The organism is Sutcliffiella horikoshii (genome assembly GCF_021991925.1).
GTDB classification, from domain to species: domain Bacteria; phylum Bacillota; class Bacilli; order Bacillales; family Bacillaceae_I; genus Sutcliffiella_A; species Sutcliffiella_A horikoshii_F.
Map to the genome: position 1 here is coordinate 634,386 of NZ_RXZI01000002.1, position 115,343 is coordinate 749,728.

The 115,343-nt window shown below is 42.4% G+C and carries 115 protein-coding genes and 2 riboswitches (2 of these 117 cut by a window edge); of the genes, 83 read left to right on the top strand and 32 right to left on the bottom strand.

Annotated features, from left to right (window positions below):
* The 8 genes from bglX to EKQ44_RS08465 form a co-directional block, all read left to right on the top strand.
* Nucleotides 1–1,627: the 3' portion of a beta-glucosidase BglX gene (gene bglX / locus EKQ44_RS08430; RefSeq protein ID WP_237663103.1), read on the top strand. 533 nt of this gene lie to the left of the window's left edge; 1,627 of the gene's 2,160 nt are visible here — the last part of the coding sequence; the start codon falls outside the window, past its left edge; its stop codon occupies nucleotides 1,625–1,627.
* Between the two features lie 297 nt (nucleotides 1,628–1,924).
* Nucleotides 1,925–5,269, top strand: a complete 3,345-nt coding sequence (locus EKQ44_RS08435; RefSeq protein WP_237663104.1) for a GH36-type glycosyl hydrolase domain-containing protein — start codon at nucleotides 1,925–1,927, stop codon at nucleotides 5,267–5,269.
* Between the two features lie 59 nt (nucleotides 5,270–5,328).
* Nucleotides 5,329–6,420: a Gfo/Idh/MocA family protein gene (locus tag EKQ44_RS08440; RefSeq protein ID WP_237663105.1), complete on the top strand. Its 1,092-nt coding sequence runs from the start codon at nucleotides 5,329–5,331 to the stop codon at nucleotides 6,418–6,420.
* A gap of 135 nt (nucleotides 6,421–6,555) precedes the next feature.
* Complete coding sequence (locus EKQ44_RS08445) at nucleotides 6,556–7,542, top strand: LacI family DNA-binding transcriptional regulator (RefSeq protein ID WP_237663106.1); 987 nt, start codon at nucleotides 6,556–6,558, stop codon at nucleotides 7,540–7,542.
* A gap of 415 nt (nucleotides 7,543–7,957) precedes the next feature.
* The gene (locus EKQ44_RS08450; RefSeq protein WP_237663107.1) at nucleotides 7,958–8,680 is read left to right on the top strand and encodes a ThuA domain-containing protein; all 723 of its coding nucleotides are present in this window, start codon (nucleotides 7,958–7,960) and stop codon (nucleotides 8,678–8,680) included.
* Nucleotides 8,681–8,693: 13 nt separating this feature from the next.
* On the top strand, nucleotides 8,694–9,728 hold the full coding sequence (locus EKQ44_RS08455; protein ID WP_237663108.1) for a Gfo/Idh/MocA family protein: 1,035 nt from the start codon (nucleotides 8,694–8,696) through the stop codon (nucleotides 9,726–9,728).
* 15 nt (nucleotides 9,729–9,743) lie between these two features.
* A complete protein-coding gene (locus tag EKQ44_RS08460) occupies nucleotides 9,744–10,712 on the top strand; it encodes a sugar phosphate isomerase/epimerase family protein (protein WP_237663109.1) in 969 nt (322 codons plus the stop codon).
* A gap of 234 nt (nucleotides 10,713–10,946) precedes the next feature.
* On the top strand, nucleotides 10,947–11,705 hold the full coding sequence (locus EKQ44_RS08465; RefSeq protein WP_237663110.1) for a sugar phosphate isomerase/epimerase family protein: 759 nt from the start codon (nucleotides 10,947–10,949) through the stop codon (nucleotides 11,703–11,705).
* A gap of 230 nt (nucleotides 11,706–11,935) precedes the next feature.
* Here the strand turns inward: EKQ44_RS08465 and EKQ44_RS08470 are convergent, their stop codons facing one another.
* The gene (locus EKQ44_RS08470; RefSeq protein WP_237663111.1) at nucleotides 11,936–14,356 is read right to left on the bottom strand and encodes a beta-galactosidase; all 2,421 of its coding nucleotides are present in this window, start codon (nucleotides 14,354–14,356) and stop codon (nucleotides 11,936–11,938) included.
* Between the two features lie 488 nt (nucleotides 14,357–14,844).
* Between EKQ44_RS08470 and EKQ44_RS08475 the strand changes: the two genes are divergently transcribed.
* The 11 genes from EKQ44_RS08475 to EKQ44_RS08525 all read left to right on the top strand — a co-directional run bounded on the left by EKQ44_RS08475 (nucleotide 14,845) and on the right by EKQ44_RS08525 (nucleotide 25,968).
* Nucleotides 14,845–15,105 (top strand): metal-sensitive transcriptional regulator, encoded by a 261-nt coding sequence (locus tag EKQ44_RS08475; RefSeq protein ID WP_010196754.1) that lies wholly within the window; start codon nucleotides 14,845–14,847, stop codon nucleotides 15,103–15,105.
* Between the two features lie 240 nt (nucleotides 15,106–15,345).
* A complete protein-coding gene (locus EKQ44_RS08480) occupies nucleotides 15,346–15,573 on the top strand; it encodes a sulfurtransferase TusA family protein (protein ID WP_226682211.1) in 228 nt (75 codons plus the stop codon).
* Between the two features lie 39 nt (nucleotides 15,574–15,612).
* The gene (locus EKQ44_RS08485) at nucleotides 15,613–16,089 is read left to right on the top strand and encodes a DsrE/DsrF/DrsH-like family protein (protein WP_010196750.1); all 477 of its coding nucleotides are present in this window, start codon (nucleotides 15,613–15,615) and stop codon (nucleotides 16,087–16,089) included.
* A 15-nt stretch (nucleotides 16,090–16,104) separates the two neighbouring features.
* Nucleotides 16,105–16,461, top strand: coding sequence for a rhodanese-like domain-containing protein (locus EKQ44_RS08490; RefSeq protein WP_237663112.1), 357 nt, complete (start codon nucleotides 16,105–16,107; stop codon nucleotides 16,459–16,461).
* A 27-nt stretch (nucleotides 16,462–16,488) separates the two neighbouring features.
* Nucleotides 16,489–16,785: a rhodanese-like domain-containing protein gene (locus EKQ44_RS08495; protein WP_237663113.1), complete on the top strand. Its 297-nt coding sequence runs from the start codon at nucleotides 16,489–16,491 to the stop codon at nucleotides 16,783–16,785.
* A gap of 31 nt (nucleotides 16,786–16,816) precedes the next feature.
* A complete protein-coding gene (locus tag EKQ44_RS08500; RefSeq protein ID WP_414491270.1) occupies nucleotides 16,817–17,368 on the top strand; it encodes a sulfurtransferase TusA family protein in 552 nt (183 codons plus the stop codon).
* A gap of 51 nt (nucleotides 17,369–17,419) precedes the next feature.
* Nucleotides 17,420–18,547 carry an MBL fold metallo-hydrolase gene (locus EKQ44_RS08505; RefSeq protein WP_237663114.1) on the top strand — a complete coding sequence of 376 codons (1,128 nt, stop codon included), beginning with the start codon at nucleotides 17,420–17,422 and terminating at the stop codon, nucleotides 18,545–18,547.
* Between the two features lie 276 nt (nucleotides 18,548–18,823).
* Nucleotides 18,824–19,606 (top strand): sulfite exporter TauE/SafE family protein, encoded by a 783-nt coding sequence (locus tag EKQ44_RS08510; RefSeq protein ID WP_237663115.1) that lies wholly within the window; start codon nucleotides 18,824–18,826, stop codon nucleotides 19,604–19,606.
* 523 nt (nucleotides 19,607–20,129) lie between these two features.
* On the top strand, nucleotides 20,130–20,582 hold the full coding sequence (locus tag EKQ44_RS08515) for a site-2 protease family protein (RefSeq protein ID WP_237663116.1): 453 nt from the start codon (nucleotides 20,130–20,132) through the stop codon (nucleotides 20,580–20,582).
* 15 nt (nucleotides 20,583–20,597) lie between these two features.
* Nucleotides 20,598–21,356: a (S)-benzoin forming benzil reductase gene (locus EKQ44_RS08520; protein ID WP_237663117.1), complete on the top strand. Its 759-nt coding sequence runs from the start codon at nucleotides 20,598–20,600 to the stop codon at nucleotides 21,354–21,356.
* A gap of 421 nt (nucleotides 21,357–21,777) precedes the next feature.
* A complete protein-coding gene (locus tag EKQ44_RS08525) occupies nucleotides 21,778–25,968 on the top strand; it encodes a DUF6359 domain-containing protein (RefSeq protein WP_237663118.1) in 4,191 nt (1,396 codons plus the stop codon).
* A gap of 87 nt (nucleotides 25,969–26,055) precedes the next feature.
* On the opposite strand, the gene EKQ44_RS08530 is transcribed toward EKQ44_RS08525, so the two are convergent.
* Nucleotides 26,056–27,048 carry an ABC transporter substrate-binding protein gene (locus EKQ44_RS08530; protein ID WP_237663119.1) on the bottom strand — a complete coding sequence of 331 codons (993 nt, stop codon included), beginning with the start codon at nucleotides 27,046–27,048 and terminating at the stop codon, nucleotides 26,056–26,058.
* A 178-nt stretch (nucleotides 27,049–27,226) separates the two neighbouring features.
* Between EKQ44_RS08530 and EKQ44_RS08535 the strand changes: the two genes are divergently transcribed.
* The 5 genes from EKQ44_RS08535 to EKQ44_RS08555 are packed head-to-tail and all read left to right on the top strand — an operon-like array spanning nucleotide 27,227 to nucleotide 31,165.
* On the top strand, nucleotides 27,227–28,231 hold the full coding sequence (locus EKQ44_RS08535) for a FecCD family ABC transporter permease (protein ID WP_237663120.1): 1,005 nt from the start codon (nucleotides 27,227–27,229) through the stop codon (nucleotides 28,229–28,231).
* Nucleotides 28,228–29,283 (top strand): FecCD family ABC transporter permease, encoded by a 1,056-nt coding sequence (locus EKQ44_RS08540; protein ID WP_237663121.1) that lies wholly within the window; start codon nucleotides 28,228–28,230, stop codon nucleotides 29,281–29,283. Before EKQ44_RS08535 ends, EKQ44_RS08540 begins: the two co-directional genes overlap by 4 nt.
* A 17-nt stretch (nucleotides 29,284–29,300) precedes the next feature.
* Complete coding sequence (locus EKQ44_RS08545; RefSeq protein ID WP_237663122.1) at nucleotides 29,301–30,119, top strand: ABC transporter ATP-binding protein; 819 nt, start codon at nucleotides 29,301–29,303, stop codon at nucleotides 30,117–30,119.
* Nucleotides 30,116–30,868, top strand: a complete 753-nt coding sequence (locus EKQ44_RS08550) for an IucA/IucC family C-terminal-domain containing protein (RefSeq protein WP_237663123.1) — start codon at nucleotides 30,116–30,118, stop codon at nucleotides 30,866–30,868. Before EKQ44_RS08545 ends, EKQ44_RS08550 begins: the two co-directional genes overlap by 4 nt.
* 45 nt (nucleotides 30,869–30,913) lie before the next feature.
* The gene (locus tag EKQ44_RS08555) at nucleotides 30,914–31,165 is read left to right on the top strand and encodes a YusU family protein (RefSeq protein ID WP_237663124.1); all 252 of its coding nucleotides are present in this window, start codon (nucleotides 30,914–30,916) and stop codon (nucleotides 31,163–31,165) included.
* A gap of 393 nt (nucleotides 31,166–31,558) precedes the next feature.
* On the opposite strand, the gene EKQ44_RS08560 is transcribed toward EKQ44_RS08555, so the two are convergent.
* The 3 genes from EKQ44_RS08560 to EKQ44_RS08570 all read right to left on the bottom strand — a co-directional run bounded on the left by EKQ44_RS08560 (nucleotide 31,559) and on the right by EKQ44_RS08570 (nucleotide 33,037).
* Nucleotides 31,559–32,203 carry a hypothetical protein gene (locus tag EKQ44_RS08560; RefSeq protein ID WP_237663125.1) on the bottom strand — a complete coding sequence of 215 codons (645 nt, stop codon included), beginning with the start codon at nucleotides 32,201–32,203 and terminating at the stop codon, nucleotides 31,559–31,561.
* A 197-nt stretch (nucleotides 32,204–32,400) separates the two neighbouring features.
* A complete protein-coding gene (locus EKQ44_RS08565) occupies nucleotides 32,401–32,739 on the bottom strand; it encodes a spore coat protein (RefSeq protein WP_237663126.1) in 339 nt (112 codons plus the stop codon).
* Between the two features lie 16 nt (nucleotides 32,740–32,755).
* The gene (locus EKQ44_RS08570; RefSeq protein WP_237663127.1) at nucleotides 32,756–33,037 is read right to left on the bottom strand and encodes a hypothetical protein; all 282 of its coding nucleotides are present in this window, start codon (nucleotides 33,035–33,037) and stop codon (nucleotides 32,756–32,758) included.
* 389 nt (nucleotides 33,038–33,426) lie between these two features.
* Here EKQ44_RS08570 and EKQ44_RS08575 point away from each other — a divergent pair, with 389 nt between their 5' ends.
* Complete coding sequence (locus EKQ44_RS08575; RefSeq protein ID WP_237663128.1) at nucleotides 33,427–34,344, top strand: proline dehydrogenase family protein; 918 nt, start codon at nucleotides 33,427–33,429, stop codon at nucleotides 34,342–34,344.
* Nucleotides 34,345–34,625: 281 nt separating this feature from the next.
* Here the strand turns inward: EKQ44_RS08575 and EKQ44_RS08580 are convergent, their stop codons facing one another.
* Nucleotides 34,626–34,772, bottom strand: coding sequence for a YuzL family protein (locus EKQ44_RS08580; RefSeq protein WP_237663129.1), 147 nt, complete (start codon nucleotides 34,770–34,772; stop codon nucleotides 34,626–34,628).
* Nucleotides 34,773–35,006: 234 nt separating this feature from the next.
* On the opposite strand from EKQ44_RS08580, the gene EKQ44_RS08585 reads away from it, so the two are divergent.
* The 3 genes from EKQ44_RS08585 to EKQ44_RS08595 all read left to right on the top strand — a co-directional run bounded on the left by EKQ44_RS08585 (nucleotide 35,007) and on the right by EKQ44_RS08595 (nucleotide 40,793).
* Nucleotides 35,007–37,391 carry a 3-hydroxyacyl-CoA dehydrogenase/enoyl-CoA hydratase family protein gene (locus tag EKQ44_RS08585; protein WP_237663130.1) on the top strand — a complete coding sequence of 795 codons (2,385 nt, stop codon included), beginning with the start codon at nucleotides 35,007–35,009 and terminating at the stop codon, nucleotides 37,389–37,391.
* A gap of 207 nt (nucleotides 37,392–37,598) precedes the next feature.
* On the top strand, nucleotides 37,599–38,777 hold the full coding sequence (locus EKQ44_RS08590; RefSeq protein ID WP_237663131.1) for an acetyl-CoA C-acetyltransferase: 1,179 nt from the start codon (nucleotides 37,599–37,601) through the stop codon (nucleotides 38,775–38,777).
* 231 nt (nucleotides 38,778–39,008) lie between these two features.
* The gene (locus EKQ44_RS08595) at nucleotides 39,009–40,793 is read left to right on the top strand and encodes an acyl-CoA dehydrogenase family protein (protein WP_237663132.1); all 1,785 of its coding nucleotides are present in this window, start codon (nucleotides 39,009–39,011) and stop codon (nucleotides 40,791–40,793) included.
* 81 nt (nucleotides 40,794–40,874) lie between these two features.
* Here EKQ44_RS08595 and EKQ44_RS08600 read toward each other — a convergent pair whose 3' ends face one another.
* A complete protein-coding gene (locus tag EKQ44_RS08600) occupies nucleotides 40,875–41,567 on the bottom strand; it encodes a Crp/Fnr family transcriptional regulator (protein WP_237663133.1) in 693 nt (230 codons plus the stop codon).
* Between the two features lie 212 nt (nucleotides 41,568–41,779).
* On the opposite strand from EKQ44_RS08600, the gene EKQ44_RS08605 reads away from it, so the two are divergent.
* The 18 genes from EKQ44_RS08605 (at nucleotide 41,780) to sufB (ending at nucleotide 57,485) form a co-directional block, all read left to right on the top strand.
* Nucleotides 41,780–42,136 (top strand): arsenate reductase family protein, encoded by a 357-nt coding sequence (locus tag EKQ44_RS08605; RefSeq protein ID WP_237663134.1) that lies wholly within the window; start codon nucleotides 41,780–41,782, stop codon nucleotides 42,134–42,136.
* 77 nt (nucleotides 42,137–42,213) lie between these two features.
* A complete protein-coding gene (gcvH, locus tag EKQ44_RS08610) occupies nucleotides 42,214–42,597 on the top strand; it encodes a glycine cleavage system protein GcvH (protein WP_237663135.1) in 384 nt (127 codons plus the stop codon).
* A gap of 253 nt (nucleotides 42,598–42,850) precedes the next feature.
* On the top strand, nucleotides 42,851–43,096 hold the full coding sequence (locus EKQ44_RS08615; RefSeq protein WP_237663329.1) for a YusG family protein: 246 nt from the start codon (nucleotides 42,851–42,853) through the stop codon (nucleotides 43,094–43,096).
* 150 nt (nucleotides 43,097–43,246) lie between these two features.
* The gene (locus tag EKQ44_RS08620) at nucleotides 43,247–43,594 is read left to right on the top strand and encodes a toprim domain-containing protein (RefSeq protein WP_237663136.1); all 348 of its coding nucleotides are present in this window, start codon (nucleotides 43,247–43,249) and stop codon (nucleotides 43,592–43,594) included.
* 24 nt (nucleotides 43,595–43,618) lie between these two features.
* The gene (locus EKQ44_RS08625; RefSeq protein ID WP_237663137.1) at nucleotides 43,619–43,933 is read left to right on the top strand and encodes a thioredoxin family protein; all 315 of its coding nucleotides are present in this window, start codon (nucleotides 43,619–43,621) and stop codon (nucleotides 43,931–43,933) included.
* A gap of 522 nt (nucleotides 43,934–44,455) precedes the next feature.
* Nucleotides 44,456–45,727, top strand: coding sequence for an MFS transporter (locus EKQ44_RS08630; RefSeq protein WP_237663330.1), 1,272 nt, complete (start codon nucleotides 44,456–44,458; stop codon nucleotides 45,725–45,727).
* 121 nt (nucleotides 45,728–45,848) lie between these two features.
* Nucleotides 45,849–46,184: a hypothetical protein gene (locus EKQ44_RS08635; RefSeq protein ID WP_237663138.1), complete on the top strand. Its 336-nt coding sequence runs from the start codon at nucleotides 45,849–45,851 to the stop codon at nucleotides 46,182–46,184.
* A gap of 69 nt (nucleotides 46,185–46,253) precedes the next feature.
* A complete protein-coding gene (locus EKQ44_RS08640) occupies nucleotides 46,254–47,135 on the top strand; it encodes a diacylglycerol/lipid kinase family protein (protein ID WP_237663139.1) in 882 nt (293 codons plus the stop codon).
* A gap of 94 nt (nucleotides 47,136–47,229) precedes the next feature.
* A riboswitch (SAM riboswitch) is annotated at nucleotides 47,230–47,346 on the top strand.
* 137 nt (nucleotides 47,347–47,483) lie between these two features.
* Entirely contained in the window at nucleotides 47,484–48,509 is a 1,026-nt protein-coding gene (locus tag EKQ44_RS08645; RefSeq protein ID WP_237663140.1) for a methionine ABC transporter ATP-binding protein, read from the top strand.
* Nucleotides 48,502–49,158, top strand: a complete 657-nt coding sequence (locus EKQ44_RS08650; RefSeq protein ID WP_237663141.1) for a methionine ABC transporter permease — start codon at nucleotides 48,502–48,504, stop codon at nucleotides 49,156–49,158. Before EKQ44_RS08645 ends, EKQ44_RS08650 begins: the two co-directional genes overlap by 8 nt.
* A 19-nt stretch (nucleotides 49,159–49,177) precedes the next feature.
* Complete coding sequence (locus EKQ44_RS08655; RefSeq protein ID WP_237663142.1) at nucleotides 49,178–50,035, top strand: MetQ/NlpA family ABC transporter substrate-binding protein; 858 nt, start codon at nucleotides 49,178–49,180, stop codon at nucleotides 50,033–50,035.
* A gap of 355 nt (nucleotides 50,036–50,390) precedes the next feature.
* On the top strand, nucleotides 50,391–50,762 hold the full coding sequence (locus EKQ44_RS08660) for a carboxymuconolactone decarboxylase family protein (RefSeq protein WP_237663143.1): 372 nt from the start codon (nucleotides 50,391–50,393) through the stop codon (nucleotides 50,760–50,762).
* 739 nt (nucleotides 50,763–51,501) lie between these two features.
* Nucleotides 51,502–51,642 carry a hypothetical protein gene (locus tag EKQ44_RS08665; protein WP_237663144.1) on the top strand — a complete coding sequence of 47 codons (141 nt, stop codon included), beginning with the start codon at nucleotides 51,502–51,504 and terminating at the stop codon, nucleotides 51,640–51,642.
* Nucleotides 51,643–52,274: 632 nt separating this feature from the next.
* Nucleotides 52,275–53,057, top strand: coding sequence for a Fe-S cluster assembly ATPase SufC (gene sufC, locus EKQ44_RS08670; RefSeq protein WP_060665465.1), 783 nt, complete (start codon nucleotides 52,275–52,277; stop codon nucleotides 53,055–53,057).
* 15 nt (nucleotides 53,058–53,072) lie between these two features.
* Nucleotides 53,073–54,365, top strand: coding sequence for a Fe-S cluster assembly protein SufD (gene sufD, locus EKQ44_RS08675; protein WP_237663145.1), 1,293 nt, complete (start codon nucleotides 53,073–53,075; stop codon nucleotides 54,363–54,365).
* Nucleotides 54,365–55,585: a cysteine desulfurase gene (locus EKQ44_RS08680; protein ID WP_237663146.1), complete on the top strand. Its 1,221-nt coding sequence runs from the start codon at nucleotides 54,365–54,367 to the stop codon at nucleotides 55,583–55,585. The genes sufD and EKQ44_RS08680 overlap by 1 nt, the downstream gene beginning before the upstream one ends.
* Nucleotides 55,575–56,012, top strand: a complete 438-nt coding sequence (gene sufU, locus EKQ44_RS08685) for a Fe-S cluster assembly sulfur transfer protein SufU (protein ID WP_237663147.1) — start codon at nucleotides 55,575–55,577, stop codon at nucleotides 56,010–56,012. Before EKQ44_RS08680 ends, sufU begins: the two co-directional genes overlap by 11 nt.
* Nucleotides 56,013–56,087: 75 nt before the next feature.
* Entirely contained in the window at nucleotides 56,088–57,485 is a 1,398-nt protein-coding gene (gene sufB, locus EKQ44_RS08690; protein WP_169292740.1) for a Fe-S cluster assembly protein SufB, read from the top strand.
* A 46-nt stretch (nucleotides 57,486–57,531) separates the two neighbouring features.
* Here the strand turns inward: sufB and EKQ44_RS08695 are convergent, their stop codons facing one another.
* The 3 genes from EKQ44_RS08695 to EKQ44_RS08705 are packed head-to-tail and all read right to left on the bottom strand — an operon-like array spanning nucleotide 57,532 to nucleotide 59,092.
* On the bottom strand, nucleotides 57,532–58,332 hold the full coding sequence (locus tag EKQ44_RS08695; protein ID WP_414491285.1) for a DUF817 domain-containing protein: 801 nt from the start codon (nucleotides 58,330–58,332) through the stop codon (nucleotides 57,532–57,534).
* A 43-nt stretch (nucleotides 58,333–58,375) separates the two neighbouring features.
* Nucleotides 58,376–58,603 carry a helix-turn-helix domain-containing protein gene (locus EKQ44_RS08700; RefSeq protein WP_237663149.1) on the bottom strand — a complete coding sequence of 76 codons (228 nt, stop codon included), beginning with the start codon at nucleotides 58,601–58,603 and terminating at the stop codon, nucleotides 58,376–58,378.
* Nucleotides 58,604–58,612: 9 nt separating this feature from the next.
* The gene (locus EKQ44_RS08705; RefSeq protein ID WP_237663150.1) at nucleotides 58,613–59,092 is read right to left on the bottom strand and encodes a DUF2975 domain-containing protein; all 480 of its coding nucleotides are present in this window, start codon (nucleotides 59,090–59,092) and stop codon (nucleotides 58,613–58,615) included.
* Between the two features lie 255 nt (nucleotides 59,093–59,347).
* Between EKQ44_RS08705 and EKQ44_RS08710 the strand changes: the two genes are divergently transcribed.
* Genes EKQ44_RS08710 through EKQ44_RS08725 form a run of 4 tightly spaced genes read left to right on the top strand, consistent with a single transcriptional unit; the run spans nucleotide 59,348 to nucleotide 62,820 of the window.
* The gene (locus EKQ44_RS08710) at nucleotides 59,348–60,682 is read left to right on the top strand and encodes a spore germination protein (protein ID WP_237663151.1); all 1,335 of its coding nucleotides are present in this window, start codon (nucleotides 59,348–59,350) and stop codon (nucleotides 60,680–60,682) included.
* On the top strand, nucleotides 60,675–61,751 hold the full coding sequence (locus tag EKQ44_RS08715) for a GerAB/ArcD/ProY family transporter (RefSeq protein ID WP_237663152.1): 1,077 nt from the start codon (nucleotides 60,675–60,677) through the stop codon (nucleotides 61,749–61,751). Before EKQ44_RS08710 ends, EKQ44_RS08715 begins: the two co-directional genes overlap by 8 nt.
* Nucleotides 61,744–62,250 carry a Ger(x)C family spore germination protein gene (locus EKQ44_RS08720; protein WP_237663153.1) on the top strand — a complete coding sequence of 169 codons (507 nt, stop codon included), beginning with the start codon at nucleotides 61,744–61,746 and terminating at the stop codon, nucleotides 62,248–62,250. The genes EKQ44_RS08715 and EKQ44_RS08720 overlap by 8 nt, the downstream gene beginning before the upstream one ends.
* 45 nt (nucleotides 62,251–62,295) lie before the next feature.
* Nucleotides 62,296–62,820, top strand: coding sequence for a Ger(x)C family spore germination C-terminal domain-containing protein (locus tag EKQ44_RS08725; protein WP_237663154.1), 525 nt, complete (start codon nucleotides 62,296–62,298; stop codon nucleotides 62,818–62,820).
* A 585-nt stretch (nucleotides 62,821–63,405) separates the two neighbouring features.
* Here EKQ44_RS08725 and EKQ44_RS08730 read toward each other — a convergent pair.
* Complete coding sequence (locus EKQ44_RS08730; RefSeq protein WP_237663155.1) at nucleotides 63,406–64,068, bottom strand: VC0807 family protein; 663 nt, start codon at nucleotides 64,066–64,068, stop codon at nucleotides 63,406–63,408.
* A gap of 116 nt (nucleotides 64,069–64,184) precedes the next feature.
* On the opposite strand from EKQ44_RS08730, the gene EKQ44_RS08735 reads away from it, so the two are divergent.
* From EKQ44_RS08735 to EKQ44_RS08765, 7 genes are all read left to right on the top strand, one after another.
* Entirely contained in the window at nucleotides 64,185–65,033 is an 849-nt protein-coding gene (locus EKQ44_RS08735) for a DUF72 domain-containing protein (RefSeq protein WP_237663156.1), read from the top strand.
* A 14-nt stretch (nucleotides 65,034–65,047) separates the two neighbouring features.
* Nucleotides 65,048–66,415: a bifunctional metallophosphatase/5'-nucleotidase gene (locus tag EKQ44_RS21570; protein WP_237663157.1), complete on the top strand. Its 1,368-nt coding sequence runs from the start codon at nucleotides 65,048–65,050 to the stop codon at nucleotides 66,413–66,415.
* 67 nt (nucleotides 66,416–66,482) lie between these two features.
* Nucleotides 66,483–66,785 (top strand): YunC family protein, encoded by a 303-nt coding sequence (locus tag EKQ44_RS08745; RefSeq protein WP_237663158.1) that lies wholly within the window; start codon nucleotides 66,483–66,485, stop codon nucleotides 66,783–66,785.
* Between the two features lie 374 nt (nucleotides 66,786–67,159).
* A complete protein-coding gene (locus EKQ44_RS08750; RefSeq protein WP_237663159.1) occupies nucleotides 67,160–68,266 on the top strand; it encodes an HD-GYP domain-containing protein in 1,107 nt (368 codons plus the stop codon).
* A gap of 86 nt (nucleotides 68,267–68,352) precedes the next feature.
* A riboswitch (Lysine riboswitch) is annotated at nucleotides 68,353–68,542 on the top strand.
* A gap of 139 nt (nucleotides 68,543–68,681) precedes the next feature.
* Complete coding sequence (locus tag EKQ44_RS08755) at nucleotides 68,682–70,244, top strand: Na+/H+ antiporter NhaC family protein (RefSeq protein WP_237663160.1); 1,563 nt, start codon at nucleotides 68,682–68,684, stop codon at nucleotides 70,242–70,244.
* A 353-nt stretch (nucleotides 70,245–70,597) separates the two neighbouring features.
* The gene (locus EKQ44_RS08760; protein ID WP_237663161.1) at nucleotides 70,598–72,133 is read left to right on the top strand and encodes a sodium-dependent transporter; all 1,536 of its coding nucleotides are present in this window, start codon (nucleotides 70,598–70,600) and stop codon (nucleotides 72,131–72,133) included.
* On the top strand, nucleotides 72,133–72,228 hold the full coding sequence (locus tag EKQ44_RS08765) for a methionine/alanine import family NSS transporter small subunit (RefSeq protein WP_237663162.1): 96 nt from the start codon (nucleotides 72,133–72,135) through the stop codon (nucleotides 72,226–72,228). The genes EKQ44_RS08760 and EKQ44_RS08765 overlap by 1 nt, the downstream gene beginning before the upstream one ends.
* Nucleotides 72,229–72,442: 214 nt before the next feature.
* Here the strand turns inward: EKQ44_RS08765 and EKQ44_RS08770 are convergent, their stop codons facing one another.
* A complete protein-coding gene (locus tag EKQ44_RS08770; protein WP_414491286.1) occupies nucleotides 72,443–73,426 on the bottom strand; it encodes a M23 family metallopeptidase in 984 nt (327 codons plus the stop codon).
* Nucleotides 73,427–73,674: 248 nt separating this feature from the next.
* Here EKQ44_RS08770 and lipA point away from each other — a divergent pair, with 248 nt between their 5' ends.
* Entirely contained in the window at nucleotides 73,675–74,571 is an 897-nt protein-coding gene (lipA, locus tag EKQ44_RS08775) for a lipoyl synthase (RefSeq protein ID WP_168865345.1), read from the top strand.
* Nucleotides 74,572–74,623: 52 nt separating this feature from the next.
* On the opposite strand, the gene EKQ44_RS08780 is transcribed toward lipA, so the two are convergent.
* Complete coding sequence (locus EKQ44_RS08780) at nucleotides 74,624–75,313, bottom strand: YhcN/YlaJ family sporulation lipoprotein (protein ID WP_237663164.1); 690 nt, start codon at nucleotides 75,311–75,313, stop codon at nucleotides 74,624–74,626.
* 110 nt (nucleotides 75,314–75,423) lie between these two features.
* Here EKQ44_RS08780 and EKQ44_RS08785 point away from each other — a divergent pair, with 110 nt between their 5' ends.
* Nucleotides 75,424–75,717, top strand: a complete 294-nt coding sequence (locus EKQ44_RS08785) for a YutD family protein (protein ID WP_237663165.1) — start codon at nucleotides 75,424–75,426, stop codon at nucleotides 75,715–75,717.
* A 94-nt stretch (nucleotides 75,718–75,811) separates the two neighbouring features.
* Here EKQ44_RS08785 and EKQ44_RS08790 read toward each other — a convergent pair whose 3' ends face one another.
* On the bottom strand, nucleotides 75,812–76,108 hold the full coding sequence (locus EKQ44_RS08790; protein WP_237663166.1) for a cytosolic protein: 297 nt from the start codon (nucleotides 76,106–76,108) through the stop codon (nucleotides 75,812–75,814).
* 85 nt (nucleotides 76,109–76,193) lie between these two features.
* The gene (locus tag EKQ44_RS08795) at nucleotides 76,194–76,460 is read right to left on the bottom strand and encodes a DUF3055 domain-containing protein (RefSeq protein ID WP_237663167.1); all 267 of its coding nucleotides are present in this window, start codon (nucleotides 76,458–76,460) and stop codon (nucleotides 76,194–76,196) included.
* Between the two features lie 168 nt (nucleotides 76,461–76,628).
* On the opposite strand from EKQ44_RS08795, the gene EKQ44_RS08800 reads away from it, so the two are divergent.
* Both EKQ44_RS08800 and EKQ44_RS08805 read left to right on the top strand, forming a co-directional pair.
* Nucleotides 76,629–77,066, top strand: coding sequence for a DUF86 domain-containing protein (locus tag EKQ44_RS08800; RefSeq protein ID WP_237663168.1), 438 nt, complete (start codon nucleotides 76,629–76,631; stop codon nucleotides 77,064–77,066).
* A 187-nt stretch (nucleotides 77,067–77,253) separates the two neighbouring features.
* Nucleotides 77,254–78,024 carry a TIGR01457 family HAD-type hydrolase gene (locus tag EKQ44_RS08805; protein ID WP_237663169.1) on the top strand — a complete coding sequence of 257 codons (771 nt, stop codon included), beginning with the start codon at nucleotides 77,254–77,256 and terminating at the stop codon, nucleotides 78,022–78,024.
* A gap of 101 nt (nucleotides 78,025–78,125) precedes the next feature.
* Here the strand turns inward: EKQ44_RS08805 and EKQ44_RS08810 are convergent, their stop codons facing one another.
* Complete coding sequence (locus tag EKQ44_RS08810; protein ID WP_414491287.1) at nucleotides 78,126–78,608, bottom strand: phosphatidylglycerophosphatase A family protein; 483 nt, start codon at nucleotides 78,606–78,608, stop codon at nucleotides 78,126–78,128.
* A 256-nt stretch (nucleotides 78,609–78,864) separates the two neighbouring features.
* Between EKQ44_RS08810 and yutH the strand changes: the two genes are divergently transcribed.
* Complete coding sequence (gene yutH, locus EKQ44_RS08815) at nucleotides 78,865–79,872, top strand: spore coat putative kinase YutH (RefSeq protein WP_237663171.1); 1,008 nt, start codon at nucleotides 78,865–78,867, stop codon at nucleotides 79,870–79,872.
* A 104-nt stretch (nucleotides 79,873–79,976) separates the two neighbouring features.
* Nucleotides 79,977–80,942 (top strand): 2-hydroxyacid dehydrogenase, encoded by a 966-nt coding sequence (locus EKQ44_RS08820; RefSeq protein WP_237663331.1) that lies wholly within the window; start codon nucleotides 79,977–79,979, stop codon nucleotides 80,940–80,942.
* A 252-nt stretch (nucleotides 80,943–81,194) separates the two neighbouring features.
* On the opposite strand, the gene EKQ44_RS08825 is transcribed toward EKQ44_RS08820, so the two are convergent.
* Nucleotides 81,195–81,617, bottom strand: a complete 423-nt coding sequence (locus EKQ44_RS08825) for a DUF5391 family protein (protein WP_237663172.1) — start codon at nucleotides 81,615–81,617, stop codon at nucleotides 81,195–81,197.
* Between the two features lie 336 nt (nucleotides 81,618–81,953).
* Here EKQ44_RS08825 and EKQ44_RS08830 point away from each other — a divergent pair, with 336 nt between their 5' ends.
* From EKQ44_RS08830 to thrB, 3 genes are read left to right on the top strand one after another with little or no spacing between them, the layout of a single operon-like run.
* Nucleotides 81,954–83,252: a homoserine dehydrogenase gene (locus EKQ44_RS08830; RefSeq protein ID WP_237663173.1), complete on the top strand. Its 1,299-nt coding sequence runs from the start codon at nucleotides 81,954–81,956 to the stop codon at nucleotides 83,250–83,252.
* Nucleotides 83,252–84,307: a threonine synthase gene (thrC, locus tag EKQ44_RS08835; RefSeq protein ID WP_237663332.1), complete on the top strand. Its 1,056-nt coding sequence runs from the start codon at nucleotides 83,252–83,254 to the stop codon at nucleotides 84,305–84,307. Before EKQ44_RS08830 ends, thrC begins: the two co-directional genes overlap by 1 nt.
* Nucleotides 84,304–85,224 (top strand): homoserine kinase, encoded by a 921-nt coding sequence (gene thrB, locus EKQ44_RS08840; protein WP_237663174.1) that lies wholly within the window; start codon nucleotides 84,304–84,306, stop codon nucleotides 85,222–85,224. Before thrC ends, thrB begins: the two co-directional genes overlap by 4 nt.
* Nucleotides 85,225–85,270: 46 nt before the next feature.
* On the opposite strand, the gene EKQ44_RS08845 is transcribed toward thrB, so the two are convergent.
* A complete protein-coding gene (locus EKQ44_RS08845) occupies nucleotides 85,271–85,507 on the bottom strand; it encodes a NifU family protein (protein ID WP_010196573.1) in 237 nt (78 codons plus the stop codon).
* 166 nt (nucleotides 85,508–85,673) lie between these two features.
* Here EKQ44_RS08845 and EKQ44_RS08850 point away from each other — a divergent pair, with 166 nt between their 5' ends.
* Nucleotides 85,674–86,000, top strand: a complete 327-nt coding sequence (locus tag EKQ44_RS08850) for a YuzD family protein (RefSeq protein ID WP_237663175.1) — start codon at nucleotides 85,674–85,676, stop codon at nucleotides 85,998–86,000.
* Between the two features lie 231 nt (nucleotides 86,001–86,231).
* On the opposite strand, the gene EKQ44_RS08855 is transcribed toward EKQ44_RS08850, so the two are convergent.
* The gene (locus EKQ44_RS08855) at nucleotides 86,232–87,299 is read right to left on the bottom strand and encodes an NAD(P)/FAD-dependent oxidoreductase (RefSeq protein WP_237663176.1); all 1,068 of its coding nucleotides are present in this window, start codon (nucleotides 87,297–87,299) and stop codon (nucleotides 86,232–86,234) included.
* 355 nt (nucleotides 87,300–87,654) lie between these two features.
* On the opposite strand from EKQ44_RS08855, the gene EKQ44_RS08860 reads away from it, so the two are divergent.
* On the top strand, nucleotides 87,655–87,894 hold the full coding sequence (locus tag EKQ44_RS08860; RefSeq protein WP_237663333.1) for a YuzB family protein: 240 nt from the start codon (nucleotides 87,655–87,657) through the stop codon (nucleotides 87,892–87,894).
* Nucleotides 87,895–87,958: 64 nt separating this feature from the next.
* Here the strand turns inward: EKQ44_RS08860 and EKQ44_RS08865 are convergent, their stop codons facing one another.
* A complete protein-coding gene (locus EKQ44_RS08865; RefSeq protein WP_237663177.1) occupies nucleotides 87,959–88,651 on the bottom strand; it encodes a DUF2225 domain-containing protein in 693 nt (230 codons plus the stop codon).
* 301 nt (nucleotides 88,652–88,952) lie between these two features.
* Between EKQ44_RS08865 and EKQ44_RS08870 the strand changes: the two genes are divergently transcribed.
* The 4 genes from EKQ44_RS08870 (at nucleotide 88,953) to EKQ44_RS08885 (ending at nucleotide 92,641) form a co-directional block, all read left to right on the top strand.
* Nucleotides 88,953–90,188 (top strand): NupC/NupG family nucleoside CNT transporter, encoded by a 1,236-nt coding sequence (locus EKQ44_RS08870; protein WP_237663178.1) that lies wholly within the window; start codon nucleotides 88,953–88,955, stop codon nucleotides 90,186–90,188.
* A gap of 322 nt (nucleotides 90,189–90,510) precedes the next feature.
* Complete coding sequence (gene dapF / locus EKQ44_RS08875; RefSeq protein WP_237663179.1) at nucleotides 90,511–91,365, top strand: diaminopimelate epimerase; 855 nt, start codon at nucleotides 90,511–90,513, stop codon at nucleotides 91,363–91,365.
* 114 nt (nucleotides 91,366–91,479) lie between these two features.
* Nucleotides 91,480–91,842: a HesB/IscA family protein gene (locus EKQ44_RS08880; protein WP_168865302.1), complete on the top strand. Its 363-nt coding sequence runs from the start codon at nucleotides 91,480–91,482 to the stop codon at nucleotides 91,840–91,842.
* A 133-nt stretch (nucleotides 91,843–91,975) separates the two neighbouring features.
* A complete protein-coding gene (locus tag EKQ44_RS08885; protein ID WP_237663180.1) occupies nucleotides 91,976–92,641 on the top strand; it encodes a hypothetical protein in 666 nt (221 codons plus the stop codon).
* Between the two features lie 56 nt (nucleotides 92,642–92,697).
* Here the strand turns inward: EKQ44_RS08885 and EKQ44_RS08890 are convergent, their stop codons facing one another.
* Both EKQ44_RS08890 and EKQ44_RS08895 read right to left on the bottom strand, forming a co-directional pair.
* Complete coding sequence (locus EKQ44_RS08890) at nucleotides 92,698–93,231, bottom strand: hypothetical protein (RefSeq protein ID WP_237663181.1); 534 nt, start codon at nucleotides 93,229–93,231, stop codon at nucleotides 92,698–92,700.
* 143 nt (nucleotides 93,232–93,374) lie between these two features.
* Nucleotides 93,375–94,367, bottom strand: a complete 993-nt coding sequence (locus EKQ44_RS08895) for an NAD(P)/FAD-dependent oxidoreductase (protein ID WP_237663182.1) — start codon at nucleotides 94,365–94,367, stop codon at nucleotides 93,375–93,377.
* Nucleotides 94,368–94,785: 418 nt separating this feature from the next.
* Between EKQ44_RS08895 and EKQ44_RS08900 the strand changes: the two genes are divergently transcribed.
* From EKQ44_RS08900 to EKQ44_RS08920, 5 genes are all read left to right on the top strand, one after another.
* Complete coding sequence (locus tag EKQ44_RS08900) at nucleotides 94,786–96,003, top strand: NAD(P)/FAD-dependent oxidoreductase (RefSeq protein WP_205831689.1); 1,218 nt, start codon at nucleotides 94,786–94,788, stop codon at nucleotides 96,001–96,003.
* Between the two features lie 99 nt (nucleotides 96,004–96,102).
* Nucleotides 96,103–96,582 (top strand): NUDIX domain-containing protein, encoded by a 480-nt coding sequence (locus EKQ44_RS08905; protein ID WP_237663183.1) that lies wholly within the window; start codon nucleotides 96,103–96,105, stop codon nucleotides 96,580–96,582.
* A 174-nt stretch (nucleotides 96,583–96,756) separates the two neighbouring features.
* Nucleotides 96,757–96,879, top strand: a complete 123-nt coding sequence (locus EKQ44_RS08910) for a YuiA family protein (protein WP_157860702.1) — start codon at nucleotides 96,757–96,759, stop codon at nucleotides 96,877–96,879.
* A gap of 156 nt (nucleotides 96,880–97,035) precedes the next feature.
* Entirely contained in the window at nucleotides 97,036–97,365 is a 330-nt protein-coding gene (locus EKQ44_RS08915) for a YuiB family protein (protein ID WP_237663184.1), read from the top strand.
* Nucleotides 97,366–97,583: 218 nt separating this feature from the next.
* Nucleotides 97,584–98,294: a 3D domain-containing protein gene (locus EKQ44_RS08920; protein ID WP_237663185.1), complete on the top strand. Its 711-nt coding sequence runs from the start codon at nucleotides 97,584–97,586 to the stop codon at nucleotides 98,292–98,294.
* A gap of 87 nt (nucleotides 98,295–98,381) precedes the next feature.
* Here the strand turns inward: EKQ44_RS08920 and EKQ44_RS08925 are convergent, their stop codons facing one another.
* Nucleotides 98,382–99,191: a cobalamin-binding protein gene (locus EKQ44_RS08925; protein WP_237663186.1), complete on the bottom strand. Its 810-nt coding sequence runs from the start codon at nucleotides 99,189–99,191 to the stop codon at nucleotides 98,382–98,384.
* A 15-nt stretch (nucleotides 99,192–99,206) separates the two neighbouring features.
* The gene (locus tag EKQ44_RS08930; RefSeq protein ID WP_237663187.1) at nucleotides 99,207–99,689 is read right to left on the bottom strand and encodes a divergent PAP2 family protein; all 483 of its coding nucleotides are present in this window, start codon (nucleotides 99,687–99,689) and stop codon (nucleotides 99,207–99,209) included.
* A gap of 171 nt (nucleotides 99,690–99,860) precedes the next feature.
* On the opposite strand from EKQ44_RS08930, the gene EKQ44_RS08935 reads away from it, so the two are divergent.
* The 3 genes from EKQ44_RS08935 to EKQ44_RS08945 all read left to right on the top strand — a co-directional run bounded on the left by EKQ44_RS08935 (nucleotide 99,861) and on the right by EKQ44_RS08945 (nucleotide 103,593).
* Nucleotides 99,861–100,241, top strand: coding sequence for a DUF309 domain-containing protein (locus tag EKQ44_RS08935; RefSeq protein WP_237663188.1), 381 nt, complete (start codon nucleotides 99,861–99,863; stop codon nucleotides 100,239–100,241).
* A gap of 63 nt (nucleotides 100,242–100,304) precedes the next feature.
* Nucleotides 100,305–101,810, top strand: a complete 1,506-nt coding sequence (locus EKQ44_RS08940; protein WP_237663189.1) for a leucyl aminopeptidase — start codon at nucleotides 100,305–100,307, stop codon at nucleotides 101,808–101,810.
* Nucleotides 101,811–102,261: 451 nt separating this feature from the next.
* Nucleotides 102,262–103,593 (top strand): Na+/H+ antiporter family protein, encoded by a 1,332-nt coding sequence (locus EKQ44_RS08945; RefSeq protein WP_237663190.1) that lies wholly within the window; start codon nucleotides 102,262–102,264, stop codon nucleotides 103,591–103,593.
* Between the two features lie 52 nt (nucleotides 103,594–103,645).
* Here the strand turns inward: EKQ44_RS08945 and EKQ44_RS08950 are convergent, their stop codons facing one another.
* The gene (locus EKQ44_RS08950; RefSeq protein WP_237663191.1) at nucleotides 103,646–104,242 is read right to left on the bottom strand and encodes a biotin transporter BioY; all 597 of its coding nucleotides are present in this window, start codon (nucleotides 104,240–104,242) and stop codon (nucleotides 103,646–103,648) included.
* 174 nt (nucleotides 104,243–104,416) lie between these two features.
* On the opposite strand from EKQ44_RS08950, the gene EKQ44_RS08955 reads away from it, so the two are divergent.
* The gene (locus EKQ44_RS08955) at nucleotides 104,417–104,656 is read left to right on the top strand and encodes a YueH family protein (RefSeq protein WP_237663192.1); all 240 of its coding nucleotides are present in this window, start codon (nucleotides 104,417–104,419) and stop codon (nucleotides 104,654–104,656) included.
* A gap of 358 nt (nucleotides 104,657–105,014) precedes the next feature.
* On the opposite strand, the gene rodA is transcribed toward EKQ44_RS08955, so the two are convergent.
* The 7 genes from rodA to EKQ44_RS08990 all read right to left on the bottom strand — a co-directional run bounded on the left by rodA (nucleotide 105,015) and on the right by EKQ44_RS08990 (nucleotide 113,298).
* Nucleotides 105,015–106,181, bottom strand: a complete 1,167-nt coding sequence (gene rodA / locus EKQ44_RS08960; protein ID WP_237663193.1) for a rod shape-determining protein RodA — start codon at nucleotides 106,179–106,181, stop codon at nucleotides 105,015–105,017.
* On the bottom strand, nucleotides 106,157–107,305 hold the full coding sequence (gene ftsW, locus EKQ44_RS08965) for a putative lipid II flippase FtsW (RefSeq protein ID WP_237663194.1): 1,149 nt from the start codon (nucleotides 107,303–107,305) through the stop codon (nucleotides 106,157–106,159). Before ftsW ends, rodA begins: the two co-directional genes overlap by 25 nt.
* 586 nt (nucleotides 107,306–107,891) lie before the next feature.
* Nucleotides 107,892–108,764: an ABC transporter ATP-binding protein gene (locus EKQ44_RS08970; RefSeq protein ID WP_237663195.1), complete on the bottom strand. Its 873-nt coding sequence runs from the start codon at nucleotides 108,762–108,764 to the stop codon at nucleotides 107,892–107,894.
* Between the two features lie 14 nt (nucleotides 108,765–108,778).
* On the bottom strand, nucleotides 108,779–109,591 hold the full coding sequence (locus tag EKQ44_RS08975; RefSeq protein ID WP_237663196.1) for a hypothetical protein: 813 nt from the start codon (nucleotides 109,589–109,591) through the stop codon (nucleotides 108,779–108,781).
* Nucleotides 109,545–110,150 (bottom strand): RNA polymerase sigma factor, encoded by a 606-nt coding sequence (locus EKQ44_RS08980; RefSeq protein ID WP_237663197.1) that lies wholly within the window; start codon nucleotides 110,148–110,150, stop codon nucleotides 109,545–109,547. The genes EKQ44_RS08975 and EKQ44_RS08980 overlap by 47 nt, the downstream gene beginning before the upstream one ends.
* Complete coding sequence (locus EKQ44_RS08985) at nucleotides 110,147–112,435, bottom strand: hypothetical protein (RefSeq protein WP_237663198.1); 2,289 nt, start codon at nucleotides 112,433–112,435, stop codon at nucleotides 110,147–110,149. The genes EKQ44_RS08980 and EKQ44_RS08985 overlap by 4 nt, the downstream gene beginning before the upstream one ends.
* The gene (locus tag EKQ44_RS08990) at nucleotides 112,432–113,298 is read right to left on the bottom strand and encodes an ATP-binding cassette domain-containing protein (RefSeq protein ID WP_237663199.1); all 867 of its coding nucleotides are present in this window, start codon (nucleotides 113,296–113,298) and stop codon (nucleotides 112,432–112,434) included. Before EKQ44_RS08990 ends, EKQ44_RS08985 begins: the two co-directional genes overlap by 4 nt.
* A gap of 293 nt (nucleotides 113,299–113,591) precedes the next feature.
* On the opposite strand from EKQ44_RS08990, the gene EKQ44_RS08995 reads away from it, so the two are divergent.
* Together EKQ44_RS08995 and EKQ44_RS09000 are read left to right on the top strand one after the other, a co-directional pair.
* Nucleotides 113,592–114,611, top strand: coding sequence for a LacI family DNA-binding transcriptional regulator (locus EKQ44_RS08995; protein WP_237663200.1), 1,020 nt, complete (start codon nucleotides 113,592–113,594; stop codon nucleotides 114,609–114,611).
* A gap of 114 nt (nucleotides 114,612–114,725) precedes the next feature.
* Nucleotides 114,726–115,343: the start of an ABC transporter substrate-binding protein gene (locus EKQ44_RS09000; RefSeq protein ID WP_237663201.1), read on the top strand. 693 nt of this gene lie beyond the right edge of the window; the window shows 618 of its 1,311 coding nt (coding positions 1–618); its start codon is at nucleotides 114,726–114,728; its stop codon lies off the right edge, out of view.

Here is a 115,343-nt window from a genome sequence, read left to right on the forward strand (position 1 = left end):
CACTCACCGCGTTGCAGCATGTGTGAAGCACTTTGCAGCATACGGCGCACCAGAAGGAGGCCGTGACTATAATACGGTCAACATGTCGGAAAGACAGCTACGCGAGTCCTATCTTCCAGCATACAAAGCCGCACTTGATGAAGGCTGTGAGATGGTCATGACCGCTTTTAACACGGTCGACGGCATCCCTGCATCTGGAAACAAAAAGCTGATGAGAGATCTGCTCCGCGAGGAATGGGGCTTTGATGGTGTCATGATTTCCGACTGGGGTGCAGTGAAAGAACTCATTCCACACGGAGTAGCAGAAGATGAACGAGAAGCGGCGCTAAAAGGTTTGGAAGCCGGCGTGGACATTGAAATGATGACCGCCTGTTACGCGAAGAATCTTCAAAATCTTGTGGAGAGCGGCGACCTTTCGGAAACACTGATCGATGAATCAGTCTTACGTATTCTTAACCTGAAAAACAAACTTGGACTCTTTGAAAATCCATACCGTGGCACAAGCGAGGAACTAGAAAAAGAAGTCATCATGTCAGAGGAACACCGCCAAGTGGCAAAAGAACTTGCCATCAAATCTAGTGTCCTTTTAAAAAATGATCAGGTTCTACCGTTAAAAAAAGAGCAGAAAATCGCATTGATCGGGCCATTTGCGAAAAATGGGGATGTGCTAGGACCATGGTCCTGGCAAGGTTCAAAGGAAGCAGCAGTACAGGTATATGACGGACTGCTTGCAAAAACTTCTGAAGCGAATCTTTTGGTAGCGCAAGGACCTGACATTGAAACGATTACAGAAGAGCAGCTCACACAAGCTGTGGAGATAGGGAAAGAAGCAGATGTCATTGTCCTTGCACTTGGGGAAGCATCGGAAATGAGCGGAGAAGGCGGTTGCCTGGCAGACATCCGCCTGCCAGAAGCACAATTAGAACTTGTGGCGAAAATTAAAGAGCTTGGAAAACCCGTCGTGACGGTTCTTTTCAATGGACGTCCGTTAGATTTACATGGAGTGATTGATGAATCTGATGCCTTGCTTGAAGCATGGTATCCGGGAACCGAAGCTGGTTCAGCCATTGCAGACTTGTTGTTCGGTGATGCGAATCCTTCTGGAAAACTTTCGATGAGCTTCCCATATTCTGTCGGACAGGTTCCTGTCTACTACAACTGCTTCAACACGGGACGCCCACAAGGTGAAAACAAGCAGGAGCGCTATGTCACGCATTATCTTGATATCCCAAATGAGCCGTTACTGCCATTTGGATACGGGTTAAGCTACACAACCTTTGATTACAACGATATGAGCTTATCAGCAGACAGTTTAACAGAAGAATCCAGCATCGATGTGACAGTCAACGTGACGAACACAGGCGAGCGTGCCGGTGAAGAAACGGTTCAGTTCTACATCCGTGACATCTCAGGCGAAATTGTCCGCCCGCTTAAAGAACTAAAAGGCTTTGAAAAAGTAAGGCTAGAGCCTGGTGAAACAAAACAAGTAACCTTCACCATCACAGAAGATCAGCTCCGTTATTACCATTCGGACCTGACCTTCAAAAGTGACAAAGGCAAATTCCACGCCATGATCGGCCCGAACAGCAATGAATTGACGATAAAAGAGTTCGTCTTAAATAAGTAATCTTTAAGTGAAGTGCAGTATCAGCAGATGATTGGAGCAATAGGCGAAGACCCAAGCTGACGCAAAAACAAAATATAAATGATTCCTAGCTGTTGATTGGAGCAAAAGGCGTAGACTCCTAAGGGAGATAGCGCTAGGTGGAGACCCCGCAGGCTTGCCGAGGAGGCTCCAGCAGCGCCCCTAGGAAAGCGAAGCCATTTGCGGAAATCAACAGCGGTATTAAACGGATATTTAGAATAATGCACTTTTTCAACAGCCTCGTATGCTCAACAACAAAATTAAAGGAGGACTTTAATCATGCAAACAACCACAGCTAATCAAAAGATTAACATACAAGCAGGAGACGTCTGCTTCACCTTCCTAAACAGCGGAGATCTCTTCGAAGCAACACACAAAGAAATCATGATCAACCAATGGATGTCCAACCCGATCGACGGTGCATTGAACAACCTATACCTTCGCGTTCACGGCGAAAACGGCATCCAAGCCTACCCACTACTAGGCGTAAAATCAACCAGCAACACAAGCCATTCCCAAAACGGAATCAAATGGGAAGGAACAGCGGATGACATTGGCTATTCCGTTACTTTCCGTCTATCTGAAAAAGGCATCTGGTTCTGGGATGTAAAAGTGAATGGAGAAGGCCAAGCAGTCGATATCGTTTACGGTCAAGACGTTGGAATCGGAAGCAAAGGACTTGTTCGTACAAACGAATCTTATCTTTCTCAATACATTGACCACACCGTATTTGAAGACGAGCAGAATGGCTATGTAGTCTGCTCCCGTCAGAACCAGCCGCAGCCGGGAGGTTTTCCATACCTGCAACAAGGTTCCCTGACAAAAGCAACGGGCTACTTAACGGATGGCTTCCAATTCTTTGGGCTTTCTTACAAAGAGACAAACGAACCAGAAGTGCTAACAAAAGAGACACTTGCCAATGAAGTCTATCAGTACGAATTTGCTTATACAGGATTACAATCCGAAAAGGTTGTGCTGGATGGACAAGAAAGCTTCGTATTTTATGGCAATTTTAAAGAAAATCACCAGGAAGCTGTAACGGAGCTGGAGTTTACAGAGGAGGTTGCACAAGCTTGGGAAGAAGTGAAGGGGCTTGCTTCTGACTCTTCTGAAGTGCTGGAGAAAGTTAAGACTAACGCCAACTTAAACGGTGTGCTTTCCGGATCTTCTTTTACAAAAGAAGAGCTGGATAAATACTTCCCAGTTCGCCAGCAGGAAGAATGGGACGGAGATACCCTGCTTTCTTTCTTCACTGATACGTATGAGCATATCGTGCTAAAAGAAAAAGAGCTCATTGTAGAGCGTCCGCACGGTCATATCATCATGTCAGGCAATAATGACAAAATGACGGAAAACATCATCACCTCTACTTCCTATATGTACGGGATCTTCAACTCCCAGCTTGTGGTAGGCAACACTTCCTTCCATAAAATGATGACAAATGCCCGTAATGCATTGAATGTCATGAAAACTTCCGGACAACGTATCTATGTGGAAGTAGAAGGACAATACAAACTTTTAACGATGCCTACATTATTTGAAATCGGCTTTAACTATGCTCGCTGGTACTACAAAACGGCGGATGATGTGATTGTGGTGACGAACTATACGGTAGTGGATTCGCCTGACATTCAATTAGAGGTAACGTCTGAAAAGGGTACAAACCATCGCTACCTTGTTACCAACCAGATCTCTATGAATAACAACGAGTTGGTTGTTTCCTATGAGATGAACCAGGATGGCAAGGTGCTGACGTTCACAGCGGTAGAAGGCTCTGACAGCAAACATGTTTACCCAGATCTTGCTTATAAGCTGACTGTGGAAGGTACAGAATTTACCGTTAGTGACGAAACAAAGCTTGCAGAGGGAGTGGCTCCTGGATCTGCTTCCCTTGTGGTATTGGAAACTGAAGCAACTGCAAGCTGGACGATGACGGTTCAAGGGTTGTTACACGGGGAAGAGAGGGAATTTGTGACTCCGGACTTTGCCACAGAAGTAGAGCTTTACCGTGCATTTTTTGAAAAAGTGATGAATGGATTCAAGCTGACATTGGGCGGCGAAAGCAAGGAAGAGCTAGAAAAGATGAATGCCACTGCATGGTGGTACACTCACAACATGCTTGTTCACTATTCTGTGCCACATGGTTTGGAGCAGTACGGTGGAGCGGCATGGGGAACACGTGATGTATGCCAAGGGCCGACGGAATACTTCATGGCAACGCAAAACTACGAAAGCGTCAAGGAAATCATCAAAAAGGTATACACCCATCAATATGAGGATACAGGGAACTGGCCGCAATGGTTCATGTTCGATAGCTACAACCGCATCCAAAGTGAAGAGAGCCATGGAGACATCATCGTTTGGCCACTTAAAGTGTTAAGTGATTACCTGACGATCACAAAAGATTACTCCATCTTAGAAGAAAAGGTTCCTTACACGGTTCGTGGTGCTTTCACTTTCACAGAAGAAAAAGCTACTGTGTTGGAACATGCGAAAAAAGAAATTCAATATATCAAGGATCACTTCCTACATGATACATTCTTATCTTCCTATGGGGATGGAGACTGGGATGACACGCTACAGCCAGCAAATGCCCAACTGAAGCAATACATGGTATCGAGTTGGACCGTTTCCTTGACATACCAAGTATTGAACACTCTTTCCAAAGCACTTGAGGAAGTATTGACAGATGAAGCAGAAGATCTAAAGGCTTTGGCGAAAGGAATTGAAATCGACTTTAACAAATACATGCTTGCATCTGATGTAATCCCTGGTTTTGTCTACATGGAAGAACAGGACAAACCGGAATTGATGGTACACCCTGAAGATACGAAAACTGGCATTCATTATCGTTTGCTGCCGATGACTCGCAGTATGATCAGCGAACTATTGACACCAGAACAGGCGAAAGCACACTTTGAGCTTATTAAGAAAGAGTTGTACTGCCCAGATGGCGTCCGTCTTATGAACCGCCCTGCAAACTATGCAGGTGGTGTCAGCACTCACTTCAAACGTGCAGAACAAGCAGCAAACTTCGGTCGAGAAATCGGCTTGCAATATGTTCACGCACATATCCGTTACGTGGAAGCGATGGCCAAGCTCGGGAAGACCGATGAAGTGTGGAATGGCTTGAATACAATCAACCCAATCAACATCCAGAAGGCAGTGCCAAACGCAGAGCGACGTCAAAGCAACGCTTACTTCAGCTCTTCTGATGGCCAGTTCAACGACCGTTATGAAGCACAAGAGCAATTCGGCAAACTGCGCGACGGTTCTGTAAAAGTAAAAGGCGGCTGGAGAATCTATTCCAGCGGACCTGGAATCTACATGAACCAATTGATCTCCAACTGCCTTGGCATCCGTTTCCAATCTGGAGACCTTGTAGTGGACCCTGTGCTTCCGGAGGATCTTGACGGTTTGACATTTACGTATAAAGTAAACGGACAAGATGTGACATTCATCTATCACCTTGGACAGAATCATAAAAAAGTACTTGTTAATGGAACAGAGGTTGCAGGAAAAGCGACTGCGAACCGCTATCGTGAAGGTGGTTTCGTAATTGGTAAAGAACTACTGGACCAACAGCTTTCCCATGGCGAGAATAAAATTGAGGTATACTTATAGGAAAAGGCAAATACGGCGTAGCAAGACTGCGCCGTATTTCTTCATGAGGAGCAGATAAGATGGAAAAAATGAAAGCAGGCATCATTGGAACCGGCACCATTAGCGGAATTTACTTAGAAGCACCATCCAAGTTTACTATATTAGACATCGTCGCAGTGGCGGATCTTGACATAGAACGGGCAAAAATCAGGGCAAAGGAGTTTCAAATCGAAAAGGTTTATACGGTGGCTGAAATGCTTGAGGATCCTGAAATTGACATGATCATCAACCTTACTATCCCAAAAGCCCATTATGAGGTGACACTTGCGGCACTTGAAGCTGGCAAGCATGTTTTCGTGGAAAAGCCACTTACACTAGATGTGGAGGAAGGCAGGAAAGTACTGGAGCTTGCCAAGCAAAAAGGGCTCCGTGTAGGATCTGCACCAGATACGTTCCTTGGTGCGGCATTACAAACATGCCGGAAGCTGATTGATGATGGAGCGATCGGGCGTCCGCTTGGTGCTACCGGCTTTATGCTAAATGGCGGCCCAGAAGGCTGGCATCCCTCCCCAGATTTTTATTATCAAAAAGGGGGTGGGCCGATGTTTGATATGGGTCCATATTATCTCACCGCTTTTATTCACTTACTGGGACCGATCAAGCGAGTAACAGGCTCAGCGCAGTCGGGCTTTACAGAAAGAACGGTGACCAGAAGCGAAGACTATGGGCGCAAGCTACCAGTTGAGACTCCTACGCATGTGGCAGGCATTTTGGATTTTGAAAGCGGGGCAGTCGGAACCCTTGTGACAAGTTTCGATGTATTCGGCGGAACAGAGCATCCTTGCATCGAAATTCATGGTACAAAAGGAACATTGAGTGTGCCAGATCCAAACAATTTTGGTGGTACTGTCAGACTTCGGGAAGCAGGATCCCATTCGTTCAAGGAAACGCCACTTTCCCATCACTATGCAGAGAACAGTCGGGGAATCGGTGCAGCGGAAATGGCACACGCCATTAAGGAAGGCCGTCCACATCGCGCAAATGGAGAATTGGCACTCCAAGTACTTGAAGTGATGCATGCTATACATGCGTCCTCCACAAAGGGCGTCCATGTCGATATAAAAAACAGATGCGAGCGACCAGCAGCACTCCCGATGGGGATGGTCCTGTAAAAGCAGGAAGTGTCCATTATAATAGGGAAACTATTGATTTATGAAAATGTTTACATTATGCTAGAAGAAGGAGATTGAAACGTTTCGAAGGGGAGTTGGATCAGGATAGATCCGCTTTCATGAGGGGGTAAAAAAGTGGCAACAATCAAAGATGTGGCAAAGCTTGCTGGAGTGGCTGTTTCAACAGCTTCCTATGCGCTGAACAATGTAAATAAAGTCAGCCCGGCGACCATGAAAAAAGTGCAGGAAGCCGCAAGGGAACTGAACTATTTTAAAAATGGCTTTGCCTCTGACCTAAAAAGAACAAAAACAAACACAATAGCACTCATATTACGGGATCTTTCCGGTCCTTTCTATTCTGAGCTCATCAAAGGGGTACAGGAAGTATCCATGACAAATGGCTACGACTTGATAGCATGCAGCTCTGTTGGAGGAGCGCAATCCACTGCAGCAAAATTTTTAAAAGAAAAACGGGTGGATGGTGCGATCATCCTCGCCCATAATATAACCAATGATATTGTGCTAGAATCGGCACGTGAAGGATTTCCAATTGTAGTGCTTGATCGGAAGCTTAATCATGAGTTTGTGTATCAGGTGGAAGTGGACAACATCCATGGCGGATATGCGGCCACGGAATACTTAATCAACAAAGGCCACCGTGAAATAGGATATGTTAGCGGGCCTTTAAATTCCCATGATAACCAAATGCGCTATGATGGTTATATGGGTGCATTAAAGGACTACGGCATCAAGTTCCAAAACAAATGGAAGGTGTTCGGGGACTTTACGCGTGAAGGTGGTTACCGGGCAACGAAAATGCTGATCGCGCAACGCCAGCTTCCTGAAGCCATTTTTTATGCCAATGACGAGATGGCAATCGGCGGTTTGCAAGCATTCAAAGAAAACAAAATCAGCGTGCCCGACGATGTTTCCATCATCGGATATGACGATATCCAGTTGGCTGAATATGTGAACCCTCCGCTTACGACGGTAAGACAGCCCAAGTATGAGGTCGGGGCGTTAGCGGTCCATGTGGTGTTCCAAGCATTGGCAAAAGAGGATACAGTGGAAAATTATTATAATCTATCCACCGAGATTGTGGAACGCAAGTCGGTAAAGTAAAATAGAGGAATGGCCTTTTCTGTCATTAAGTGACGGGAAAGGCTTTTTTTATGGTCACTAAAGAATCAAGTCGGAATTTTACAATCTAGTTCGGACTTTAACATTGAAAACGCTTTATTATCCATTTATAATGTAGGAGAGTTGTCTTGAAACGTTACATGTACTGCAATATGGAAACGTTCCCACACAACTGACCACAACCAATTAATAGAGTTAGAGATTTTGCAAAAATAGAAGTAACCTAGCTGATGATTGGAGCGAAAGGCGAAGACTCCGGCGGGAGGTAGCGGTAGGTGGAGACCCCGCAACGAAGTGAGGAGGCTCCAGCAGCGCCCCGCGGAAAGCGAAGCCTGGCGCGGAAATCAGCAGCGGTGTAACCCAAATAGACTGGTAGCAAAGAAAGGGGCAACAAACAATGATCAGAGTGACAGTATGGAATGAAAACCGACATGAACAAACAAACGAAAAAGTGAGAGAAGTATATCCAGAAGGCATTCACGGTGCCATCGCTTCCTTCCTAAAAGAAGAAAACCATGAAGTAAGAACCGCCACATTGGACGAGCCAGAGCACGGACTTACCGAAGAAGTATTGAACAACACAGATGTTCTTTTATGGTGGGGCCATGTCGCGCATGACGATGTGAGCGATGAGATCGTTACTCGCGTAAAAAATAGAGTACTAGACGGAATGGGATTGATCGTTCTTCACTCTGGTCATTTCTCTAAAATTTTCAAAACATTGATGGGTACGACATGTGACCTGAAATGGAGAGAAGCAGACGAAAAAGAGCGCATCTGGGTAGTATCACCAGGCCATCCAATCGCAGAAGGAATCGGGGAGCACATCGATATCGAGCGCGAAGAAATGTATGGAGAGCATTTCGATATTCCAGATCCGGACGAGCTAGTATTTGTGAGCTGGTTTGAAGGCGGAGAGGTATTCCGCAGCGGTTGCACATACAAGCGCGGGAGAGGGAAAGTATTCTACTTCCGTCCAGGCCATGAAACATACCCGACTTACTATCATGAAAAAGTACAAAAAGTTATCAGCAATGCCGTTAACTGGGCAAAACCGACTACGATCGGTGATGTATATTACGGAAATGCAAAACCATTAGAAGAAATCAAAAGCAAATAAGGGGGACAACAAAATGAAATTACGAGTTGGAGTAGTAGGATGCGGAAGTATCGCTAAGCACCGTCATATACCGGAGTACCACGCAAACCAGAACGTGGAGATTGTGGCATTTTGTGATGTCGTGAAAGAGCGCGCGGAGCAAGCTGTTGAAACATATGGCGGGAAAGCTTATGAAAGCTATCAAGAAATGATTGACCGTGAAGAATTGGATGTTGTGAGTGTATGCACACCAAACTATCTGCATGCCCCTGTATCCATCTATGCTTCCAAAGCTGGTGCACACGTTTTATGTGAAAAGCCGATGGCCACATCAAAAGAAGAAGCGGATGAGATGATTGCTGCAGCGAAAGCGTCTGGCAAAAAGCTGATGATCGCGCACAACCAACGTTTTGTTCCATCCCACCAAAAAGCAAAACAACTGATTGAAAGCGGCGAAGTAGGTAAAATTTACAGCTTCCGTACAGCATTTGGACACCCTGGACCAGAAGGCTGGAGTGTGGACGGAAAAGACAGCTGGTTCTTCCGTAAAGAAGAAGCATTCATCGGTGCGATGGGAGACCTTGGTGTGCATAAGTCCGACTTGATGCGCTACCTTTTAGGGGAAGAAATCGTGGAAGTGGGAGCGTTCATCGAAACGTCTTCCAAAGAAAACACAGATGTGGACGATACGGCAGTTTGTGCGCTAAGAACGGAAAGCGGAATTGTTGGAACACTTGCGGCTAGCTGGTCTTACAAGCGTGAAGATAACTCCACAATCATCTATGCGGAAAAAGCCGTTCTTCGTCTTGAAGACGATCCGACCCATTCTTTAGTCGTACAATACGCAACAGGTGAGACAGTTCGCTATGAATTAGGCAAAATCCAAAGCAATGATGCAGGCGGACAAACTGGTTCCCATGTGATCGACCATTTTGTAGCAAGCATCCTTGAAGATAAAGAAGTACTTGTAGACGGAAATGAAGGAAAGAACTCCTTGATGGTTATTTTAGGGGCGCTTGAGTCCAATGAAACGAAGAAGATCGTCAACATCCAAAACGAATTGAACTAAGGAGCGTGAACACAAATGAAACTAGGCGTATTTACCGTCCTTTTTGCAAATAAACCTTTCACGGAAATGCTTGATTATGTGAAAGCATCAGGTCTGGATGCAGTGGAAATCGGTACAGGCTGCTACCCTGGAAACAACCATTGTCCTTTGGATACCCTTTTAGAGGACGAAGGGGCACGCAATGCGTATATGGAGGAAATCCATTCCCGCGGCTTGCAAATCAGTGCATTCAGTTGCCACGGTAACCCCATTTCACCTGATGAGGCTTTTGCAAAAGAATCACATGAAACCTTACTAAAAACAATTGACCTTGCTGCTTTGACAGGAGTGGAAGTGGTGAACTGCTTCTCCGGCGTTCCTGGTGACAGCGAGACGGCAAAAGCGCCAAACTGGCCTGTTGCACCTTGGCCAAATGAGTATGGCGACGTCCTGACTTGGCAGTGGGAAACAAAGCTTATCCCTTACTGGAAGGAAGTAGGGAAGTACGCAGAAGAGCGTAACATCAAAATCGGTCTTGAACTACACGGCGGATTCTTGGTGCATACGCCACACACTATGTTGAAACTTCGTGAATTAACGTCTCCTGCAATCGGCGCAAACCTCGATCCAAGTCATCTTTGGTGGCAAGGGATCGACCCTGTTGCAGCAATCAAAATCTTAGGAAAAGCTGGCGCCATCCATCATTTCCATGCAAAAGACACATACATCGATCAGGACAACGTGAACATGTACGGCTTAACGGACATGCAGCCATACGGCGAAGTCCAAACCCGTGCATGGAGCTTCCGTTCTGTCGGATGCGGCCATAGTGTTCAAGAATGGTCCGACATGATGAGTGCATTGCGTACGTACGGTTATGATTATGTCGTAAGCATCGAGCACGAAGACCCAATCATGTCGATTGAAGAAGGCTTTGCCCGTGCGGTATCAAACCTTCAATCTGTATTGATCAAAGAACAACCTGCTGATATGTGGTGGGTGTAAGTTTTAGCTATTGTGAACAAGCAACCAACGATCTTGGTTGCTTGTTTTCATAAGGCTCTTTGTTGCTATTCACTAGTAAAAAGTCGTCAGTTGGCCTTTCTACAGCTTAGATACTTTAATAAATGCAGCAGTAAATTCAGTATTGCAGGGAAAAGAATAAGGTATATAAAGGTTGGTTCATAGGGAAGTAAAAAAAGTAAACGGAATGAACCAAAAATAAGGAGGCGGATGAGGATGAAACACAAGATTGCTGCACAACTATATACAGTACGTGATTTTTTGGAGAAAGATTTTATCGGCGTATTAAAAGAATTAAAAGACATGGGCTTTGCGGGTGTCGAAATGGCAGGACTATACGGCCATGATCCAAAGGAAATCGCAGCTGCTTTGAACGAATTGGAGTTGTCCGTTGCTGGCATGCACGTAGGGGTGGATCGATTACGCAACGAGCTTCCTGCCGTGTTGGATGAAGCAGAGCTATTCGGAACGAAGCACCTTGTCATGCCATATGTGGTGGAAGAGGACCGAACGGAGGAATATTATGTTTCTCTGAAGGCTGAATTGAACGAGCTTGCTCCTGTACTGAAAAAAGACGGCTACACGATCAGCTATCATAACCACGATTTTGAGTTTGAGAAAGAAATAGATGGAAAGGTAGTCTTGGAATATCTCCTTGAGCCAAGTGCTGATAACTTGCTGCATGCCGAATTGGATGTTTATTGGGTAACAAAAGCAGGTCGTGATGTTTTGGACTTCTTGTCCCCTTTAGCAGGTCGCGTTCCAACGTTACATATGAAGGATATGGCACCTGGTGAGGAAGGAAGCTTTGCAGAAGTAGGTACAGGTGTCATCGACTTTGAACCGGTATTGCGCTGGGGAGAAGAGAATGGGGTCCAATGGTACATCATTGAGCAGGATGTGTGTCCAGGGAATCCATTGGACAGCTTGCGTGTGAGTATTGGGAATCTTAAAGGGATGATGGAGAAAATTTAATTTTAAGTGTAACAGGTGGCCGCCGGGGGAAGGGGGCTGCCTGTTTTTTGCGGTTTTGGGAAATCGGCACGAACTTGGTGGATTTTGGCACGAACTCGGGGCGTTTTCGCACCAACTTACCTCATTTCGGCACCAACTCACCCTGTTTCCGCACGAACTCGACTAAATCACAACAAAAATGCCCAGATACCTTGCTCCTATAAGGGGGAAAGGGTACCTGGACACCTGTTTTATGTGAAATAGACCACTAAATGATCATCAATTTTCCCATGTTTCTTCGAAGTAATTAACATTCTTGAAGAATCAACCTCTTTCACATGATAATCTTCATTCTCCAGCACAGCCCTGGTGGTTTCCAAGAGAATGCTGTCACTGCTTTGAGTTAATCGGAAGGCAATGGAGTCAGCGTTAACCTCCATAATTTCAGCAGTCGAATAAACTATTTTCACTCCCGTTTCCTCCAACGTAACATTCATCGGAAGCATCACACCATCTTTACTTTGCAAGGTGAACGTACGGGCATCCAAGAGCTTGTCATCCTCTAACTGAAGCTGAATGTCCTTCTCAAATCCATCCAAATTCAACAGATGAATAAAGCGCTCATCGCCATTAGAAACAGAAGTTGAGAATATCCCATGGTACTCTGAGTCATGGGTTAGACCCGCAACCGCACCAAGTCGCTCAAGTGCCGTTTTGAAAAGGTCGATATCACAGCGATATGCCGTGGCAAGCACGATAGCACGCCCCTCCCCAACCTTCGCGTCAAAACCACAAACATCATCCGATTCCGTGACACGCATGATGGCTTCTGCGTCAGCACCAAGCTTAAATGTTTGGGTAAAATAAGTGCGGATCTCAGGTCGATCGGCTGCCCATCTGTCTGCTGTTAAGGACATAAAACGCCCGTGTTCATTGAATGTTACGCATAAAGGCTTCACCCCAAGCGCATCAGCTAACACAGTGAAAGACTTGCCTTCCATATCAAAAGTCGGTACCTCCCCATACAATAGAATTGCTCCACCGCGCTTCAAATACTCCGCCAATTTCACTTGGACCGCCCTATCCATGTAGCGGGCAGAAGGGAGTACAAGTACCTTGGTCACTTCAGGGTCCAATTCTTTATTTTGCACATCCACGGAACTGAAACGGTAACTTGCAAGCAACATGGCTCTCGCAACGATCTCCCATGCGCCTGCCCCGCGATGCATCGTAATATTGTCGACGATCTCCCTCATTTTCGTACTATCGGGGTAGCGATATTCGGTCATATAATAGTCCGGAATAAACGCAAAGGCAACAGAATCTCGATCCTCATCCATTGCAGCGAGCTTATCCCCAACCGCCATCATCGTTTTGATGGAGCGTGCCATGCGTGGGAAGGTGTAGTTCAGCTTACCCTCTGGATTGACTGGTGCTGCAAAACCGTGACGCTCTCCAGTGGAAGCGATGCGGCCGTTCCCATCGCCAACTGCTTCCTCCATTTTATAGTTATATCCGCCGGTAAACAGGTAATAGTTGATCAGACGATTTCCCTGTGCCACACACATTCTTGTTTTGAAATCGGCAGCAGAAACATCGTAGCGACCACCATAGGTTTCTCCAAAATTGCCATCCCCACAGTTAAACTCGACGCTAGTCAGTGGCTGATCAGGATTGTGTACAGCATCCATAAAACCATTGATTAAGTAAAGATCTTGGAATGATTCCATATCTAAATCCCCAAAGTAGATGTCAGACCCAGACAAGTATCCATCGCCTTGTGTATAGGATTCATAAAGCTGAGAGATACCTATTGGATACGTCAACCCGCGGCCCCCACCTGTTCCATGGATATTGACAATGAAAGGCACATCCTTCACACCGAACTCTTCAGCAAACTCGCGCAAAATAGCAACATAACGGGCAAAGCGATCTCTCATGTAATGGCCAAGGTCGCGCATTAGTTCCGCTGCATACTCTTCCTTAGGAGAACGGATGCCAATGATCCTTTCAGATGCAACTTTCAAATTAAATGGATATCGCTGCTTTAACTCCGACTCTTCATAAACTTCTTTTAACCAGCGAGTAAAGTCCTCCAACAACTGTTCCGTCAAATCAGGGCAGTTGCTGACCCAAGAAAGCATCCCGATTTCATTATCAAGCTGCACTCCGATGATATTCCCACCGTTTGTGTGCAAACGTGGAGCGAGTATTGCCATCACAGCCTCATACCACTTTTTCGTTTCTTTTAGGAAGTTAGGAGCCAAGTAATCAAGTGTTGGTGTGGTTGCTGTATTCCCATCCCACCCAACTGGAACGATTTCGGGGTGCTTCTCGGCTACCCAATGGGGTATTCCTTCATTTTTCATTTCTGCCATGATGAATGGACCTGGTCTTGCAAAGAAATATAGATCATTTTCGGCACAGAGGTCGATAAATGCACCTAAGTCCAGTTCCGGTCGAGTATGGCCGTCCAGATCCACCTTTCCTTCAACAGGTTCATGGCACAGCCAAGGGATATACGTTGCCACGGCATTACAGCCTGCATCCTTCAATTTATGGATTCGATCCTGCCAATCTTTTCGTTCCAACCGGTAATAATGTATTTCTCCGCACATAATGAGTACGGGTTTATCATCTATGAGTATCTGTTTGTTTTTTATTACAATCATGTCTCTTCATCCCCTCTAAAATAAATAGAAAAGCGCTTACAAAAACACTTAAATCGAAACGTTTCGCTAGTTAATATACAAGATTAATCCTACCACATATGAGTGTCTGTTGAAACGATTTTATTTAAGAGGGATACTATTCTAAGGTATAGAAGGGACTAACTAACCGCATTTTATATAATGACTTTGTTTAAACATACTGTTGATTTTAGCAGCAACCTAGCTGTAGATTGGAGCAATAGGCAAAGAATCCAGCGGGAGGGTAGCGACAATTTTGAGATCCCGCAGGGCGTAGCCCGAGGAGGCTCAAGGTCGCCCCGCGGAAAGCGAAGCCTAGTGAGGAAATCAACTGCGATGTTTTACAGAACTATTTAATAAGGAAGAAAAAGATTTCTTTCTAAAAGGGTTGACAATATACCCTTAGGGGTATAATATATGAGCATAGACATTGTTACTACATCATTTTCAACAGGAGGTGCATGTCTGTAATGGAATATACAAACCAAATGAAGAATCGTTTGAAGCGTGCCGAAGGGCAAATCAGGGGAGTTCTTCATATGATGGAGCAAGGTGAAGATTGCCGAGATGTGGTATCACAATTAAATGCAGCAACTACTGCAATTGAACGTGCCATTGGCGTCATCGTAAGTACAAACTTGGAGCAATGCGTCCGAGAAAATGTACTAAAAGGTGAAGAGACCAGCGAAATGGTGCAACAAGCAGTTGATCTCCTCATTAAAAGCAGGTAGTAAAAAAAGTACTTGATAATATACCTTAAGTGGTATATTATAGAGTTATTGATACCCACTAGGGTATTTGGATGAAAGGTTGCATCATATTTTTTTATATGTTATTATACCCCTAAGGGTATTCAAGTAAACTCATTATTTTTTTTGAAGTAAAATATACCCTACCAGGTATAAAGATATAAACAATATTTTTTTAGTAAAATAAATACCCCCAGGGGTAAAAATCAGGAGGAATTACACATGAATGTAAACAAAGTATTAGACGCAAAAGGATTAGCTTGCCCAATGCCATTGGTGAAAACGAAGAAAGCTTTAAATGAAGTCAACAGCGGTGAGATTTTAGAGGTTATCACGACAGATAAAGGTGCGAAGACTGACCTTACTGCATGGTGCAAAGCAACTGGAAACGAGCTATTAGACATGAAAGAAGAAAACGACGTATTTACTTTCTATATTAAAAAAGCGTAACGCCAGATATAACAATAAACAAAGGGAGAGGATCTTAACATGGAAAAGAAAAAAACAACGATTGTACTTTTCAGCGGTGACTATGACAAAGCGATGGCAGCCTATATTATTGCGAACGGTGCTGCAGCTTATGATCACGAAGTAACAATATTCCACACATTCTGGGGCTTAAATGCACTTCGTAAAGAGGAGCTTGTTCCTGTAAAGAAAAACTTTATTGAAAAAATGTTCGGCAAAATGATGCCACGAGGGGCTAACAAGTTGCCATTATCCACAATGAACATGGCTGGCATGGGTCCGAAAATGATTAAAGGCATCATGAAAAAGCATAACGTTCAATCTTTACCAAGCTTGATTGAAATGGCAAAAGAACAGGATGTTAAACTTGTAGGCTGCCAAATGACAGTGGACTTACTTGGCTTGAAGCACGAAGAAATGATCGACGGTATCGAGTACGCAGGGGTTGGCGCTTATTTAGGCGATGCTTCTGAAGGTAATGTCAACTTATTTATCTAAAAGGAGTGTGGCTTGATGGAGTTTCTTCCTTATATCTTAATGGGGCTGGCAGCGGCCTTTCTTATTAGCAGAATGAAGCCGACTGCTGGCGTCCGTCAGATAACTACAACTGAATTAAAACAGGAATTAAACGATAAGAACAAACAATTCATTGATGTTCGCACACCGATGGAATACAAAGGGAATCACATACGACAGTTTCAGAATATCCCGTTGAACACCATTGGAAACAGCATGAATAAACTTTCTAAAGACAAAGAGACAATTGTGATCTGCCAAAGCGGCATGCGCAGTAATGCGGCCGTGAAGCAATTGAAAAAAGCAGGGTTCACCAAACTTGCCAATGTAAAAGGTGGCATGAATGCCTGGTAATTTTAAATAAAAAAGGAGTTGTCAAACATGAAAGAGATTACACCACAGGAATTAGAAGCAAAGCTTGCTGCAGGGGAGCAGTTATCCATTATAGATGTACGTGAAGCAGAGGAAGTGGCTGCAGGTAAGATTCCACAAGCGGTGAACATCCCGTTAAGTTTATTAGAATTCCGAACGCAAGATATCGATAAGTCTAAAACACATTTCATGGTTTGCCGTTCAGGTGGAAGAAGTGGAAAGGCCTCCATGTTCTTAGCAGCCCAAGGTTTTGAAGTCATTAACATGGTTGGCGGAATGCTAGAGTGGGAAGGTAACGTAGAATAATATTATTTTCGAAAAAGGAGATGACCTACTGATGAATGTAAACTTGACTGTAGACGCAAAAGGATTGGCATGTCCAATGCCGATTGTGCGTACAAAAAAGGCGATTGACCAAATTGAATCCGGAGAAGTTTTAGAAGTACTTGCTACCGATAAAGGTTCCAAAGCAGATATCAAAGCATGGGCAGATAAAATCGGCCATCAATATTTAGGAACGCTTGAAGAAGGCGATGTACTGAAGCATTATATTCGTAAAGCAAGATCAGAAGAGGAAAAAGAGGAGCAAAACTATCCTCATGTTGCAACGAATGAAGAATTAGCTGGGAAATTAGAAACAGGCATTACAGTACTTGACGTCCGTGAACCAGCCGAGTATGCATTCGGACACATTCCTGGTGCAGTATCCGTTCCATTAGGTGACCTGGAAGGTGGCATTGCTGATTTAGACAAGGAAAAAGAAACGTATGTTGTTTGCCGTACAGGAAGCCGCAGTGATATGGCTGCACAAAAATTAACAGAACTAGGTTTTACAAATGTAAAGAATGTTGTTCCAGGAATGAGCAAGTGGGAAGGTCCTACAGCTTAACGACTATCTAAATTTTTTTAAAATAAATTATACCATAGGGGGTATTTATTCATGTTAAACGCAATGACTGCAAAAGATGTAACGAAAAAGATTTTGGCTAATGAATCATTATTTATTTTAGATGTGCGAAACGAAGATGCATTTGCTGATTGGAAAATTGAAGGCGCATCTGTTGAGCATAAGAATGTACCTTACTTTGAATTGATGGATGGCGTAGAAGAAATCTTAGACCAAATTCCATCAGAAAATGTGTTAGTTGTTTGTGCCAAAGAAGGTTCTTCTATCTTTGTTGGTGAGATGTTAGTGGAAGCTGGCGTGAAAAATGTTTCTTACTTGCAAGGCGGAATGAAGGCTTGGAGTGAGTACTTGGAGCCAGTTAAGGTAGCAGATCTTAAGGGCGGCGGTACATTGTGGCAGTTCGTTCGTATCGGAAAAGGCTGCTTATCCTACCTAGTTGAATCTGATGGTTCTGCAATGATCATTGATTCCACGCGTATGGTGGATCAATACATTTCATTCGCTGAGGCTAAGGGATTAAAAGTGGTACATGTGGCTGACACGCACTTGCATGCCGACCATATTTCAGGTGGACGCATGCTTCGTGAAGCAACAAATGCAACGTACTGGTTACCTCCAAAGGATGCAGAAGAAGTAACGTTCGATTATGCAGCACTTGAAGATGGAGTGGAAATCACAGTGGGTACGACAAAGGTTGCTGTACAGGCGATTTACTCTCCTGGTCACACAATCGGAAGTACATCATTCGTAGTGGATAACCGTTTCTTGTTAAGCGGTGACATCCTATTCGTAGAATCCATCGGCCGTCCGGACCTTGCCGGTAAAGCAGAGGACTGGGTAGCGGATCTACGCGAAACACTTTACTCTCGTTACAAAGGGTTGTCAGATGATTTAGTTGTGTTACCTGCTCACTTCGGTACAATGTCCGAAGTTGGTGAAGGTGGCCTTGTGGCAGCACGTCTAGGTGACCTGTTTGAAAATAATGCAGGCCTGAACATCGAAGACGAAGCGGAATTCCGCAAACTCGTTTCCGAAAACCTGCCACCACAACCAAACGCATACCAAGAAATCCGTCAACTAAACATGGGCAAAATCAACCCAACCGAAGACGAACAACGCGACATGGAAATCGGTCCAAACCGATGCGCGGTGCACGGATAAAAAAATTGTGAAGAGGGGTCAGACCCTCAAAGGTATTCCGCCCTTCGTGTCGAAGGGCGGAAAAATTCATTAAAGGGGAGTTATCCATAAATAATGGTCCCCCAGTTAATTGTAGTGCAGGATGTGAGACTCCGGCGGGAGGTAGCGGTAGGTTGAGACCCCCGAGCGTTGTGAGGAGGCTCAAGCACCGCCCCGCGGAAAGCGAACATCCGGAACGGAAATTAACTGAGTAATATGCAACACCGTACTAGGTAGACCTAGAAGGAGGGATGCTTTATGGAAATTGATATTATGTGGCTTTTAGCTTTGTTTGCGATAGGTTTCATCGGGTCGTTTGTGTCGGGGATGGTGGGTATTGGTGGTTCGATCATCAAGTATCCAATGCTTTTATATATTCCACCGATGCTAGGGCTTACTGCGCTTACGGCGCATGAAGTTTCCGGTGTAAGTGCGGTTCAGGTGTTTTTCGCCACCATTTCAGGTGTATGGGCCTACCGCAAAGGCGGCTATCTAAATAAAGGTCTTATCATTTATATGGGAGTAAGTATCCTGATTGGTAGTTTTATCGGAGGATATGGTTCCCGCCTCATGAGCGCTGATGGTATTAATATGGTTTACGGTATTCTTGCACTTATAGCTGTTATTATGATGTTCGTTCCTAAAAAAGGCATTGATGAAATACCGTTAGATCAAGTTACCTTCAATAAAGCGCTGGCTGCGATCCTTGCATTTATCGTCGGTATCGGATCGGGTATTGTGGGAGCTGCTGGGGCATTCCTGCTCGTACCGATCATGCTTGTGGTACTGAAAATCCCTACACGCATGACGATTGCGACGTCACTTGCAATCACCTTTATCTCTTCCATCGGTAGTACCGTCGGGAAGGTCACTACAGGCCAGGTCCTATTGGTACCAGCAATCGTCATGGTCATCGCGAGTATCATTGCGGCACCAATCGGCGCAAAGCTTGGACAGAAGATGAATACGAAAGTGTTGCAGTGGATTTTGGCGTTACTGATTTTAGCGACAACTATCAAAATCTGGTTGGATATTATATAAAAGAAAGAACTAACTCTTTGAAAAATGGAGTTAGTTCTTTTAGTGTGTAGACAAAAAGAATATGCAATACCCATGGCAAGGCCACTGAAAAACCTAATAACATACCTTTTAGATGATTTCTAGCTGTTGTTTGAAGCAATAGGCGAAGACTCCAGCGGGAGGGTAGCGACAATGTTGAGACCCCGCAGGGCGTAGCCCGAGGAGGCTCAAGGTCGCCCCGCGGAAAGCGAAGCCGTTTGCGGAAATCAACAGCGGTATGAAACATATCTTTAAAAATAATGTAGTTTTTCAGTGGCCTCGGCGCAAGCCGAGGAGGCTCCCGGAGCGCCCGTAACCAACATCAATAAATAAATGCAAATCTGAAGATAATTATAAAGAACTAACTCTTTAAAAATGGAGTTAGTTCTTTTTCATTTAAAAACATTTCTATGGTTGCGGATTAAATGTACCAGCCAAAATTTCCCCATTCAAATCTTGCTCATGTATAATGAAACCAACGACTTAAAAAGAAGGTTGCCTTGGTATGCTTGATACATTGATGTTTTTTTATTTGGTCGTCCCACTTGTCCATTTGATTCATGAGGCAGGTCACGTGAGTATGGCAAAACTGTATAAGGTGAAAAACACGGAGATTGGGATTGGAGTAGGCCCGAAGATCTTGGATTTCTATTTTAAGGGAACACGCATCCAGCTTAACATCATCCCTTTCTTGGGAGGGTACTCTACTAATGCACATACAGGAAAGTTGTCAAAGAAAGAGATAGCTTTGATTTCCTTTGGTGGGCCTCTTTTTAACTTACTTTCCATTGTTTTGATGCTACCATTTTGGACTCCATTCCAGTTTTCTTTTTCAGCTTTGTTTGTCTATTTCAGCCTCTGGATTGGCATTGTCAATCTTATTCCATTTAAATTAGGAGAAAAACGATCGGACGGCTGGCAGATTGCTTCTTCCCTGATAAAGTTTAAAAAAAGATAGATTGGGAGTGATAGAATGAACTATTTTATCGTCACAGGCTCTTCCAAAGGACTTGGAGAAGCTACAGTAAAACTACTATTAAAAGAAAACCATCATGTGATATGCATTGCTAGAAATGAAAATAAGGATCTAGAAAAGATAGCAAAAGAGAATGGCGCAGAAATTACTTTCTTACAAGAAGATTTGAGCAAGCATGAACGGGTGACCGGTATTGTTCAATATCTTTTAGCCAAAATGGAAGAAGATAATCAGGTGGAGGGAATATACTTGGTTAACAATGCGGGAATGGTCGACCCGATAAAGCCTGCTGGGAAAGCGGAGGAGACCGCGATGACCAAAGCAGTTCAACTCAACCTCCTTACACCGATGCTGATGACAAATGAATTCATCCGGCTGACGGAGGAATGGACCTGCAAAAAGGTAATTGTCAATATCAGTTCCGGTGCAGCAAATCGTCCAATCCATGGTTGGAATACCTACTGCACAACAAAGGCCGGGCTAGATATGTTCACGAAAACGGTGGGACTCGAGCAAAGTCAAGCTGAACATCCGGCAACCATCCTCTCTTTTTCGCCAGGGGTCATGGATACAGGGATGCAAGGTGTCATCCGTAGCTCTGACAAAAAAGATTTCAGTAATGTGGAAACGTTCAAATCCTACCATGAAGAGGGGCAATTAAGAAGTCCCGAGTTTGTAGCCGAGAAAATGATTGAACTACTATCATCAGATAATGTAGAAAATGGAAAAGTTTATGATATAAAAGAATTCCTCTAAGAAGCGCACTTATCGGTGTGCTTTTCTTGCATCTAAAAGGAGATACCCTTTCTCTCGAGATTGATGGGGAAGTGCTGGAATTCAAAAATCACTAGATATAGGTGACCGTTTCTCTCATGCTTGCTGAGGGGGACGGTTCTTTTATTTCAGATATTACGACTTCATTTTGTTAATATATTCCTTAATGTGACAAAAAACCTATTATTCTGATTATTTTTGAAACTATTGCACTATTCAGTGTAGCAAATTAGGTTAATATGTCGTATGTCCACTTTTATGAACGTCCTGCATAATAAAGTTGGAGTTGTTAGACTTTAAAGAATTTTTACAATTACTTTACTGCAAAACAACAATGCGTTTACACAGCTCACGTATATTGGGAAAGTGTACGACGTCCAACCATAATAAAGGAGGAAAACAAATGCGACATCATTCTAAAAGAGTTGTCATGATTCTATTAGCTTTCATATTAGTATTTTCTAATCTTTTGCCTGCTATGAACATTACAGCTTTTGCGGCAGAAAACCAGTCAACGGCTATTACAGTGGAGCAAGCGATTGCCAATAATAGCGGTACGGCAAATGTAGAGGGGTATATTGTGGGGACGGTTGTGTCCACGACCAATTTTGATTTGGAGGCCCCTTGGTCTCAAGCTACTAATCTAGCTATTGCGGACTCACCGTCAGAGACAGACATTAGAAAAATGCTACCAGTCCAACTACCTAATAATTCTATTAGGACAGCACTAAACCTTGTTGATAATCCGGGTAACTACCACGCAAAAATTCAAATTACTGGTTCACTTGAATCATATTTTTCAGTACCTGGTTTAAAAAGCCCAACCGCTTTCACCATCATCGACGGCGGCCAGGATCCTGAACCTCCAGCAGAACCAGAACTAATCACACTTGCTGAAGCACGCACGAAAAGTGTAGGACAAGAAGTCATCGTTCAAGGTGTTGTCACAGCCGACAATGCAGCAATCGGCGGTGGAAAACTGTCTACTTACATACAAGATGAAACAGCGGGAATCAATTTGTTTTCCAATAGTCTATCAGGTTTCCCTAATCTTGTAGAAGGTCAAAAAGTTGAAGTGAGAGGGAAGATCGCCCTTTATAACGGTCTGCTTGAAATCATGCCGAATGCCAATGGCATTGAAATTTTAGCTGAAAATGAAACACTTCCAGCACCAACACCTATTACTATTGAAGACCTTCAGTCTGCCACTGTGGCGGAGCCTTTAGAAGGCCAGCTTGTAACAGTGACAGGTTATGTTTCCAATAAGCCATCTTCTCCGGCAGGTGGCGGATATAATGTAACATTGACGGATAATGATTTTAATTCCACCACATTACGTGTGATGGAAGGTACGAATGCAATTGATGCATTGGAAGCAGGTAAGTGGTATGAGATTACGGCAATCTTAAGCCAATATAATACGTATCAAATTTTACCAAGAAAAGCGTCCGATATTGTTTTAGCAGCAGAACAACCTGAACCGCCAAGTGCGGCTGGAGAATATCCAGCGGTTGTAGAGCGTGTAACGGATGGCGATACGATACGTATCATTTCTCCATTATTCGGTTCCCAAAGCGTTCGTTATGTAAATATCGACACGCCTGAAACCTATCATTCTATCAAAAACAATCTTGATCAAAATCAGATGGATCATGGAAAACGTGCAACGGCACATATGCAGTCCTTGTTAAAAGCAGGGGACGAGGTCATTTTGAAAATTGGTGATGAGCCGACTGATAATTATGGCCGTATCTTGGCACAGGTTTTACGTAAGTCAGATCGATTAAATACAAACCTTGAAATGGCAAGAGAAGGGTTTGCTGTGACGTATTTCATCTGGCCAGTTGGCCCTGAAGATGAATACAACGAATTCCAGACAGCCGTGAAGGAAGCGAAGGACGCTGGAAAAGGTATTTGGAGTGAAGAAGATCCATTACTCGAACTACCCACTTTCTTCCGTGCTCGTTATGAAAATAACCAATTGAACAAGCCGGTTGGAAACTCTGATACAAAAGAGTATGTACAACCTACAGAGTGGGAACAAGTACCTGTTGAGAAACGCATCTTCTTCTGGAACGAAGCAGAGGCATTGGCAGCTGGCTTCACACCTGCTGAAGATGGAGGAGAAGAGCCAAATCCGAATCCGGGCGAGCTTGTATCCGTCCAGCTTTTAGGAATGAATGACCTACACGGTAAGATTGATCAAACTTATGACTTATCAAGGGACTTTGGCATTGCAGCGGCAGGCCGCATGGATTATGTATCGGCATATTTAAAAGACCGTAGAGAACAGAATCCGAACACGTTGATCGTTCATGCAGGTGACATGATCGGAGGAAGCTCCCCAGTTGCAGCATTGCTTCAGGATGAGCCGGTTGTTGAGATCATGAACGAAATCGGATTTGATATTGGTACTGTTGGTAACCATGAGTTTGACGAGGGTACAGAAGAATTTTTACGTATGGTAAATGGCGGAGACCATCCAGATGGTAAAGGAACAGAAGGATATGAAGGAATGAACTTCCCGAATGTTTGTGCCAACTGCGTCTGGAAAGACTCCGGTGAAACCTTCCTGCCTCCTTATGAAATTTTAGAGGTTGGCGGAGAACAAATCGGTTTTATCGGTGTAAATACAACGGCAACATTGAATATGGTAATCCCGGATGGCATCCAGGATATCACGTTTACGAATGAAATACAGGCAGTAAATGAAGCGACAGAGGAATTGAAAGAGCAAGGAATCAAAGCAATTGTGGTCCTTTCCCATATGCCAGCTTCCCAATCAGGAGAAACGGCTACTGGGGACGCGGCAAACCTTGCCAAAAATGTGGACGATGAAGTGGACGTTATTTTTGCAGCACATAACCACGAAATCGTAAATGCGATGGTGGACAACAAGTTGATTGTCCAAGCATTGGATTATGGAAAAGCATTTTCTGCAGTGGACCTTGAAATTGACCCTGCAACAGGCGATATCGTGAACAAGGAAGCGGAAATTGTATTTGTTGACCAAAGCAAAATGGATCCAGATCCAGTGGTAACGGAAATCCTTACAAACTATGAAAACCGCATTGCCCCTATTTTAAATGAAGTGATCGGGTATGCGGAAGTGGCAATGGAAGGCGGATACGGTGTTCGTGGTGAGATTGGCGACAATGCCCTTGGAAACCTTATCGCAGATGGCATGAAAGCAGAAATGGATGCAGATTTTGCCTTGATGAATGGCGGTGGAATCCGTGACAACCTAAATCAAGGAGACATCACTTGGGGCGAGCTATTCAACATCCAGCCGTTCAACAATGTGTTGATGAAGCTTGAAATAAAAGGTGCAGATTTGTATACGATCATGAATGCACAACTTCAGGCTCCATATGGACCAGACTATAGTATTGCTGGTTTCCACTACACATGGGATGGTTCCACTTACAAAGTGGTAAATATCACGTTCCCAGATGGCACACCGATTGATAAGGAAGCAACATACACAGTTGTAACTAACAACTTTATGGCAACGTCCACAGGAAGCAAGTATCGTCCAATTGGCGAACTTGGCAAAAACCCTGTGACAGGACCGGAAGACTTAGAGGCAACAGTGAACTTTGTACGTAGCTTTGACGGACCGATCAACTATGCAGCAGAAGGCCGCATCTCTGAAGTGGGCGAGCCTGGCGGCGAGATCGGTACAGTCACAATCGCAGAAGCTAGAGAAGCTGCGAACGGCAGTGTGGTAACGATTGAAGGTGTTGTTACGACAACTTCCGGAGCATGGGGCCAAAAAGGATTCTATGTACAGGACGAAACAGCTGGAACGTACGTATTCCAAAATGCTGAGGATGTTGTGCCGGGTGATGTGGTAAAAGTGACAGGTGCAATTGGTTCTTATAATGGAGAGTTCCAGATCAGTTCTTTGACTGCATTTGAAAAGACAGGTACTGCTGATGTGCCTTCAGCTCAAGTAATGACGCCAGCAGAACTTGGAAGCTCTAATGAAGGGGAGCTAGTAGCTGTTGAAGGTGTGGAAATCTCAGAGCTCAAGAGTGTGAACAATTTTGGTACTTTTGAGTTTGTGGCAACAAAGGATGGAGAGTCTGTAGTTGTCCGCGTGGATAACCGTACTGGATTAGTATTCAATGACTTCGCTTTTGAAAATGGAGACCTGGTTACTGTGACAGGTATTTCTGGTAAGTTTAATGAAATAATTCAACTCAAGCCTCGTGGCGCAGCTGATATTGTGGAATTCGAGGAAGACTCCTATGAAGAGCCGGAAGTGAAGTATACGGTGGAGAACAAATTCCTTGATGCAAAAGGAAAAGAATGGAAGAAGCTTGAAAGAAAGTCTGATGTAACAGTAAGCACTACAATTGCTAACCATGTACGCGATACTCGTGCGTTCACGGTTTCCATGGAGCTAGTGGACAAGCATGGCAGAGTGAAACATTCTTCTGAAGAAGCCTACGAAGTGACAGGCGAGAGTGAAGAAGTGTTTAATGTGAACGTTGCAATTCCTGCCAACCATACAGGACAACGCTATACGCTGACGGTAGTGGTGAAGGATGCGGAAGGTACCGTAGTGGAGAGAAGTGAGATTCAATAGTTAGTGTTTTGAAGGGGAGGGCTTTCGGGTCCTCTCTTTTTTTGATGAAAAAAAGCCGGCACACGTTTAGTGCCAGCTCCCACATTATTATTCTTTCTCTAAAAATACTTTCTCAATATCATCCAACATGATGTTCGCTGCAAGTACGCCACCAGCAGTGTTCCATACAGCATCACTTACTTCGTGCACATTACCTGCTTTTGCAACTTCCAGGTTGTTAAATAGAGGATCCTCCAACCATTCGTCTTTGATCTTTGTCGCTTCCCCGTCCCCAGTTTCAAAAGAGAAGTGGAACAGAATGTCGCCATCCATGGCAGGGATTCTTTCTTTTGTTGCATTCATTTCAGCAAAGTCGTCAACATCTTGAGATTCTGGACGTGCAAATCCAAGCTGATCTAGGATGATTCCAGAGAAGGAATCTTTATGATAGATACGGACATCTCCAGCAGTGAAACGAACAATTGATACTTCCTGCTCTTTCTTTTCACCAAGCTGCTCGCTCATTTCAGCAACACGTGAATCGAAGTCGTCCATCACTTTTTTACCTTCTTCTTCTTTGTTCAATGCTTTAGCGTAAAGCTGGAAGTTTTCTTTCCAATCACCCTTTAACGTTTCAGCAAAAACAGTCGGTGCAATCGCATTCAGTTGCTCATATACGTCTTCTTGACGAAGTTTGTTACCGATAATCAAATCAGGCTGTAGTGCAGCGATCGCTTCAAGATTAACCGCACTCTCCGTACCGACAACCTCAACGCCATCCATTTCTGCTTTTATATGGTCATACCAAGTGTCACCTAACCAAGATTGAACAGCTCCGACAGGTTTTACCCCCATGGAAAGCAATGCTTCTGTACCTTCATTTGTCAAAATAACGACACGCTCAGGAGTTCCTTCGATCTCAGCTGTCCCCATTGCGTGCTCCACTTTATAAGAAGTTTCCTCAGACGATGCCTCTCCATCTCCGGAAGCATCTTTCTCTTGACCACCATTGTTTGCAGTGTTGCCAGAGCACGCTGCCAGCACAAGGGAAGTAACCAAACTAAGCAAAAATAACGTGAAAAGCTTTTTGTTCTTTAACATATATGTAACCCCCGTATAGTATTGATAATGATTTTCAATCACAAGATAAATAGTACTCTTGATGAGAAACGTTGTCAATAACTTTTGAGAATGATTTTCAAAGTCATTGACACTTCCTTCTAATTCTCCTAAACTTATAAGTGGATAAAAGTTATATATAGATAGAAGGTACACAATTATGTTACTCCGAAAAAATAGCCATAAAATACTGGGATTGATCATGGGAGTAATCCTATTATTCTTCAGTTTTGTGGCAAGCATCATATATGGATATACAAATACAAGCCTGACACTTGCGATTGATGCATTCCGCAATTTCGATGGATCCAATGAACATATCATCATTCAATCTGTTCGCCTTCCAAGGGCGATCATTGCCGCCATAGTAGGTGGAAGCCTGGCAATTGCTGGCTTATGGATGCAGGCATTAACCAAGAATCCATTGGCCTCACCTGGGATTTTCGGTATTAACGCGGGGGCAAGCTTTTTTGTAGTCGTGGCGGTCTCTTTTTTCTCTGTCACCTCGTTGCAAACGTACACTTGGCTTGCTTTTGCCGGGGCGGCACTTGCTGCATTCGCCGTCTACTTCATCGGCTCCATTGGCCGGGAGGGTCTGACCCCTATGAAGCTGACACTTGCCGGAGCTGCTTTCGCTGCCATGTTCTCCTCCCTTACACAGGGGTTGCTTGTTGTAAATGAGACGGCGTTGGATCAAGTGCTTTTCTGGCTTGCTGGTTCTGTCCAGGGGAGAAGCCTTCAAATGGTTTACGCGGTTCTTCCTTATATAGCGGTTGCTTGGATTGCCTCCTTTTTTATAGGAAAAAAGATCAACCTGTTGGCAATGGGGGATGATGTGGCAACAAGCCTTGGAGTGAAAACAGGCTTTGTAAAATTAACGGCAGCAGTCATTATCATCCTCCTCGCGGGAGGTTCGGTTGCCATTGCAGGACCCATTGTCTTCATCGGCATCGTCATTCCGCATGTTGCACGCTACTTTGTAGGGAACGATCATCGCTGGCTTGCTCCATACTGCGGAATTCTAGGAGGCATTCTCCTGTTGACGGCTGATATTGGTGCGCGTTATGTGATCATGCCTCAAGAGGTCCCAGTCGGTGTGATGACGGCCATCATTGGAACTCCATTCTTCATCTACATTGCACGAAGGGGGTTCCATGGAAAATGAAGAATTACAAAACGTTTCGACTAGGAAAAGGTAATTTATCCTTTTTTATCGATAAAAAAGCGATTCTCACCATCGTCAGTTTAGCACTTGCCGTCATTGCCCTTTTCATCTTAAGTACAGGGATGGGGGACATGAAGATCTCGCCTTGGAATGTCATAAAAGTATTCTTTGGTCAAGGAGACTCCATGGAAACGTTAGTGGTCCAATCATTCAGGCTACCACGGATCATCATTGCGCTGCTTGTCGGTATATCACTTGCAGTTGCCGGTGCCATTTTGCAGGGCATAATTCGGAACCCGCTCGCATCTCCTGATATTATAGGATTGACTGGCGGTGCTTCGACAGCGGTTGTCTTGTTTCTAGCTCTTTTCAGTGACAGCAACAACTCTTTGACTGTTAGCATCCAATGGCTTCCATTAAGTGCATTTGTCGGCGCGACTGCCATCGCGATCATTGTATATTCCCTTGCATGGAAAAACGGATTATCGCCGATTAGGTTGGTGCTGATTGGAATCGGGATTTCCACGTTAATGCAGGCCTTGACGACGTTATTCATGTTACTTGGTCCCATTTATCGAGCAAGCCAAGCGAACATTTGGATCACTGGAACAGTATATGGCTCCAACTGGAGTCATGTAAAAATATTATTACCTTGGACTGTCCTGCTTGTTATCGTCAGCATTATGGCGGTAAGGCAATTGAACATACAGGAACTTGGAGATGAGGTGGCAACAGGAGTTGGCGGTGCAGTCAACAAGCACAGAATGGGCCTTCTATTTCTGAGTACGGCATTGACAGGTGGAGCGGTTGCTTTTGCAGGTGGTATTGGATTTGTTGGATTGATGGCTCCACACATTGCCCGCAGGCTAGTAGGCTCGTCTTTCGGAGTGTTGATTCCAACATCGGCATTTATCGGAGCGTTCCTGGTCATGCTCGCCGATTTGATCGGCCGGACTCTGTTCTCGCCACTTGAAATCCCTGCCGGTGTATTTACCGCATCAATCGGAGCGCCATACTTTATTTACTTGCTTTACAAAACGAGAAATTCTTAACGAGAGGTGGAAGTAACATGCATGCATTAGAAACCCAGTCACTTACATTATCCTATGGTGAATCCATCATTATTGAGGAATTAGATCTGCAAATCCCTAAAGGGGAGATCACGGTCTTTATCGGTGGAAATGGCTGTGGGAAATCCACCTTGCTTCGTTCGTTAGCTCGTTTGTTAAAGCCAAGTCAAGGAAACGTGCTCCTTGAAGGAAAGGCAATTTCTGGCCAATCCACAAAGGATATTGCCAAACAACTCGCCATCCTTCCGCAAGGTCCGACTGCACCGGAAGGGTTATCCGTGCTTCAACTTGTAAAACAAGGGAGGTACCCTTACCAGTCTTGGTTAAAGCAATGGTCAGAGCATGATGAGAAGGTGGTCTGGGACTCCCTTCGTGCAACCGGCATGGAGGAGCTGGCTGAGAGAACGGTAGATTCCTTATCAGGTGGACAGCGTCAGCGCGCATGGATTGCCATGACACTTGCCCAAGAGACAGATGTGATCTTGTTGGATGAGCCGACAACTTATCTGGATCTTACTCATCAAATCGAAATACTAGATTTGCTTTTCGAACTGAATGAAAGAGAAAACCGTACCATCATCATGGTGCTTCATGATCTTAACCTTGCTTGCCGCTATGCACACCACTTAGTTGCCATCCGTGATAAGCAAATTTATGCTCAAGGCAAGCCAGAGGAAGTAATTAACTGTGACCTTGTGAAAAATGTTTTTGATATGAATTGCCAGGTGACTACTGATCCTCTATTCGGTACACCACTATGCATCCCACACGGTCGTGGAAGATGCCTTGTGCCTAATCTGGAAGGACTGAGAGCATGATGGGGACATTGACCAAACAAGAATTTCGTTTTCTGGAAGAGAGCTGCCGGTTTGTAGCCGGGGAGGCAGAAGTGGAAGATACCATCTCCCTTCATTCCCTTATCCATGATGGAACGGAAGCGTATTTGTTGAAGGTGCAGGAGGCTTTGGGTACAGATGAAATGGACGTTGCCGCATCACTTCTCATGAAAAGGCTCGGCTTTCTTGCCGTTAATTGCCTGCTCTCGATGTCAGCATTCAATAAAACCTTGAAGGTGGACCCTTCTACTATCTGGATTGATTCATATGTGGAAAATGATGTTTGGCTACCGAAGCTTCGTTATACAAAGGTACAAGCGGTTGAGGTGACGGCATATAATACTCGTGAAGAATGGAGAGTACAACATTTCAAAGAGCTTTTCCATGATTTATTTGCCCCCCTCATTCAACGATTGTCCAAAGTGGCGAAGGTATCCCGACAAACGTTATGGGAAAATATCGTGCTCTATATCTACTGGATGTACGAGTCCATCCTGCCAAACATAGAGTTGGATACACCATACCAAGAGGAAGATTTTAAAAGTTTATTGGAGGCGGACCCGGCTTTATTCGGAATGAAAAGAAACCCAGCAGCCACGTTCTATAAGCCTAAAACGTTTGTGGAACAGCACCAAGCTGAAATGAGGATGCGAACAACCTGTTGCTACTATTATAAAACCAATAGCGAGGGTGCACGTTGCTCAACCTGTCCATTGAATTGTAATGTGTGATTGACTTCACTATAATGGAACAAAAGCTTGAGGGGAGGTTCGCAAATGAACGAAAAACTCGAACAGCAGTTGGATGGGTTATTAGAGAAATACACAGAGCTTCTTTTAGGAGAAGCGAATGAGGAGCACAAAGAAAATGTGAAAGCATGGGTGCTCTATACATATATCGCAAAATCAATGCCACCACTTGTGAAGCATTGGAATGAGCAATATCCGGACGCCAAGCAGGACATGATGACATTAATCAAAGAGATCAAAGAACTGAATGATGCCCACCGTGCGAAAAGCGGTAAATAAAGAAGAGCCTTGAATTGCTATCTTGCAAATCAGGGCTCCTTTACTTTAAAGTTTGCGAAGTTTCTCGCTTTGTAAATTCAATATATCCGTCCTAAAAGACCATTTATCAAATCTTAGCATTCAAAATCTGGGGAGAAAATAGCCAACTCCGGTTGGATATCATGAAAATTTGAAATATATCACGAAAAATTGAAGGATATCATGAAATTTTGAATTATATCATGAAAATTCGAAAGATATCAGGAATTCCCACGATATATCATGAAATTCTTCATTTTATCAGGAAATCAACAAGAACCGCTTCGTATCTCCCGCCAACCATCTCCCACTCCTTTCATCAATATCTCCGCCCAACATCCACCGCATTCCGTAAATTCAGGCTTTTTTATTTGGCTATAAACAAAGTTCTTTATCCTCACTTACACCCCTTGAACACCTCTCACGTACTTCCGCCTTCTCCACATACCAGAAGTCCTTTTCTTTCAACATCGTCAGCTTTATATCACTTCCTGAAACAGAATCATCACGCATGCCATAACTCATGATATACCCGTCCGCCTTACCCTCAGCCGAGTAATCAATCCTGGTGTTAATTTCCCATACATCCATACCAAGTCCATAACTGATTTCTACATCCAACATCCATGCATTCATTAACACCCCTGGATTTTCCCAAATTTGATTGGCACTCCCCAGAGTCTCCTCAAATTCTCCATCCCACTCTCGCCAATTTGTAACGCCTTTTCTCCAGCCGTTCTCTTCTGCCATAGAATGATCGATTAAGTAATCCCAAAGTTGTGCATCAACATCTCGCCATAAACGAGGAACTTGATCTTTAGGAATTATGAAGAACTCCCCAGTCTCCTCTTCTTCAGGCTTTTGGGAAACTGTCTCTAATTCCATTTCTTTATCCTCTAGTTGTGCATAGACTTCCGCTACTTCCTTTTCTAAATCTGCAACTTTTTCTTGATGACCGTCTGAATTAGAGCATCCACTTAACAAAACTCCTACCACAATCAAAGAAATTAAATGTTTCACCAAATTCACCCCTAAAATAAAAACAATTTGTTTAATTTTACCACATCAAACGCAAAGGGATTATGTTAATTAGAAAGGTTCGTGTTTCGGAAAATATTGAGAAGGGTAGAGGGGAAGATAAGATTTTGCATGGACTTAAAAATACCAAAAAACAACGGATGATACTGAATGTGTCAGCTCACCCGTCGCTTTATTATTTATTGCATCATCCCATTGTTTCCATAAGGAAACTGGTTCGAGTAGCCTTGGAACTGTTGATATTCCTGTTGAAGTTTCGTCTGATCGGCAGGCTCAAGTCCATACCAGCCTTTTTGGAACATCAAATTGTATAGCTCACGCTGACAGTTCTGCGTTTCGTTAAAGATTGCAAGCAAATCTGAATAAATCTGTTGGTTGCTTGCTTCATTAAGTGCGGTGCTATAGGAAGCGGTCATGTATTTCTCTGTTGCCAACATGTCATTGATAAAGTCACGGTCATTCATTTGAGGTGTTTTGGCAACTTGTGTCTCAGGATTCTGTATTTTTTGCTGATTCATGAAGTACCCTTCTTTCTTATTGGAGTGGCTGCTGTTGCTGCGTTTGATTTTGACCCTGAATGTGAGTCAAAATCTTTTGATAATGCCTTTGATGCATTTGGCCTGCTTTTTCAATGGCACTCACAACTTCTTGATCCTGACATTGACTTGCAAAGAAATGAGCTTTTTTCATCGCGAGTAAATTCCATGAAAGCATATCTGCAAAATATAAGGAATCTTTTGTCGTTACTACGTTTGGCGGCTGCTGATAAGTACCTGGTTGTTGAGTTGTATTTTGCTGTGGTTGCTGCTGTTGCATACAACGACCTCCTATCATAATCTATCAAATGTAGCGTAACCTTTTAGCAGAAAATTATGTATGAATCGGGAAAATCATCGACACTCATAATGTTTAAATTAACGACAGCAAACAACACTATTTCCCGACAAATAATTTGTATTCAAATATTTGAAAAGATGATAAAATGAGGGTGTAATTTTATTTTCACACTCAATGAAAGCGTTTACTATAAAGCTCTTTTCATCAAGATTTGTTGCTGTTAGTGAGCAAAAAGTCGGTATTAGGACTTTTAACTGCATACACACTCTAGATATGGCTTGAAATGTATATGAAAAGAGCGATAATTTCAGAAAAATAGCACAAAGCAATCGGAGAGGGACACCAAGAAAAGCGGGAGGAATAACAACATGGAACAAGTAATGCGCAATACATTTTTATATTTATCCAAGAATAAGGCATTAACGAAAATGGCAAGAAAATACGGATTACGTTGTGGGGCAGGCAGGTTTGTCGCGGGTGAACGGATCGATCAAGCAGTAAAATGCATCCAGGAGCTCAACCAAAAAGACCTTTGTGTCACGATCGACTATTTGGGTGAATTCATTGATACCGAAGCAGAAGCAAATGAAATGGCAGACAACTCCATCGAAGCCATTCGTGCGATCGGCACCGAAAACCTCGATTCCCAATTGTCATTAAAAATGACTTCCATGGGACTGGATATCTCAGAAGAAGTGGTTATGCGAAACATGCGCAGAATTCTTGATGCAGCAAAGGAATATGGAGTATTCGTCACCATTGATATGGAAGACTACTCACGCTGCGGAAAAACAATTGAGATCTTTAAAAAGCTAAGAGAGGATTATGACAATGTTGGAACAGTCATCCAGTCCTATTTATACCGTACGATTAAGGACATGGAAGATCTTAACCAATACAGTCCGAACCTCCGTCTTGTAAAAGGTGCTTACAAAGAGTCACCTGAAGTTGCTTTTCCTGAGAAAAAAGATGTGGATGATAATTTCAAAAAAATTATCGAGATGCATCTATTGAACGGAAACTACACAGCAGTTGCCACCCATGATGATACCATGATTGAATATACAAAAGATCTAGTCAAGAAACACGGTATCTCAAAGGATCAATTCGAGTTCCAAATGCTATACGGAATCCGCCCAGAGCGCCAGTTAGAGCTAGTTAAAGAAGGCTACAAAATGCGCGTTTACGTTCCATACGGCACAGACTGGTACGGATACTTCATGCGCCGCCTGGCAGAACGCCCTGCAAACGTCGCATTCGTACTAAAAGGAATCATCAAGAAATAAGAGAGAGCGTGCGAAATGCACGCTCTTAGCTGTTGACAAACCCTAATCAACTTCAGATTTGCTTTTTCTTATTGATCTTCGTTCCAGGCACTTCGCTTTCCTGCAGGCGGTCCGTAAGCCTCCTCACTCCGTTGCGGGGTCTTACCTGTCCCTTCCTCCCGCAGGAGTCTGCGCGCCTTCCACTACGATCAACATGAGAATCTCAACATTTTGAAGAATAACTAGCTTTGTCTACATAATGTGAGAGCGTGCGAAATGCACGCTCTTTTTCGTATATAACATCAGTCTTGCATGTTTTGTTTCCCGTACTGCTGATTGTTGCTCGTCTTTTTGCCGCTATAGTCCATTTCCACGGTAGGACCAGCGTTTCCTTTTACACTTGCCGCACTTTTTGCAGCATGAGAAGGTTGTTTTTTCATTTTTGCCATGATGTCTCACCTCCACCTTTTCATTTTTCCCACACCATATAGCAACATACAGCTCACCTTTGAAAATAATATGGTAAATTCCGATTTATTTATTGCGAAAATTTTCAAAATACTTTATAGTTAAAACCAAGGGAACTCTTGTAAAGGAGATATTTTTTTGCGGTAAAAATGAATGAGCATTCATTCAAAAAACTATCACTAACTATTAAAACCAACTATCAAGGGGGAGGAAGAATGAAACAAAGTATTAAAAAGGTTGCTGTAATTGGATCTGGAGTTATGGGATCCGGCATCGCCGCACACTTAGCAAACGTTGGCATTCCTACAATCTTGTTAGATATCGTTCCTAACAAATTAACGAGTGAAGAAGAACAAAAAGGCTTAACACTCTCTGATAAAGCAATCCGAAACAAATTTACAAATACAGCTTTACAAAAATTATTAAAGCAAAAACCAGCTCCACTTACATCTAAATCTAATCTTGCTCTAATCGAAGCAGGAAACTTAGAAGACGATATGGAAAAGATTGCGGATTGCGATTGGGTCATTGAAGTGATCGTCGAGAACCTGGAAATCAAAAAGCAACTTTTCGAAAAGGTGGATGCACACCGCAAACCTGGAAGCATCATCAGCTCCAACACATCCGGTATCTCCATTGAAGCGATGGCAGAAGGACGCTCCGACGATTTTAAAAAGAATTTCCTTGGAACACACTTCTTTAACCCACCGCGTTATTTGAAATTACTAGAAGTGATACCGACAAAAGCTACCAACCCGGAAGTTGTAAGCTTCATCAAATCTTTTGGCGAAGATGTATTAGGGAAAGGCATCGTACTTGCAAAGGATACGCCAAACTTCATTGCCAACCGCATCGGAACATATGGATTACTTGTAACGGTGAACGAAATGCTCGAGGGCGGCTATAGCGTTGGGGAAGTGGACTCTGTTACTGGTCCTGCAATCGGCAGACCGAAGAGTGCAACCTTCCGTACACTTGATGTTGTTGGGTTGGACACATTCATCCATGTAGCCAACAATGTGTATGAAAAAGTGGAAGGCAAGGAACAAGAAGTATTCCGAATTCCTGACTTCATGAACAAGATGAAGGAAAAAGGTTGGTTGGGCTCCAAGTCCGGTCAAGGCTTCTTCCTAAAACAAGGAAAAGAGATTTTGGAACTTAACCCAGAAACATTGGAATATAACGCACGTAAAAAGTTGAAAACTCCTGCGCTTGAAATGAGCAAACAAGCAAAAGGCTATAGCAACAAAATGAAAGCGCTTGTATATGCCGACGATCGAGCAGGAAATCTTATCTGGAGTATTCTTGCACCGGTATTAAGCTATTCTGCCGAGTTACTTGGTGAAATCGCCGAAGATATCGTGGCAATCGACCAAGCAATGAAATGGGGCTTCGGTTGGGACCATGGACCATTTGAAACATGGGATGCCATAGGTCTGGAAGAGTCAGTCATGAAAATGAAAGAAGACGGTATTCCGGTTCCAAAATGGGTCGACGAAATGCTAGCCAACGGCCACCGTTCCTTCTACCAAAAGGATGGCGGAACAACTCTATTCTATGACAATGGAACGTATAAAGCGCTAGAAGTAAATCCAAAAGTAGTTCACTTGAAAACCTTGAAAGAAACAAAGGGTGTAATCAAGAAAAACTCTGGAGCAAGCTTAATCGACCTTGGAGACGATGTCGCATTACTTGAATTCCAATCACCGAACAATGCGATTGGGCTCGATATTATCCAAATGGTGAATTATGCACTTGAGGAAGTGGATAAGAACTACAAAGGGCTTGTAATCGGAAATCAAGGCAAGAACTTCTGTGTAGGTGCAAACCTTGCCATGATCCTGATGGAAGCGCAAGACGACAATTATTTTGAAATAGACATGGTTGTTAAGCACTTCCAACAAGCCATGATGAAAATAAAATACAGCTCCAAACCGGTTGTGGCAGCACCATTCGGCATGACACTTGGTGGTGGAACAGAAATCTGCTTGCCAACAAGCCAACTGCAGGCATCCAGTGAGACGTATATGGGTCTTGTAGAAGTCGGAGTCGGATTGATCCCTGGTGGGGGCGGAAATAAGGAGCTTTATATAAAACATTTAAACAGCATGCCACAAGGACTGGAATATGACCTGCAAAAGGTTGCGAACAAAGTGTTCGAACAAATTGCGACGGCAAAAGTCTCCACTTCCGCAGCTGAAGCAAGAGATCTTCACCTATTGAACAATAAAGATCAAATCAGCTTCAACGGCGACCACTTAATCCATGACGCGAAGCAGGCGGTAACAAGTCTCTATGATGCAGGTTACACAGCGCCTGTTCGCAGAAAAGTCCCTGTGGTTGGGGAAACAGGCTATGCAACTTTATTGCTTGGAGCACACAATATGCACTATTTCGGATTCATTTCCGAACACGACTTAAAGATTGCCAAAAAGCTTGCACATGTCATCGCAGGTGGAAATGTACCGTTCGGAACGGAAGTGGATGAACAGTACCTACTCGATCTTGAGCGCGAAGCATTCCTGAGCCTAGTTGGAGAAGCAAAATCCCAACAACGCATGCAACACATGCTAGTAAAAGGAAAACCATTGCGTAACTAAACGATTTCATTTAAAAAAATTCCTAGCTGTTGTTTGGAGCAAAAGGCGTAGACTCCTGAGGGAGATAGCGCTAGGTGGAGACCCCGCAGGCTTGCCGAGGAGGCTCCACCAGCGCCCCTAGGAAAGCGAAGCCTTTTGCGGAAATCAACAGCGTTGTTAAAAGCAAAATCAACTCTACTAAACTACTAGAAAAGCGAGGGGAGCATTTTGAAAGAAGCGGTTATTGTTGCTGGTGCAAGAACACCAGTCGGAAGATCAAGAAAAGGATCACTAGCTACAGTTCGACCAGATGATCTAGGGGCATTAGTAGTAAAAGAAACATTAAAACGAGCAGGCAATTATGATGGTCCAATCGATGACCTGATTTTCGGGTGTGCAATGCCAGAAGCGGAACAAGGGCTGAACATGGCTAGAAATATCGGAGGGTTAGCTGGGCTTCCATCAAGTGTACCTGCAATTACCATCAATAGATATTGTTCCTCAGGCTTGCAGACTATTGCGTATGCGGCAGAACGAATCATGCTTGGACACTCTGAATCCATCATCGCGGGTGGAGCAGAATCCATGAGCATGGTCCCGATGGTGGGTCACACAGTACGACCGAATGCAAGACTAGTGGATTCCGCACCAGAATACTACATGGGAATGGGCCATACGGCAGAACAGGTGGCATCAAAGTACGGTGTAAGCCGTGAAGACCAGGATGCATTCGCAGTTCGCAGTCATGAACGTGCTGCAAGGGCGATTCAAGAAGGTAAATTTGTGGATGAGATTGTACCTGTTGATGTAACGCTTCGTAAGGTTGGGGCTAACAACAAATTGCAAGAGTCCACCTTCACATTCAGCCAAGACGAGGGAGTCAGAGCTGGTACCTCCATGGAAGTATTGAGCAAACTTCGTCCGGCATTCAATGTTAAAGGCTCGGTCACAGCTGGAAACTCCTCACAAACAAGTGACGGAGCAGCATCTGTCCTTGTGATGGAAAGAGAAAGAGCGGAAGCCTTGGGGTTAAAACCTATCGCTAAGTTCCGATCCTTTGCTGTAGGTGGTGTACCACCGGAAGTAATGGGTATCGGCCCGGTAGTTGCTATTCCTAAAGCACTTAAGCTTGCAGGCTTGGAACTTTCGGATATCGGCTTGCTCGAATTGAACGAAGCATTTGCTTCCCAAGCAATCCAGGTCATGCGCGAATTGGGACTTGATGAAGACAAAGTAAACGTGAACGGTGGAGCAATCGCCCTAGGACACCCACTTGGATGCACAGGATCCAAACTGACCCTGACCCTCCTACACGAAATGCAACGCCGCAACGAACAGTTCGGTATCGTCAGCATGTGTATCGGCGGCGGAATGGGTGCCGCAGGCGTATTCGAACTACTGGCTTAAAAAATATGTTTTTAAAGTTGAATTGATATGTTATTAAGATGTGATTTCCCCTGTTGACTGAAGTGCAGGGAGTTCGACTCCTGCGGGAGGTAGCGGTAGCTTGAGACCCCTGAAGCGTTGTGAGGAGGCTCAAGCACACGCTTCGCGGAAAGCGAACACCCGGAACGGAAGTCATCCGGGAGTTATCCAGAAAACAAGTGTTTTTTAATAACCATTCGGGAGGAAAACAAAATGTCAAACACATTAGAAAACATTATCAAAGGCGGAAGCTTCCTACTTGACGATATCGCCGCAGAAAAAGTCTTCACACCAGAAGACTTCTCAGACGAACACAAACTAATCGCCAAAACAACAGAAGAATTCGTCGTAAACGAAGTAGTTCCAAACCTAGAACAAATCGAACACCACAACTTCGATATCTCCGTAAAACTTTTAAAAGAAGCAGGCGAACTAGGCCTATTAGGAGCAGACGTTCAAGAAGAGTACGGTGGATTCGGACTTGATAAAATCAGTTCATCCTTGATCACAGAAAAATTCTCAAGAGCTGGCGGATTCTCCTTATCCTACGGAGCACACGTAGGAATCGGATCTCTTCCTATCGTTCTTTTCGGTAATGAAGACCAAAAGCAAAAATACCTACCAAAACTGTCTTCCGGTGAAATGCTTGCAGCGTACGCATTAACAGAACCAGGTTCCGGATCGGATGCACTTGGTGCGAAAACAACTGCTAAGCTAAATGACGAAGGCACACACTATGTATTGAATGGTGAAAAACAATGGATTACCAATGCTGGCTTTGCTGACGTCTTCGTTGTCTATGCAAAAGTCGATGGCGAGCACTTCTCTGCATTCATCGTAGAGCGCGACTTTGGTGGTGTTTCCACTGGACCGGAAGAAAAGAAAATGGGGATCAAGGGCTCTTCCACTCGTACATTGATCTTAGAAGATGCATTAGTGCCAAAAGAAAACCTTCTTGGTGAAATCGGACGCGGACACGTTATCGCATTTAACATTCTTAACATCGGACGTTACAAATTGGCTGTTGGTACAGTTGGTGGATCCAAGCGTGGAATTGAGCTTGCAGCAACGTATGCAAACCAACGTCAGCAATTCAAAACACCTATCGCAAAATTCTCCCTTATCCAAGAGAAGCTTGCAAACATGGCTGTTAAAACATATGCAACGGAAAGCTCCGTTTACCGCACAGTCGGTCTTTTTGAAGACAGCATGGGCCGCCTGACTAAAGACGAAGAGAAAGATCCAAATGCAGTGGCAAAAGCAGTTGCTGAATATGCAATCGAGTGTTCTTTGAATAAAGTATTCGGTTCTGAAACGCTTGACTATGTAGTGGATGAAGCAGTTCAGATTCATGGTGGATACGGCTTTATGGCTGAGTACGAGGTAGAAAGAATGTACCGCGACTCCCGTATCAACCGTATCTTCGAAGGAACAAACGAAATCAACCGCCTATTGGTTCCAGGAACTTATCTGCGTAAAGCATTGAAAGGCGAGCTTCCACTTATCCAAAAAGCGCAAAGCCTACAAGAAGAGTTAATGATGCTTATGCCGGAAGAAGTAGGCGATGGAGTATTGGAACAAGAGAAATATCTTGTGAAGAACGCGAAGAAAATTGCCATCCTTATGACTGGCCTGGTCGCGCAAAAGTACGGAAAAGCCTTGGAAAGAGAGCAAGAATTGCTTGTTAACATCGCGGATATCATCAGTAATGTTTATTCCATGGAATCAGCTGTTTTACGTACAGAAAAAGCAATCGCAAAATCCGGTGAAGACAAGAACAAATTGAAAGTCCTTTACACGCAAGTGTTCTGTCAAGAGGCATTCAACCAGATCGAAGCAGATGCAAGAGAAACATTAGTAGCTGCTGAAAGTGGAGATACGCTTCGCATGATGATCTCTGCATTACGTAAATTCACTCGTCACACACCAATCAATGTAGTTGCGAAGAAGCGCGAAATTGCAGCTGTCGTATTAGATGCTCAAAAATACACAGTATGATAAGGAAAACCAGGCCTCCGTTTTGGGGAAGCCTGGTTTTTTGATGTTATATCTAATATGGGTGATTGCATTACAATACTTTTAGTCAATCCGGCATAACTCATCAGGACAATTCTCACAATGGATCTCCTGCTTCAAAAAATTCAAGTCATGGATGGTGATTTTACCCCTATCAACTGATATCGACCCTTTCTTTTTCAACTCCGAAAGCATCCTGTTCACCACTTCCCGAGAGGTCCCACAATAGTTCGCGAGCTCCTGATTGGTTAAGGGAAGATCGATAAGAATACCTTCTTCTTTTAGCACACCATAGCTATTGGACATCCGAATCAAAGTGGAATAAAGGGCCCCTTTACGTCCATTAAGAACAAGATCACGGAATTTCGTCTGTGTTTTCCTGAAGTGTAGGCTCATCCATTTCATAAACTCTAAAGCAAGTTGGCCGTTTTCCGCGAGCTTCCGTTCCAATTCCAACTTTGGGATAACAATCACTTCGCCTTTATCATCCATCGATCTTGCACTAAGCATATAGATTGCTCCTGGACAAAATAATGTCAGTTCCCCGACTAGGTCCTCCCTGCTGCAAAGCCGTAAAGTAAGTTCCTGGCCATCGGGTGTCACCTTACTTATTTTAAAGCTTCCATTCAATACGAGATAAATGTCGGAAGCAACCATGCCCTCCTGAAATAAATAAGCTCCCTTTTTGACAGCCAATTTTTTTTCAAAAGAAGTGAACAAAAACTCTTTTAATTCTTTTGATAACTTTTCCGTCATAGGGCTCATCCTTTCACCGTTCCGTATTCTCCTCTAAGTTTTATTTTAACGGTTAAACCAACTAAAATCTATTGCATGAAGAAATTGTTTGAAGTTATAAAGGAAATCTAAGAAATACGTCGAATTATTAGAGTTGATAATTAGGCGCAAGCTTTCTGTTATGCTACAATATATGAGTAAAATCATGTATTGTAAGGTGGTGCAAAAAGGTTATGGCATTAACATTTTATTGGTATCCTAAATGTGGCACATGCCGCAATGCGAAAAAGTGGTTGGAAGCGAATGGTGTAGCATTAGAAGAAGTACATATTGTCGAAAATCCACCATCACGTGAAAAGCTGGAGGAGCTTTATAAAAAAAGCGGACTCGAACTCAAAAAATTCTTTAATACAAGTGGTATGAAATATCGCGAGCTTGGATTAAAGGATAAAGTGAAAACAGCGTCTGAAGATGAGTTGCTTGATATTCTAGCCACAGACGGCATGTTGATCAAGCGCCCCATTACAACGGACGGCAGCAAGGTAACAGTTGGATTTAATGAAAAACAGTTTGAAGAAACATGGAAATAGGACAGGCTCTCTTTTTAAATGGGTACGCCCGTTTTAGAAGAGCTTAAAATAAACTAGTTTGATGGAGGGAATTATTGATGAGCACACCTAAAGATTTACGTTATTCCGAAGAGCATGAATGGGTAAAAGTTGAAGGGGAATCAGTTCGAATTGGAATTACACACTTTGCACAATCCGAACTTGGAGATATCGTGTTTGTGGAGCTTCCTGAAGTTGGAGACGAAATTTCTGCAGATGAGCCTTTTGGAAGTGTAGAATCCGTTAAAACGGTATCTGAACTATATGCTCCAATCAGCGGTAAAGTAGTGGAAGTCAACGAAGACTTAAATGATAGCCCTGAGTACGTTAACGAATCTCCATATGAAAAAGCTTGGATGATTGTGGTGGAACCTACAGATGCTGGCGAAGTAGACAAATTAATGACTGCTGAGCAATATGAGGAAATGACAAAAGAAGACTAATAATCATCGTGAGGGGCAACCTAACCTTAGTTAACATTTATTTAGGCTTTGTTAAAACGAATTGTTGATTTATGTAACAATCTAGCTGTAGATTGGAGCAATAGGCGAAGACTCCTGAGGGAGATAGCGTTTAGGGGAGACCCCGCAGGCTATAAGCCGAGGAGGCTCCCCTAACGCCCTAGGAAAGAGAAGCCTAGTGCGGAAATTAACACCGGTGTTTAACAGAGTCTTTAACTAAAGAGGGTGACCTTTGATGACTTTGGATAACAAAAGATTGGATATCACCGATCGAGTTAATGGTAAATTAACAGATCAAGGTTTTGAGCTTTTTGTGGAGCACGAATCCATCGGTCAAGTAATGTTTACCGAACATGGAAACCAATTCAGTTTAAAGAACGGCTATGAGCAAGAAGGAAGCAAGATCTTCCAACAAGTTCAAGTGCCTTCCGAAAAAGATGCGAAATATGTAGATTGCGACTACGAAAATGGATGGTGTTAACCATCGGTGGGGTTGGGACTTTTATTAGTTCCGCCCCTTTTTCATATCAACGCCCTTATTTTTTATTTTAAGTGTACATTACCGCCACTCAGAATAGTTATAGTATAAAGCAACTTATCTTTATACATCTTTTTAGAACAGGTGATGGATATGGATTTTATTTTTGAGGAAAAGATCATCATTGTCGAGGGGAAATCAGATAAAAAACGCATACAGGAAGTCATCAATGAACCGGTTCATATAATATGCACCAATGGTACCATCAGCGTCACCAAATTAGATGAATTGATAGAGGATATAATGGATAAAGAAGTATATATCCTGGTGGATGCTGACAGTTCGGGTGAAAAACTCCGAAAGCTGTTCAAAAGGGAGTTTCCAGAAGCGGAACACCTTTATATTGATAAAATGTATCGAGAAGTGGCCTCTGCGCCACATCACCATATAGCTACGGTATTGTTAAGTGCCAACATAGATATTCATGCTCAGTACTTGTAGTAGGCTATATTAGAGGATGAGAGAATGAACGATTGGACGAAGAATGAACTAGTAAATCAAATTAACAAAGATCAACTGACTGTGGTCTATTTTTACACCCCAATGTGTGGGACGTGTCAGGTTGCCAAGCGCATGTTGGATGTGACAAAAGAACTTTTCCCGCATTTTACTTTTGGGATGTTGGATGTGAATTATATACAGGATCTAGCCATGCAATGGGAAATAGAAAGTGTCCCTTGTTTGATGATTTTCAAAGATGGCGAAATCAAAGAAAAAATATATGCTTTCCGTTCTGTGGAGTATTTGTATAGCCTTTTTAAGGAGTATGACGGGAAGTGATTAGGAAACACCTATTTTGGGTGTTTTTTATTTAGGGGATTTTTGTAGCGGTTGGTTTCCGTTCCAGGCGCTTCGCTTTCCTGCGTGCGGGAGCCTCCTCACTTCGTGGAAGCCCACTGAAAAACCTAAAAAATTTAACTTTTTTAAAATTTATAGCTGTTGATTGGAGCAATAGGCGGAGACTCCTGCGGGGGGATAGCGACATTCTTGAGACCCCGCAGGGCGTAGCCCGAGGAGGCTCAAGGTCGCCCCGCGGAAAGCGAAGCCGTTTGCGGAAATCAACAGCGGTGTTAACCAAATCAATAAAGTTATTTACTTTTTCAGTAGCCTCCTTCGTTGCGGGGTCTCTCATGTCCCTTCCTCCCACTGGAGTCTGCGCGCCTTCCACTGCAATCAACAAAAGAATTTAATTAACCTAAAATTTGTTTATTTCGACACAATCGCCTATTGCCATTTTTCTGAAAAAGGAGTAAATTTGTTTAGGGATGCGAAATATTCATCTAAACAGACGAGGGGTTACATATTTTGAAAAATGTAAATTGGCTTCAATCTTTCAGGCGGTATAATCACAACATCCAGCAATTGTTTATCGTTAACATCCTGACTCAAATTGGGCTTGGGATCTTTATGATTGTATATAATTTTTATATCAGGGAATTAGGCTTTGCAGAAACGGTGAACGGAAATGTTATTGCAATGTCATCACTGGCCGCAGCCATTATTCTAATACCGGCGGGAATTTTGAGTGATAAAATTGGACGCAGGAAAATGATGATCTACGGTGTGTTTTTCAGTGGAATCTTTATGTTCTTGAGAAGTATTTTTGAGTTGGAATCGCTACTTCTAATCAGTGCATTTATAGCAGGTATTGCAATGGCTTTCATCCAGGTAACGGCAGTACCTTGGCTTGCGGAAAGCTCAACAAAAGAGCAGCGGGTAAAACTTTTCAGTTATCATTTTGCGGTCATGATGGGTGCGAATGTAGTTGGGAACCTCCTTGGAGGGACTTTGACAGATTTATTTTTACATCTAGTAGGTCTTAGCCCTGTCTGGAGTATAAGACTGACACTGCTTATCGGAAGCATCATCTTCATGGTCGGGATCTTTCCTTTGCTTAAAACGACAGAAGTTCCACGAAAGCAAGAAAACAAGGCGTTTTCGATTAAAAGCTTCCGATCCTCCATCCCTAAAGGGCAGTGGAAATTGATTTTCGCTTTTTCTTTTGCCTCCATTTTGGTCGGTTTTGGGTCTGGTCTGGTTATTCCATATCTGAACATGTACTTTGCGGACCGCTTTGGGACCTCTAACTCGACTATCGGTATCGTGCTCTCACTTGGTCAGGCGGTGACTGCCGTTGCCATGATCATAGGCCCGGCAGTAGTCCGGAGGGTGGGGGAAATGAGGGCGGTAGTCATATTGCAGTTACTTTCCTTGCCATTTATGTTACTAACGGCATTCACCCAAATTTTCTGGTTGGCAGCCCTGGGATTCCTTTTCAGGCAGGCGCTCATGAACGCAGCAAACCCGATTATTTCTTCCATGATGATGGAGCGAGTGGATAACTCTCTAAAAGGCTTTGCCAACTCCATTAATCAGATGGTGTTCTCACTAGGATGGGCAAGCATGGGGCCGGTGTCCATGACGATTGTGCTTTTGTATGGGGAATATTGGGGATATTCGATTGTTTTCTCCGTCACGGCGGTGCTTTATCTGACAAGTTCTATTTTCTTTTATTTAATGTTTAGAGAAAAATCGACGGCAACCTATCAAAAGGCTATGGTAAAGACATCATAGTCTGACATATTTCTTGGGAAATGAAGAACAGTTATCGGAAATACTCGGTAATTGTTCTTTTAAAATTGCAGGGATTCAACTAACTTATACGGAATCTATTAGGCAAAGGGGGCGGGTTTGTATGGTAAAAGAGAACTTGGAAGTATTTATCGCAAAAGCAAAAGGAAAATTGCATGTGATGGAAATCTTACCTTACTACAGTCTGCGCTGCTGCTTGGTCGCCTATGGAGAAAAGACAGTCTTTTCACTCTGTAAAAATGATCTGCAGGTCGAGGGAGAAGCTAACATGGTGGATATAGTGATAGAGGGGTCTACAGAAGAAATCATCAAACTATTGAGTGGTACCAAAATGAGGGATATTAAAGGGTTGTCATTCAAGGGTTCCTTCCGACATTACCTGTTGCTTGATTCCCTCTTTACTTTAGTGAACCGTTCAGAAAGAAAAGAGGTCTCATAAAGGAATTGTGCACGCCTATAACGAATAAGAAGAGGTAGAAAAAGAGAAGATTATAGGCGGTGTAGGAGTGTGTATTATTTTATTGTCAATAAGACGGCCGGTAACGGAAAAGGACTGCGCGTTTGGGAAGCTACGGAAAAGTTGTTAAAGGGTAGAAATGTAGTATATAAGGTTTCCTTTACTGAATATAAAGGTCATGCCGGTAAACTAATGGAACAGATAGATGACGGGTTAACTACGATAATAGTGGTTGGGGGAGATGGAACCATCCATGAAGTAGTGAATCGATTGGTTTCAAAAGAGGTGGCTCTCGGGGTAGTTCCTGCCGGATCTGGTAATGACCTGGCAAGAAGCCTGGGGGTCCCTTTTGATGCTAAAGGGGCACTGGAGCGAATTTTAGCAGGAGAAATTCGTAGCATCGATATCCCTAAGGTAGGGGAGGAGTATTTTATTTCCATTGCAGGGCTAGGCTTTGACGGGCAGGTTGCGGAAGTTACGAATAAGTCGAAATCGAAGCGCTTTTTGAATAAAATTGGACTTGGTGGTTTGTCCTATATACTAAATATCTTTAAAGTTCTTTTTAAATATAAACCGTCTAAGGTCTCGCTGATAGTGGACGGGACAATTAGTGAATATGAGGATGTCTGGCTTGTGGCAATTGCTAATCTCCCCTACTATGGCGGAGGGGTCATGATCTGTCCGGATGCCAAAGCGGATGATGGGCTATTAGATGTATGTGTGGTATCCGGAATTGGGAGATGGGAGCTACTTTTTGTTTTTCCACTGGCTTTTAAGGGGAAGCACGTTAACCATCGGCATGTAACCATGCTAAGAGGATCATCCATTTCTGTAAACCCAGATAAACCTTTAATCATGCAGTGTGATGGAGAAATTGTACAAACAGACAGTATGGATTTCAGGATGGAGAAGTGCAGACTGAGAGTTTTATAAAAGTTTTTAATTGACATGCTAATTACACCCATGGTACGATAACACTCGTTAATTCAAATTGCCCAAATACTTAACTTAAATTATATATGTTTATCTCTTATCGAGAGAGGTGGAGGGACGTGCCCGATGAAACCCGGCAACCGTCAACAAGTTATTGTTGAAATGGTGCCAATTCACACAAAGTAAAGTTATTTGCTTTGATAGATGAGAGAAAGGACTTTTCTCATTTAATCCTTTCTGCTCATTATTGCGGAAGGGATTTTTTATTTTTCAAGGGTTAAACAAACGTTTGATTAAACCTAATTGGGTAAGCTAAAACAAAGCAAATGTAAGAAGGAAGGTGCAGGCATGATTTCACTTCAAGGTGTAAAAAAGGTTTTTAAAACGAAAAATGGACCGGTTACAGCTGTTGATAATATAGATTTAACCATCAACCAAGGCGAAATATTTGGTGTGATTGGATACAGTGGAGCAGGGAAAAGTACCCTGATCCGCATGCTTAACGGGCTGGAAACTCCTACAGATGGAGTAGTGGATGTAGCAGGAAGGAACCTTGCGAAGGTAAAAGGCAAGGAACTGAGAGAAGCACGCCTAGAAATCAGTATGATTTTCCAACATTTCAATCTTTTATGGTCACGGACGGTAAAGGAAAATATCTCGTTTCCGCTTGAGATTGCTGGAGTCGGTAGGGCAGAACGTAATAAGCGAGTAGATGAACTTATCAAACTTGTAGGATTAGAGGGAAGAGGAGACTCTTATCCATCTCAACTAAGTGGAGGACAAAAGCAAAGAGTTGGGATTGCAAGAGCGCTTGCAAATAATCCAAAAGTACTCTTATGTGATGAAGCGACTTCTGCTTTGGATCCACAAACAACGGATTCCATCTTAGACCTCTTGGTCGATATCAATAAGCGGTTATCCCTGACGATCGTACTGATCACACATGAAATGCACGTCATCCGTAAAATCTGTCATCGTGTAGCTGTCATGGAGAATGGAAAGGTCGTGGAGCAAGGTGATGTTCTAAATGTATTCCGCAAACCCGAGCAGCCTATCACGAAACGCTTCGTCAAGCAGGTGACAGAACCAGAAGATACACAAGAGACAGTGGAACATCTGCTAGCAGAATATCCGCAAGGGAAAGTAATTCAATTAACATTTGTAGGTACTTCGGCGGAACAGCCTTTGATAACGAACTTGATCCGCAGATTTCCGATTGATGTGAACATCCTTCAGGGAAAAATATCACAGACTCAAAACGGTGCATACGGCACACTTTTTGTCCATCTTGATGGAGAGGAAGCCCACGTACAAGAAGCATTGTCGTTTATCCGTGAGCAGCAAGTGGAGTTGGAGGTGATGACACATGCTTGAACGCGTTAATTGGGATAAAATGTGGGCTGCTACGTTAGAAACCCTTTATATGAGTAGTATTTCTGTAGTTGCCACTTTCATTTTAGGGATAATTTTAGGACTTTTATTGTTTTTAACATCAAAGGGCAACATTTGGGAAAGCCGTATCATTAATGGAATAGTAGCGGCGTTTGTGAATATCTTCCGTTCCATCCCATTCGTCATTTTAATATTTTTACTTATTCCTTTCACAAGGTTCATCATGGATACCATCATCGGTGCCAACGCTGCCCTTCCTGCTCTGATCATAGGGGCTGCACCATTCTACGCCCGTATGGTAGAAATTGCGCTACGTGAAATTGATAAAGGTGTCATTGAAGCAGCACGTTCCATGGGAGCAAAGACATCAGAAATTATCTGGAAAGTATTGATTCCGGAATCGATGCCAGCATTGGTTTCCGGTATAACGGTAACAGCCATTGCAATTGTAAGTTACACGGCGATGGCGGGAATCATCGGTGCAGGCGGGTTGGGTAACCTGGCATTCTTAGATGGTTTCCAGCGTAACAACTGGGAAGTAACCCTTGTATGTACGGTCATCATTTTAATCATTGTGTTTATCATCCAATTTATTGGAGATTTGGTAACAAATAAACTAGACAAACGTTAAGAAAGTGGGGTAATTTCAGATGAAAAAATTATTAAGTTATGCTGTGGTTTCATTATTAGTACTGGTTTTGGCTGCTTGTGGTACAAGCAATGAAGGTGGAGAAAGTGGTACAGGTTCAAACATTGAGGAAGGAAAACTCGTTATTGGAGCTTCCAATGTGCCACATTCAGAGGTTCTGGAAGAAGCAAAGGCTTTGCTTGAAGAAAAAGGAATCGAATTAGAGATTAAGACATTTACAGACTATATTCTTCCTAACCAAACACTTCGTGATGGAGATATTGATGCAAACTATTTTCAACATGAACCATATTTAAAATCTCAAATTGCAGAAAATGATTACGACTTTGTAAGTGCTGGCGGTGTTCACATTGAACCTATCGGTGTATATTCTCAAAAATATGATAGCCTTGAGGAACTACCTGAAGGTGCACAAATATTAATGAGTAATTCTGTTGCAGATCACGGTCGTATTTTGGCTATGCTACAGGAAAAAGGTTTAATCACTCTAAAAGAGGGTGTAGAAACTACATCCGCTACTATTGATGATATTGAAGACAATCCAAAAGACCTGCAATTCAACACACAATTTGATGCGGCTTTTCTACCTCAAGCGTACTTGAATGGAGATGGAGATGCAGTATTGATCAATGGAAACTATGCATTGGGTGCAGAAATTGATCCAGAAGAAGAAGCAATTGCATTAGAATCTGGTGAAAACAACCCTTACGTAAACCTGATTGTTGTACGTGAGGAAGACAAAGACAACGAGCAAATCAAAGCATTGGTGGAAGTTCTCCAGTCTGATGAAATCAAAGCGTTCATCGAAGAAAAATATAAAGGTTCCGTACTACCAGCAAAAGCATCTGATGAAGAGTAAGCCATATGAGAACCCCGGGCTATAGAGGGAGGCCACTGAAAAACCCAAAAACTTATCTTTATTACGTTTTCTAGCTGTTGATTGCAGCAATAGGCGAAGACTCCTGCGGGGGGATAGCGACATTCTTGAGACCCCGCAGGGCGTAGCCCGAGGAGGCTCAAGGTCGCCCCGCGGAAAGCGAAGCCTAGTGCGGAAATCAACAGCGGTATGGAACAGATTACTAAAATTATGAACTTTTTCAGTGGCCTGCTATAGAGGCACGGGGTTTTATTAAAATATTTCTCGCTCATGAATACTTACCTCCCACCTAAACAAATACTAACTTTGTGAAAAATAAGGATGGGAGTTGTCTTCAATGGAACAACATTATGAGCCGAAAAACTATGCAGAAGCAGCACTTCATGATTATAAAGCAGGCCTAGGTTTATTTAGCGAAAAGATGCCTGAGCTTGCACATCACTACAACGAGTTCACAGAAGCTTGTTTTAAAGAGGGCGTACTTGATAAAAAGCAGAAACAATTGATTGCTCTTGGTGTTAGTGTGTATTCCCAAGATGAGTATTGTATTGTGTATCACACAAAAGGTTGTTTGGATCAAGGTGCTACAGAACAAGAGATCTTGGAAGTATGCGGTGTGACAGCAGCATTTGGTGGTGGCGCGGCAATGAGCCAATCCGTAACTTTGGTGCAGTCTTGTATCAGTGATTTTAATGAATTGAAGCATTGATTTTGGAGAGTCTGACCTTTTGGGGTTAGGCTTTTTTTACTTAGCAGCGTTACGTAGATCTAGGAAGTTGGAAATACAGATAGAATCGGTATGTCCAATTTAACTTGGTGTCAAGTGGAGTATTTGCATAAAAATGCTGAGATTTTTTTAGTGTATAAAATGGTTCGGACAAACTTTTCGTTAGTTCGGACAATCCTACGCTATTTTTAAGGGGTGTTCGGACAATTAGCGTGACTGTTTGGACAAGAACAAATGTGGCTTCGGACAGTTGAAAATTTGGTTCGGTCAACAATTGGAAAACTTTGGACAACTATACCAAAACTTTGGACAACTTTCGAAAAACTTCGGTCAAAAATGGAAACACTTCGGACATTTGTGCAGGCCAGGCTAAACATCAACAATAATCAGCACTATCACCCGGCTGGCCACTATCATCACCTCCGTTGGGTAACCAACGTAATTATCAGGACAACCAGAAAGCCTTAGCAATCCAGAGAAATACTATGTCTCCTTTCATCCATCTCCCCTAATCCCTCCACAACCCTCAATATCCCGAGTAATCGGCCCATACTTTGTTTGGATAAAATAATCATCCCTGCTATGATTAATAAAGTGTTTATTACAAATAATTTGAGGGTATCAGAAAACTGGTACAAAAAATAAACACTTATAAATAGGAAGGGAATGGTTTATTATCCATCAGGTACAAGTTAAGTACACAGGTGAAATGGAGAAGGCGATGTTTCAAGCTTATGGTTTTGGTTATGAGGAGTACTCAAAGAAGCTCTCAAAACTTCTGGAAGTTGAACAAAAACGAGAAGAGGATTACCAAAAGAGCTTGGAGATTGTTGAAGAAATAGACCGTAATTACCGTCCATAGAACCGTCCAGTGGAAAACTGGGAGGTTGACCATATAATATAGAAGAAAAGGGTTCGTGTTATTCTCTTACAACTGAGAATAATGCAGACCCTTTTTGTTTTTATAAAGCTCTTTTCTCAAAGATTGTTGCTATCCAATAGTAAAAAGTCGGCAGTTGGACTTTTTACTGCTTAGATATATTAGGACAAGCAGAAGTAAATTATGTATTACAGGGAAAAGAGCACGGGAATAAGGTATATAACGGTTGGTTCATAAGCACGTAAAAGCAACAAAGTTTATGAAAAGAGCCTTTTATAAAGTAGCCTCCCCAGGTAATTGGAGGGCAAATTATGAGCACTCGGCGGCAGACAGCGGATATCTTGAGACACGGCAACGTAGTGAGAAAGCTCTAGAACCGCCCCGCGGAAAGCGATAACTAGAACACAAAATACCCGGGAGTTAAATAAAATAAAAATTCCCCGAAAATTCGACTTTCCCCCCTTATATTCGTTATAATTTGAGGGTATCTTACACAAGGCGGAAAAGGTTGCTATCACTTTCTATTTGTTATAAGATTGTAATGAGAATAAAATGAGAATTAAAACAAGAATGTGTTTTCATATAGGAACACAAGAACATTGGAGGTTACAGTTATGGGTTCAACGTTAACGATTAAAGATTTACATGTATCCATTAATGATAAAGAGATTTTAAAGGGTGTAAATCTTGAAGTAAAAGGCGGAGAGATTCACGCAATCATGGGTCCTAACGGAACAGGAAAGTCTACGCTTTCTTCTGCAATCATGGGACATCCTAAATATGAAGTAACAAGCGGAAGCATCACATTTGATGGTAAAGATGTTCTTGAAATGGAAGTGGATGAGCGCGCGCAAGTTGGCTTATTCCTTGCAATGCAATACCCAAGTGAGATCAGTGGTGTAACAAACGCGGACTTCTTGCGTTCTGCTATCAACGCTCGTCGTGAAGAGGGCGATGAAATTTCACTTATGAAATTCATCCGTAAAATGGATAAGAACATGGACTTCTTGGAAATGGATCAAGCAATGGCACAGCGTTACCTAAACGAAGGTTTCTCTGGTGGAGAAAAGAAGCGTAACGAAATTCTTCAATTGATGATGATCGAGCCTAAAATCGCGATCCTTGATGAGATTGACTCAGGTCTTGATATCGATGCATTGAAAGTTGTTTCTAAAGGAATCAACGAAATGCGCGGAGACGACTTCGGTTGCCTTATCATCACTCACTACCAACGTTTATTGAACTACATCACTCCTGACCACGTTCACGTAATGATGCAAGGTCGCATTGTGAAGTCCGGTGGCAAGGAACTAGCGCAACGTCTAGAGGCAGAAGGTTACGATTGGATTAAGCAAGAATTAGGTATCGAAGACGAAACAGTCGGTCAAGAAGCGTAAGCAAGGAGGATTATCATGACGTTAGAGACGAAATTACCGTTTGATCAAGACTACCTCACTAACTACTCCAAAGAGTCAGGGGAGCCTCAGTGGCTGTTAGATCTTCGCTTACAAGCTTTATCCTTGGCAGAAGAACTGCCATTACCGAAGCCGGATAAGACGAAGATTACAAACTGGAATTTTACAAACTTCCAGAAGCACACTGTAGAAACTTCCATGACTTCTGTGGACCAATTACCCCAAGAGGTAAAGGCGTTAGTAGATGGAGAAAATATATATGTCCAAGTGGATAACACACCAGTGGTATCCACTGTGAAAGAAGAATTAAAAGCACAAGGCGTTATCTTCACAGATATCATCACAGCTGCAAAAGAGCACAGTGACCTTGTGAAAAAATACTTCATGCAAGACGGTGTAAAAGTAGATGAGCACAAGCTATCCGCGTTACACGCTGCACTAATGAACGGCGGAGCATTCCTTTATGTTCCGAAGGACGTTATCGTTGAAGAACCGATCCAAGCGATCTACCTTCAAGACCAAGCAGAAGCTGTGTTCAACCACGTATTAATCGTGGCAGAAGACAATAGTGCGGTCACTTATGTGGAAAACTATCTGTCCAACAATGATGGCGAAGGTTCCATCTTCAACATCGTGACAGAAGTGATCGCTAATGGAAACTCTAAAGTGCAATACGGTGCTGTAGACAACCTTGGAAAAGGTGTAACAACTTACGTTAACCGCCGCGGAGTAGTTGGCCGTGACGCGACACTTGAGTGGGCACTTGGCCTTATGAATGATGGTGACACGATCTCTGAGAACGTAACAAATCTTATGGGTGACGGCTCTGTTGGAGATACAAAAACAGTAGTAGTCGGACGTGGAGAGCAAAAGCAAAACTTTACAACGAAGGTTGTACATTTTGGCAAAAACTCTGACGGACAAATTCTTAAGCACGGTGTAATGAAAGACAGCGCAAGCTCTGTATTCAATGGTATCGGTAAAATTGAGCACGGTGCATCTAAATCCAATGCCGAGCAGGAGTCTCGTGTGTTAATGCTTAGTGAAAAAGCTCGTGGAGACGCTAACCCGATTCTTTTAATCGACGAAGATGATGTAACGGCAGGTCACGCCGCATCAGCGGGTCGTATTGATCCACTTCAGCTTTACTACTTGATGAGCCGCGGAATTTCCAAGAAAGAAGCGGAACGCTTAGTTATCCACGGATTCTTGGCGCCTGTAGTAAATCAATTGCCAATCGAAAAGGTTAAGAACCAATTGATTGATGTAATTGAAAGGAAAGTGAAGTAATGAATATCCAGGAGATACGTCAGCAGTTTCCTATATTGCATCAAGAAGTCAATGGAAATCCGCTAGTGTATCTGGATAGTGCTGCTACATCTCAAAAGCCCTTAGCGGTGATTGAGGCGTTGGAGAAGTACTATAAAGGGTATAACTCCAATGTTCATCGAGGAGTTCATACTTTGGGTACGAGAGCGACAGACGGTTACGAAGGTGCACGTGATAAAGTAAAGAACTTTATCAATGCAACCCACAGGGAAGAGATAGTCTTCACTCGTGGAACAACGACCGCTCTGAATCTTGTAGCTGGCAGCTATGCACGTGCCAACCTCAAGGAAGGCGACGAAATAGTTATCACCTACATGGAGCATCATAGTAATATCATTCCTTGGCAACAGGCGGCAAAAGCCACTGGCGCTACTTTAAAATATATCCCGCTGACAGAGGACGGCAGCCTGTCTTTATCAGATGTGGAAGCTACCATCACGGAAAATACGAAAATTGTCTCCATCATGCAAGTTTCTAACGTATTAGGTACAATCAATCCGATTAAGGAGATCGCTGAAATTGCCCATAAACATGGTGCAATCATGGTGGTCGACGGGGCCCAAAGTACACCGCACATGAAAGTGGATGTACAGGATCTAGACTGCGACTTTTTCGCACTGTCTGGTCATAAAATGGGGGCTCCAACGGGAATTGGTGCCCTGTACGGGAAAAAACATTTGCTTGAGAACATGGAACCAATCGAGTTCGGTGGGGAAATGATTGATTTTGTAGGACTGCAGGAATCCACTTGGAAGGAGCTGCCGTGGAAGTTTGAAGGTGGTACCCCAATCATTGCGGGTGCGATTGGACTTGGAGCAGCAATTGACTTCCTGGAGCAGGTGGGAATGGACAATATCCTTTCCCATGAACATAAGCTTGCAGAATATGCGATGAACCGCATGTCCGAAATCGAAGGAATCACCATTTACGGTCCGCAAAAAAGAGCGGGACTTGTTACATTCAATATAGAAGACGTACATCCACATGATGTAGCTACAGTGCTGGATGCTGAAGGAATTGCTGTTCGTGCAGGACATCACTGTGCACAGCCATTGATGAAGTATCTAAACGTTTCTTCCACTGCACGTGCTAGTTTTTACCTGTACAATACAGAGGAAGAAATTGATAAGCTAGTAGCATCATTAGTGAAAACAAAGGAGTACTTTAGTAATGTCTTTTAATAATTTAGATACTCTCTATCGTCAAGTGATTATGGATCATTATAAAAATCCGCGTAACAAAGGGGCTATTGAGTCTGACAGCATCACTGTCGACATGAATAACCCTACATGCGGTGACCGCATCCATTTGACACTTCAAGTAGAAGATGGAAAAGTGGCGGATGCAAAGTTCGATGGCGAAGGATGTTCCATTTCCATGGCATCTGCATCCATGATGACCCAAGCGGTAAAAGGTCTTGAAGTGGAGAAGGCACTAGAGCTATCGCAAATTTTTTATGATATGATGTTAGGCAAAGAATATGACGACGAAACGATGGACTTAGGGGATATCGAAGCACTTCAAGGTGTGGCGAAGTTTCCGGCACGTATTAAATGTGCCACTCTTGCATGGAAAGCCATGGAAAAGGGAGTCAAATCAGAGGAATAAGCAAGGCAAGATAGGGAGTGACAGTGCGGCAATATGTGCCCCACTGATGCTCACCTCTTGAATGGAGGGAATAAAATGGCGAAAAAAATGCCTGAAATCGGCGATTACAAGTATGGTTTTAAGGACAAAGACGTTTCCATTTTCCGTTCCGGCCGTGGTCTTACGAAAGAGATCGTTGAAGAAATCTCTCGTATGAAGGAAGAGCCTCAATGGATGTTGGATTTCCGTCTTAAATCATTAGAACATTTCTATAACATGCCAATGCCACAATGGGGCGGCGATTTGAACAGCTTGAACTTTGATGAAATTACGTATTACGTAAAGCCATCTGAGAAGTCTGAGCGTTCTTGGGATGAAGTACCTGAGGAAATCAAACAGACGTTTGACAAATTAGGTATCCCTGAAGCAGAACAAAAGTATCTTGCAGGTGTATCTGCTCAGTATGAATCTGAGGTTGTATACCACAACATGCAAGAGGACTTAGAAGAGCTGGGTGTAGTGTTCAAGGACACTGACACAGCGTTAAAAGAAAACGAAGACATCTTCCGTGAGCACTGGGCGAAAGTAATCCCGCCAACTGACAACAAGTTCTCTGCACTGAACTCTGCAGTTTGGTCTGGTGGATCTTTCATCTACGTACCGAAAGGTGTTAAAGTGGAAACTCCACTACAAGCATACTTCCGAATCAACTCTGAGAACATGGGTCAATTCGAGCGTACGCTTATCATCGTAGACGAAGGCGCACATGTACACTATGTAGAAGGCTGTACAGCACCTGTTTACACTACAAACTCCCTTCACAGTGCGGTAGTAGAAATCATCATCAAGAAAGATGCTTATTGCCGTTACACGACGATTCAAAACTGGGCGAACAACGTATATAACCTGGTTACGAAGCGTGCAGTGTGTGAAGAAAATGCGACAATGGAATGGATTGATGGTAACATCGGTTCCAAGTTAACGATGAAATACCCAGCGGTTATCCTTAAAGGAGAAGGCGCTCGCGGTATGACTCTTTCCATCGCATTAGCAGGTAAAGGTCAACACCAGGATGCAGGTGCGAAAATGATCCATCTTGCACCAAACACGTCTTCCACAATCGTTTCTAAATCCATCTCCAAGCAAGGTGGTAAAGTAACATACCGTGGAATCGTACACTTTGGTAAAAAAGCTTCCGGCGCACGCTCCAACATCGAGTGTGACACGCTAATCATGGATAACCAGTCTACATCTGATACGATCCCTTACAACGAAGTGTTCAATGACAATGTTTCTCTTGAGCACGAAGCAAAGGTATCCAAAGTATCCGAAGAGCAACTGTTCTATCTAATGAGCCGCGGTCTTTCTGAAGAAGAAGCAACAGAAATGATCGTAATGGGCTTCATCGAGCCATTCACAAAAGAACTACCAATGGAATACGCAGTAGAAATGAACCGTCTGATCAAGTTCGAGATGGAAGGTTCTATTGGGTAACATTTAGTCATAAAAAAAACCTTGGCGTGCTTGCATGCCAAGGTTTTTATTTATGGATAACTATCCTATCATTCCTTTTACTTGAATCTTTCCCTTTCACTCGCTTTAATGTCGCCACAATCAAAAAGCTTACAATCACCAATAAAAGCCAGGAACTGACCTTTCCTAAATGCACAAGGCTCCATGTCTCAGTTTGATTCGGATATTCCCATGCACCGAAAAATGTTGCGATGTTTTCAGCGACCCATATGAAAAACCCGATGAGCACAAAGGAGAGGGCGATTGGCATTCGGTATCGAATTCCGCCAACCTCATAGATGACCCATGATTTCCAAAATAGGATAATTACTGCTGCAGATAGCCACCAACGAACATCGATCCAATAATGATGGGTGAAAAAATTAAGGTATATAGCTGCTGCGAGTGATACCACCGTCCAAAAAGGTGGCCAGTCAACAAGCTCAACATTTAACCTTCTCCACGCCTGACAAAGATAACTTGCCACGCTTGCATACATAAACCCGCTGTATAATGGCACTCCAAGAACCTTGGAGTAGCCTTCCTCTGGATAGGACCACGAACCCATGTGCACCTTGAAGATTTCAAGTGCCAACCCAATAAGGTGGAACAAGGTGATGACTTTTAATTCATCGCGGGTTTCCAGTCCAGATCGAAGCATCCACCACTGCATCAGAATGCAAATAACCAGAAGCCAATCATAACGAGGTAAGAAAGGAAGAGAAATCACTTGAGTTAAGGCTAAAGAAGCAAAAATGACGACAGGAAACACACAGGACAATGCCTGTTGCCAGCCAAACCTAACAAGTTGCTTGAAGGCGCCAACCATGGACCATCCCTTTAATTTTTTCCTTGAGCCGAGCTGCATGGTCCTATTCATTTTGGGTTTCCTCTTCATCCCTTCGATATTCTAAGATATCACCAGGCTGACAATCCAACGCCCTGCAGATCGCCTCTAAAGTAGAGAAACGGATAGCCTTTGCCTTTCCGTTTTTTAAAATAGATAGGTTGGCCATCGTTATACCTACCCTCTCCGATAGTTCTGTCACACTCATTTTCCGTTTTGCCAACATTACATCCACATTTATAATAATCGCCATGTTTTCACCTCAGACCGTTAAATCATTTTCCGATTTTATATCAATGGCATTCTTCAAAAGCTTTTGTAAAACAGCTGCAAATACCGCAATCACCGCGGAGGCGAAAATGATGACCAGACCGAGGACGATGATACCCGGAGCGTCATCTACCTCACCGATGATATAAAAGAGCGGAAGAAATAGGACGTAGATCGCGCTGATTACTACTGCACAATATTTGATTGTTTTTAACGCTTTTACAGATAGGTCGGAAAATGCATTGTTTTTGTCAATGTAGCTTAATAATTTTAAGGCCTGATACAATGCCATGAAAAAGGCAATGGCTGTGGCAGAAATACCAATTAGAAAAGGATATTGCAAAAACGCCAACCTTGGAAAGAATTCTGCCCCATCCTTTACTACCCAAGGTAAGAAGAAGAAACATAAAACAAGGACCGGGGTCCCGATAAGCAACACTGCAAGCTTTAAAAATACTGTCTCACGGAACATAGTAGCACCTCTCTTAACCAATTATTTAATTCTGTGTTTCAACCTGGTTTATATCCATATCGAATTTATACTTATTATTTATTGAATTTAACATAAAATTTATTGATAAACAATAAATTTTTAATGAAAAATAAATTATTTATTCATTAGCAACGGACCAATATATGGTGATTCTACATATATAATTCCTTCACGGAAACACTAGTATAGAGGAAGTGAATCCGAAAAGATAATAAGGGTGAAAGGAAATATGAAATGAGCTCTCTATTAAGCTCCTTAATGGGAAAATTAGACGATAATGATGATTTATTTGTAATGGAAGAAAAACTCCAAGATATTCATTTTGGGGTTATTGGGGTACGGAGTTTAGTAGATATAGCCAAATCAATCGAGCTTGTTGAAAAGCACATGACGGCAGCGGCACTTATGCATAAGGAAGTGCTGGACCACTTAGTCAGTAACGGACGAAAAATGACAAAAGAGGATGAAATAATAACAGCAATTTTGCAAGGTGAATTAGTTATATTTTTCAAGGATTACCATGATTTCATGGTTAGCGTAGAGCCAATAAGAATGCCATTAAGCAGAGCAGTTGAACAGCCAACGAATGGTAGTGTATTACAAGGACCGTTAAACTCCTTCAATGAAGAGAAGTTAGTGAATGTTGGCATCCTTAGAAAGAGATTAGTATCTGATCAGCTCCGCGTGAAAGATTTTTTGGTAGGGAAAAAGCAGAAGAAAAGTGTATCTCTCTGCTATGATGCCATGAATGTAGATAAGAATCTTTTACAAAAGACAGTAGAACTCCTGGAAAACGGATCGGAAATGGACGTACATACAATACAGGATTTAATGAAAGTTTTGAAATTATCTACTTGGAGTGCGGTGGGAAGAATTCATGCAACAGAAATACCCCAACAAGCGGCTAGTTGTCTGTTAAAAGGGAAAGTGGTAGTTTTTATTGATGGTTTTCCGTTTGCCTATATTCTGCCTAGCACATTTTGGGATATTTTTATTTTGGAAAATGATAAAAACTTTCCCATGCCAATTACGATTTCCATTCGCTTATTAAGATTGATCGGAGTGATGATAGCGTTAATTGCTCCTGGATTATATGTTGCGCTGGTTGCTGTCAATCCGGAGGTTTTACGGATAGAACTAGCCTTATCGATTGCACAAAGCCGTAATGGTGTCCCATATCCTGCTTTGGTGGAAATCATCCTTATGTTGGTGATCTTGGAGTTAATCGTAGAAGCAAGTGTTCGTCTGCCCAAAAGTATCGGGCCAACCATTACCATGGTTGGGGGAATTATTCTTGGTCAAGCAGCAGTTGATGCTCAATTGGTCAGCAATCTTCTCATCATTGTATTGGCTGCAACCACCATTGCCAATGCAACCGTCATCGGCTATCAGAACTTGATTACCATTCGAATGTTAAAGTATACCATTTTGATTTTGGCATCATTATTCGGTGTCTTAGGGATCATGGCGGGAGTGTTTTTGATTTGCGGATATTTTGCAAGTATTAATACACTTGGGGTGCCTTACTTAAATATGGGTTTTTCAAAGGGTGATACAAAAGGTGGATAAAAGCTGGCAGGTATTTTTCATATATTTGTTGACTCATTTGGGGCTGATATTTTTCCTCTATCCTGCGAATATCATCAGTAGTACAGATGAGGCCCATTGGATTCCAATTCTTCTTGGAGTACTGTTTCATATATTAGTTGTGGGTATGTATTTGAAGGGGTTATCATTTTTTCCTGGTATGGATATCATAGAAATTTATACGAAAGCAGGGATGTTAGTAAAGGTATTCTTCCTTCTCCCGATTTTTGCGTATTTTATGATGGCAATCATCATTTCCATACGCGCATATTCCGAAATCATCACCATTGTATTTTTAACTAATACACCACTCTGGGCGATCATGCTTTTACTATTGGTCATCACATGTTATATGGCAATAATGGGGCTAGAAACCATCTTTAGGACTGGGGTTGTGATAGCTTATCTGTTCTTACCTCTTATTATTTTTGTTATGGTTTTCTCTTTTCAGAATGTTGATTGGAACTATCTATACCCTGCTTGGAATTCTGACTTTTCCTTCTTAAAGGAACAGGAATTTTTAAATAGTTTTTTTGCGATTGGTGGAGGTTATTTGTTCCTGGGTTTTGTGCAACCATATTTTTCTTTCAAAAAAATGAAAGTGTTTCTGGGAATCGCTATAATAATTCCTTGTTTTTTTCTGTCGGTGTATGTTCCAATTCTTACTTATGGTCAGGCTACTGCATCCAACTTTTTCTTTCCATTCGTCATGACCTTGGATGCAATCAACATAACCTGGTTAATGTTTGATCGAGTAACAATTTTTTTCTTATTGAGTTTGATAACTTTCATCATGTTGTTCCTTTCTTTAGTCATGTGGAAAACTGTAAGGATTACCCATTCTTTTTTTCCTGTAGCAAGGCCATCTTACCTTGTTATCTTTTTTACCTGTACCATTTTTCTGATCTGTCTATTCATTCCTAACTGGAGTGATGTTGAGAAGCTTTTTAGCTGGAATACCTTTTTAAGGTTTTATGTCCTTATAACCGTGCCATTGTCTTTGTTGTGCATCGGGAAGCAGTCAAAGGGAGGGAATAAGCAAGGTGCTTAAAAAATTTGGGTTTTGTGTGTTGATTTTCTCCCTTCTGAGCCTAACCGGTTGTTGGGATAACAAAGATATTAACCATAGAATGATGCCTGTGGTTCTAGGGATCACCAAGGAACAAGAGGAATACAAGCTGTTTTTGCAGATCCCAAAAGCTGCAAAGGGACAAATACAAACAACTATCGTGAGAGAGACTGGCACGACAATTAACCAAATCATAGATAAAATCAGTGCAAATTTGGAGAGTAGCGTAGATCTTTTACATGCAAAGGTCATCATTGTCGACAAAAGTTTGGCTGAGGAAGGAATGAAAGATTTTATTTCAGGTTTCATGAGGTCAAGGGATGTTCCTTCTAAAGCGCTAATGGTTATCAGTCAGAATGATATAGAAGATATATTTTCGGCTTTGGAAAACCAGGAACATTCGGAAGAAACAGTGCTATTAGATTACTTTGAAAAAAATGCAGGGTGGAATCCACAAATTCCACTTACACGGGTATGGTAAGTCTATCAAAGTATTCATTCCTATACAAAGGACGTCTCCATCGCAATGATAAAAAAGGGAGAGAATTCTGTATGTGAATTTGTCGGAGGGGCCGTCATCAAGAACGGGAAAATGGTAGAGGTGATAAATCCCGATGAAACCTTGCTCTACAATGCATTTAATGATGAGAGTAATCAAGGGAAGATTGAAGTGTTGGATGAAGGGAGTGTCATGATTTTAGGAAACAGGATGAATCATGCTAGTAGCATAATAGATGGAAGACCGCACTTTCATTCAGACTTACGGTTAAGTGTAATGGTATTAGAAACAAAAGGAGAAGCTTCAAGAGAAGAAATAAAGGAGGCGTTGACTGCCTTGCTACTAGAAAGATATGATAGGATGTTTTCTAAAATCCAGTCAAGTGAAGCTGATATCCTTGGCATTGGTCAGTACTTTCGAAAGGAGATATCTAGGGAGGAATTAAAGAAATGGCGTTCGAAGTATTATCCCGAATTAGTCTTTACGCAAGATATCGTAATAAATATACAAAATGAAGGGAATTTAAGGATGCCATCGGATAAAGAATCCTAAGAAAAACACCTAAATGAATTTAAATTCCTGCAACGCTTCTCACGTTGCAGGATGAGCGTTGTCTACCTCACCGACGATGTAAAAGAGGGGGAGAAATAGGACGTATATCCCGCTGATTATTCCTGCTCAATATTTGATTGTTCTTAACGCTTTTACAGATAGGTCGGATAATGCGTCGTTCCTATCAATATAGCTTAACAACTTTTTGCCTGATAGAATGCTTGAAAAAAGGCAATGGCGGTGGTGGACATTGAGATATGTTCGCTTATTGGGTAGGTTAAGATAGAGCGCGCTGCTATATGTATAAAGACAATCTGGGCAAGAAAAACAGCGTGAGATTGTCATCAACCCTTTGATAAAGACAATCTGGGCAAGAAAAACAGCGTGAGATTGTCATCAACCCTTTGATAAAGACAATCTGGGCAAGAAAAACAGCGTGAGATTGTCATCAACCCCCTGATAAAGACAATCTGGCAAAGAAAAACACCTCAAGATTGTCATCACATTCCTGATAAAGTCCCCACCCCATCCCAAAAGAAAAAGCATTCCCTCCCAAAAAGGAATGCCCTAACTAACTCCAACTCGTCACCGAACCAACTCCGATTCATCTGGGTCTGGTACATCATTTTCTTTCTGCTTCTCCAAATGCTCAATGATCTTCAAGCTAGAATAAATGAATCCAACAGCAATCAACGCTCCAAACACCCAACCATTCACCTTCATGAAGAACAGGATCCGATCATATCCTTGTACTCCATAAACGCCAATAAGATAATACTTCAGTCCTGCGCCGACAAGTCCCCTTAAAGCGAATATGCCTGTGATGAAATAGAACGCAGGAAGAATGGTTTTTTGACGATAGAGCTTTAAACTGTCCTCCCGCTTATGTCCCTGCAAATAAGCGATGTCAGCGCCAAAGTACAGTGCCAGTGGCTTCTTTATAATCATCGTGCCCAATATAAACAAACCGAAGCCGGCAGACACGTATACCGAGTTCTGAAGCATGGTAAAGGCATCGCCAGAAAGGATATCAACCAAGGTACTGACGAAGAGGGAAACCATAATGAACATGCCTGTCACGTTAAACTGTCTCTCTACGGCGAATCGGACAATGGTGTAAACAAACCCCGGAGCAGTGGAAAGCAGTATCGCATAATAATCCCCAAGCGGTTCTTGTCCAAATTTCCAAATTAAATATGGTAAAGCCAAGTAAAATAGTAGATCGAATACAACAATTTTGTTTTTCATAGCGCCTCCGAAAAAGTAAATATACATTTATCATACCAATTACTCCCATAAACCGCACTACAAACATGAGAAATACCAGCCGATTATGATAAAATGAAAAAAATGAGGTGAAACGAATGATTTATGTTGGTGTGACAGGCTGGGGAGATCATGATTCGTTATATACAGCGGGAGTTGCTGCAAGAGATAAATTACTGGAATATGGGGCGCATTTCCCTACAGTGGAAGTAGATGCTTCCTTTTATGCCATTCAGCCGAAGCGGAACGTTGAAAAGTGGATTGAAGATACTCCTGATGGTTTTCAATTCATAGTGAAAGCTTATCAGGGAATGACCGGACATCAGCGGGGGGATATTCCTTTTGACACGAAAGAATTGATGTTCGCGGCATTTAAAGAATCTCTTATGCCTTACGAACATGCAGGTAAATTGGCGATGGTCTTATTTCAATTTCCACCATGGTTTGAATGCAAAAAGGAAAATGTCGATTATATAAGATGGTGCAAGGAACAGATGGGCGACACGAAGGTAGCGCTTGAGTTCCGAAACCAAAGCTGGTTTCAGCCAGCATACCATGACAGAACGCTCACCTTTATGGAAGAGGAAGGGTGGATACATAGCATCTGTGACGAACCTCAAGCTGGAACGGGTTCGATTCCGACGGTACTGCACCCAACCGATCCAGACAATACTTTAGTACGACTGCATGGTCGGAACATCCATGGCTGGACAAAGTCTGTATCAGGGAAGGACTGGCGGGAGGTCCGTTATCTGTACGACTATAACAAGGAAGAGCTACTGGAATGGAAAAAGAACTTGGAGAAGCTGACATCGTTATCCCAAAACATTTATATGCTATTCAACAATAATTCTGGGGGGCATGCAGCTGGAAATGCCAAGCAGATGATTGATCTGTTGGGACTAGAGTATAAGGGCTTGGCTCCGAGACAATTAGATTTATTTTAGAGGAGAGAAAACGTGTGCAGCAGATTAGAATTTTACATACAAATGACATACATAGTCATTTTGACGCCTACCCGAAGTTAGCAACCTTTTTAAAGGAACAGGCGTCCACACTACCATCGGCACTTGTCGATATTGGCGATAACATGGATCGTTTTCACCCTATTACGGAAGCTACTGGTGGTAAAGCGAATACGAGTCTGTTAAACAAATTGCAATATGACTTTGCCACTTTTGGTAATAATGAAGGGATAACTTTAGACTATCAGGGGTTATCAGAACTCTATGGGGAGGCCGAATTTTCCGTCCTGGCAGCCAATCTATTTGAAGAAGATGGGAATTATCCTCACTGGGTGAAGCCTTATGAAATAAAGGAAATGGATGGCGTCAAGGTCGCTTTCATCGGAGTGACGGTTTTCTATCAACATTTCTACTCTTTATTGGGTTGGAAAATAGAAGATCCTTTTACTATTTTGGAAAAATACCTCCCTCTAGTAAAAGAAGAGGCTGACGTGATTGTGGTTCTTTCCCATCTTGGCATTTCGGATGATGAGGAGCTGGCAAGGCGCTTTCCGGATTTAGATGTCATCCTTGGGGGCCATACGCATCACGTCTTACCGGACGGCAGGCTAATCGGTGATACACTGATTTGTGGAGCAGGGAAGTATGGCCAATATATCGGGCAAGTGGACATAACCTATGACAGGGATAAAAAGTCTCTAGTTACATCCACCGCAAGGCTTCATGAATTGGAACTCTATGAACCGGATGAGGAGATGGCTGGGCTGATAAGAGAAATGCAGCAAGCTGCACAACGTGCTCTTCATAAGAAAATCGGTAGAATTAAGCAACCTTTACCGGTAGAGTGGTATGCCCCTTCCATTTTTCCTGATTTCCTGGCGGAGAGGTTAAGAGAGTGGTGCCAGGCTGATATCGGGATGGTCAATGCTGGAGTACTGCTAGATGGCCTTGAGGAAGGAGATGTGACGCTTGAGATGTTGCACCGTGTTTGTCCCCATCCCATCAATCCATGCCGAGTCACCTTGACCGGTGAGGAGTTGCGGGAGGTGGTCCAGCAGGCCTTCCATCCGGAAATGGAGCAGCTCCGGATAAAAGGACTTGGTTTCCGTGGGGAAGTCATGGGCAAAATGGCATTCAGTGGAGTTCGCTTTGAGAAAGCGGAAATAATCGGTGGAACAGGGCAAATAACTGCGATTTATGTGGGAGATCGAAAGTTGGAAGCTTCTGATAAGGTGACGATTGGTACCATTGATATGTTCACATTTGGGAGGATGTATCCAAGCATCCATCATGCAAAAGAGAAAGAATTCTTCTTACCGGAATTGCTCCGGGATGTGCTAGCACATTCCTTCTCGGGGAATTAACCTATTTTTCACACCCTTTCCATAACATCACATAAATTGATATGGGAAGGGAGCGTGACAATTATCTATGATTGAAATGACACCAATTACAATCGAAGGCCATACGTTTACTGCCATTACAGTAAAATTGCCAAAGACCAATTTTATGGCAGTTACAAGTGATAAAGGATACATTATGTGCGGTGCATTGGATGTCGGCTTGTTGAATGCCAAGCTGAAGGACCGAAAAATCATTGCAGGGCGGGCAGTTGGGGTGCGTACCATCGAGCAATTAATAGAGGCCCCTTTGGAATCCATTACGTATGAGGCAGAAAATGTAGGCATTAAAGTAGGCATGTCAGGTAAAGATGCATTGCTCAGAATGCTTTAACAGGGGATAAGATGATGCTTATGATGCATAACTTATCTTTTCATATATTCTTATCGAATCATATAGGAAAGAATACCACCGTTTGCAAAATAACACGGTGGTATTTTGTTTGTAAGGCTCTTTTCTCAAAGGTTCACTCTAAAAATTGCAAATAGAGTACAGGAGGGAAAGAGCAAGACAATAAGTAATATGACAGTTAATGTATCAATACGGAAAGCAACAAAGTTTACTTATACAGCTTTGTATAAACCATTCTTAATACAATTTTTAAAAAATCTTCATAACTTTTTTCAAAATAACCAAGCTTTATCATAAAATTTTTACTATAATAGGAAATATATAGATTTTGTCGAAATGTGAAGATAGGAGAAGTTATGAGACTATTACCTACAAGATCAATGAAACCGGGAATGGTATTGGCTAGATCGATCTACAATGATTCCGGCAGGGTGCTGTTGAGCGAGGGGATTTCTGTCACTTCACGAATGATTTCACGCCTGCAACAACTGAATGTTACGTATGTATATATAGAAGATTCCCGCACAAATGGGATAGAGGTACCGACCATCATTTCGGACAAAGTCCGGAAGGAGGCGGTAAAGACGATAACGGATACGTTTAAATCGGTGGAGCATGAACGTGCCTTAAGTAAATGGTTTGTGATGGACAAGTCCTCCAAGACCCTGAAGTCACTTATTCAACATTTGCTCACCGATATGAAATCCAACGATGAAGTTTCCGCTTTATTGACGGATGTTTATGTACATGACAATTATGTATTCACCCATTCACTTAATGTGACCCTTTATGCCCTATCCATTGGACTGAAGCTTGGATTATCACAAAAAGACTTGGAAACCTTGGGCCTTGGCGGAATTCTCCACGATATCGGAAAGATGCTTGTCCCTAATGATATCCTCTTCAAGCCTGGTAAACTTTCAAGCGACGAGTTTGCAGAGATGAAAAGACATGCCACATACGGTTATGATATCCTTCGAAATATGCAATCCATCCCACTGATGGTTGCGCATTGTGCATTCCAACATCATGAACGGCTTAATGGAAGCGGCTATCCACGTGGGATCAAAACGGATGACATCCATCTGTTCGGAAAGATACTTGCTGTTGCGGATGTTTTCGATGCAGTGACTTCCCACCGAATCTACCGGAGTGCGATGCTGCCACATGAAGGTTTGGAGATACTGTATGCAGGATCTGGAACCCTTTATGAGCCTGCAATTATCGAAGCTTTTCGTAAATCGGTCGCCATCTATCCATACGGGTTGATGATTACCTTGAATGATGGCAGAAAAGGGCTGGTTGTCGGACAAAACAAGGATTTGACCGAGCGGCCTGTTATCAGGATTGTGGAAGAAGAAGGGGAAGATTTAGAGAACCCTTATGATCTCAATCTGAAGGATCACCTTGATCTTGCCATTGTGGATTGTGACAGACAAGATAATATTGCTGCGGTAAGTTGATAGATAGAGTGAGAAATATTTCCTTTGTCCTATTAGGGGATATGTGATATAGTGAATTCATAAAATAATATACTTCCCTTATCATACGATGAGGTAGAGGCTGCATAGCATAAGAGTAATACTACTGGAGGGTGACACCAAGGATGGTAGAAGAAAGGATGCTGTGCCGAAGCGATATAGGCTGTCGAACTTATATTGCTGGGGTTATCTTGAATAAGGATAACACTGCCATTATGACCGGTACGGACGGTTTAATAGTGGAGGGCTACTGATCGGATGGAGGATAACACATTACATAGGTAATGATAGTTATTTTCTATCATTACTTTTTATTTTGTTTTCTTTCAGCGCCTTCCATTGTTGTAACCTGTTTGAACTGGTCAAACATATTACAGCTTAATGGGGGTTTTTTGTTATGGAAGGAACGATTTATTCATTAATTCCTCCAGTGCTTGCAATCTTGATGGTTATTTTGACCAGGAGAGTATTGCTGTCACTTGGAGTAGGTATTTTAGCTTCGGCACTTATGTTGGCAGATTTCAATCCGCTCACAATGGTAGTGTTGATCTGGGATACGGTAGTGGGACTATTCTATTCTGTAGAAGATAAAGAGCTTAATCTTTGGAACATTTTCATCTTGCTATTTTTATTATTATTAGGAATTATTACAGCTTTCATCTCTATCACTGGGGGAAGTCGTGCATTTGGAGAATGGGCACTTCAACGTGTCAAAACTAGAAGAGGATCCAAACTGTTGACGACTGTTTTAGGCTTGATCATTTTCATTGATGATTATTTTAACAGTTTGGCAGTGGGGCAAATCAGCAGACCATTGACAGACCGTCATAAAGTGTCCCGTGCAAAATTGGCTTACTTGATTGATTCCACGTCTGCACCGATTTGTGTCGTTTCTCCGATTTCAAGTTGGGGAGCGTATATCATCGGTATCATTGGAGGAATTCTAGCAACACACAGTGTAACGAATATATCTGCCTTTAGTGCATTTATTCAAATGATTCCGATGAATCTATATGTATTCTCTGCCATCATCATGGTGTTCTTGGTTAGTTACTTTAATGTGAATTTCGGTGCGATGAAAAAGCATGAAACTCGTGCCATGGAAACAGGGGAAGTTTTGGATACTTCCAAGGAAGTACCTGGAGAGTTGGATGATGACCTGCCGACAAGTTCAAAAGGAAAGGTCGGAAACCTTGTATGGCCGATTGTTTCCCTTGTAGTCGGTGTGGTAAGTGCGATGCTTTGGACAGGGTACACTGCCACAGAGGGTGATGTAACCCTTCTAGCGATTTTTGAAAACACAGATCCATCTGCAGCATTATTCTATGGTGGTATTTTTGCTCTGATTGTAACGTTTATCTTATTCTTCCAACAGGTTTCCAAAGGTGGGGTAGATAGAAATGTCGTTGGTAGAGGGGTTAAAGCGGGAGTGAAGGCGATGCTTCCTGCCATTTACATTCTTCTATTTGCGTGGACGATCACAGGCTTGATCGATGCGCTGGATACTGGTGGCTACCTTGCAAGTGTAGTGGAAAACTCCAACATGAATATCGCATTCTTACCTGTTATCATCTTCATCATTGCGGGTATTACGGCATTTGCTACCGGTACATCATGGGGAACATTTGCCTTGCTATTACCTATCGCAGGACAAATCTCTGCTGCGACAGATATTAACATGTTACTGCCGGCGTTGGCTGCAGTACTTGCAGGAGCTGTATTTGGAGACCATTGTTCACCGATTTCAGATACAACGATTCTTTCTTCTACAGGTGCGGGATGTAATCATATCGATCACGTGTTAACACAGTTACCATATGCGCTGATCAGTGCCTTGGTAGCAATTGTCGGCTATATTGTTCTAGGACTTACTGGAAGTACTCTACTAGGACTCTTGGTTGTATTTGTAGCCTTTATCTTCATAGGATTTGGATTTAAAGCACTGAAAATGGCAGAATAAGCTAATATTACTTTTGGAATAAAGTAAAAAACACCTCCTTTTTATCTACTTTTTATAAAGTGATAAAGAGGGAGGTGTTTTTTTTATTGAAAACTAAAATGAATAAATATTCAATGGTAAAGTCCTGTATAGCAACTGATTAACTTGAGAGAACGGATAAATAGTAATAAATATACATTGTTGAGTATTGTCGCATAATGTCGACTAATATAACTGAAAAGTTTGTTTTGACATAGTCATAAAGTCTAGTTATACTATGTATAAATTATATTAAATAATCAGAAAAAATAAAACATTTGGACTCTTTTATCTACTTTTTGGTAGAAAAGAGTCTAAATAGGGGGAGAGAGAGAATGGATAATCGACCGCAATGGGGGACAAGAGCAGGATTTATTTTGGCAGCGGTTGGATCGGCCATCGGTTTAGGGAACATTTGGCGTTTTCCGGCTACTGCTTATGAGAATGGAGGAGGGGCTTTCTTCGTACCTTATTTATTCGCCCTTCTGACTGCGGGTATTCCACTATTGATCCTTGAATTCACCATGGGTCATAAGTACCGCGGATCTGCACCACTTTCTTATGCAAGAATGAACAAAAAGTATGAATGGCTTGGCTGGTGGCAAGTTGGTATCGCATTCGTAATTTCTACTTATTATGCCGTCATCATTGCATGGGCTATGTCTTACTCAGTATTCTCACTTAACTTGAAGTGGGGGGACGAGACAGGCGGTTTCCTGATTGGAGAATATCTTCAGGTATCTGCTCCTGGTGAATTCGGAAGCTTGGTTCCATCTGTATTACTTCCATTAATCATCGTTTGGGTGGTAACGCTAGGCGTGTTATTCAAGGGAGTTAAAAAAGGTGTAGAGGTTGCCAACAAAATCTTTATCCCTACCCTTGTTGTCCTATTCCTTATCATCGTCGTCCGTGCCTTAACTCTAGAAGGAGCTGGGACTGGTCTTAATGCTTTCTTCAAACCTGACTGGAGCACGATAGCAAACGGTAAGGTTTGGGTAGCCGCATACGGACAGATTTTCTTCAGTTTATCCATCGCATTTGCGATTATGATCACGTATTCAAGTTACTTGCCGAAAAAATCGGATATCACAAACAATGCCTTTATCACTGGATTCAGTAACTCTGGTTTTGAATTGCTTGCTGGTATCGGGGTATTCAGCATCCTAGGTTTCATGGCAGTACAACAAGGTGTCGGAGTGGATGAAGTGGTTGCAGGCGGTGTCGGATTGGCATTTGTCGTGTTCCCACAAATCATCAATGAATTCCCGGCTTTCAATCAGCTCTTTGGATTCCTTTTCTTTGGATCATTGGTTCTTGCTGGATTATCTTCATTGATTTCCATTGTAGAAACATTTGTTGCAGGGGTACAGGATAAATTCAAGGTATCCCGTACAAAAGCAGTAGCTTTCGGTGGTGGTTTATCTGCAGTAATTTCCTTGGTATTTGCTACTCAAGGCGGCTTGAATGTATTGGATGTTGCAGACTACTTCATCAACCAATTCGGGGTAGCGCTTGCTGGTCTGGTTCAAGTAATCGTTGTAGTATATTTTGCAAGACAGCTTAAGGTATTGCAAAATCATGCAAATGAAATCTCTGACATTAAATTGACAGGATTCCTGGGACATTGGTGGACATGGTCCTTAGCTGTCATCACACCACTTGTACTTGGTTATATGATGATTGACCTTATCCGTACGAATGTCGCCGAAGTATATGGAGCGGCGGACGGTTACTCACGTATCTTCACCATCCAATATGGTGTGGTAGTAGCAGTGCTTGCATTGTTAGTAGGTATTGCGTTCTCCCTTATCAAATGGAAAAAAGACACGTTGGAGCTGCCAGCTTCCTCGTCTAAGGAGGTCAATAAATAATGGAAGCAAGTGCAATTGTCATGATGGTTGTCGGTATTGTCGTCATTTGGGGTGGCCTTGCAGGAAGTATCTTGTGGGCAGTAAAGAAAAGTTAAGTGAGACATGGTAAAAAGCTGTTGATCGTGAGTAAACGATCAGCAGCTTTTTTCATAGGCTTTGTTAAACACCGCTGTTGATTTCCGCACTAGGCTTCGCTTTCCGCGGGGTGTTTTGGAACCTCTTCACAATGCTTCACTGTCCCCGCTAAGCGCTACCTCCCGCTAGAGTCTACACCCTGTGTCCAATCAAAAGCTATCTATCTTACTGAATCTAGCGCTTCCTTCTTTCTCCGCGTTCCCATGATTTAAGATGAGGGAATGGATCAAAGGACCATTCGGAATAACCATTGTCTTTATACATACCATAGTGCAGGTGTGGCGGGAATTTCCCAGCTGTGCCCGGTGGTCCATATCCTGAACTACCTACAGAACCGATAATCTGCCCAGGTTCTACGACTTGTCCTACTTCCAAGTCCTTGGCAAAACCATTCAGGTGGGCAAAGTAATGATACGTATTATTGATATCACGGATCCCAAGTCTCCACCCCCCAAATTTATTCCAACCTTTGATTTCAATGATGCCATAACAGGTGGAGCGGACAGGAACACCGTAGCTTGCAAAAATATCGGTACCCTCATGCATTCTGCGACCACCCCATCCGCGTGCATCTCCCCATGTGTTTTTGTAGCTGAAATTAGATCGGATTGGTAATGGGAAGGCATGGGTATCCAGTTTCAATGTGTCATAAGTACTGTAAAGCTTTAAGTGACCCATGATCAGGCCGACTGTTTTATCCCGCTGGTAATAGTCCCAAAGGGCAATTTTTAAATTTTCTTTGTCGTTTCCATAATTCTTGAGATAGGATGCAAAGGTAAACAGGACATCCTCATCATTTGTGGAATCAGCCACTCCATCTCCGTTGCCGTCCAATCCTGTACCGCCAAAAAATTGAATGCTTGAAGGATTGGTATCCTGGGCATTAGGATTTAATGGACCGGCCCAGATCTCTGGTTTATAGTAAATCCCAATGACCCCGGTAGCTTTTGGTATATCTCTTCTGACCCTTCTTACATTTCTTTCATATTGATCGACTGCCGCGAAATACTGCCACGGAATTTGTGTCACAGACTGCATTCTAGTATATAGCTCCTGCCTCTTGGCATAAATCTGCTCGTCGGTTAAACTTTTTTCAGCAGCAGAGGCATCGGCAGGTATAGAGGCAAATAGAATAATGACGCATAAAAGTAGTCTTATCAAAATCCCACTCCTTCCTTTACTTTCATTTCCTACTGTTAGTGTGGTGAGTTTTTTCTATTTCATTTATACTAATTCATGGAAGATTGTCGGACATGTTTCTGTGGAAGCTTTTGGACTTGTTTCTTCCTTGGATGTTTGGTAAAGTGACAGATGAAACATGTCATTTTCCTTATAAGATTAGTGAGAATAGTGAAAATATATAGATAAATTATTCTTTGAAAATAAGACAAGTTGGAGTTGAGCATATGGCTAAAAAAGAAGAGTACATACGTAAACCGGATTGGCTTAAAATCAAGCTGAATACGAACGAAAACTATACAGGTCTTAAAAAATTGATGAGAGAGCATAACTTGAATACGGTATGTGAAGAAGCAAAATGTCCTAATATCCATGAATGCTGGGCTGTGAGACGTACAGCTACATTCATGATCCTTGGAGCAGTTTGTACCCGTGCCTGTCGTTTCTGTGCTGTCAAGACGGGGCTTCCAACCGAACTTGATACACAAGAGCCGGAACGTGTAGCAGAGTCCGTGAAATTGATGAATTTAAAGCACGCTGTCATTACGGCAGTGGCCCGTGATGACTTGAAAGATGGAGGCGCTGCAATTTTTGCTGAGACCATCAGAGCCGTCCGCCGCGAAAACCCTTTTACCACCATTGAAGTTCTTCCATCCGATATGGGTGGGGTGTATGAAAATATTGAAATGTTGATGGCTGCTAGACCTGACATACTTAACCACAACATAGAGACGGTCCGTTCTTTGACACCAAGAGTCCGTGCAAGAGCAACGTATGACCGTTCCCTTGAACTTTTACGCCGTGCAAAAGAATTGCAACCAGATATCCCTACAAAATCCAGCATCATGATCGGACTTGGGGAAACAAAAGAGGAAATCATCGAAACAATGGATGACCTACGGGCAAATAATGTTGACATCATGGCGATTGGGCAATACCTCCAACCATCCAAGAAACACATCAAGGTGCAAAAATATTACCATCCAGATGAGTTTGCGGAGTTAAAGGAAATTGCGATGACAAAAGGATTCAGCCATTGTGAGGCTGGCCCGCTTGTGCGTTCTTCCTATCATGCAGATGAGCAGGTAAACGAAGCATCAAAAGCTAGACAAGCTCAAGCATAAAAAAGAAGGTACAGATCCACCATGCAGGATTTGTACCTTTTTCTTATGGCTGTTATTCGTTTCTCATTTGCTTACCAAAGTCACTTTTATCTGTTTCTTCGTTCATTTCGCCTTCCGCTTCCCCGTTGGCATTTTCCCCGTTATTTAACTTTTTACCTTGAGGGGATTTAAGCATTTCTTTAATCGTCGTTTCTAAGATCTCGTCCACTCTTGGACTAGAGACGCCTAGCGAACGGAAACGCTCGATTTCGTGAATCATTTCCGGATTATCAGAAACGTACACATGGTAATAACGCGGTACGATGGAAAGACCTGTCTTACTAACTTGATCTGCGGTCGATTCTCGGTCATCACTGTTTGTCTCATATGCAATCAGCACTACTTCATCCGTAACAAGTGTTGCGGAATCTTCAATAGCGGGTAACTGTACCACCATTTTATTAATGATATTTGCAATTTCTCCGTAATCCACTGCTGCGATATTTTCGTTATAGCGCTGTGAATTTCTTACAGGTTCCGCTTGGTCACGGACATATCCAAAACGACTTTGGTCATGGTTGACATCCCTGGCATCATACATATCATAGCGGTGACCGGTATTCGTGTTCATCGGTTGGCCATCTCGTCCCCCGTAAATCACATTTCGTGCTTGACGTTCTTGTGGCGTTGGATCAAAGGCACAAGCTGTCATAGAAGCTGTGATTAAACTGCAAACTGCTAAAACTTTTATTGTTTTCCTCAATGGAAACACCCCCTTAATCATTAGGGTTTCCCGTTAGTAAAAAATTTGACTTAGAAATTGATGGAGAATGGTCTATAATGTAAATAAGAGCAGAAATGGAGGATCGAATCATGATTTGTATTGGAAACCATTGCTACGAACTGTTGGAGGAAAATCGAGACGGCTTTAACGAAGAAACCTTTCGAACAAGATATATCGATGTACTGAACAAATACGATTACATAGTTGGAGACTGGGGCTATAATCAATTGCGATTGCGAGGATTTTTTGAAGATCAGAATCATAAGTCCACCCATGACACAAAAATCAGCACCTTGCCTGATTACATTTTAGAATACTGCAACTTTGGCTGTGCTTATTTTGTCTTGAAAAAAGTGAAGAAGCCTGCTGCTGAGGCGAAATGAGTGGCACATTGATTTAAATCCCATTGACCGTATTTGGTGGTCGATGGGATTCTTTTTTATTGGCTGTTTTCGTATACTATGTTGCTTTTTCCACTTACTTACCATATGGCGGTTCTTCATTCTCACTGCTATCATCATGAGTCGGATGCGCACCAGGGTCCTGTCTAGGTATATCTTGATGCAAATTCTTATTTTCATAATTGAAGGCACTATAGTAACGCTGTCCTTCTCGCCATGGCGTGCTTTTGTTTTCAACTGGTGTATCTTTTCCGCGTGGGGACCCATAAGGGCCTTCTGGCAGAGTTTCCGGGATTAAAAAATTATGTTGGGTTTCCACATTGGAAAAATCAGTATATTGCTCAGCTTCTTTATCTTTTTCTCTTTCATGCATAAAAAAACATCCCCTCTGTCTAAGATTACCGTTAGTTTTTCCTAGACAATAGGGGATTATTTATGATGATGAGGCATAAAGTAAATTACACTACCTCATATAAAAACGAACGCAATTCGGCGGCATCCTCTTCCGACAACTGGTAGGCGTGTTCCAGATAGCCTGGCTCGTCCAGATCATCGCTGCCGATAATCGCAAAACGGTTGCCCTGTATATCCAGTACAAGGCTTTTTCCATAGTATCGGTCAGACTTGACAATGGCCAAATCAAAACGACTGCTTTCCCCCATAAAGCTGACAAAGCGAGTTTTCGTATCTACTGTATCATCGTATAAAAAGAATTTTTCTCCCATTATGGATAACCTCCTCCGTGCATCTTTTCTTAGTATAACAAATACAACCGGTTTCTTGTTAACAGATATTTTCCGCCCTTGTCATATATGGGCTTATTTTTTGTGATAAAATAAAGACATTACACAGCTAAAACAACAACCAAGATGATAAACAAAGGAGATAGGGATATGTACTTTGTGGATAGGGAGAAAATTGGACAGACCTTGCTTTATATTGAAGAGAATATCAAGGTTTTTGACAAGCATCCATCCTGGAGCACCTCCATCGAAAAGAAGGCCCTTGAGCGAATTGCGGTAGCGGTCATTGAAGGCATATTGGATGTGGGAAATGCGATGATTGACGGCTTTATTATGCGAGACCCTGGAAGCTACGAGGACATCATTGATATTCTTGAAGATGAGAAAGTGGTGACATCCGGCCTGGCGCAGCAACTTAAAGCGCTTGTACGCATGCGCAAAACGCTTGTGCAGGATTATCTTTTAATTGATCACTCCGAGGTAGAGGGTTGTCTGGAAGATGTGAAAGATGGGATAGTGGAATTTAGTGAAGCTGTCCGCAGCTATTTAGAAAATGAGCTTGGGCCTGTGTCCGCATTCAAGAATTAAAATGGGAACGCTTTCTTTATGAGAGGGCGTTCTTTTGCTTTGTCTATGATTTGATAGCTGGTAATTAGAGCAAAGGTGTAAGGCAGAGTTTTTTCTTTTAAAGGATTAGCAAATTGTGCTAACATGAACAGGTTGGAAAATACTTAAACTAATGCAAGGACCATACAGTAGTGGAGAGTGAATATAGATGAAGAAGTATCAAGGATATTTGATTGACCTTGACGGTACCATGTACCGAGGAAAAGAGAAAATTGAAGAGGCAAGCCATTTTGTAAAGGCATTATTCGATAAAAAGATACCATACCTTTTTGTAACCAATAATTCTTCCAGAACGCCACAGCAGGTTGCACAGAAATTAAGGGACTTCGGCATCCCTACTTTGGACGAGCAAGTATTTACAACTAGTAATGCTACCGCCAACTATATTTATGAGTATAAGCCTGAAGCAAAGATCTATGTGATCGGGGAGGAAGGAATCAGAACTGCTTTGATGGAGAAAGGCTTTGAATTGGTGGAAGACGGGGCAGATGTTGTCGTAAGCGGAATTGACCGCTCCATCAGCTACGAAAAGCTTGCACTTGGTGCCATTAATATTCGTAATGGAGCACGATTTATTTCCACTAATGGCGATATTGCCATCCCGACGGAACGTGGCCTTTTGCCGGGGAACGGTTCCTTAACTTCCGTCCTGACGGTTTCAACTGAAACGCAGCCAACCTTCATTGGGAAGCCTGAAAAAGTCATTATGGAGCAGGCGATGAAGGTGTTAGGCGTTCCACGTAGTGATGTGTTGATGGTGGGGGATAACTATCATACGGATATTAAGGCAGGGATGAATGCTGGAATGGACACGTTGCTTGTGCACACAGGCGTGACAACTAAGGCACATCTGGAAACGTATGAAGAGCAGCCAACGTATACAGCGCAGTCTTTGGCTGAATGGATAGAGAAAATATAAGCTAACTATAAATTACAAATGGCTACAATCTTGGAGAAAAGAGCCTAAAAAAACCAGACTTTTTGCTATTTAAGTTATAGCTCCAGTCTGGTTTTTATTGGTTATTCTGTATTTGCTGCTCTATGTGCCAAGCGGCTTGATGCTGCAGCGGCAATCGCTCCGACGATATCATCAAGGAATGTGTGCACCTTTCCAGAGCTTTTGTCATTCAGGCTTTCTAGAATTCCAGGCTTTAGTTTGTCAATATACCCGTAATTGGTGAAGCCGATGGAGCCATAAACGTTAACAATGGATAATGCCAAAACCTCATCTACTCCATACAAGCCTTCATCATCACGCAATATCCGCAAAAGCGGTTCTTGAATCTTTCCTTGCTCGGCTAAAATGTCTAATTCAATAGCTGTAAGAATGGTATTTTGAACTTCGCGCTTGGAAAGAACGCGATCGACATTTTCCAGACACTCCGAACGTTCAAGGGCAGGATGGTACTTCGATTGCAAAAAGTACACCAACTTGGCAATATCATCCATCGTCACCCCGCGCTCCTCCAACAAAGCCCTAGCCTTTCTCTCTACTTCATCCATACTCTCAAAATTCTTCATCCGGCTCACCCATCTTCTATAATATAGTCGAGGGGGTCAGACCCCTCTTTAACGCATTAGAGCAGTGAGGGTCAGACCCCTCTTTTTTCTCTCTTTACCCTTTATTCCCTTATCGGCAAGAAAAAATAGCTTTTAATGTGATTTTTGTTGGTAAAGGCGTTTGGCTAAAGTTTATTTCTAACAAGTTTTCTCCATTTCCTTCATATAGTTGGTACTAGGGATAAAGGAGGGAACTTAGTTGAAGCAGTCTATCTATGAACAATATGATTTAAGGGTGGAAAGGAAACAAAGGGTGCGGCAGTTTGATGCTTTCTGGGCTAATCGGGTGCTCTACATCATGGTACCTGTTGGTCACTTGGAGGAGGAGGAAGTTGATGAACTTCAAAAGATAAGTGACTATATGATACGCACGCACCAAGATATATATGTTAGTTCTTTTGTGAAAAATAAAAGTGATTCCTATATTACGGAAATAGAAGGAAAGAAGATCGCGCTATTCAGAATGCCCTACAACAATAACACTCTCCAACTTTATGTCGGAAAGGAATTGGCAACCTTCCACTATCATGCAAGAAGCTTCCCGTCAAAAGTGACAGCCATTAATCGTGTCGGACAGTGGAAAGATTTATGGGTGAAAAGAATCGATCAAATGGAAAGCTTTTTCAGGGAAAAAGTAAGAAGCAATCCGGTAGATGTATTTGATACTCTTTTTGTAGAGTCTTTTCCTTACTATTTAGGTTTAACCGAAAATGCCATACAGTATCTAGTTGACACGGAGCTAGATGATAGCCCGATGATCAATGATGCGGCAACCTTATGTCACCATCGATTCACAGATCTTACTTGGCAACAGAACCAATGGATGAAGCTTCCGACAGACTGGATATTCGATCATGCCAGCAGAGACCTTTCTGAATGGATACGGGCCGAGTGTCGAAAAGGAATGGATATGAACCCGGCGAAAATACAGACCTTCTTGCAAGATTATGAAAGGGTCTCCCCGCTTTCCAGTTTTTCCTGGAGACTTTTATATGCACGCCTCGTATTTCCGGTCCACTATTTAGAATGTGTAGAGGATTATTATACGAGTGGTCCTGTGGCAGACAAAAAATGGCATGAAGATAGGATGAGAGGCGTTTTGCGATCATCTACCTATTATGAACACTTCCTTGGGAATTTTTATGATCTGGCGGGTGTGCCTGCCAAGACTTATGGCATCCCAATATTGGACTGGGTAAAAAATTAAGCGTTTTCCCTATATAGGTATGTATCGGAAAAGCCATGAGTGATAAAATGACAATAATTGTAGTAGCAATCATTCCAGACAACATGAAGCAGGGAGAGAAGAAGATGACAAGGCCTTATGTATTCATTACGAGAAAGCTAGCAGAAGAGATATTGGTTCCATTAAGGGAAATGGCAGATGTGGAGATGTGGAACAGTGAGAGCGAGGCAGTCCCCCGGGAAGTTTTGATGCAAGAGGCCCGGAAAGCGGACGCATTGCTGACAATGCTCTCCGACAAAGTGGATATAGAGCTTTTAGATCAATCGCCTAATCTTAAAGTGGTGGCGAACCTTGCAGTCGGCTATGACAACATTGATGTGGAAGCTGCCTCTGAAAGGGGAATTAAGGTTTGCAATACTCCGGATGTACTGACGGAAACAACCGCTGACCTTACCTTTGCTTTAATGATGGCCACGGCTAGACGAATTACAGAAGCTCAAGAATTTGTAAAGGCTGGGCAATGGAAAAGCTGGAGTCCATACCTACTTGCCGGGGCGGATGTGTATCATAAAACAATCGGGATTGTGGGTATGGGGAAAATAGGGCAGGCAGTGGCAAGACGTGCAAGAGGGTTTGGGATGGAAGTGCTTTATCATAACAGAAGCCGTCATATGGAAGCGGAGCAGGAGGTAGGTGCGTCTTATCGCACCTTTGAAAAGTTACTCGAGGAATCCGATTTCGTTGTTTGTCTGACTCCTTTAACGGAAGCAACGCGACACTTGTTTGATCAAGCTGCATTTAATCGGATGAAAAAGTCCGCTTTCTTTATCAATGTCGGCAGGGGGCAAGTGGTTGATGAGGAGGCATTGATAGAAGCGTTGCAATCCAATGTCATTGCTGGTGCCGGTCTTGATGTATTCTATCAAGAACCTATTGGAGCAGACCATCCTCTATTGCAGTTGCCGCAGGTTGTAGCAATTCCGCATATCGGAAGTGCAAGTGTAGAAACGAGAACGACGATGATGAAGTTATCCCGTGATAATATTATGGCGGTACTTCATGGGGAAGAACCAAAAACGAAAGTTAGATAACTAAGGCTCTTTTCTCAAAGGTTGTTGCTATTCAAGTAAAAAGTCGGCAATCGGACTTTTTACTGCTTACTTACTCTAACCATGCATGTAGCATATTCAGTTTTGCAGGGAAAAGAGCACGATAGTATTGAATATATCGGTCGGTTTAAAAATACGTAAAAGCAACAAAGCTTACGAAAATAGCCATAATAAAAAGCCGGATTTTAGTCCACATACAAGTGGGGCTAAAATCCGGCTTTTTAGTTCAATACCTTATGAGGATTTAGCCATTGCAGATGCTTGTTTATTTCTCGGGAATGCTGCAAGGTACCATGATATATTTGCTAAGCAATATAAAGCGCACATGCCTAAAAGCGGGTAAAATGCTGATAAGGATAAAGCCGTCATTCCGATGATCGTGGCAGTGATCATGATGGCTACCATGGTGAATAGTCCGAGGAAGGAAAGTACTGCCATCAGATACTTCATCCAATTTACTCCTGCATGATAGATTACTAATGGGACGGCATATAACATGACTATCATGGCAATTGATAGCCACATTCCTGTTGAATTGAATTGATTGGCATTGGGACCTAACTCTGACAAGGGTGACAATGAAACAAAAACAATCACCATACTGAACAAAAATGCAGAGATTAAGGTCACTATCGTCATTATGCTCTTATTGTTCATTGGAACCTCCTTTCTGTGGGGAGTTATAAGTATTGTGTTTCACCAGCCCATGCCTCTTACTAGTACGATAGTAATTGGAAAAAGTTTCATAAAAATCATCATCGACACATTCCCTTATTCAAACAAATATTTTTCCTTTACTCCCCCAACGCAGTAAACGCTTACACACAAAAAACGTGAAAATTACCCCCTTGTCAAGCATACAAAACCAAACTATAATGTCCATTATATAAAAACAAATGTACACACAGGGAAGACAAAAAGAAAAAGGGGTCAGACCCCCTTTAGTGCTTTAGAGCAGTGAGGGTCAGACCCCCTTTAGGGGAGTGAAGCGAAATGAAGGTGATTTCGGTTGGTTTGTTGGGGTTAGGTACGGTTGGTTGTGGGGTTGTGAAGATTGTGGAGAGTCATCAGGATAAGTTGATGCATCAGGTGGGGTGTCCGGTTAGGGTGAAGAAGGCGCTTGTGAAGGAGTTGCATAAGGAGCGGCTGGTGGATTTGGATCCGGAATTGTTGACGTTACATGCGGAGGAAGTTTTGGATGATCCGGAGATTGATGTGGTCATTGAAGTGATGGGCGGGGTGGAAGAGACCCGACATCACATTCTAAGGGCACTTCATAACAAAAAGCATGTTGTCACTGCCAACAAAGATCTGATGGCCGTATATGGCTCCGAATTACTGGCTGCTGCAGCCGAGAACCATTGTGATCTATTTTATGAAGCGAGTGTCGCTGGTGGTATTCCTATCCTGAGAAGCTTGGTTGATGGCCTTGCATCAGATAGAATCACCAAAATGATGGGGATTGTGAATGGAACGACAAACTTCATCCTGACAAAGATGAATAACGAAGGTTCTTCCTATGAGGAAGTGTTGAAGGAAGCACAGGCACTGGGATTTGCCGAAGCCGATCCAACTGCAGATGTGGAAGGAATCGACGCGGCAAGGAAAATGGCCATCCTCTCCACGCTTGGATTTTCCATGAACATCGAACTCAAGGACGTTCAGGTAAAAGGTATCAGTGCCGTATCCGAAGAGGACTTGAACTACAGCAAAAAGCTTGGCTACACGATGAAGCTGATCGGCATTGCCCATCGTGAAAAAGAAAAGGTCGAGGTCAGCGTACAGCCAACACTTCTACCGCATGCACATCCATTGGCAAGTGTTCAAAACGAATACAACGCTGTCTATGTCTACGGGGAAGCAGTTGGGGAAACGATGTTCTATGGACCAGGTGCAGGCAGCCTTCCGACAGCAACAGCCGTTGTATCCGACTTAGTTGGAGTAATGAAGAACATGCGCCTTGGTGTTAATGGAAAAAGCATGGTCTCCCCTCAATTCCAGAAAACCTTAAAGGATAAGGCTGAGGTCCAGGCAAAGCACTTTCTTCGCGTTCATGTAGAAGATGAAGTCGGGGTGCTCTCCCATATTACGAATCTATTTTCACAAAAAGGTGTCAGCTTCGAGAAAATCTTGCAGCTTCCATTAAAGGAAGATGCTTTGGCGGAAGTGGTGGTTGTCACGCACCACGCCTCCTTACAGCGCTATGAGAATTTACTAGAAGAGCTTGCCGATATGAAGTACGTGAAAGAAATCAAGAGCAGTTACCGGGTGGAAGGAGAAGTGGCCGTATGATGTGGAGGGGTCTAGTCAAGGAATATAGCAACTATTTACCAGTAAATGAACGCACACCTAATGTCTCCCTTCAGGAAGGCAACACCCCCCTTCTTTTTCTAGAAAAGCTCTCTGATCAGCTTGGGGTGGAGCTCCATGTGAAAGTGGAAGGGGCGAACCCGACCGGCTCCTTTAAGGATAGAGGCATGGCACTTGCTGTAGCCAAAGCGAAGGAGGAAGGAAGTACAACGGTAGTTTGTGCCTCAACGGGAAACACTTCCGCCTCAGCCGCTGCTTATGCGGCCAGGGCGGGAATGAAATGTATCGTGGTCATCCCGGATGGAAAAATCGCACAAGGGAAGCTTGCACAGGCTGTAATGTATGGTGCTGAAATTTACTCCTTGGATGGAAATTTTGATGAGGCACTTCAGATGGTACGGAGATTATCAGAAGAGCTTCCTATCACACTGGTAAACTCTTTGAATCCTTATCGGATCGAAGGGCAGAAAACCGCAGCATTCGAAGTGTGCGACCAGCTTGGGAAGGCGCCAGATGTGCTGGCCCTACCTGTTGGGAACGCTGGAAATATCACAGCCTATTGGCGGGGGTTTCAAGAATATCACCGCATTCACGAATCAGGGTTACCAGAAATGCGTGGATTCGAGGCAGAAGGTGCTGCGGCAATCGTGCAGAACCGGGTGATACCGAATCCAGAAACAATTGCGACAGCCATTCGGATCGGAAACCCAGCAAGCTGGGAATACGCTGTCCAGGCAGGGGAAGAGTCCAATGGGAAGATTGATTTTGTCACCGATGAAGAAATGCTGTACGCGTATAAACTACTTGCTCAAACGGAAGGCGTGTTTGCAGAACCTGCATCAAGTGCATCTGTTGCTGGAGTCATAAAGCAACTGAAGACAGGGGAACTTTCTAAGGGGAAACAGGTTGTCTGTGTACTGACAGGAAACGGGCTGAAGGATCCTGTCACTGCCACTAACCATGCCAATGTGAACGTGCAGCAAATCCCGAACGACTATTCACAATTGGTAAAATCATTTGAAGGGGTATCCGTATGACAGAATATAGAGACGGATTTGTCATCAAAGTCCCCGGAAGCTCAGCCAATTTAGGACCTGGATTTGATTCAATCGGAATGGCGGTCAATAAATATGTCACGCTTTTTGTCAACCATGCAGACGAATGGAAGTTTACAAGCGTCCCGCCGCTATCTATAAAAAAAGAAGAAAACATCCTTTGGACTGTGTGTCAGGAGTTACAAAAGCTCTGGGGGGTGGAAGCTCCCCCTGTACACGTTTTAACTATGAGTGACATACCTTTAGCAAGGGGTCTTGGCAGTAGTGCCGCAGCTATTGTAGGCGCCATTGAGATCATGAATGTTCTTTGTAATAAAAATTTGTGCCCCGATGAGAAGCTTCAACTTGCAGCCAAATTTGAAGGGCATGCCGATAATGTTGCTGCCTCCCTATACGGTGGCCTCGTTGTCTCTACCTATCAGGATGATAATTGGGAGTATGTAAAGCTTCCTGTAGAGGATTTGGAGATGGTTGCGGTCATTCCTGATTTCGAGGCGAAAACAAAGGACTCCCGAGGTTTGTTGCCGAAAAGGCTTGCGTTTGGTGAAGCGGTTGCGGGAAGCAGCCATGCCAATGTTATGCTAGGTGCATTTATGTTGAAGAAATGGGATCTTGTCGGAAAGATGATGGAAAGCGATATCTTCCATGAACCATATCGCCAAAAACTGTTTCCTGAATTTCAAAAACTGAAGGAGAGGGCAGGAGAGGCAGGAGCGTTTGGTGTCACAATCAGCGGTGCCGGACCTACCGTCATCTGCTTTTGTGAGAATGGAAAGGGAAGAAACGTAGTAAGTGCGCTTGCTTCTGAATTTCCACAGCATAAGGTAGAGCTGTTGCAGGTAAGTAAAATGGGCAGCGAGGTTCATTCCAATCATTTATGTAGGGTGTCTTCCATATAAACAAAAAAACCTGCGAACTGTCTGCTCGCAGGTTTTTTATCATTGATTAGAATACTTGCTCTACTTCGATGATGCCTGGTACTTCTTCAAGTAATGCACGCTCAATACCAGCTTTTAATGTGATAGTGGAACTTGGGCAAGAACCGCATGCACCTAAAAGACGCAACTTTACAATGCCATCTTCCACATCTACTAATTCACAGTCCCCTCCGTCACGAAGAAGAAATGGACGTAATTTATCTAGTACTTCCTGAACTTGCGCATTGATTTCCGGGTTAGACATAAGTTATCGCTCCTTTCCTTACATAATTCTATTATAAAGAAAACCTCCAAAAAAATCTATGACTCTGCACTGGGTCTTTTTAGGAAATCGAAATTAATTCCATGAAAAAGTAAGCGTTTTACGGTAAAATGGAGAAAATGCTGTGAATGTTGGGGGATGTCGCCTTATGAAGAAAACGGTAGAAATTTGTGTGTATGGTGCAGAGGTGCTTTGCCCAAGCTGTGTCAACCTGCCATCATCGAAAGAGACATATGAATGGCTGGAGGCGGCAGTGGCAAGAAAATTCCCAGAACAGGAATTCACCATCTCCTATATAGATATTTTCAACACGCAGGAATGTGACGGAGACAAGAAAGAATTCGCCACAAGAGTCGTGGAAGAGGATATGTTTTATCCGGTAGTAGTGATTGAAGGAGAGATTGTGGGTGAAGGAAACCCTAAGTTAAAAACAATCTACTCTGAAATGGAAAAGCACGGATACGTGGCGTCGTAAAAGGCTGGTTTCGTATACCTTATTGCTTTTCGTAGTCTTCAACTATCCGTTATATTCCTTACTATCGTGCTCTTTTCCTAGCTGTACGGAATAGAATGTGTGCCTATTTAAAAGTAGGCAAGCTGTAAAAAGTCCAATTGCCGACTTTTTACTAGGGAATAGCAACAAACTTTGAGAAAAGAGCCTTGTAAAAAGAAACCCCATAAGTCGTTAAACTTATGGGGTTTCTTTTTATCCATTATGATATTTATACATCCACAAGATACCAGATTTCAGTAGCCTTGCAACGCGGCCTGTCAGTGGACGTTCGTTTACGAGTCCGAAGCCGTGTTTTTTCCCAAGTGACCCAAGTACACCTTTTAGCTTGATGGCAGGAAATTCTTCAGGAGGTGTTTCTCCGTTCCAGCGCTTCATTAATACTTGGACGATTTGTTCTGCTTGTCCTTCCGCCAGCTGGGCGCTTGGAGCGTGGGGAAGGCTTGCACAGTCGCCGACAACATAGACGTTTTCATGACCAGGAATGTTATGCTGCTTTGTCAGTACGACACGTCCCTGTCCATCTTTCTCTACTTCAAGATCTCGAACTACTTTATTCGGCTGAATTCCAGCAGTCCAAACAATAACATCGCAATGTACCGGTTCGTCATGGTTATAGAGGGTATTCTCTTCCACACGGGTAATGTTGGAACCGTTCACTACCTCCACGCCGTGCGTCTCAAACCAATTCTGTACATACTTGCTAAGTCTTTCCGGGAAGCTTGATAGGATGATTTTTCCACGGTCAAATAGTTTAATGGTTAAGTCGGGACGGCTTTCACGCAGTTCACTGGCAATTTCAACTCCGCTTAATCCACCTCCGACAATAGCTACGACTTTGTTGGCAGGCAAATCATTTAACGCCTGGTATGCTTTTCTGGATTTATTGATGGTCTGGATACTGTATGTGTATTCTTCCGCCCCAGGAATATCATGATATTTATCCTCACAGCCAAGTCCGATGATCAGATCGTCAAAAGAAAGGGTGCTCTGATCTTCAAAGTGAACCATTTTCTCTTCCATATCCACTTTTGTAACTTCCCCATATTTGACAGAAAGCCTTTCATGTTCTGGAAAAGTGACACGTACATGATGGTCTGAAATCGTTCCCGCAGCTAACGCATAAAATTCCGTTTTCAAACTATGGTAGGGAGCCCTGTCCACTAGCACAATTTCAGTATCAGATGGTAATTGATTAGGTAGCAGACGGTGAAGAATACGCATTCCACCATAACCTGCGCCAAGCACAACAAGTTTTTTCATAGCAGCTAAAACCCCTTTTCAAGCTAGTAAAGTCTTCATAATATAATGAACGCACACCGATTTAAAGGTGTTTTTGGAATATAATAGTAGGAATCTAGTAATATTTAATAGTTTTATGTGAAGAAAAATACATATTATGATACAATTGCGCTTTCATTTGACAAAATGTATAACACGATTAAATAAAATAACATTAAAAGTATATCGAAATTATGACAAAATAACAACATTCTTTCAGAAAATAGTTCAGCTTTCGCTAAGTATCTCCATTATCAGCAAGCGTCCAAAAAATACGCTTGATAATTGACGTTTTAAGGAAAAAAAGGTAGCATGAAAGGGCAATAGAGGGGTGAAAATAGTGAAGCCGATCATCGAATTTTGTATAAGCAATCTAGCCAGTGGTTCACAAAAGGCAAGAGAAGTATTGGAAAAAGATCCAAATCTGGATATAGTGGAATATGGATGTCTAGGTTATTGCGGTAAATGCTTCGACACGCTTTTTGCGCTTGTGAACGGTGATGTCGTCTCGGGTGAAACGCCGGATGAACTGGTGGACAACATATATATCTATTTGGAAGAAAACCCAATGTTTTAATGGGGCTCGTTACGCATAAAAAAGCAAGGAACCGTCCATGTGGTTCCTTGCTTTTTATTTATTCTTAGCTTGTAGCCTGCAGCTTAGTGGCAGTCCGGATTTCATACCAGCGTTCTCTTGCTTTTTCAACTAGCCGCTTTTCCTTTTCTTTTGTTTTATGCTGGATGACCAATTGAAAATAGCGGAATGCCTGCCTTTCGTTTTCGAGCCTGGTGTGAAGATCTCCAATAAAATAAAGGAGCTTTATTTCGGACATTTCTTTTTCTTCAAAATCCCCTGTGGAATAAGAGATTTCGAATTGTTCTACTGCAAGTTTGAGAAATCGTTGTTCCTGGGTGGTGTTTTTTTCAACGGTACGGTAGATCCAAGCAAGTCGAAGATATAGACCTGCCATGACGATAGCCGTCTCTTTCTTTATTATTCCAGAATATATACCCAGCTTGTAGGCATTGATGGCGGTTTTGACCGTCCGTGTCTGACCAAAGTCTTTGAATTGCCAATGTTTTTGTATTTTTGTCCGGATTGCCTGAAGAGATTCTGCCGTGAACTTGTTGCTAAATTCATCTGTGACAGCATATCCACAATGGGGACAGACAGATACATAATAGAGGAGAGGGTTTGTCTCTTCGGAGTGGTAAGTGGAGCAAAAATCCGTGTCATGTGTTAGAGGGCGAATATAACGGGATTTTACTTTCAATGTACTATATGAATGATTGCAATTACCACATGAAATATCGCGTTTATAATATTGTTCCATCCAAACACCCTTCCTTGATAATTTAATACAAAAGTACCATAAATACTCTCAGGTAACAACTTTAATGATTCTATATACCTACATTTAAAGCGTGTTTTTTTCCTTGACTATACATTATTTTGTAAAAGTTGGGTAATTTATTTAAGAGGACCTTGGTTTGATAACGGTTTTGTTCCATCTGTTACATTTTTACAGAAAAAAAGTTCTTTCAAACGCTTTCATTTCGTAGTAAAGTGTTAATGTGATAGTTAGATGTCTGACGACAAACAACTTGCAGAAATTTCAAATAGAGGTGAATTTTATGAATAATATCCTTTGGGGATTAATGGGGATTGCCGTTATTTTTGTAATCGCATTCCTACTTTCAGAAAACAAAAGAAAGATCAAGATCCGCACTATTTTAGGCGGTTTAGCTATTCAATTGTTATTTGCTTTTATCGTTTTAAAGTGGGAGTTTGGTCGTAAAGCTTTCCTTGGCTTGACTGAACTAGTTCAAAATATCATCAATTACGCAAACGAAGGAATTGGATTCCTCTTCGGTCCTGTACTAGGTAACCCTGGCGCAGAAGCGACTGGTTTTGTATTCGCGTTTCACGTATTGACGATCATCATTTTCTTCTCTGCTTTAATTTCTGTTTTATATTACCTTGGTATCATGCAAATTGTCATTCGCTTCCTTGGTGGCGGACTTGCAAAACTTTTAGGGACAAGCAGAACAGAATCCCTATCCGCTTCCGCTAACATTTTCGTTGGTCAAACAGAAGCACCTTTAGTTATCCGTCCTTATATCGCAGGCATGACAAAATCTGAATTGTTCGCGGTCATGACAGGTGGACTAGCATCTGTAGCCGGTTCTGTATTGTTTGGTTATGCGGCACTTGGAATTCCTTTGGAGTACCTATTGGCAGCTAGTTTCATGGCAGCTCCTGGTGGATTGATTATGGCAAAAATGCTTATTCCTGAAACGGAAGAACCAAAAACAGATCCAAATGCCCAAATCGGTGAATCTGAAGATGACAGAGCGACTAATGTCATTGATGCTGCTGCTCGCGGTGCATCTGACGGTTTAAAACTTGCACTTAACGTTGGTGCGATGCTACTGGCATTTATCGCATTGATTGCACTTATCAACGGTATTCTTGGTGGAGTAGGTGGTTGGTTCGGTGCTGATAACTTCTCCTTAGACTTTATCCTTGGTTATCTATTCGCGCCATTGGCGTTCGTAATCGGTATCCCTTGGAGTGAAGCGGTAGCGGCTGGTAACTTGATCGGTCAAAAACTTGTATTGAACGAGTTTGTTGCATACTCTACATTCTCTGCACAGCTAGATATATTCAGTGATAAGTCCATCGCGGTCATTTCTTTCGCACTGTGTGGATTCGCGAACCTTTCTTCCTTGGCAATTTTACTTGGTGGTCTTGGGAACTTAGCTCCAAGCCGTCGTCCGGATATTGCAAGATTAGGGTTCCGTGCAATCATCGCAGGTACGCTTTCTAACCTGTTAAGTGCTGCGATTGCTGGTATGTTCTTGTTCTAAAAATGAGAGATCCACTCGTCTATATATGTAGGCGGGTGGATTTTTTTAAAAAAATTGGATGAAGACCTATTAGAGAAGATATTCGTGCGATAGAGGTCTTCATAAGTGGAATGAAAATCTTCTGGGGAAGATTCCTGAGCAAAAGGAGTCTTCACCTTTATAATCCTTCTATCATAACCAGAAAAACCCATGTTATCATGCTTTGCTAGAAGCATTCGATACATGGGTTTTTCATATAAAACGGGGGATATTTCTATTGTGTTCACTCCTTTATGTATTTATACTTGAAGAAATAAATTATTTTTGGAGGAATAGTAAAAAAATGCGCTCCTTTGAATTCACCAAGATGCACGGACTAGGAAACAACTATATATATGTGAATATGTTTGAAGAAAAGTTAAAAGAAGAAGAGTTATCAAATCTTGCCGTCAAGGTGGCAAACATCCATACCGGAATCGGATCTGATGGGATGATTTTGATATGTCCTTCAGAGATAGCGCCAGTTAAAATGCGAATCTTCAATAACGATGGATCCGAAGGAAAAAACTGTGGGAATGGTCTTCGCTGTGTGGCAAAATATGCTTACGAGCACGGAATCGTTCAGACAGAGATTTTTAAAATTGAAACACTTTCAGGACTAGTGGAAGCCGAAATGGAAGTGGCAGAAGGAAAGGTTACTTCTGTAACAATCGACATGGGAGAACCAAGGCTCTCTACAAAGGAAATTCCGATACTAATGGAGGAAAAAGAAGCCCTAGTTGCGGAACCATTCACAGTGGACGGAGAAACTTACGAAATAACCACAGTGTCCATGGGGAACCCACACGTTATTTTTTATCTGGATGATATAAAAGATGCTCCTCTAACGACCCTTGGTCCTGTAGTAGAAAAGGATTATCGCTTTCCTGAGGGGGTAAATGTGGAGTTCGTCGAGGTTGTCGCAGATGATGAGTTGCACTTCCGCGTTTGGGAGAGAGGTTCTGGCATCACCCAGGCATGTGGTACAGGTGCATGTGCTGCAGTAGTGGCGTCTGTCCTGAACAACAAAACGGCCCGTGACAAGGAAACGGTCGTTCATCTGGCAGGGGGAGACCTCTTTATCACATGGACGAAGGAAGGATCGGTTAAAATGCGCGGTCCTGCAGAAGTCATTTGTACAGGATCTTTCTATTATTAATCACAATGGCTTGTTCCTTTTGCATATACTATTAAAGCAGTAAGTTTGAGCAGACTTCCGTTTCACGATATAATGAAGCTAATGGAACTGGAAATACATTGGGAGGTGTAATATATGAGTGATGTCATTACCATAACAGAAGCAGCAGCTTTTCAAATAAAAGATATGATGAAAGAACACGGCGATGAATCCGTCTTTTTACGTGTGGGCGTGAAAGGTGGAGGGTGTAGCGGTCTTTCTTACGGTATGGGCTTTGAAGAAGAAAAAGGCGAAAAGGACATCGAACTGGAACAGCACGGAATCAAAATCTTAATCGATGCTGAAAGCAAGCCAATTCTTCAAGACGTAAAAATTGATTTCAAACAATCCATGATGGGCGGCGGATTCACCATCGACAACCCGAACGCCATCGCTAACTGTGGCTGTGGTTCTTCCTTCCGTACAGCGACAAACACCGGTACACCGGAGGAATGTTAAATTAAAAGTCAAAAACTTGGGTAGCCTGTCAGGTTATCCAAGTTTTTTTGTTGTGATTATTTTCCAAAATTATGAAACCAACTGCCACCTTAAACCGTCTATATAGTTAGGGATAAAAAGAGGAGTGGTCGCAGTGAAAGGGAAAAGGAGCATGACAATTATTCTTTTGTCGGCACTAGGATTTGCAAGTATCGGTACTTCCTGTCAAGGAGTGGATACACAGGCCAGTGAGTCATACCAACTTCATTCAATAAAACCAACGAATGTCCGCATGGCGATACCATCTACTACATTTTTCATAGATAGCAATCAAGCAGAAGAAGGTACGGAAGGCCGTACGGAGACAGTAGAAAAGCCAATTGAGGCTCCTCGTGAAGATCCTCCTGAACCTGACACAGTTGACCATAACGAAGATGAGGTAGAAGAGCAGACTGAAACTGTCACCATCGGAGACTACACCTACCATAAAATAAATGACGATAGATTTACGAAAACAATAGCCATTGCAGAAAAGTATGGTGCCGACCTTTATGGGATTCCGGAATCTGACGGATTCATGATCTACCATAAGACAGAAGGAATTTTACTTTCTATGAGTACAGGGGCGGCAGTTGCAGAGCTTGCAAATGCAGATGTATTAATGGATTATTTTTCTACCGGCGATTGGACAGAGTATACGGGGATAGTGGAAGGGATTAAACACGTTCTGCAAACTGGGGAAGAAATTAATGTAGATCTTGGGGATTATGTAGGATATCTCATCAGCCTCGATAATGGCAGGATTGTTGTGTTTTGGTAGATGTATAAAACAAGAAAAGCACCTTTCCAATAGAGAGGTGCTTTTTGCATGCATATTTATTTTGTACTTTTCCAGCGGTAGAAGAAGCATGCGCCTAGAACAAGTGCCACTCCTAGGGTACCGATAACTGCATTTTGTGTGGAGAAACTAGCGAATGGCTTTGTATCATCTGTCGGAACAGTTCCTTTCCCAAGTTCCTTTAAGTCGGACTGGGCGTGAGCAAGCTCTGCTGTTCTTGAACAAAGGTATGTGGTGTATTCTCCATCCTCCAAATGGGCATAAACCAAGTATTCTTTGTCTTGTTCAAAATTAACCCCACATGCCGCGGAGTCCATGGCAGTGTAAATAACTACTTCCTTTGTGTTGACACCTTTCCATGTACTTGACACGCTTAACTTTACTTGTGTTGTACTGTTGTATTTTTCATTTACATCTAACACTTTTCCTGTGAATACGGCATCCATTTTTGCCAGTTCCTCTTGCGGCGTACCCGGTGGCAAGCAGGAACATGCATAGCCTGTTGATGAGAAGAACGGTAGGGATAGGATAGTGAGGAGAAAAGAAAGAACAGCAACTTTGAAGAATTTCATTTGGCTGATCACCTCATTAGGTTTGTTATTAGGTTAGACGTTGAGTGTTGGTGGAAGGTTACAGGCGAAAAGAATTATTGGTTTACTAATCAAAAAAACCAACCCTTATTTCCACAAGGGTTGGCTGCACTTTCATAGTCGGTTTAGAATAAACTAGTACTATGAAGCGGTTGTACTTTCGCTTTTGGATCGATATAAGATTTTGCATTGTTTACGGCAGTTGGTGCTTCACCAAAGCCACAAGCAATTAGTTTCACTTTTCCTTCGTATGTGCAGATATCACCAGCTGCATAGATTCCGGAGATGTTCGTTTCCATTTTGGAGTTGACCACTATGGAATTCTTTTCGATTTCAAGTCCCCAATCCTTGATAGGACCAAGAGAGGAAACGAATCCATAGTTGACAATAACATCATCCACATCCAACACTTCACGATCTTCGGATTTCACTTTTTCGAGGACAACCTGATTGATTGCGTTGTCGTCACCGATTAGTTCTGCCGGAACGTATGGCGTTTTGATTTCCACTTTGGAATTCATTAGTGTCTCCACGCTGTGCTCATGTGCACGGAACTTGTCACGACGATGTACAAGTGTCACTTTCTCAGCAATCGGCTCTAGCATTAGTGCCCAGTCAACTGCAGAATCTCCGCCACCAAATACCACGACTTTTTTACCGGCAAACTTATTCATATCATCAACAAAGTAGTGGATGTTCTTGTTTTCGTAATCCGTTGCGTTTTCAAGCTCAAGACGGCGTGGTTGGAAGGCTCCATTGCCTGCTGTGATGATAACGGCTTTGGAATAATGGGTTTCTTTATCCGTCACAATTTTAAAGGTGCCATCGCCCATTTTTTCAAGAGTTTGAACGGATTGCTCCAATGCAACCGTTGGCTCAAATTTGGCCATTTGCTCCTTTAGGTTGTTGATTAATTCTTGTGCACGGATCTTCGGGAATCCGGCAATATCATATATGTACTTTTCAGGGTATAACGCGGATAACTGCCCACCCAATTGTGGTAGACTTTCAATGATTTTGACGCTTGCCTGCCTCATACCTCCGTAGAAAGCAGTGAATAATCCTGTAGGACCTCCACCAATGATGGTGATGTCAAATACTTTTTGCTCTTCGCTCATCTGTACCTATCCCCCTAAACGATTGTTTACTTTCTTTCTTTATCATAGCATAATTTTCTCACAATTTCTGTTTTCAACCTTAGAAAAAGGGGAACATATACTGAAAATAGGTAGAAGTTTTGGAATACAAAGGATAGTTATAACAGAGATTGCCTATTTTCCGAATATTTTAAAGCTTTTTAAACTATGATTTTGTCTTGAAAAAAAGACCGAAAAAGAATATGATGGTATGTAGGTTAAGTTTCTTTGTGACAAATTTCGCACTTTTTTGCCGTCCGTATTCGTGAAGTATTTCACAATCATTTATTTCTAATAAATTTTATCTTTATAGTGGATAGTAAGAATGGGTATAGTGAGATTTGTTTCATGTCTTCATATTTATTTTATAAAAAATTTCAATATAAAAGGTGTGATTCATTTGAAAAAGCCAAGTATAGTTATTTTAGGTGCAGGTTACGGTGGACTTGTAACGGCTGTTCGTCTTCAAAAAATGATCGGTGTCAATGAGGCCGATATCACGTTAGTAAACAAAAACGACTATCATTATGAGTCTACATGGTTACATGAAGCGTCTGCAGGTACATTGCCAGCTGATCGCACTCGTTACAAGATTTCCGATGTTATCGATCGCAGCAAGGTCCACTTCTTACATGACACAGTAACAGGCATCAACCGTGAAGCGAAAACTGTTGCGTTGACAAAGGGTGGAGAAATCTCTTACGACTACCTAGTAGTTGGTCTTGGGTATGAAGCAGAGACTTTTGGCATCAAGGGCTTGAAAGAGCATGCGTTCACTATTGCAAACCTAAATGTTGCTCGTAAGATCCGTGAGCACATCGAATATCAATTTGCTACTTACAACACAGAAGCGCACCGTCGCGACGATCGCTTGACAATCGTTGTTGGTGGAGCCGGATTTACTGGTATCGAGTTCCTTGGAGAACTTGTTAACCGTGTTCCTGAGCTTTGCCAAGAATTTGACATTCCTAAAGAAAAAGTACGCATCGTGTGTGTAGAAGCTGCACCGACTGTACTTCCTGGATTTGATCCAGAACTAGTGGAATACGCTGTAAACACACTTGAGCGTAAAGGCGTAGAATTCAAAATTGGTACAGCAATCAAAGAAGCGACAGAAGAAGGTATCATCGTTGCAAAAGACGAAGAAGTGGAAGAAATCAAAGCTGGTACAGTTGTTTGGGCTGCCGGTGTACGTGGAAACCATTTGGTGGAAGATTCCGGGTTCGAAAACATGCGTGGCCGCGTGAAAGTAGATCCTTACTTACGCGCTCCTGGACATGAGGATGTATTCATCGTTGGAGACTGTTCACTAATCATCAACGAAGAAATCAACCGTCCATATCCTCCAACTGCACAAATCGCGATGCAGCAAGGGGAAGTATGTGCGAAAAACTTGGCAGTATTGGTTCGTGGCCAAGGTGAATTACAAACCTTCACTCCTGATCTTAAAGGAACAGTTTGTTCTTTAGGTGAAGACGATGCAATCGGTGTAGTATTCGGTCGCAAAATCTGGGGCTCCAAAGCATCCTTCATGAAGAAAATGGTCGATAACCGTGCTCTTTACATGATTGGTGGAGCTGGACTTGTAATGAAAAAAGGTAAATTCAACGTATTATAAGATAAGTTTAGCAAAAGCTGCATGTTCAACAACATGTAGCTTTTCTTTTTTTCTTTTTTCCTGATACCATTAGATATAGATGGAAGGGGGAATGGTGCTATGGGGAAAAGAGAGAATGTTTGGCTGGCAGTTGCCGGAATTGTAGTTACCGATGACGGCAGGTGGCTTGTCGTTAAAAAACGCTACGGTGGTCTGAAAGGCAAGTGGTCCTTTCCTGCAGGGTTTGTGGAAGCGGATGAAACAGTGGATGAGGCGGTAAGGCGAGAGGTATTAGAAGAAACTGGAGTTAATGTGAAGGTGGAAGGTCTGGTGGGAGTAAGGTCTGGTGTCATCAAGGAGAAAATCAGCGACAATATGCTTCTGTTTTTATGTAGCCCACTACATACAAATGTGGTTTTTCAGGAAAGTGAACTCTCTGATGCTACATTTAAAACGCTAGATGAATTGGAGAATGACCCAGATTCTTCTCTCCTGATCCATTATTGTGCAAATCTTTCAAACCTATCTGTTTTAAAAGAAACAAGTGCCATGGATCCGGGACAAATCTTTCATTATAGCTCCTATAAGTTATTTTTCTAATAATTCTGTAAATTTAAGAAAAAGAAAGATATAAGTAGATTGGATGAGATGTATTCGCTTACATCATTCATTTCAGCCAAATTCGTCCCTTTCCTTTTCCCTTGGAAGGATGGTATATTATCAGAAAATTAAATTAAATTCTGTTTTGAGAAAAATCATCTGGAGGGATAGGGAATGAAAAATCAACTGCAAACAGAGAAAAAGGATTGCCCGTATTGCTCAGGTAAAGGATACTTTCAGTTATTGCTAGGCGGATCTGAAACTTGCTCCTGCTGTGGAGGAAGCGGAAGAAAATAGATTTCGTTTTACTCAGGCACAATCGCGTCCGTTCTACGATAGGTCAATTATGACGTATTTAGGACAATTGCGATTGTGTTTTTGTTTGTGTTCCAAAAGTAATTGACTCGTATCAACGCTTTCAGTACACTAAGAAAAGATGTGTAATGGAGGTGCTTGGTATTGAACATACCAATTTTACTTATATCTGTCGTTTTGTTTTTTGTGCTTTTCTTTGGGATTGGATTCCTTTTAAATATGTTATTGCGGATGTCCTGGATTATGGCCATCATATATCCTTTGGTTTGTGTATGGATCATTGCTCAGGATGATGTTAGACTGATCGATTATTTTAGACAGCCAGGTACCGCTTTGTCGACACTGGGTTCCGAGGTTGCTTCCCTACAGGTTGCAGATATCACCATTTTGATCAGCGGCTTTTTAGGAGCGATCTGCTCTGGTATCGTCATCAGGATGCTTCGCAAAAATGGATATCAAATGTTTTAATATTGAAAGAAGAATCGGTTCTATAACCGGTTCTTTTTTTTGTGTTTTTCTATAAAACAGTTGGTTTTCACAACAAGAATCTTGGTTACTTGCTGTAACTTTAAAGCCTCTATTTTATGGTAAATATCGTTACATATCACGCTAATCTCACAAAAAAAGGAATACTTTTTCTGAAAAGAGGGAAGGAATATCTTGTGAGAGGAGAGTGAGTGTATCACATGAAAACGGCGAAAATGATATGCCGAAGGTCTGTTATGGCGGTACTTTTTGTACTAGCATTGTCTGTTACCTTCCAATCCATATCAGGAGTTGAAGCATCAACCATTCACAATTGGCTAAAAGAGAACAATATATATGCCATTGATGGACAAGAAACAGAAGAAGACAAGGACGGCCTACTTAAAAGGATGGGGCTGAACTTCAAACAATTAAATTTCTTATCGGCAACGCCTACACTGGTTTCAGCAGAAGAAGCGATAGAGAAGCCATTAACACTAGAGGAACTAGATTGGGGCCAATATCCCACACATACAGTGCATGCAACAGGTTATACCGCTGGCTATGAATCAACAGGAAAGAATCCTGGCGACCCAAGCTATGGAATTACATACTCAGGACTTAAAGTCAAAAGGGACCTCTATTCTACCATTGCGGCAGATATCAATGTCTTTCCAATAGGGACTATCCTTTTCATCCCAGGATATGGGTATGGGGTGGTCGCTGATATTGGCGGGGCAATCAAAGGGAATAAAATTGACCTGTATTACGATACAGTGGATGACGTTTTCAATGATTGGGGCAAGCGTACCATTGATGTCTATATAGTTAAAAAAGGCGATGGTACATTGACTGAGGAAGAGTTGACACAATTGAATGAAGAAGAAAGCATGCAGGTGTTCCGTCAGCAATATAGGGGGAACGAGGAGTAGCATGGATAAAGCCGTACCTTTCAGGGTTTACCTGAGGGTACGGCTTTTTTTCACTTGAATCATCCTACTATCTGCATCAGTAACTGATCATTTCAATAAAGGATCGTCTCCCTTATACTCTGGATAGATAGTTGGATGGAGGAGGGAAGCTAGTTTCTGTAATCCCATAATTAGCCTTGGGGAAGGTCTGCAAAAGAGACTTTCTTCTAGTACATGGATGTTGGAATTCTGGATGGCATGGATGGTGTCGGCATGTTCCCGTTTCATTACATGCTTTGGGTTCATTTTTGACTCCTTTACCCCAACCCAGATCATACAAATCGCCTCAGGGTTCTTTTCCACCACTTCTGTCCATTCCGTCTGATAACTTGCGACATCTTTATCTGAGAAGATATTGACCGCTCCAGCCAGTTCACTTAGCTCTGTAAGCCAGTTGACCCTGCCAGGAGTGAAAATGGGCTTTGGCCACCATTCCCAATACAAGGATGGCGTATCGGTACATGCTGCCGCGTGTTGCTTGTATGTATGGATAATCTCATACATGGAGGAAGCAATCTCGTCCGCCTTAGCTGAAGTGTGTGTCAGTTCTCCCACCGTCAACAAGTCCCGCATAATATCTTCAAGCGATTGTGGATCAAGGACGATATGAGGAATCTTTCGTTCTTTGAGCCCTTGAACATTTCGCTCCATTCCCGGAACACTTAAGCTCGCTAATACCAGATCAGGTTCCAACGCTTCGAGTTTATCCATGTCAATATTCAAATCTGGTCCGAGTTTCGGGAGGCCAGAAACTGCTTCTGGCCAATCAGAGTAATTGTCCACTCCAACAAGTCTGCTAGTAAGGCCAAGATAATGAAGCAGTTCCGTATTGCTTGGACATATAGATATTAGACGCATCGTTTTCCACCTCCCCTACAAGCCATGAACCAAGTAATGCAACACGAGAGTCAATAAGATACCTGTTATCGCCCCGAAAAATACTTCAATCGGTTTATGGCCAAGCAGTTCCTTTAAATCTTTTACTTTCTCCTGCTCATCCATATTGGGCCATTTTTTGGTTTCTTCTACAAAGCGGTTAAAATCCCCCACAAGCTTATTCAATACAATCGCTTGCTCACCGGCGTGTCTTCTGACTCCGGTTGCATCGAACATGACAATGATGGCAAATACGGTTGCAACGGCAAAAATGGGAGAATCTAACCCGGTTTCAATCGCTACGCCTGTAGCCAATGCAGTAACGGCAGCAGAGTGGGAGCTCGGCATTCCTCCTGTACTTGTAATCAATGACCAATCAATTCTCCGAGTCCCGATATATTGAATGGGAACTTTTACAAATTGTGCAAATCCGATTGCTGCCAATGCAGCCCATAAAGGAAAATTAGAAAATAACTCCATCTGATAGAATCGTCCTTTCTCTACGGTTGTTTCTATTACTATACCCTTTCTTCCAGGTTGTAGCACATGAAGAAAGAGTATTATGTATAGACAATTTTCTTATTATTATGAATCATAATACAGGATTTGTTAAGATGTAGACAGGACAAATTAATTAAAGGGGCAGAAGAAATGGCAATATACCCGGAAGAATACTATGAATTTTTTGTCTCCTTCAATGAAGGGGATTATTATACCTGTCATGATTTGCTCGAAGAAATATGGATGACAGATAAAGAGAATTATTTTCTGAAAGGCTTATTGCAAATGACTGTTGCCATCTATCATTATGAATATGGGAATGTGAAAGGAGCTCGCTTAATGATGGAAGCCGGGCGGGTGTATATCCAAAAATACAGGCCAAAATATTGGGGGGTAGACCTCGAAAAGGTTCATCACTTCATCCTTCGTTGTATAGAGCTTATGCCGAAAAATATAGACCGTGTTCCATTTGAAGAGGTATCTTCCTTACCGCCGTTACCATCGCTGGTCCTTTTTTTAGAAGATGATTAGAAAGTCGAAATATTTCTGTAAGTTCGCTATAATAAAATTATAATAAACAGGAGGTGTAGTAACATGTTTGTCGTACATAATGAAGAGAGTTTCACAGAGCAGCAGGAGGCCATTGTAGTTGGCCTTTCCGAGAAACATAGTACATTAAGTGGTTTTGTAGGGGATCTGGATCAGCAATTGGAAGGCTATCTTTCACAGCTATTGAAGGATGGGGATGTGTCTGCCAAAAAAGGAAAGCTTGCAAGAATACATACATTTGGCAAAACCTCCTATAAAAGAATTTTTGTAGTGGGGACTGGCCGAGAAGAGAAACTTACTTTCGTAGAGTTACGTAAAGTTTTCGGTAAAGTCGGAAAAACACTTCAAGAATCAAAGCTCACACATGTTGTAGTGGCATTGGATACTTTTGTAACAGAAGATGTAGATGTATTAGATGCTGCCCACGCATTAGGGGAATCCATCCCTTTGTCCACCTATAAATATGATGGATATAAACAAAAATCCAATGAACCTGAAGTAAAACTAGAGCAGGTTATCTTGTTGACAGATCAGGATAAGGGAGAAGTAGAAGCCAGTGCACATGTAGGATATGTTTATGCAAAGGGGACGAACAGTGCCCGTACTCTCGTGAATCTGCCTGGGAACATGCTGACTGCAACTGATTTGGCAAACCATGCTGCCGGCTTGGCTGAGAAATACGGATTTGAACTGGAAATCCTTGAAAAAGACGAGATGGAAAAGCTCGGGATGGGTGCTTTGCTTGCCGTGAACAAAGGGTCAGTAGAACCTCCTAAGATGATTGTTCTGAAATATCAAGGAAAAGACGAATGGACAGATGTAATTGGCCTGGTTGGAAAAGGAATCACCTTTGATACTGGCGGATATTCCATCAAACCTAAAGACGGTATCGTAGGCATGAAATCGGATATGGGCGGAGCGGCGACGGTACTTGGTGCAATGGAAGCGATTGGCGAGTTGAAGCCAGATCAAAATGTATTGGCAGTTATCGCATCCACCGACAATATGATCAGTGGAAACGCCTTTAAGCCAGATGATGTCATCACTTCCATGAGTGGTAAAACAATCGAGATCCTGAACACGGATGCGGAAGGACGCCTAGTGCTTGCAGATGCTGTAACTTATGCGAAGCAGCATGGCGCCAATTATTTAGTTGACGTTGCCACACTGACAGGAGGAGTCATCATCGCACTTGGAAACCATACAACAGGGGCGATGACGAATGATGAAGCTTGGTTTGAAGAAGTGTTAGAAGCATCCCACGAAGCCGGGGAAGAAATGTGGCGCCTTCCAATTTTCGATCATGCAAAAGAACGTGTCCGTAACAGTAAGGTAGCGGACTTGAACAACTCTCCAGGTCGTGATGGCCATGCCATTTTTGCAGGAGCATTTATTGGGGAGTTTGCCGAGGGTACTCCATGGGTCCACTTGGATATCGCGGGTACCGCAACTTCAAAATCTGCCCATGATCTTGGACCAAGTGGCGGAACCGGAGCAATGGTAAGAACGCTTGTTACCTTGGTGGAGCGTTTTGGACAAGTGGAAGAATAAGAGTTCAATATTAACGTAGATAAATGCGCATCCTATTGCTAGGGATGCGTATTTCATTGTATAGACAAAGCTTAATATAATGATATTCTCTAGTTGATCGCAGTGGAAGGAGCGAAGACTCCTGCGGGAGGAAAGGACATGGAAGACCCCGCAGGGCATAGCCCGAAAAGGCTTCCGGACTGCCCGTGGAAAGCGAAGCTCCTGCAACGAAGATCAACTTTTCCAACAGTTAACCTAACTAGTTTATAGTTGTCAACAGTCTGAAATGCGCATCCTATTGCCAAGGATGCGCATTTTTATTTTCTCCTCCAAGCTTCCTAACTTTTCCGTTGACAGCTATTCCTACTCTATGTTATTTTATCTTTATGCTTTTTCGCTCTAATTCTCTAACGATTTAATTAACTAAAGTAAAAACCAACAAGATTCACATAATAGAAAGGACGTCTTTTTTATGAACGCAGTTATCATAGCCGTTTTGGTTATGCTCACACTGAGCTTACTTAGAATAAATGTAGTACTCGCACTAGTCACTGGTGCATTCATCGGTGGGATGGTCGGAGGTTTGGGCCTTGAAACCACCATCAATACGTTTACAGAAGGTCTTGGGGGGAATGCAGCGGTTGCCCTGAGCTATGCGCTCTTGGGAGCCTTTGCGGTAGCACTATCGAAAACAGGACTTCCAGATGCACTTGTGGAAAGTGCCATCAAGCTTGTCGGAACAAAAGGAGATACACGCAAAAAGGCATTATCCAAAGTACTTATCCTACTTATTCTTTTAGCGGTATCCATTATGTCACAGAATGTCATTCCGGTTCATATCGCGTTCATTCCAATATTAATACCGCCATTATTGAAAATACTAAACGAACTGAACATAGACAGAAGGTTGACAGCGACCATCATCACATTCGGTCTAACTGCGCCATACATCCTGTTGCCTGTTGGATTCGGTGGAATCTTCCATGATATCTTGAGAACAAATATGGGAGAGAGTGGACTGGATATCAGTTTGTCCTCCATTCCAACTGCCATGATGATCCCGGTTTCCGGTATGGTAGTGGGACTTTTAATAGCAGTATTCTTTAGCTATAGAAAGCCTAGAGCCTATGAACAAAAAGCTATAGCAGATCAGGAATCGGCTTCCTATACGTTTAAATCCATTGCCTTTGCATTGTTGGCCGTAGTAGTATCGCTTGTTACCCAAGTATACCTGACAGAAGTGGTTGGGGTTCAAGGAATGATTTATGGTTCACTTGTAGGGATCATCATCCTGTATATAGGGGGAGCGATGAAATTCAATGAAACAGATGTCATCTTAACATCCGGTATGCGTATGATGGCATTCATCGGGTTTGTCATGATTGCCGCTTCCGGCTTTGCGAGCGTATTAAGGGAGACGGGACATATTGAAACATTGGTATCCTCTTCTGCCGAGTGGATTGGATCTAATCAGCTGCTTGCCGCACTTGCCATGTTGACTGTGGGACTTCTTATCACAATGGGGATTGGATCTTCCTTCTCCACGATTCCCATCATTGCCGCAATCTTTGTTCCATTGTGTGCGGAGCTTGGTTTCAGTGCCATGGCGACCATTGCGATTGTTGGAACAGCAGCAGCGCTTGGTGATGCCGGATCTCCTGCATCAGACAGTACGCTTGGACCGACATCTGGTTTGAATGCAGATGGGCAGCATAATCACATTTGGGATACATGTGTACCGACTTTCCTGCATTACAATATCCCGTTGATTATATTTGGCTGTATTGCAGCAGTAATTTTATAAATCTATTAAAAGAAGCCAGGCTGCTTATCGTTGCAGCCTGGCTTCTTTTTTATTACGCAGCTTTGTGCTTATAAGGAGTTTTAGTTGTTTTATTTACCACATAATACAATTTAGTGGCAATGACCCCGCAGAAGATAGTAAATACAAAGTCCTTAACGGAAAACCATGCCATTGTTAGCCATGCTGTAGAATATGCCATGTCAGCTTCTAACACGTAATTGATAATCATGTACATGTAGTTTGTGCCAATGAAATAAATAAGAATGATTCCTACAAAAGATGCAAACATGAATGTTCCTGCATTAGGTTGTGACTTCTTTTCCACAATCAATCCGGCTACAAAGGCGGTAATGACGTAGGATAAAAGGAATCCGCCAGTCGGTCCGATGATAGGTGCGAATCCGGAACCGAATCCAGCAAAAACAGGAGCACCTGCGATCCCTACCAATAAATAAACAATCATCGATATGGCGCCTAGGCGTGAGCCAAGTAAAATACCTGCAAGCACACAGAAGAATGGTTGCATGGATAGTGGGACATTTCCGATTTGTAGAAATGGAATCCAAGATACAATGTTGGCACCGATAGCCATCAATGCCACAAACATAGCTGCATACGTGATATCCAATGTTGAAAGTGAACGTTTCATAATGTAAACCCCTTTGCTGTATGTAGTTAACAATAAAATGATAATCTAAAAGTCTAATAGATGTCAACAGCATTTTAAAGAAGGTTTACATATCGGATTATTAAACCTTGAATATTTCCTTTAGTCTAGCTAGAATATTCATAGCAAGAGAAAAGAAGGGGGGAGGGACCAACAATGAAGATAAGGAAAGCGAACTTACAAGTAGATACTTTCAGTGTGTACATACACGAAAATAAAAAAGAAGAACAAACGTTGATTGCCATACCATTTATCAAATGGTCCACGATAATTCCCTATGAAGAGGATAATATCGCTTTGAAGAAGCGTTTGGAAGGTGAGTTCCAATCTGCATTAGAAAGCGAAGACGCGACCCATCTTTCTTTAAAGATTGTACAGTGGGTAAGAGAGATGTGAGTAAGCAAAAGAAAAACACTTTTCCGCAAGCAGGGAAAAGTGTTTTTCTTTTTAAGAGGGTATGTCGTCGATCGGTCCGTGAAAATAGGGATGAGAACCTCGGTGGAGCGGATTATAGACTGGAGAAGTCTTCATATTATGTATGAGGACTTCCCTTTAGTGGATTATAGTCTAGAGAGGTCTTCATGAGAGGGATGAGGACCTCTGTGAAGAGATTTTCACTCTAGAGAGGTCCTCATAAAAGTAGAAAGAACCATAAATAGAAATAAGTAGTTGCTATTCTAACAAAATAAAACACCTTTCCAGTTGCTTAGTAGCAATCTTGGAAAGGTGTTTTTTTATCAATATGGTTATGAACCTAGTTAAACATAAACTTCTTTGTCCGATATTTGACACTCATGACAATTCCCATGGCTATCATATTGGTCAGCAACGCGCTTCCTCCATAACTCATAAATGGAAGTGCAAGCCCTGTAATAGGCATAAGGCCGATTGTCATAGCGATGTTCTGGAATATCTGGAAAGCCAATAGACCAATAACCCCTGTTACCAGGTAAGTACCATAAGGATTATCACAACTGATGGCAATGATGATCAAGCGATAAATCATAATAAAGTAAATGGAGATTACTAGAGTCGCTCCAACAAATCCAAATTCCTCCCCAATAAGGGCGAAAATGAAGTCCGTTTGAACCTCAGGTATACGTCCACTTTGTGATTGGACCCCTTCTAGCAATCCGCGTCCTGACACTTGGCCGGAGCCAATCCCCTTTAGGGCTTCTGTGAGCTGAAAGCCGAACGACGATGCATATTCTTCCCGCATCAACCAACCATAGATCCGCTCCAATTGGTGAGGCTTGATGAATTTGGAGAAAAGCTCAAAATGATTATTGTGCAGGTATACAAGCAAGGTCAACCCTGCCGTTCCGGCCCCGGCCAGTAAGGTTAGAATCCGCCAAGAAGCCCCGCTTATGAAGATCATGGTCACCATGATGGCTCCCACTACTAGTGCCGTCCCCAAGTCAGGTTGAAGCAGTATCAATCCGAAAGGCGGCAAAGAATAGATCAAGATTTTTATAACAACACTGATAGGTGTAACAGTCTCTAATTCGTGTTTTTCTTTGGCCCACTTGTAGATGACTCCTGCAAGCACCATAATCAGAAATATCTTCATGAATTCCGAAGGCTGTAATAGGAAGCCCCCCAGATTGATCCAGCGTTGTGATCCGTTTCTTACGGTACCGACAAAATGGACGGCGACTAGGAGGATCAGTCCAAGAAAATAAAAGGGAAGGGCAAGGTTTTCCAAAAGTTCATAATCAAAGAACATAACGGCAAACATAATTCCTATCCCAATGATATACCAAATGATCTGCCGTTTTACAAAATAATACGGGTCATCAGCAAAATATTGACCCGACGCACTATAAACAGCTACTAAACTGATAATAAATAGTAAAAACAGCAGAAATAACAGCGTATAATCAATACGACTATACTCTAGCTTGTTATTTTCTGTCCCCATGTTGATTCTGTCTCCTCTCTAGCTTCTCTCGCAATGGTGGCATGTTTCGATAAGTGGACTAGAATACCTGCTGCATAAATGGTAATGAGCAGGGAAGACCCTCCATAACTGATGAATGGCAGGGTAATACCCGTTATCGGCAAGACGCCGCTTACTGCTCCTGCATTAAAAAATACTTGGCTGCTGATTTGGAAGGTAATCCCGAATGCCAGCAATTTTCCAAAGGGATCTTTTAAAGCAACGCCAATCCTTACCCCACGTATTAAAACAATCAAGTAAAGAAGGAAAAGAAAAAGCACCCCAAAAATTCCTAACTCTTCCGAAATGACGGCAAGAATAAAATCCGTATGTGCCTCAGGAAGATACCCAAGTTTATGAATTCCCTGTCCAAGGCCTCTTCCCATCAAACCAGCATCCCCAATAGCAATAAAAGAATTCACCAATTGAAACCCAGTATCTGATTCATTGCCAAAAGGGTCGATAAAAGATGTGATCCTCTCAAGTCGGTATTTAGCAGTCGTGGCTAAAATAATGACTGCACCAGCTGCGACGGTTCCAAGCATCAGAATATGTTTCAGCTTGGCCCCGGAGCAAATCAAAATCGCTCCGCAAGCAACCAATATAGAAGTTCCGGTACCTAGGTCCGGCTGAAGTAAAATAAGGAAAAAAACAAGTCCTAATACTGCCAAGGGAGGAGCTACCCCTTGTTTGAATTGATGGATATATGGTTGTTTTCTGGCATACACCCTTGCAAAGTAAATAACCATGACCAATTTGGCGATTTCGGAAGGCTGTATGCGAATTCCTATGTCAATCCATCTTCTGGAACCATTCACATCAACGCCAATAAACGGAATCAATACGGCCAATAACATGAAAATAATCACTCCGACAAATAATGGAGTAAATTTCTCATAAAATTTATACTTAAGCATGGTTGCGCCGATAAACACGGGAATTCCTATCATGAGCCAGTCTTTCTGTTTGTTGAAGAAATAGGCGTAGTCTTCGTGCTGTTCATAACCAAGCAGCATGCCCGCACTATAAACCATGATCAACCCATATGTACATAACAGAATGATGGCTGTTATCAATATCCAATCGAGTTTTTTGAAATGTATCATTTTCTAGTACTCCTTTAAAAAAGGGCTGTTCTTGCATCTTTTTATATTTTGGTAGATTTTGTTTAGCCGGAGATGAAAAGATTCTCCCAATATAATTATACAATACAATAGCATTACAAAGATATTGGGAATATGTGAAACTTATGTAACATAAACGTTGTTCATTTACTCCAGTAATCCTTTTTTCTTCAGGTGTTTGCTTATCCGGAGGTCGGTCGCTTGAGTTAGAAGATAAGTCCACCAGGTACCCTCTGGGGAGTGTCCGAAATTCTCCCAATGGTTTAAATGTCCGAAGTTTTACGGTTCTTGTCCAAAATTGGACCTAAAGTGTCTGAACGAGATCTGAAGTGTCCAAACACCGTGGATTGCTGTCCGAACCATGCTTTTCATTTGTCCGAACAACTCCTTAAAGCTTCAAGAAATGGCTGAACCTAACAGAGGAGTGTCCGAAGGCTTTTTTAAGCAAATAAAAAATTGTTTTCTATAAGATTTTTTCGTATACCTTGCGACACCTATTGAAATCAACCACTAAAAACCTACCTATCTATAGTCCACTCCCGCACAGTTTCAAAAAAACAAAAAGAAGCTAGTTGATGGTAGCTTCTTTTGAGTATTTTCTGATGAAGAATGCATCTTCCATGGTGGGGGCGGTTGGTTCGAACCCGAGGGAGGGCTTTGTCTTGCTGGCACAGCGAACGATGAGTTTGTCTTTCATACGGCCAGCATAAACAATCAAATGGTTTTTAGAGAATTCGTTATAGTATTCCTCGTGGACTTCCCCGATCCATATCGGTAGTGGCAGTCCATGCCTCCACATCGTTTTACTTCCAAAAAATTGGACATTCCCTTTGTTCATCCATAAGACATCGTGGCAGATTGGCCCCCATTCGTTCAATTCATGGGTAGCAACAAGGATGACACAGTGTGGAGCAAGTTCTGCTATATAGTTTAACAAACTTTTCCGTTCATGGATATCCAAGAAGTTAAGTGGTTCATCAAGAAAAATATAGCTTGGTTTCCCAAGAAAAGCCTGTGCCAATGCTAAGCGTTGCTGCATTCCTTGGGAGAGCTTTTTTACTTTTGTTTTCTGTACATCCTCCAGGTGGAAGACCTTCAATAGTTCCTGTGTTTGCCTTCTTGAAAAGTCCTTACTCAATCCTTTTAGCTGCGACATATACAGAAGCAACTTTACAGGGGTGAAATCTGGATAGAGCTCGATGCCCGTCGGGACAAAGCCTATTTTACTTCTTACCGCTACAAGGTTTGAATCCATTGTATCTTTTTTGTAGGTAATGGTTCCCCTTGGGGCCTTGTTGGCGGTAGCCAGAAGATGAAGGAGCGTCGACTTTCCTGAACCATTATTCCCTACAAGGATGGTGATCCCATTCTGAAGGGTCAACTCTTCAATAGTTAAAGAAAAGTCTTTGTATTTCCAGACAATGTCTTGAATCTGTATCATTTTATCGCCTCAATCTAACGAAACATGGTTTGTAATTCCAAACTCTTCTTGTATGAAAGATATAGTAGTAATGCTCCTAGTAGAACAAATGCTCCCTGAATGCCTGCTACTTGGGTATAAGTTAATGTCATAAATGTGCCTGGTGAAGCCTGGTACATAAATGCAGCCATCATCAACCCGATCCAGCACGCCATTCCTAAGGCAAGTCCTTTTTTTACTCCTTTTCGCATCATGACATAAGCGATTATCCCATAAATAAGTAAGGCAGGTGCTATCCAGTGCAACAAAAATGGGAGTAATTTAAAGTGGTCCATATTAAAGCTTAGATAAATAGAACTGACAATCCCCATGACCATATTCATGGCCAGAATGATCACCATTCGACTTAGTAACAACAAAGCAGGTGGGAAAGGAGTGATACCTTCAATGGTGCGCATCTGCTTGTTCCATGTTTGATAGGTATAGAAAACTCCAACGAGCATGGATAGTGGAATGGCAAACTGATAAAAAAGGATTGCTTCGTTTAATATATAGTTGGATGAAAAGAGTGTAAGCATAACAAAGATTAATGTGCTTGCCACCCAAAAATGCCACTGGTAAAAGGATACTTGTGCCTTAAGTTGAGAAAGAAAGCTTGGCCTCTGGACCATTTGATAGCCAAGGTCCTCAGCAGTTTCTTTTCCAATCTCATTGAATGCAGGTTGCAAAGCAGCCAGTAATGCCTTTGTGTCCTGACTGGATGGCGTTTTGACTACATATGAAGAAAACATGTCTTTCATTTCATCTTCTAGTTGATACAGCTCTTGATCTTGATTGTGTTCCTTCATTATTCTCCGCCTCCTTTTCCGCTTCTTGAGATAATACCCCTTTAAGCTTCTTTAATGCGTGAAACAGGTTCGATTTGACCGTACCTAGAGGTAGGTCTAGGATTTCTGCGATTTCCTTCAGTTTCATATCTTGATAGAAGCGTAATGTGACCACCTGTTGTTGAGTTTCTGATAGGTTTTTCAGTGAGTTCAAAATTTCTTTTCTCGTCTCCTGCCGCTCGTATATTTCAATGACGGAAGCCTGTTGGTCTACCGTTACAGGCATTTCTTCTTTCGCAGTATCCTCTGAGCGATATTGGGCGCTCCGCCAGTAATCTTTGCAGATATTCGAGGCCACCCTATAAAGCCAAGCTTTGGGATAGGTTGGTATCTGTTTGTTCTGTAGCTGTTTCAATAACCGGATAAACGTTTCCTGCACCACGTCCTCGGCCTTTTTTGAATCCTTCAACAGCCTTTCAATATATTGATGAATGGCTACATGGTATCTATGCACAAAGGCTTCAAAGGCAGCCTGGTCACCATTGGCCATTTGTTCAAGGAGCTGTTCATCACTTATCATCGCATTCCCCCACTTTCAAACGTGCGATTCCAATAGGTCATCCACTCTTTATAAGTAAATGACTGTTTATTGTTTACTTGAATATCTTGATAAACATCTTTGAGTAACTTTTTTACCTCTTCCATATTGCCTTTTTCTATTTCTTTGGCAACCATCAAGACCACCTGGTCGCTATAGAGAAGGTGATTCGCATCGATCAGTTCATCGAATTTCTCCAGTGTCGTCTTTTCTCCCGAAGAAGACATCCAGTTAATATGAGAGACGGTCGATAGGAAGTAGAATTGAGTCCCATTGAATTGATCAAATTCTTCCCACTCAAAGTTGTAGTAATCCTTGTAAAATACAAGAAGATACGATTCGATAATAGACTTCATTACAGATTCCTCGGAATAATAGGAGGAATGGGAAGAACGGTGTCCAAAAAGCATAAAAGTCAATAGCTGTGTCTTCAAATCTGTCATGGTGTTATTTATCACGTTTCCATCAGCTATTTGAACATAGGTTTGGAGGCTATCATCAAAAAAAACCGCTTCATCAAAATGATTAAAATAATAAGTTTCAGCTCCTACAATGGTAAGAGAGGGGATGTATGCGAGTTTCATGCTATATTGCAAGTGCCCACCCAACCAACGATTGAAATAATCCTCTACCTTTGCCATGTCAGAAAGCTGTTGTTCAAGTCTATGGATGTTTTCTTCTTTGGCTATGATGGAAAAAGGCAGATTCTCCTTGCTTTCCACAAGCCCTTTATTGGATAAAAGCGTAACTCCCTTTGCATCTTTGCTTTTAAAAACCTGAGAATCGTCCGTTTCCACGAGGCTTTCATGACTCGTACTAAAAACATCTTGAGCAAAGTTTCTCAATGTCACCTTATAGTCTGAAAGCGGTAGTTGCTGGTTCAACTCGATATGACGGTTGAAATGGATGGTATTTATATATTCCTCCGTTTCCGTATCGATGGAAGTATAAATAGGATAATCACCTGGGAGGGGGTACCACCCGATATAAGACGGAAAATACATATCCTTTTTATCCAAGAAAGCGAAGTATTTTTCTTTTCCATATAACGGGCCCCACTCGTGAAGACTGCCTGAGTAGTTCACTTCCAACTTATTTATTTCGTGTTGTCCCACTTCAGGAAGCGTAATCAGGTGCTCTTTTTTTACAAAGTCCGTCTCCACCCCATTCCATATAATGGATTCCACTTCAAATGTGGGATAAAGGGAAAACCGGATGGGGAGCTCTTCTTTCTTTTTAGGTATATTCATCGTTGCATGAACGGCTATCTTGGAGTTACCAATCCGCTCCATCTCAATTGTATAACTATCCACTTCGTAAAATTCACCGACTGTATTAAGACGTTCTCCGGTTTTATTATTGTAATGATCAACCGCACCAGTTCTCAATTGATCATAGTGATCAATCCGGTCCGCCCAGAAAGTACCGTATGGGATAAAGGAGGCAAAGGTCAAAACGCTCACTACCCCAAAGAATGCCCATTTTCTTTTTTCAAAAGAAGAAATACGGTCAGTGGATGATTTAATAATCGTTATTGCGAGCAAGAAAAGGCTGAAAAAGAAAACAAATAACTGGGAATAAAATGTTTCCTTTCTTCCTAAACTGCTCCTCCAATCACTGGAATGCACACTATCCAGAAAAAACTGATTCAAATGAAAGGTCTTCAAGAAATATAACTGATACCGCTGAATGATATACCCTTCCATGAAAAAGGTACCAAACATCCATGCGCAAAACACGATGATATAGACTATCCTGTTAGAGATGAGGACAGCCAATACCATCCCTAAGGCAATGGAAACTCCATAGGACAACTGGCTTTGGATGGAAATGCGTAAGCCCTGCTCCAAAAGATAGGCAATATCTTTGCCATAGGACGCGCCTTGCCACAAAAAAGTGAAGAAGAAAAATAAAGTGAAAATACCACTGTATATAAAAAGGGATAGGTATTTTGCAAGAATGATAGATAAAAAAGAATTCGGCAAGGAATTCGTCCAATCCAATAAAACGGTCTGTTTTTCCCTCCGGATGGCAAGTACACTTGCCAGGAAGATCACGCCGAGTGAAAGCGTATGGCCGATCGCAAGAAATTCGTTATTGGCTTTAAAAAAGCTTGCGGCATATTGGCCTATATAATTGATGCTTCCCTCTTTCTGATTGATTAGCCAAATGGCCATTCCAATTCCATATAGTATAGGTGCGATAAGAAAGAACCAATTCTTGAAAATAAATCTACCTTCCAATTGCAGCTGTTTTATAAATTTCATAAGGTAGATCCTCCTAAAAGGGCGAGGTAGCCGTCCTCAAGAGTTGGTTCTAACATCTTAGCGCCATGAAACGGCTTTTCTTCCGCCAAAACCCGTGCATGTATCGTTTTATCACGATGCTCTGTACATAAAATGGTATCCTCCGCAAGGTTTTCCAAATACCCTGAGGGAACGGTCCCCTCCCAGACTTTACCACATGCTCTTTCTCTTAATTGATCGACGGTTGCATCCAAGATCAATGTGCCTTTTTGTAGCACTCCTACTTCAAAACAGCTACTTTCAATGTCTGTCACAACATGTGTGGATAGGAGGATGCTTTTGTTCAGTCCCTCTTTTGATAGAAGGTTTCGAAGACGCAACCTTTCTTCGGGATCAAGTCCAACCGTTGGTTCATCTAATATAATCAGTTTGGGATCTCCCATAAATGCCTGTGCGATCCCGACACGCTGTTTCATCCCGTGGGAAAAAGTTTTCATTTTCTCATTTGCTTTGGAGGTGAGGTTTACTTCGTGCAACCAATGTGAAACCTGTTCCCGACGTTCTTTCTTGTTTGTTACACCTTTCATCACCCCGACATAATCAAGGATTTCAATCGGTGTCAATTGCGGGTAGACATGGAAGTGTTGAGGAAGATACCCGATCATTTTTCGGACTTTTTCAGGGTGAGTATTAATAGAAAGGGAGTCTATCAGGACATCTCCCCCAGAAGGTTTCATTAATGTCGCCATGATTCGCATGAGTGTGGATTTTCCTGCACCGTTCGGACCTAACAATCCAAATATGCCTGTGGATATTTGCAAATTGATGGATGATAGCGCTTGATGTTGTTTGTATGTTTTGGATAGGTTGCGAATTTCGATCATGGTGGTGGAACCTTCTTTCGTTTTCATTCAATATAAGTTGATTGGATAAAGTTAACTCCCGTGCAGGAGTCTATCACCCTGCACTACACAAGGGGCTTCTTTCATCCTTCACTAATTATAACGAAATAGAGGGAAAAAGGTTTAAGGTCTGATGGGATTTTTAGAGAAGGATGGATTTACCATCGATTTAATCGGGAAATATCTGAATTTTCTTCTGAAAAGTAATTGACGGCGTTTGCAATATATTTTATAATTACTTTCGAAAGCGCTTTCGGTTTGAGAGAGGGAATAAAATGACAACTATTTATGATATTGCGAAAAAGACGGGTTTTTCTATCACCACTGTTTCAAAAGTACTTAACAACTATACAGATGTGAGTGAGAAAACCAAGAAAAAGATATTAGAAGCTGTAGAAGAAATGGGGTACTACCCTAACTCACATGCACGTTCATTGATGACCAAGAAGTCTTGGACCATAGGTGTGGTTTTCATGGAAAACCTAGGTGTGGGAATCAAACACCCTTTTTTCAATGCCGTAATCGAAAGTTTCAAGCAAAGAGCCGAACAGTTTAATTATGACATGCTTTTTGTTTCAAGGAACATCATCAATGAGAAAAAAAGCTATTTAGACCACTTCCAGCATAGAGGTGTAGATGGTGTGGTCGTTGTTTGTTCCATATCCGATGATCCAGAAGTGAAGAAATTGATGGAGTCACCTCTCCCAACTGTCATCATTGATATGCATAGCTCTAAGTCGAGCGTTGTTTATAGTGACAATAGCTATGGAAGTGTGTTGGCTGTAGACTATCTATACTCATTAGGACACCGGAAAATTGCACATATATATGGACATCAGGAAACATATGCAGGGACTGAGAGATTAAAAGGTTTCATTAAGGCACTGAAAAAGTATGACTTAGAGGTACCTAAATCATATTTTGTGAACGGCGGTTTCTTCTCTCTTGAGAGTGGCGAAGAGGCAATGAAGGAGTTACTGTCACTTGATGATCCCCCAACAGCTGTCTATGCTGCAGGGGACAATATGGCATTTGGTGCGATGAAAGCTATTAGGGAACATGGACTATCCGTCCCTGAAGATATATCCGTTATCGGCTATGATGATATCGAGATTGCCAAGCATATTGCACCGCCTTTAACGACCGTCAAGCAGGATATGGACCAGTTAGGCTCCACAGCAGCCGATCTGCTATTGGAGCAGATAAATGAAAAAGCTAAGATTAACAAGGCCGTTACTATCCCAGTACAATTGATGGTCAGGGAATCATGTAAGGCGATTGACATTGATGAGTGAAGAGGGGACACAAAAGTCTTCTTTTTATCCATAAATCGAAAGCGCTTTAGTAACTTTAAAGCATTTTCGAAAGCGCTTTAGTAATTTTTTACAACAAAACAGGGGGGTATTTTTGTGAAAAAGAAGCTTTTAATTCTTATCACTGCAGTTATGACGATAAGTTTATTGTCAGCTTGCAGTAACTCGTCTTCTTCTAAGAAGGCAGATTTGACTGTATGGTCATTTACGGATGAGCTACAGGAACCTATTAACGTATTTAAAGAGGAAAATGGAGTAACGGTTGATCTGACAATCATTCCAATTGAAGATTATCCAACTCGCCTACGTCCAGTATTAGAGAGCGGTCAAGGAGCTCCTGATGTATTTACTGGAGAATTGGCATTCATCAAAGATTGGGTAGAGCAAGATTATTGGGAAGACCTTTCCCAAGAGCCTTACAACGTTCAAGAATGGGGAGATGACTATATTCCTTATGTATTCGATCTAGGGAAAGATTCAGAAGGGAAAATTAAAGCGGTATCTTGGCAGACAACACCAGGTGGTATTTTCTATAGAAGAAGCATCGCTAAAGAAGTGTTAGGTACAGATGATCCTACTGAAATCGGTCAAAAAATGAGCACGATGGACGGTTTGTTTGAAGTCGGAGAAGAATTAAAATCCGCTGGATACCGTTTGTTCCCGGATGAGGGAGCGGTTCGTTGGTTTGCACAAGGTCAAGATCCACAACCTTGG

Bases quoted from the DNA above. Each gene is read 5' to 3' on its own strand.
- EKQ44_RS08435 (WP_237663104.1), top strand. From the start codon at position 1,925: ATGCAAACAACCACAGCTAATCAAAAGATTAACATACAAGCAGGAGAC.
- EKQ44_RS08440 (WP_237663105.1), top strand. From the start codon at position 5,329: ATGGAAAAAATGAAAGCAGGCATCATTGGAACCGGCACCATTAGCGGA.
- EKQ44_RS08450 (WP_237663107.1), top strand. From the start codon at position 7,958: ATGATCAGAGTGACAGTATGGAATGAAAACCGACATGAACAAACAAAC.
- EKQ44_RS08455 (WP_237663108.1), top strand. From the start codon at position 8,694: ATGAAATTACGAGTTGGAGTAGTAGGATGCGGAAGTATCGCTAAGCAC.
- EKQ44_RS08460 (WP_237663109.1), top strand. From the start codon at position 9,744: ATGAAACTAGGCGTATTTACCGTCCTTTTTGCAAATAAACCTTTCACG.
- EKQ44_RS08465 (WP_237663110.1), top strand. From the start codon at position 10,947: ATGAAACACAAGATTGCTGCACAACTATATACAGTACGTGATTTTTTG.
- EKQ44_RS08470 (WP_237663111.1), bottom strand. From the start codon at position 14,356: ATGATTGTAATAAAAAACAAACAGATACTCATAGATGATAAACCCGTA.
- EKQ44_RS08475 (WP_010196754.1), top strand. From the start codon at position 14,845: ATGGAATATACAAACCAAATGAAGAATCGTTTGAAGCGTGCCGAAGGG.
- EKQ44_RS08480 (WP_226682211.1), top strand. From the start codon at position 15,346: ATGAATGTAAACAAAGTATTAGACGCAAAAGGATTAGCTTGCCCAATG.
- EKQ44_RS08485 (WP_010196750.1), top strand. From the start codon at position 15,613: ATGGAAAAGAAAAAAACAACGATTGTACTTTTCAGCGGTGACTATGAC.
- EKQ44_RS08490 (WP_237663112.1), top strand. From the start codon at position 16,105: ATGGAGTTTCTTCCTTATATCTTAATGGGGCTGGCAGCGGCCTTTCTT.
- EKQ44_RS08495 (WP_237663113.1), top strand. From the start codon at position 16,489: ATGAAAGAGATTACACCACAGGAATTAGAAGCAAAGCTTGCTGCAGGG.
- EKQ44_RS08500 (WP_414491270.1), top strand. From the start codon at position 16,817: ATGAATGTAAACTTGACTGTAGACGCAAAAGGATTGGCATGTCCAATG.
- EKQ44_RS08505 (WP_237663114.1), top strand. From the start codon at position 17,420: ATGTTAAACGCAATGACTGCAAAAGATGTAACGAAAAAGATTTTGGCT.
- EKQ44_RS08510 (WP_237663115.1), top strand. From the start codon at position 18,824: ATGGAAATTGATATTATGTGGCTTTTAGCTTTGTTTGCGATAGGTTTC.
- EKQ44_RS08515 (WP_237663116.1), top strand. From the start codon at position 20,130: ATGCTTGATACATTGATGTTTTTTTATTTGGTCGTCCCACTTGTCCAT.
- EKQ44_RS08520 (WP_237663117.1), top strand. From the start codon at position 20,598: ATGAACTATTTTATCGTCACAGGCTCTTCCAAAGGACTTGGAGAAGCT.
- EKQ44_RS08525 (WP_237663118.1), top strand. From the start codon at position 21,778: ATGCGACATCATTCTAAAAGAGTTGTCATGATTCTATTAGCTTTCATA.
- EKQ44_RS08530 (WP_237663119.1), bottom strand. From the start codon at position 27,048: ATGTTAAAGAACAAAAAGCTTTTCACGTTATTTTTGCTTAGTTTGGTT.
- EKQ44_RS08535 (WP_237663120.1), top strand. From the start codon at position 27,227: ATGTTACTCCGAAAAAATAGCCATAAAATACTGGGATTGATCATGGGA.
- EKQ44_RS08540 (WP_237663121.1), top strand. From the start codon at position 28,228: ATGAAGAATTACAAAACGTTTCGACTAGGAAAAGGTAATTTATCCTTT.
- EKQ44_RS08545 (WP_237663122.1), top strand. From the start codon at position 29,301: ATGCATGCATTAGAAACCCAGTCACTTACATTATCCTATGGTGAATCC.
- EKQ44_RS08550 (WP_237663123.1), top strand. From the start codon at position 30,116: ATGATGGGGACATTGACCAAACAAGAATTTCGTTTTCTGGAAGAGAGC.
- EKQ44_RS08555 (WP_237663124.1), top strand. From the start codon at position 30,914: ATGAACGAAAAACTCGAACAGCAGTTGGATGGGTTATTAGAGAAATAC.
- EKQ44_RS08565 (WP_237663126.1), bottom strand. From the start codon at position 32,739: ATGAATCAGCAAAAAATACAGAATCCTGAGACACAAGTTGCCAAAACA.
- EKQ44_RS08570 (WP_237663127.1), bottom strand. From the start codon at position 33,037: ATGCAACAGCAGCAACCACAGCAAAATACAACTCAACAACCAGGTACT.
- EKQ44_RS08575 (WP_237663128.1), top strand. From the start codon at position 33,427: ATGGAACAAGTAATGCGCAATACATTTTTATATTTATCCAAGAATAAG.
- EKQ44_RS08580 (WP_237663129.1), bottom strand. From the start codon at position 34,772: ATGGCAAAAATGAAAAAACAACCTTCTCATGCTGCAAAAAGTGCGGCA.
- EKQ44_RS08585 (WP_237663130.1), top strand. From the start codon at position 35,007: ATGAAACAAAGTATTAAAAAGGTTGCTGTAATTGGATCTGGAGTTATG.
- EKQ44_RS08595 (WP_237663132.1), top strand. From the start codon at position 39,009: ATGTCAAACACATTAGAAAACATTATCAAAGGCGGAAGCTTCCTACTT.
- EKQ44_RS08600 (WP_237663133.1), bottom strand. From the start codon at position 41,567: ATGACGGAAAAGTTATCAAAAGAATTAAAAGAGTTTTTGTTCACTTCT.
- EKQ44_RS08605 (WP_237663134.1), top strand. From the start codon at position 41,780: ATGGCATTAACATTTTATTGGTATCCTAAATGTGGCACATGCCGCAAT.
- gcvH (WP_237663135.1), top strand. From the start codon at position 42,214: ATGAGCACACCTAAAGATTTACGTTATTCCGAAGAGCATGAATGGGTA.
- EKQ44_RS08615 (WP_237663329.1), top strand. From the start codon at position 42,851: ATGACTTTGGATAACAAAAGATTGGATATCACCGATCGAGTTAATGGT.
- EKQ44_RS08620 (WP_237663136.1), top strand. From the start codon at position 43,247: ATGGATTTTATTTTTGAGGAAAAGATCATCATTGTCGAGGGGAAATCA.
- EKQ44_RS08625 (WP_237663137.1), top strand. From the start codon at position 43,619: ATGAACGATTGGACGAAGAATGAACTAGTAAATCAAATTAACAAAGAT.
- EKQ44_RS08635 (WP_237663138.1), top strand. From the start codon at position 45,849: ATGGTAAAAGAGAACTTGGAAGTATTTATCGCAAAAGCAAAAGGAAAA.
- EKQ44_RS08645 (WP_237663140.1), top strand. From the start codon at position 47,484: ATGATTTCACTTCAAGGTGTAAAAAAGGTTTTTAAAACGAAAAATGGA.
- EKQ44_RS08650 (WP_237663141.1), top strand. From the start codon at position 48,502: ATGCTTGAACGCGTTAATTGGGATAAAATGTGGGCTGCTACGTTAGAA.
- EKQ44_RS08655 (WP_237663142.1), top strand. From the start codon at position 49,178: ATGAAAAAATTATTAAGTTATGCTGTGGTTTCATTATTAGTACTGGTT.
- EKQ44_RS08660 (WP_237663143.1), top strand. From the start codon at position 50,391: ATGGAACAACATTATGAGCCGAAAAACTATGCAGAAGCAGCACTTCAT.
- EKQ44_RS08665 (WP_237663144.1), top strand. From the start codon at position 51,502: ATGTTTCAAGCTTATGGTTTTGGTTATGAGGAGTACTCAAAGAAGCTC.
- sufC (WP_060665465.1), top strand. From the start codon at position 52,275: ATGGGTTCAACGTTAACGATTAAAGATTTACATGTATCCATTAATGAT.
- sufD (WP_237663145.1), top strand. From the start codon at position 53,073: ATGACGTTAGAGACGAAATTACCGTTTGATCAAGACTACCTCACTAAC.
- EKQ44_RS08680 (WP_237663146.1), top strand. From the start codon at position 54,365: ATGAATATCCAGGAGATACGTCAGCAGTTTCCTATATTGCATCAAGAA.
- sufU (WP_237663147.1), top strand. From the start codon at position 55,575: ATGTCTTTTAATAATTTAGATACTCTCTATCGTCAAGTGATTATGGAT.
- sufB (WP_169292740.1), top strand. From the start codon at position 56,088: ATGGCGAAAAAAATGCCTGAAATCGGCGATTACAAGTATGGTTTTAAG.
- EKQ44_RS08695 (WP_414491285.1), bottom strand. From the start codon at position 58,332: ATGGTTGGCGCCTTCAAGCAACTTGTTAGGTTTGGCTGGCAACAGGCA.
- EKQ44_RS08700 (WP_237663149.1), bottom strand. From the start codon at position 58,603: ATGGCGATTATTATAAATGTGGATGTAATGTTGGCAAAACGGAAAATG.
- EKQ44_RS08705 (WP_237663150.1), bottom strand. From the start codon at position 59,092: ATGTTCCGTGAGACAGTATTTTTAAAGCTTGCAGTGTTGCTTATCGGG.
- EKQ44_RS08710 (WP_237663151.1), top strand. From the start codon at position 59,348: ATGAGCTCTCTATTAAGCTCCTTAATGGGAAAATTAGACGATAATGAT.
- EKQ44_RS08725 (WP_237663154.1), top strand. From the start codon at position 62,296: ATGATAAAAAAGGGAGAGAATTCTGTATGTGAATTTGTCGGAGGGGCC.
- EKQ44_RS08730 (WP_237663155.1), bottom strand. From the start codon at position 64,068: ATGAAAAACAAAATTGTTGTATTCGATCTACTATTTTACTTGGCTTTA.
- EKQ44_RS08735 (WP_237663156.1), top strand. From the start codon at position 64,185: ATGATTTATGTTGGTGTGACAGGCTGGGGAGATCATGATTCGTTATAT.
- EKQ44_RS08745 (WP_237663158.1), top strand. From the start codon at position 66,483: ATGATTGAAATGACACCAATTACAATCGAAGGCCATACGTTTACTGCC.
- EKQ44_RS08750 (WP_237663159.1), top strand. From the start codon at position 67,160: ATGAGACTATTACCTACAAGATCAATGAAACCGGGAATGGTATTGGCT.
- EKQ44_RS08755 (WP_237663160.1), top strand. From the start codon at position 68,682: ATGGAAGGAACGATTTATTCATTAATTCCTCCAGTGCTTGCAATCTTG.
- EKQ44_RS08760 (WP_237663161.1), top strand. From the start codon at position 70,598: ATGGATAATCGACCGCAATGGGGGACAAGAGCAGGATTTATTTTGGCA.
- EKQ44_RS08765 (WP_237663162.1), top strand. From the start codon at position 72,133: ATGGAAGCAAGTGCAATTGTCATGATGGTTGTCGGTATTGTCGTCATT.
- lipA (WP_168865345.1), top strand. From the start codon at position 73,675: ATGGCTAAAAAAGAAGAGTACATACGTAAACCGGATTGGCTTAAAATC.
- EKQ44_RS08785 (WP_237663165.1), top strand. From the start codon at position 75,424: ATGATTTGTATTGGAAACCATTGCTACGAACTGTTGGAGGAAAATCGA.
- EKQ44_RS08790 (WP_237663166.1), bottom strand. From the start codon at position 76,108: ATGCATGAAAGAGAAAAAGATAAAGAAGCTGAGCAATATACTGATTTT.
- EKQ44_RS08795 (WP_237663167.1), bottom strand. From the start codon at position 76,460: ATGGGAGAAAAATTCTTTTTATACGATGATACAGTAGATACGAAAACT.
- EKQ44_RS08800 (WP_237663168.1), top strand. From the start codon at position 76,629: ATGTACTTTGTGGATAGGGAGAAAATTGGACAGACCTTGCTTTATATT.
- EKQ44_RS08805 (WP_237663169.1), top strand. From the start codon at position 77,254: ATGAAGAAGTATCAAGGATATTTGATTGACCTTGACGGTACCATGTAC.
- EKQ44_RS08810 (WP_414491287.1), bottom strand. From the start codon at position 78,608: ATGGATGAAGTAGAGAGAAAGGCTAGGGCTTTGTTGGAGGAGCGCGGG.
- EKQ44_RS08820 (WP_237663331.1), top strand. From the start codon at position 79,977: ATGACAAGGCCTTATGTATTCATTACGAGAAAGCTAGCAGAAGAGATA.
- EKQ44_RS08825 (WP_237663172.1), bottom strand. From the start codon at position 81,617: ATGAACAATAAGAGCATAATGACGATAGTGACCTTAATCTCTGCATTT.
- EKQ44_RS08830 (WP_237663173.1), top strand. From the start codon at position 81,954: ATGAAGGTGATTTCGGTTGGTTTGTTGGGGTTAGGTACGGTTGGTTGT.
- thrC (WP_237663332.1), top strand. From the start codon at position 83,252: ATGTGGAGGGGTCTAGTCAAGGAATATAGCAACTATTTACCAGTAAAT.
- thrB (WP_237663174.1), top strand. From the start codon at position 84,304: ATGACAGAATATAGAGACGGATTTGTCATCAAAGTCCCCGGAAGCTCA.
- EKQ44_RS08845 (WP_010196573.1), bottom strand. From the start codon at position 85,507: ATGTCTAACCCGGAAATCAATGCGCAAGTTCAGGAAGTACTAGATAAA.
- EKQ44_RS08850 (WP_237663175.1), top strand. From the start codon at position 85,674: ATGAAGAAAACGGTAGAAATTTGTGTGTATGGTGCAGAGGTGCTTTGC.
- EKQ44_RS08855 (WP_237663176.1), bottom strand. From the start codon at position 87,299: ATGAAAAAACTTGTTGTGCTTGGCGCAGGTTATGGTGGAATGCGTATT.
- EKQ44_RS08865 (WP_237663177.1), bottom strand. From the start codon at position 88,651: ATGGAACAATATTATAAACGCGATATTTCATGTGGTAATTGCAATCAT.
- EKQ44_RS08870 (WP_237663178.1), top strand. From the start codon at position 88,953: ATGAATAATATCCTTTGGGGATTAATGGGGATTGCCGTTATTTTTGTA.
- dapF (WP_237663179.1), top strand. From the start codon at position 90,511: ATGCGCTCCTTTGAATTCACCAAGATGCACGGACTAGGAAACAACTAT.
- EKQ44_RS08880 (WP_168865302.1), top strand. From the start codon at position 91,480: ATGAGTGATGTCATTACCATAACAGAAGCAGCAGCTTTTCAAATAAAA.
- EKQ44_RS08890 (WP_237663181.1), bottom strand. From the start codon at position 93,231: ATGAAATTCTTCAAAGTTGCTGTTCTTTCTTTTCTCCTCACTATCCTA.
- EKQ44_RS08895 (WP_237663182.1), bottom strand. From the start codon at position 94,367: ATGAGCGAAGAGCAAAAAGTATTTGACATCACCATCATTGGTGGAGGT.
- EKQ44_RS08905 (WP_237663183.1), top strand. From the start codon at position 96,103: ATGGGGAAAAGAGAGAATGTTTGGCTGGCAGTTGCCGGAATTGTAGTT.
- EKQ44_RS08910 (WP_157860702.1), top strand. From the start codon at position 96,757: ATGAAAAATCAACTGCAAACAGAGAAAAAGGATTGCCCGTATTGCTCA.
- EKQ44_RS08920 (WP_237663185.1), top strand. From the start codon at position 97,584: ATGAAAACGGCGAAAATGATATGCCGAAGGTCTGTTATGGCGGTACTT.
- EKQ44_RS08925 (WP_237663186.1), bottom strand. From the start codon at position 99,191: ATGCGTCTAATATCTATATGTCCAAGCAATACGGAACTGCTTCATTAT.
- EKQ44_RS08930 (WP_237663187.1), bottom strand. From the start codon at position 99,689: ATGGAGTTATTTTCTAATTTTCCTTTATGGGCTGCATTGGCAGCAATC.
- EKQ44_RS08935 (WP_237663188.1), top strand. From the start codon at position 99,861: ATGGCAATATACCCGGAAGAATACTATGAATTTTTTGTCTCCTTCAAT.
- EKQ44_RS08940 (WP_237663189.1), top strand. From the start codon at position 100,305: ATGTTTGTCGTACATAATGAAGAGAGTTTCACAGAGCAGCAGGAGGCC.
- EKQ44_RS08945 (WP_237663190.1), top strand. From the start codon at position 102,262: ATGAACGCAGTTATCATAGCCGTTTTGGTTATGCTCACACTGAGCTTA.
- EKQ44_RS08950 (WP_237663191.1), bottom strand. From the start codon at position 104,242: ATGAAACGTTCACTTTCAACATTGGATATCACGTATGCAGCTATGTTT.
- EKQ44_RS08955 (WP_237663192.1), top strand. From the start codon at position 104,417: ATGAAGATAAGGAAAGCGAACTTACAAGTAGATACTTTCAGTGTGTAC.
- rodA (WP_237663193.1), bottom strand. From the start codon at position 106,181: ATGGGGACAGAAAATAACAAGCTAGAGTATAGTCGTATTGATTATACG.
- ftsW (WP_237663194.1), bottom strand. From the start codon at position 107,305: ATGATACATTTCAAAAAACTCGATTGGATATTGATAACAGCCATCATT.
- EKQ44_RS08970 (WP_237663195.1), bottom strand. From the start codon at position 108,764: ATGATACAGATTCAAGACATTGTCTGGAAATACAAAGACTTTTCTTTA.
- EKQ44_RS08975 (WP_237663196.1), bottom strand. From the start codon at position 109,591: ATGAAGGAACACAATCAAGATCAAGAGCTGTATCAACTAGAAGATGAA.
- EKQ44_RS08980 (WP_237663197.1), bottom strand. From the start codon at position 110,150: ATGATAAGTGATGAACAGCTCCTTGAACAAATGGCCAATGGTGACCAG.
- EKQ44_RS08985 (WP_237663198.1), bottom strand. From the start codon at position 112,435: ATGAAATTTATAAAACAGCTGCAATTGGAAGGTAGATTTATTTTCAAG.
- EKQ44_RS08990 (WP_237663199.1), bottom strand. From the start codon at position 113,298: ATGATCGAAATTCGCAACCTATCCAAAACATACAAACAACATCAAGCG.
- EKQ44_RS08995 (WP_237663200.1), top strand. From the start codon at position 113,592: ATGACAACTATTTATGATATTGCGAAAAAGACGGGTTTTTCTATCACC.